General features: G+C 69.0%; 81 protein-coding genes and 4 pseudogenes. 40 read left to right on the forward strand and 45 right to left on the reverse strand.

The genetic code is table 11. From position 1 onward, the window contains the following. Positions 1-113: 113 nt before the first annotated feature. The 3 genes from D187_RS35490 to D187_RS35495 all read right to left on the reverse strand — a co-directional run bounded on the left by D187_RS35490 (position 114) and on the right by D187_RS35495 (position 2,209). Entirely contained in the window at positions 114-569 is a 456-nt protein-coding gene (locus tag D187_RS35490; protein ID WP_043433119.1) for an immunity 26/phosphotriesterase HocA family protein, read from the reverse strand. A gap of 3 nt (positions 570-572) precedes the next feature. After that, positions 573-1,433, reverse strand: coding sequence for a hypothetical protein (locus tag D187_RS55735; protein ID WP_155893824.1), 861 nt, complete (start codon positions 1,431-1,433; stop codon positions 573-575). Between the two features lie 479 nt (positions 1,434-1,912). Further along, positions 1,913-2,209, reverse strand: coding sequence for a DUF2917 domain-containing protein (locus D187_RS35495; RefSeq protein ID WP_157758302.1), 297 nt, complete (start codon positions 2,207-2,209; stop codon positions 1,913-1,915). 208 nt (positions 2,210-2,417) lie between these two features. On the opposite strand from D187_RS35495, the gene D187_RS35500 reads away from it, so the two are divergent. Together D187_RS35500 and D187_RS35505 are read left to right on the forward strand one after the other, a co-directional pair. Further along, positions 2,418-3,851, forward strand: a complete 1,434-nt coding sequence (locus tag D187_RS35500; RefSeq protein ID WP_002632521.1) for an aminotransferase-like domain-containing protein — start codon at positions 2,418-2,420, stop codon at positions 3,849-3,851. A 9-nt stretch (positions 3,852-3,860) separates the two neighbouring features. Then, entirely contained in the window at positions 3,861-4,337 is a 477-nt protein-coding gene (locus tag D187_RS35505) for a GNAT family N-acetyltransferase (RefSeq protein WP_002632522.1), read from the forward strand. A 3-nt stretch (positions 4,338-4,340) separates the two neighbouring features. Here the strand turns inward: D187_RS35505 and sufT are convergent, their stop codons facing one another. The 10 genes from sufT to D187_RS35550 all read right to left on the reverse strand — a co-directional run bounded on the left by sufT (position 4,341) and on the right by D187_RS35550 (position 12,925). Beyond that, positions 4,341-4,895 (reverse strand): putative Fe-S cluster assembly protein SufT, encoded by a 555-nt coding sequence (gene sufT / locus D187_RS35510; RefSeq protein WP_002632523.1) that lies wholly within the window; start codon positions 4,893-4,895, stop codon positions 4,341-4,343. A 10-nt stretch (positions 4,896-4,905) separates the two neighbouring features. Then, complete coding sequence (gene sufU, locus D187_RS35515) at positions 4,906-5,358, reverse strand: Fe-S cluster assembly sulfur transfer protein SufU (protein WP_002632524.1); 453 nt, start codon at positions 5,356-5,358, stop codon at positions 4,906-4,908. Further along, entirely contained in the window at positions 5,355-6,584 is a 1,230-nt protein-coding gene (locus tag D187_RS35520) for a cysteine desulfurase (protein WP_002632525.1), read from the reverse strand. Before D187_RS35520 ends, sufU begins: the two co-directional genes overlap by 4 nt. After that, entirely contained in the window at positions 6,581-7,906 is a 1,326-nt protein-coding gene (sufD, locus tag D187_RS35525; RefSeq protein ID WP_002632526.1) for a Fe-S cluster assembly protein SufD, read from the reverse strand. Before sufD ends, D187_RS35520 begins: the two co-directional genes overlap by 4 nt. After that, on the reverse strand, positions 7,903-8,685 hold the full coding sequence (gene sufC / locus D187_RS35530) for a Fe-S cluster assembly ATPase SufC (RefSeq protein WP_002632527.1): 783 nt from the start codon (positions 8,683-8,685) through the stop codon (positions 7,903-7,905). The genes sufD and sufC overlap by 4 nt, the downstream gene beginning before the upstream one ends. After that, a complete protein-coding gene (sufB, locus tag D187_RS35535) occupies positions 8,682-10,118 on the reverse strand; it encodes a Fe-S cluster assembly protein SufB (RefSeq protein ID WP_002632528.1) in 1,437 nt (478 codons plus the stop codon). Before sufB ends, sufC begins: the two co-directional genes overlap by 4 nt. Then, positions 10,115-10,615, reverse strand: coding sequence for an SUF system Fe-S cluster assembly regulator (locus D187_RS35540; protein WP_002632529.1), 501 nt, complete (start codon positions 10,613-10,615; stop codon positions 10,115-10,117). Before D187_RS35540 ends, sufB begins: the two co-directional genes overlap by 4 nt. Before the next feature lie 161 nt (positions 10,616-10,776). Further along, positions 10,777-11,253, reverse strand: a complete 477-nt coding sequence (locus tag D187_RS35545; RefSeq protein ID WP_020918492.1) for an SMI1/KNR4 family protein — start codon at positions 11,251-11,253, stop codon at positions 10,777-10,779. A 39-nt stretch (positions 11,254-11,292) separates the two neighbouring features. Continuing rightward, positions 11,293-12,087, reverse strand: coding sequence for a hypothetical protein (locus D187_RS55740; RefSeq protein WP_155893825.1), 795 nt, complete (start codon positions 12,085-12,087; stop codon positions 11,293-11,295). Positions 12,088-12,166: 79 nt separating this feature from the next. Continuing rightward, complete coding sequence (locus D187_RS35550; protein WP_002632531.1) at positions 12,167-12,925, reverse strand: hypothetical protein; 759 nt, start codon at positions 12,923-12,925, stop codon at positions 12,167-12,169. Between the two features lie 192 nt (positions 12,926-13,117). Here D187_RS35550 and D187_RS35555 point away from each other — a divergent pair, with 192 nt between their 5' ends. After that, on the forward strand, positions 13,118-13,396 hold the full coding sequence (locus tag D187_RS35555; RefSeq protein ID WP_002632532.1) for a hypothetical protein: 279 nt from the start codon (positions 13,118-13,120) through the stop codon (positions 13,394-13,396). Positions 13,397-13,440: 44 nt separating this feature from the next. Here the strand turns inward: D187_RS35555 and D187_RS35560 are convergent, their stop codons facing one another. Together D187_RS35560 and D187_RS35565 are read right to left on the reverse strand one after the other, a co-directional pair. Beyond that, the gene (locus D187_RS35560) at positions 13,441-13,872 is read right to left on the reverse strand and encodes a ribosomal maturation YjgA family protein (protein ID WP_002632533.1); all 432 of its coding nucleotides are present in this window, start codon (positions 13,870-13,872) and stop codon (positions 13,441-13,443) included. 27 nt (positions 13,873-13,899) lie between these two features. Next, on the reverse strand, positions 13,900-15,135 hold the full coding sequence (locus tag D187_RS35565; protein WP_002632534.1) for an esterase/lipase family protein: 1,236 nt from the start codon (positions 15,133-15,135) through the stop codon (positions 13,900-13,902). Positions 15,136-16,017: 882 nt separating this feature from the next. On the opposite strand from D187_RS35565, the gene D187_RS35570 reads away from it, so the two are divergent. Further along, a complete protein-coding gene (locus D187_RS35570; protein ID WP_043433123.1) occupies positions 16,018-16,293 on the forward strand; it encodes a hypothetical protein in 276 nt (91 codons plus the stop codon). Between the two features lie 157 nt (positions 16,294-16,450). Here D187_RS35570 and D187_RS59355 read toward each other — a convergent pair. From D187_RS59355 to D187_RS35585, 4 genes and pseudogenes are all read right to left on the reverse strand, one after another. Beyond that, positions 16,451-16,549, reverse strand: a pseudogene (locus D187_RS59355) (SDR family oxidoreductase); the annotation flags it as partial. A gap of 25 nt (positions 16,550-16,574) precedes the next feature. After that, on the reverse strand, positions 16,575-17,609 hold the full coding sequence (locus D187_RS35575) for a D-alanine--D-alanine ligase family protein (protein ID WP_002632536.1): 1,035 nt from the start codon (positions 17,607-17,609) through the stop codon (positions 16,575-16,577). Positions 17,610-17,613: 4 nt separating this feature from the next. Next, on the reverse strand, positions 17,614-18,678 hold the full coding sequence (locus D187_RS35580) for a putative zinc-binding metallopeptidase (protein WP_245591906.1): 1,065 nt from the start codon (positions 18,676-18,678) through the stop codon (positions 17,614-17,616). Between the two features lie 110 nt (positions 18,679-18,788). Next, entirely contained in the window at positions 18,789-19,601 is an 813-nt protein-coding gene (locus D187_RS35585; RefSeq protein ID WP_002632538.1) for an endonuclease I family protein, read from the reverse strand. Between the two features lie 206 nt (positions 19,602-19,807). On the opposite strand from D187_RS35585, the gene D187_RS35590 reads away from it, so the two are divergent. Next, a complete protein-coding gene (locus D187_RS35590) occupies positions 19,808-20,995 on the forward strand; it encodes an ABC transporter substrate-binding protein (protein WP_002632539.1) in 1,188 nt (395 codons plus the stop codon). A 240-nt stretch (positions 20,996-21,235) separates the two neighbouring features. Beyond that, complete coding sequence (locus tag D187_RS35595) at positions 21,236-21,724, forward strand: hypothetical protein (protein ID WP_002632540.1); 489 nt, start codon at positions 21,236-21,238, stop codon at positions 21,722-21,724. Between the two features lie 19 nt (positions 21,725-21,743). Here D187_RS35595 and D187_RS35600 read toward each other — a convergent pair whose 3' ends face one another. After that, positions 21,744-22,349 (reverse strand): hypothetical protein, encoded by a 606-nt coding sequence (locus D187_RS35600; protein WP_002632541.1) that lies wholly within the window; start codon positions 22,347-22,349, stop codon positions 21,744-21,746. Between the two features lie 197 nt (positions 22,350-22,546). Between D187_RS35600 and D187_RS35605 the strand changes: the two genes are divergently transcribed. From D187_RS35605 to D187_RS35620, 4 genes are all read left to right on the forward strand, one after another. Next, positions 22,547-22,927 (forward strand): hypothetical protein, encoded by a 381-nt coding sequence (locus D187_RS35605; RefSeq protein WP_002632542.1) that lies wholly within the window; start codon positions 22,547-22,549, stop codon positions 22,925-22,927. Positions 22,928-22,977: 50 nt separating this feature from the next. Further along, positions 22,978-24,453: a DUF2252 domain-containing protein gene (locus tag D187_RS35610; protein WP_020918493.1), complete on the forward strand. Its 1,476-nt coding sequence runs from the start codon at positions 22,978-22,980 to the stop codon at positions 24,451-24,453. A 128-nt stretch (positions 24,454-24,581) separates the two neighbouring features. Further along, entirely contained in the window at positions 24,582-24,785 is a 204-nt protein-coding gene (locus tag D187_RS35615; protein WP_043433126.1) for a cold-shock protein, read from the forward strand. 216 nt (positions 24,786-25,001) lie between these two features. Continuing rightward, entirely contained in the window at positions 25,002-25,433 is a 432-nt protein-coding gene (locus D187_RS35620) for a universal stress protein (RefSeq protein WP_002632545.1), read from the forward strand. Positions 25,434-25,452: 19 nt separating this feature from the next. On the opposite strand, the gene D187_RS35625 is transcribed toward D187_RS35620, so the two are convergent. Beyond that, complete coding sequence (locus D187_RS35625; RefSeq protein ID WP_002632546.1) at positions 25,453-27,012, reverse strand: DUF4388 domain-containing protein; 1,560 nt, start codon at positions 27,010-27,012, stop codon at positions 25,453-25,455. Positions 27,013-27,072: 60 nt separating this feature from the next. Further along, complete coding sequence (locus D187_RS35630) at positions 27,073-27,876, reverse strand: tetratricopeptide repeat protein (RefSeq protein ID WP_002632547.1); 804 nt, start codon at positions 27,874-27,876, stop codon at positions 27,073-27,075. 311 nt (positions 27,877-28,187) lie between these two features. Here D187_RS35630 and D187_RS54315 point away from each other — a divergent pair, with 311 nt between their 5' ends. Together D187_RS54315 and D187_RS35640 are read left to right on the forward strand one after the other, a co-directional pair. After that, positions 28,188-33,986: an Ig-like domain-containing protein gene (locus D187_RS54315; protein ID WP_020918495.1), complete on the forward strand. Its 5,799-nt coding sequence runs from the start codon at positions 28,188-28,190 to the stop codon at positions 33,984-33,986. A gap of 99 nt (positions 33,987-34,085) precedes the next feature. Then, the gene (locus D187_RS35640; protein WP_002632293.1) at positions 34,086-35,030 is read left to right on the forward strand and encodes a metallophosphoesterase; all 945 of its coding nucleotides are present in this window, start codon (positions 34,086-34,088) and stop codon (positions 35,028-35,030) included. 27 nt (positions 35,031-35,057) lie between these two features. On the opposite strand, the gene hemW is transcribed toward D187_RS35640, so the two are convergent. Together hemW and D187_RS35650 are read right to left on the reverse strand one after the other, a co-directional pair. Then, positions 35,058-36,281 (reverse strand): radical SAM family heme chaperone HemW, encoded by a 1,224-nt coding sequence (gene hemW / locus D187_RS35645; protein WP_002632292.1) that lies wholly within the window; start codon positions 36,279-36,281, stop codon positions 35,058-35,060. A gap of 3 nt (positions 36,282-36,284) precedes the next feature. Beyond that, positions 36,285-37,763: a coiled-coil domain-containing protein gene (locus D187_RS35650; RefSeq protein ID WP_081713992.1), complete on the reverse strand. Its 1,479-nt coding sequence runs from the start codon at positions 37,761-37,763 to the stop codon at positions 36,285-36,287. 159 nt (positions 37,764-37,922) lie between these two features. Here D187_RS35650 and D187_RS35655 point away from each other — a divergent pair, with 159 nt between their 5' ends. Further along, positions 37,923-40,532, forward strand: a complete 2,610-nt coding sequence (locus D187_RS35655) for a M16 family metallopeptidase (protein WP_002632290.1) — start codon at positions 37,923-37,925, stop codon at positions 40,530-40,532. Positions 40,533-40,630: 98 nt separating this feature from the next. On the opposite strand, the gene D187_RS35660 is transcribed toward D187_RS35655, so the two are convergent. From D187_RS35660 to D187_RS35680, 5 genes are read right to left on the reverse strand one after another with little or no spacing between them, the layout of a single operon-like run. Beyond that, positions 40,631-45,790, reverse strand: a complete 5,160-nt coding sequence (locus D187_RS35660; RefSeq protein WP_002632289.1) for a pilus assembly protein — start codon at positions 45,788-45,790, stop codon at positions 40,631-40,633. A 9-nt stretch (positions 45,791-45,799) separates the two neighbouring features. Then, the gene (locus D187_RS35665) at positions 45,800-46,330 is read right to left on the reverse strand and encodes a hypothetical protein (protein WP_155893826.1); all 531 of its coding nucleotides are present in this window, start codon (positions 46,328-46,330) and stop codon (positions 45,800-45,802) included. A gap of 12 nt (positions 46,331-46,342) precedes the next feature. Then, a complete protein-coding gene (locus D187_RS35670) occupies positions 46,343-47,503 on the reverse strand; it encodes a PilW family protein (protein ID WP_043433132.1) in 1,161 nt (386 codons plus the stop codon). Next, on the reverse strand, positions 47,503-48,063 hold the full coding sequence (locus D187_RS35675) for a type IV pilus modification PilV family protein (RefSeq protein WP_002632286.1): 561 nt from the start codon (positions 48,061-48,063) through the stop codon (positions 47,503-47,505). The genes D187_RS35670 and D187_RS35675 overlap by 1 nt, the downstream gene beginning before the upstream one ends. A gap of 5 nt (positions 48,064-48,068) precedes the next feature. Beyond that, a complete protein-coding gene (locus D187_RS35680; protein WP_002632285.1) occupies positions 48,069-48,851 on the reverse strand; it encodes a pilus assembly FimT family protein in 783 nt (260 codons plus the stop codon). 225 nt (positions 48,852-49,076) lie between these two features. On the opposite strand from D187_RS35680, the gene D187_RS35685 reads away from it, so the two are divergent. From D187_RS35685 to rsgA, 11 genes are all read left to right on the forward strand, one after another. Further along, complete coding sequence (locus D187_RS35685; RefSeq protein ID WP_002632284.1) at positions 49,077-49,946, forward strand: 50S ribosomal protein L11 methyltransferase; 870 nt, start codon at positions 49,077-49,079, stop codon at positions 49,944-49,946. Positions 49,947-49,955: 9 nt separating this feature from the next. After that, positions 49,956-50,465: an Mpo1 family 2-hydroxy fatty acid dioxygenase gene (locus tag D187_RS35690; protein WP_002632283.1), complete on the forward strand. Its 510-nt coding sequence runs from the start codon at positions 49,956-49,958 to the stop codon at positions 50,463-50,465. A 283-nt stretch (positions 50,466-50,748) separates the two neighbouring features. Beyond that, on the forward strand, positions 50,749-51,876 hold the full coding sequence (locus D187_RS35695) for an endonuclease/exonuclease/phosphatase family protein (RefSeq protein WP_002632281.1): 1,128 nt from the start codon (positions 50,749-50,751) through the stop codon (positions 51,874-51,876). A gap of 72 nt (positions 51,877-51,948) precedes the next feature. Beyond that, a complete protein-coding gene (locus tag D187_RS35700) occupies positions 51,949-52,683 on the forward strand; it encodes a 16S rRNA (uracil(1498)-N(3))-methyltransferase (protein ID WP_043433158.1) in 735 nt (244 codons plus the stop codon). A gap of 120 nt (positions 52,684-52,803) precedes the next feature. Beyond that, entirely contained in the window at positions 52,804-53,073 is a 270-nt protein-coding gene (locus tag D187_RS35705; protein ID WP_002632279.1) for a GlsB/YeaQ/YmgE family stress response membrane protein, read from the forward strand. 118 nt (positions 53,074-53,191) lie between these two features. Then, the gene (locus D187_RS58340; RefSeq protein WP_245591907.1) at positions 53,192-54,187 is read left to right on the forward strand and encodes an RDD family protein; all 996 of its coding nucleotides are present in this window, start codon (positions 53,192-53,194) and stop codon (positions 54,185-54,187) included. An 84-nt stretch (positions 54,188-54,271) separates the two neighbouring features. After that, positions 54,272-57,094: a GspE/PulE/PilB domain-containing protein gene (locus D187_RS35715; protein WP_020918497.1), complete on the forward strand. Its 2,823-nt coding sequence runs from the start codon at positions 54,272-54,274 to the stop codon at positions 57,092-57,094. Positions 57,095-57,133: 39 nt separating this feature from the next. Beyond that, positions 57,134-58,639 carry a two-component system sensor histidine kinase NtrB gene (locus D187_RS35720; protein WP_002630163.1) on the forward strand — a complete coding sequence of 502 codons (1,506 nt, stop codon included), beginning with the start codon at positions 57,134-57,136 and terminating at the stop codon, positions 58,637-58,639. A gap of 130 nt (positions 58,640-58,769) precedes the next feature. Next, positions 58,770-59,840 carry an alkene reductase gene (locus D187_RS35725; protein WP_002630164.1) on the forward strand — a complete coding sequence of 357 codons (1,071 nt, stop codon included), beginning with the start codon at positions 58,770-58,772 and terminating at the stop codon, positions 59,838-59,840. Positions 59,841-59,981: 141 nt separating this feature from the next. Next, entirely contained in the window at positions 59,982-61,400 is a 1,419-nt protein-coding gene (locus D187_RS35730) for a sigma-54-dependent transcriptional regulator (RefSeq protein WP_002630165.1), read from the forward strand. Between the two features lie 35 nt (positions 61,401-61,435). Then, entirely contained in the window at positions 61,436-62,476 is a 1,041-nt protein-coding gene (rsgA, locus tag D187_RS35735) for a ribosome small subunit-dependent GTPase A (protein ID WP_002630166.1), read from the forward strand. Between the two features lies 1 nt (position 62,477). Here rsgA and D187_RS35740 read toward each other — a convergent pair whose 3' ends face one another. The 5 genes from D187_RS35740 to D187_RS35760 all read right to left on the reverse strand — a co-directional run bounded on the left by D187_RS35740 (position 62,478) and on the right by D187_RS35760 (position 67,131). Continuing rightward, on the reverse strand, positions 62,478-63,878 hold the full coding sequence (locus tag D187_RS35740; protein WP_002630167.1) for a wax ester/triacylglycerol synthase family O-acyltransferase: 1,401 nt from the start codon (positions 63,876-63,878) through the stop codon (positions 62,478-62,480). Positions 63,879-63,882: 4 nt separating this feature from the next. After that, a complete protein-coding gene (locus tag D187_RS35745; RefSeq protein WP_245591908.1) occupies positions 63,883-64,632 on the reverse strand; it encodes a hypothetical protein in 750 nt (249 codons plus the stop codon). 79 nt (positions 64,633-64,711) lie between these two features. Next, positions 64,712-65,707: a methyltransferase domain-containing protein gene (locus tag D187_RS35750; protein ID WP_043433135.1), complete on the reverse strand. Its 996-nt coding sequence runs from the start codon at positions 65,705-65,707 to the stop codon at positions 64,712-64,714. A 229-nt stretch (positions 65,708-65,936) separates the two neighbouring features. Next, positions 65,937-66,425, reverse strand: a complete 489-nt coding sequence (locus D187_RS35755) for a hypothetical protein (protein ID WP_002630170.1) — start codon at positions 66,423-66,425, stop codon at positions 65,937-65,939. 151 nt (positions 66,426-66,576) lie between these two features. Further along, positions 66,577-67,131 (reverse strand): VUT family protein, encoded by a 555-nt coding sequence (locus D187_RS35760; RefSeq protein ID WP_211241610.1) that lies wholly within the window; start codon positions 67,129-67,131, stop codon positions 66,577-66,579. A 61-nt stretch (positions 67,132-67,192) separates the two neighbouring features. Between D187_RS35760 and D187_RS35765 the strand changes: the two genes are divergently transcribed. Continuing rightward, entirely contained in the window at positions 67,193-67,648 is a 456-nt protein-coding gene (locus D187_RS35765; RefSeq protein WP_002630172.1) for a hypothetical protein, read from the forward strand. Positions 67,649-67,658: 10 nt separating this feature from the next. On the opposite strand, the gene D187_RS35770 is transcribed toward D187_RS35765, so the two are convergent. Beyond that, entirely contained in the window at positions 67,659-69,770 is a 2,112-nt protein-coding gene (locus D187_RS35770; RefSeq protein WP_043433138.1) for a M3 family metallopeptidase, read from the reverse strand. Positions 69,771-69,954: 184 nt separating this feature from the next. Between D187_RS35770 and D187_RS35775 the strand changes: the two genes are divergently transcribed. Then, on the forward strand, positions 69,955-70,401 hold the full coding sequence (locus tag D187_RS35775; RefSeq protein ID WP_002630175.1) for a hypothetical protein: 447 nt from the start codon (positions 69,955-69,957) through the stop codon (positions 70,399-70,401). On the opposite strand, the gene D187_RS35780 is transcribed toward D187_RS35775, so the two are convergent. After that, complete coding sequence (locus D187_RS35780) at positions 70,388-71,422, reverse strand: WD40/YVTN/BNR-like repeat-containing protein (RefSeq protein WP_002630176.1); 1,035 nt, start codon at positions 71,420-71,422, stop codon at positions 70,388-70,390. The genes D187_RS35775 and D187_RS35780 overlap by 14 nt on opposite strands. A 2-nt stretch (positions 71,423-71,424) precedes the next feature. Then, complete coding sequence (locus tag D187_RS50865) at positions 71,425-72,168, reverse strand: hypothetical protein (protein WP_002630178.1); 744 nt, start codon at positions 72,166-72,168, stop codon at positions 71,425-71,427. A 173-nt stretch (positions 72,169-72,341) separates the two neighbouring features. On the opposite strand from D187_RS50865, the gene D187_RS35790 reads away from it, so the two are divergent. After that, positions 72,342-73,157: a shikimate 5-dehydrogenase gene (locus D187_RS35790; protein WP_002630180.1), complete on the forward strand. Its 816-nt coding sequence runs from the start codon at positions 72,342-72,344 to the stop codon at positions 73,155-73,157. A gap of 220 nt (positions 73,158-73,377) precedes the next feature. Next, the gene (locus D187_RS35795) at positions 73,378-73,797 is read left to right on the forward strand and encodes a hypothetical protein (protein ID WP_043433143.1); all 420 of its coding nucleotides are present in this window, start codon (positions 73,378-73,380) and stop codon (positions 73,795-73,797) included. A gap of 15 nt (positions 73,798-73,812) precedes the next feature. On the opposite strand, the gene D187_RS50870 is transcribed toward D187_RS35795, so the two are convergent. Continuing rightward, complete coding sequence (locus tag D187_RS50870; RefSeq protein ID WP_081713996.1) at positions 73,813-74,715, reverse strand: peptidoglycan-binding protein; 903 nt, start codon at positions 74,713-74,715, stop codon at positions 73,813-73,815. Between the two features lie 185 nt (positions 74,716-74,900). Here D187_RS50870 and D187_RS35810 point away from each other — a divergent pair, with 185 nt between their 5' ends. Next, positions 74,901-75,818, forward strand: a complete 918-nt coding sequence (locus D187_RS35810) for a TIGR01777 family oxidoreductase (RefSeq protein WP_043433145.1) — start codon at positions 74,901-74,903, stop codon at positions 75,816-75,818. 185 nt (positions 75,819-76,003) lie between these two features. On the opposite strand, the gene D187_RS50875 is transcribed toward D187_RS35810, so the two are convergent. Together D187_RS50875 and D187_RS35820 are read right to left on the reverse strand one after the other, a co-directional pair. Continuing rightward, the gene (locus D187_RS50875; protein WP_051256691.1) at positions 76,004-79,045 is read right to left on the reverse strand and encodes a ricin-type beta-trefoil lectin domain protein; all 3,042 of its coding nucleotides are present in this window, start codon (positions 79,043-79,045) and stop codon (positions 76,004-76,006) included. A 311-nt stretch (positions 79,046-79,356) separates the two neighbouring features. Then, positions 79,357-79,776, reverse strand: coding sequence for a hypothetical protein (locus D187_RS35820; RefSeq protein WP_043433147.1), 420 nt, complete (start codon positions 79,774-79,776; stop codon positions 79,357-79,359). 705 nt (positions 79,777-80,481) lie between these two features. Between D187_RS35820 and D187_RS59360 the strand changes: the two are divergent. Together D187_RS59360 and D187_RS59365 are read left to right on the forward strand one after the other, a co-directional pair. Beyond that, positions 80,482-80,724: pseudogene (locus D187_RS59360) on the forward strand (YbhB/YbcL family Raf kinase inhibitor-like protein); the annotation flags it as partial. Positions 80,725-80,744: 20 nt separating this feature from the next. Further along, positions 80,745-80,930 carry a YbhB/YbcL family Raf kinase inhibitor-like protein gene (locus D187_RS59365; RefSeq protein ID WP_368665064.1) on the forward strand — a complete coding sequence of 62 codons (186 nt, stop codon included), beginning with the start codon at positions 80,745-80,747 and terminating at the stop codon, positions 80,928-80,930. A gap of 144 nt (positions 80,931-81,074) precedes the next feature. Here D187_RS59365 and D187_RS35825 read toward each other — a convergent pair whose 3' ends face one another. The 4 genes and pseudogenes from D187_RS35825 to D187_RS35840 form a co-directional block, all read right to left on the reverse strand. Further along, positions 81,075-81,701, reverse strand: coding sequence for a pentapeptide repeat-containing protein (locus D187_RS35825; protein WP_002630187.1), 627 nt, complete (start codon positions 81,699-81,701; stop codon positions 81,075-81,077). A gap of 11 nt (positions 81,702-81,712) precedes the next feature. Next, positions 81,713-82,093 (reverse strand): annotated as a pseudogene (locus tag D187_RS35830) (AHH domain-containing protein); the annotation flags it as partial. Next, positions 82,018-82,470, reverse strand: coding sequence for a hypothetical protein (locus D187_RS35835; protein ID WP_155893827.1), 453 nt, complete (start codon positions 82,468-82,470; stop codon positions 82,018-82,020). The pseudogene D187_RS35830 and the gene D187_RS35835, both read right to left, overlap by 76 nt. Before the next feature lie 93 nt (positions 82,471-82,563). Then, positions 82,564-83,832, reverse strand: a complete 1,269-nt coding sequence (locus D187_RS35840) for a hypothetical protein (protein WP_245591909.1) — start codon at positions 83,830-83,832, stop codon at positions 82,564-82,566. A 110-nt stretch (positions 83,833-83,942) separates the two neighbouring features. Between D187_RS35840 and D187_RS35845 the strand changes: the two genes are divergently transcribed. From D187_RS35845 to D187_RS35875, 7 genes are all read left to right on the forward strand, one after another. Further along, the gene (locus D187_RS35845) at positions 83,943-85,358 is read left to right on the forward strand and encodes a hypothetical protein (RefSeq protein WP_002630191.1); all 1,416 of its coding nucleotides are present in this window, start codon (positions 83,943-83,945) and stop codon (positions 85,356-85,358) included. A 21-nt stretch (positions 85,359-85,379) separates the two neighbouring features. Beyond that, positions 85,380-86,942 carry an acyl-CoA carboxylase subunit beta gene (locus D187_RS35850; protein ID WP_002630192.1) on the forward strand — a complete coding sequence of 521 codons (1,563 nt, stop codon included), beginning with the start codon at positions 85,380-85,382 and terminating at the stop codon, positions 86,940-86,942. 98 nt (positions 86,943-87,040) lie between these two features. After that, the gene (locus D187_RS35855) at positions 87,041-87,643 is read left to right on the forward strand and encodes a malonic semialdehyde reductase (RefSeq protein ID WP_002630193.1); all 603 of its coding nucleotides are present in this window, start codon (positions 87,041-87,043) and stop codon (positions 87,641-87,643) included. A 128-nt stretch (positions 87,644-87,771) separates the two neighbouring features. After that, positions 87,772-88,404, forward strand: a complete 633-nt coding sequence (locus tag D187_RS35860; RefSeq protein WP_002630194.1) for a hypothetical protein — start codon at positions 87,772-87,774, stop codon at positions 88,402-88,404. Between the two features lie 50 nt (positions 88,405-88,454). After that, positions 88,455-89,966 (forward strand): acetyl-CoA carboxylase biotin carboxylase subunit, encoded by a 1,512-nt coding sequence (gene accC, locus D187_RS35865; RefSeq protein WP_002630195.1) that lies wholly within the window; start codon positions 88,455-88,457, stop codon positions 89,964-89,966. 30 nt (positions 89,967-89,996) lie between these two features. Next, positions 89,997-90,506, forward strand: coding sequence for an acyl-CoA carboxylase biotin carboxyl carrier protein subunit (locus D187_RS58945; RefSeq protein ID WP_002630196.1), 510 nt, complete (start codon positions 89,997-89,999; stop codon positions 90,504-90,506). A 17-nt stretch (positions 90,507-90,523) separates the two neighbouring features. Further along, positions 90,524-91,039, forward strand: a complete 516-nt coding sequence (locus tag D187_RS35875; protein ID WP_002630197.1) for a YfbM family protein — start codon at positions 90,524-90,526, stop codon at positions 91,037-91,039. Between the two features lie 2 nt (positions 91,040-91,041). Here the strand turns inward: D187_RS35875 and D187_RS35880 are convergent, their stop codons facing one another. Then, entirely contained in the window at positions 91,042-91,809 is a 768-nt protein-coding gene (locus tag D187_RS35880; RefSeq protein ID WP_002630198.1) for a TSUP family transporter, read from the reverse strand. Positions 91,810-91,915: 106 nt separating this feature from the next. On the opposite strand from D187_RS35880, the gene D187_RS35885 reads away from it, so the two are divergent. Next, the gene (locus D187_RS35885; RefSeq protein WP_245591910.1) at positions 91,916-92,698 is read left to right on the forward strand and encodes a hypothetical protein; all 783 of its coding nucleotides are present in this window, start codon (positions 91,916-91,918) and stop codon (positions 92,696-92,698) included. A 79-nt stretch (positions 92,699-92,777) separates the two neighbouring features. Beyond that, positions 92,778-93,636, forward strand: a pseudogene (locus tag D187_RS55745) (hypothetical protein); the annotation flags it as partial.

A 93,636-nucleotide genomic window follows, 5' to 3' on the forward strand; every position in this document is an offset into this window, starting at 1 on the left:
TTTGCCTGGCGCACACGAATCGTCTGACACCCTTCCAGGGATAGGCATTGAGCTTGAAGCGCATCTCCACCCGCGTGAGCGCGCCGTCCTCACCCCCGTCCCACGCCGGACGGCTACTCCAACTCCTTCCACATGCGCACCAAACTGTCGTTGGGCCGCCCCATGAAGGCATCGAGCAGACGTTCCTCGACACCGTGGGATTCCCAAACAGCCGCTGGCTCGAGCCCGATACACTCTTGGGGGGACGCCTCTCTCTCATTGCCAAGGCTGTCGAAAATCCAACAGCGCCGGAGTGGACCCACTTCCATATTGAATTGGACAATGGGTTGCATCAGGCGCTCCTCAATCTTTCTCCGCCCGATGATCTCCCATGACTTCGGGTAGGGATACTTGACCATGATCCTGAAAAGAACGGGCTTGGATGAAATCCTGTCCAGGTCCGAGTCTGGACTGGTGGTTCTGTAATTGTAGAAGGCATCGAACTGCCATTCGAGAGCCCTTCCATAGCCGAAGGAGCCATCTGGGAGGGGAATTCTCCAGAATGAACCTGGTTTATGCGTTGACCTCATGTCCTAGTATCCTGTGTAATGGTGAAGTTCGCCCCAGCGAATCGTGGCAGCATCGTGAAACCGTCTGCCCCTCGGGTTGTCTTTTGCCACGGCGCGCACGACGTTCTCGGTTCGATGGGGCTTGCCCGTATCGGACTGGGCTCCTCCACTGAAGTCTATCAGTTGCTGCTCTCTTCCGCGAATCCGCCAGTATGCTGGATCATCATACCTCTGATCGTAGTCGATGGCAGCCCCATGGTCGAATACATCAAGCCTTGCTTGAGCAAATGAAGCATCCTTCGGGTCTTCGTTCTCATCAACATGATGATTCGTGTCTCGGAACCGAATGGCCAGCTCCGCCTGGAGTCTGAGAGGCAGGCCGAGATCAACGACCATGCTGGTCCGGCCAGCGTAGTAGAGGTTGGTTTTCTTATTGAGCTTTCTGTAGGTCACATAGAGACGGCCGCGTTTCTTTTTGCTTTTCCTGTCGGATTCCGCATCTGGCCATCCACTGGGAGGAGCGCGGGGCGGGGACACCGATTCAGGTTGGGCCAAGGGCGCGCTTGTCGTCACCTCCACTGCGCCGTCAGGCGCCTGGTGAATGAGGATCTCCATCGCGATGGTAGCCGGATGCGCAGAGCCCTTTGGGGGATACCGGCCTCGAGCCCATCCATAAACATCTCCGAAGTGTGTGCCGTAAAACTTGTCCGCGATGTCGATGGGGGTCTGCTCCCCGGCCACAACCGCTTTGACAGTGAAGCAGAGCAGCAGAACACTGCCCGCGGACGCGACGACCGCGCCGCCCGTGACCAGGGCTTCTCCTGCCGCAGCGCCAGTGCCTGCTCCTGCCGCGGTCGTGCCGCCTTGCGGCACCGGGCGGAGCATGCCGCGGGGGACCCCGTCTCCTGCGCCTCCGCCAGGAAGCCCTCTCAGCGGTGGTGGGGAAGGAGGAAGTGGAGCCGTCGGCGAACCCGCCCCAGGCGCAGGCACGGCGGCAGATGCCCCACCTTGTTCTGCCTGCTCAAAGTCGTTGCTCGGGACGTAAACGCAGTACCTTGATTGTCCAGTGGCCGGGAGAACGTTCCGAGTGGCGCTGCTACACCCCACAAGCAACATGCATGTCAGCAGAGCCACCCCTCTTGGCACCCAACACCTCCTGGCATGGGCTCCGCTCTCGAGGAACCCCACGAGGATTACAGGGAGGCCGTGCGGCCGAGTCAACCAAGGGACAGCGAACGCGAGGGGCGGAGCGGCTGGCACGACTCGGCCCCACGCCCTCCGGCGCCTTCATCAAGCAGAAGCTGTTGCAGTAGTCCGTGGCGGGCGGGCGCCCAAGGCACCCGAGGGCCTCCCGCCCGCGCGGTTCAGGGTTCGCTCGGGCCGAAGCGTGCCGGACGCAGCGCCTGCACCACCACCAGCCCCGGACCGTCCAGCCGAACCGAGCCCCCCGCCTTCACCACCTTGTCCGTCGGCTCACCCTCGTGGGTGAGCCAGAGCAGGCCCTCGCAGCAGGTGAGTCGTAGCCCCCCCGCCCGCACGCGGCAACTCCACACCGCTCCCTCTTCGAGCACCACCTGCTCCGGCCCCTTCGTCTTTCCTCGCGCCGTCCGGTGGTGCGGCCTCACGGCCTGCCACAGTCCTCGGAGCATTGCTGTTGCCATCACTGTTCCTCCTTCGAGGGTGAACATGCGCCCGGGGCCCCATGCGGAACAGATTCAGGCAGGTTGAATTGTGAGGGGTACAGTTGTGGCGGGATGAACTGTGCTGGTTGCCCACCCGCTCAGCTGTCTCTGGGCGGACGGACGCCCGCTGGCTATGTGTTTCCGGTGGGACGCGGTCGCGCGTCCTGGAGAAGGAGGACCCTTGGGCATGGCAATGGAGGAGGCCTCGCGGCCCTGGCGTTATGAACAGGTCGCCGAGCGGCTCGCGGAGGCCATGGCCGCCGGCACGCTGCGGCCCGGGGACAGGCTGCCCTCGGTGCGGCAGCTCAGCCTGCGCGAGCGGGTGAGCATCTCCACTGTCCTCCAGGCGTACCTCCACCTGGAGTCGCTCGGCCTCGTGGAGACGCGGCCCCAGTCCGGCCACTACGTGCGCCGCCGCGAGCGCCCCCGCCCCGAGGAGCCTCGCGTCTCCCGCCCCCCCACCACCGCCAAGCCTCCCAGCAACAGCGCCCTCGTCGCCCGCGTGTACCGGGCCGCCCGTGACGAGCGGATGGTGCAGCTCGGCGCCGCCGTGCCCGCGCCCGAGCTGCTGCCCGGCCCACGCCTGCACCGCGACATGGTGATGCTGTCGCGCCAGCGCCCCGATGCCATCGGCTACGACATGCCCCCCGGCTGCCTGGAGCTGCGCCGCCAGGTGGCCCGCCGTGCGCTGGATTGGGGCTGCTCGCTGTCCCCCGACGACTTCATCACCACCTGCGGCGCCACCGAGGCCGTCTACCTCAGCCTCGCCGCCGTGGCCCGCGCGGGCGACACCGTGGCCATCGAGTCCCCCGCCTACTACGGCACCCTCCAGGCCATGGAGTTGCTCGGTCTGCGCGCGCTGGAGCTTCCCAGCCACCCACGCCACGGCCTGGAGCTGGACGCGCTGGAGACCGCCCTCGACAAGCGCCGCGTGGCCGCCGTGCTGGTGGTGCCCAGCTTCAGCAACCCGCTCGGCGCCTGCATGCCCGAGGAGAATCGTGCCCGCCTCGTGGCGATGCTCGCCCGGCGCGAGATTCCGCTCATCGAGGACGACCTCTACGGAGACCTGCACCACGGCCTGGAGCGCGCCCGCACCTGCAAGTCGTTCGACCGCGAGGGGTTGGTGCTGCTGTGCGGCTCGGTGTCCAAGACACTCGCGCCGGGCTTCCGCGTGGGGTGGGTGGCCCCGGGGCGCTTCCAGGAACGCCTCGAGCTGCTCAAGTTCGCCCACACGGTGGCCACGCCCACGCTGCCGCAGCTCGTGGTGGCGCGCTTCCTCGCCAGCGGCGGCTATGACAAGCACCTGCGCACGCTGCGGCGGCGGCTCGCCTCGCAGGTGGAGCGGATGACGGAGGCCATCTGCGAGCACTTCCCCGAGGGCACCCGCGTCTCCCGCCCCTCGGGCGGCTCGCTGCTGTGGGTGGAGCTACCGCCCACCGTGGACGCGCTCGTCCTGCACGCGCGGGCGCTGGAGGCGGGCATCAGCATCGCGCCGGGGCACATCTTCTCCGCGCAGCCCCGTTACACCAACTGCATCCGCCTCAACTGCGGGCAGGCCTGGAGCCCCCGCCTGGAAGCCGCCATGGCCACCCTCGGAAGTCTCGCACGCACCCTCGCGTAGGGCCCGACCATGATTGCCATTGAACCCGCGCGATTCCCGTCCGACCTGCCGCTCGTGCGGGAGTTGTTTCGCGAGTACGCCGAAAGCCTGGGCATCGACTTGGGCTTCCAGGACTTCGAGTCCGAGCTGGTGGGCCTGCCGGGCAAGTACGCGCCGCCGCGCGGGCGGCTGCTGATCGCCCGGCGGGAAGCACGGGCCCTGGGGTGTGTGGCGCTGCGGCCGATCAGCGTGGAGACGTGCGAGATGAAGCGCTTGTATGTCCGGCCCGCCGCGCGCGGCGAGCAACTCGGGCGACGCCTCGCCGAGCGCATCTGCGAGGAGGCGCGTGCCGCCGGCTATCGACGCATCTGCCTCGACACCCTGTCCAGCATGGCCGCGGCGCTCGGGCTGTATACCTCGATGGGGTTCGAACCCATCGAGCCCTATGTGTTCAACCCCATCCCCGGCGCGCTGTTTCTCGGACGGGACCTGTCGGACCCGCCCTAGCAACTACATCCAGCCCAGCTCCAGCCGCGCCACGTCGGACATGCGGCTCTGGTCCCACGGGGGATCCCACACGAGCTGCACGTCCACCTCCGCCACCCCGGGCACGCCGCTCACCTTGCTCCGCACGTCCTCCACCAGCACCGGGCCCATGCCACACCCGGGCGCCGTCACCGTCATGTGGATCTCGACCTTGTTCCCACCTTCCGGCAGGGGCGTGCTCTTGCACTCGTACACGAGCCCCAGCTCCACGATGTTCACCGGAATCTCCGGATCGTACACCGTGCGCAGCTGCTCCCAGACGCGCTCCGGGTCGAACTCCCCGCTCCGAGGCTGCTCCTCGGCGGGCTTCGCGTCCTGCTTCTGGTAGTCCTCGCCCAGCACCTCGACGTCCTTCTCGTCGATGCGCATGAGCTGCCCATAGTCGCCCTGCACGGTCACGTTGCCGCCGAGCGTCTGGAGCACCCGCACCTCGGTGCCGGCGGGAACCACCACCCGCTCGCCACTCGGGATCATCGTCACCTCGCAGTCGCGTGCGAGCGGTGTCTGTAGTCCTCTCATCTGTCCCTCCCTATTCCGTCGACACCGAGGTGTCCTTGCCCTCGAGCGCCGCGCGCAACGCATGCCAGGCCAGGCTCGCGCACTTCACGCGCGAGGGGAATTCACTCACCCCGGAGAGCACCGCCAGCTTGCCCAGCTCATCCAGGTTCAGGCCCTCGGGGCCCTCCGTCACCAGCCGGTGCACCAGCTCGAAGAGCCGCTCGGCGTCCGCCCGCGACAGCGCCTTCACCGCGCCCGTCATCAACGACGCCGAGGCGCGGGAGATGGCACACCCCTGCCCCACGAACCCCACGTCCTGGATGACGTCGCCGTCCATGCGCAACGTCACGGTGAGCTGATCCCCACACAGCGGGTTGTAGCCATCCGCGCGCCGGTTGGCGCCTTCCACCTCGCGGAAGTTGCGCGGACGCTTGCCGTGCTCCAGCACCACCTCTTGGTAGAGGTCCTGCAGTTCCGAACTCATGCGAACACCTCCCGCACCTTGTGCAGCCCGCGCACCAGCGCGTCGATGTCCTCGCGCGTGTTGTACAGGGCCAGGGAGGCGCGCACCGTGGCCGCCACGCCGAAGCACGCCAGCAGGGGTTGCGCGCAGTGGTGCCCCGCCCGGATGGCCACGCCCTCGCGGTCCAGGATGGTGCCCACGTCGTGCGCGTGCACGTCCTCCATCAGGAAGGACAGCACCCCCGAGCGCTCCCGCGCCCGGCCCATGAGCCGCAACCCCGGCACGGTCTCCAGGGCCTGGGTGCCATACTCCAGCAGTTCCTGGTCGTGCGCCGCGATGGCCTCGCGCCCCACCGAGTCGAGGTAGTCCAGCGCCGCCGCCAGCCCCACCGCGCCCGAGATGTTCGGAGTCCCCGCCTCCAGGCGGTAGGGCAGCCGGTTGTAGACGGTCTTCTCCATCGTCACGGTGAGGATCATGTCCCCACCGCCCTGCCAGGGCGGAAGCGACTCGAGCACCTGGGCCTTGCCGTACAACACGCCAATGCCCGTGGGGCCGAACATCTTGTGTCCGGAGAACGCGTAGAAGTCGCAGTCCAGGTCCTGCACGTCCACGCGGAAGTGCTGCATCGCCTGGGCGCCATCCACGAGCACGGGCACGCCCCGCGCGTGCGCCCGCCGGGTGATCTCCTTGATGGGATTCACCGTGCCGAGCGCGTTGGACACATGCGTCACCGCGAGCAGGCGCGTGCGCTCGGTGAGCAGCGTGTCGAGCTGCTCCAGCCGCAGCTCCCCGTTCTCGTCCACCGGCACCATCTTGAGCGTGGCGCCCACGTGCTGGCAGAGCATCTGCCAGGGCACGATGTCCGAGTGGTGCTCCATGGCGGTGATGAGCACCTCGTCGCCCGGGCCCACCTTGGTGCGGCCATACGTCTGGGCCACCAGGTTGATGGCCTCGGTGCAGCCACGCACGAAGATGATCTCCTTCGTCTCGCGCGCGTTGATGAAGCGGCGCACCCGCTCGCGCGCGCCCTCGTAGGCCTGGGTGGAGCGCTCGGAGAGCGCGTGCACGCCGCGGTGCACGTTGGCGTTGTCGTGCGTGTAGTAGCGCACCAGGGCGTCGATGACGGCCTGGGGCTTCTGCGTGGTGGCCGCGCTGTCGAGGTACACCAGCGGCCGGCCCCGGACCTCCTGGTGGAGGATGGGGAAGTCGGCGCGGATGCGCGCCATGTCCAGGGTTGCTCCACTCATGCCCGACCCTCCTTCGCTCCGGGGAGCTTCTGCGTGAGCAGCTCCTCCACCTGGGTGCGCAGCGAGGCCAGGGGAATGGCGCTCACCACCTCCGTGGCGAAGGCGAGCGTCAAGAGCCGCTCCGCCTCGCCCCGGGGAATGCCTCGCGAGCGCAGATAGAACAGCGCCTGCTCGTCCAGCCGGCCCACCGTCGCGCCGTGCGCGCACTTCACGTCATCCGCGAGGATCTCCAGCTGGGGCCTCGCTTCCGCCGACGCCGTCTCCGACAAGAGGAGGTTGCGGTTGTTCTGCCGCGCGTCGGTGTGCTGCGCGTCCGGGCGCACCATCACCTTGCCGTGGAAGGTGCCCCGGGCGTTGTCGTCCAGCACGCCCTTGTACAGCTCGCGGCTGGTGCAGTCCGGCTGCGCATGGTCCAGGTTCGTCCACTGATCCAGGTGCTGCGTGCCATGGCCCACGTACAACCCGTTGAGCGTGGCCTCACCGCCCCGGTCCTTGAAGAGCGCATGCACCTCGTTGCGCGCGAGCGCGCCGCCCAGCGACAGCACATGCGAGGCGAAGCGGCTGTCCCGGCCCTGCTCCACGTGCAGCGAGCCGATGTGGAAGGCCACCTCGGACTCGGCCTGCAGCTTGAGGTGCGTCACCCGCGCGCCATCCCCGAGCACCACCTCCGTCACCGCGTTGGTGAAGGACACGCCGGGCGCCACGCCCACGTAGCTCTCCACGAGCGTGAGCTCACTGTTCGCCCCGGCGCGCACCACCACCCGGGGGCTCGCCAGCGACAGCGTGGCCACGCCGCGCGCGAGGAAGAGCAGCTGCACGGGCTCGGCGCACACCGTGCCGGGCGCCACGTCCACCCACGCGCCCTCCTCCAGCAGCGCCACGTTGAGCGCGGTGAAGGCACTCGACTCCGCGCGGGCCCGCTGGCCCACGAGCTCCTCCAGCGGCGCGCCCTCCTCGAGCGCCTCGCGCAGGCTGCGCACCTGGAGCCCCTCGGGCAGGCCGTCCAGCCGGGACAGCTCGCGCACGAAGCGGCCATCCACGAACACCAGCCGTGGCCCGGGGCCCGGCAGGCGTTGCAACTCCACCGCCGCCTCCATGCTCGCCTCGTGCACGGTGTGCACGGGGCAGAAGGACTGGCAGCTCACGGAGGACACGTTCGTGTACTTCCAGTCCTCGTTGCGCGAGGTGGGAAACCCCTGGCGCGCGAGCTGCTCGATGCCGTCCTGTCTCAGCGCGCGCAGCCACGCGGGAGCCCCCGCGGCGCGCTCCGCCTGGAAGCGCTCGGCCAGGTCGAGGTAGTAGCGCAGCCCCTCGTCCGTCACGGCCGGGCCTCCTTGCCCACCAGGGCCTTGCCGTCGTTGAGCCACGCGTAGCCCTTCTTCTCCAGCTCCAGCGCCAGCTCGCGCCCGCCCGTGCGCACGATGAGCCCACCGGCCAGCACCGACACCCGGTCCGGCACCACGTACTCGAGCAGCCGCTGGTAGTGGGTGATGACGAGCATGCTGCGCTCGGGCGCGCGCAGCGCGTTGATGCCCCCGGAGACGATCCGCAGCGCGTCGATGTCCAGGCCCGAGTCCGTCTCGTCGAGCACGGCCAGCTTCGGCTCCAGCACCGCCATCTGGAAGATCTCGTTGCGCTTCTTCTCGCCGCCGGAGAAGCCCTCGTTCACCGAGCGCTGCATGAACGCCTGATCCAGCTCCACGAGCTTGGACTTCTCGCGCGCGAGCTTGAGGAAGTCCATGGCGTCCAGCTCTTCCTTGCCCTCGGCGCGCCGCCGGGCGTTGAGCGCCGTGCGCAGGAAGTGCAGGTTGCCCACGCCCGGAATCTCCACCGGGTACTGGAAGGCCATGAACACGCCCGCGTGGGCGCGCGCCTCGGGCGGCATCGCGAGCAAGTCATTCCCGTCGAAGAGCACCTCGCCCTTCGTCACCTCGTACGTCTCGCGGCCGGAGAGCACCTGCGACAGCGTGCTCTTGCCCGAGCCGTTGGGGCCCATGATGGCGTGGACCTCCCCGGGCATGAGCTCCAGGTTGATACCCTTGAGGACCTCGCGACCCGCCACGCGCACGTGCAGGTCCTTGATGCTGAGCAGCGGCTTCATCCCACGCTTCCTTCCAGACTCACACTGAGCAGCTTCTGCGCTTCCACGGCGAACTCCATGGGCAGCTCCTTGAAGACCTGCCGGCAGAAGCCATTGACGATCATCGATACGGCGTCTTCCTTCGAGATGCCCCGCTGCTGGCAGTAGAAGAGCTGGTCCTCGCCGATCTTCGACGTGGACGCCTCGTGCTCCACCTGCGCCGAGGCGTTCTTCACCTCGATGTACGGCAGCGTGTGGGCGCCGCACTTGCTGCCGAGCAGCAGCGAGTCACACTGGGTGTAGTTGCGCGCGCCCTCGGCGCTCTTGAGCACCTTGACGAGGCCCCGGTAGGTGTTCTGCCCGCGGCCCGCGGAGATGCCCTTGGACACGATGGTGCTCTTCGTGTTGCGGCCCAGGTGGATCATCTTCGTGCCCGTGTCCGCCTGCTGGCGGTGGTTGGCGAGCGCCACCGAGTAGAACTCGCCCACCGAGTCATCCCCCTTGAGGATGACGCTCGGGTACTTCCAGGTGATGGCCGAGCCGGTCTCCACCTGCGTCCAGGAGATCTTCGCGCGGTGGTGCGCGATGCCGCGCTTGGTGACGAAGTTGTAGATGCCGCCGCGACCCTGCTCGTCCCCGGGGTACCAGTTCTGCACCGTGGAGTACTTGATCGTGGCCCCGTCCAACGCCACGAGTTCCACCACGGCGGCGTGGAGCTGGTTGGTGTCGCGCTGGGGCGCGGTGCAGCCCTCGAGGTAGCTCACGGTGGAGCCCTCGTCGGCGACGATGAGGGTGCGCTCGAACTGGCCGGTGTTCTCCGCGTTGATGCGGAAGTAGGTGGACAGCTCCATGGGGCAGCGCACGCCCTTGGGGATGTAGACGAACGAACCGTCGCTGAAGACGGCCGAGTTGAGGGCCGCGAAGTAGTTGTCCGAGTGCGGCACCACCGTGCCCAGGTACTTCCGCACCAGCTCCGGGTGCTCGCGCACGGCCTCGGAGAAGGAGCAGAAGATGACGCCCGCCTTGGCCAGCTTGTCCTTGAAGGTGGTGGCCACGGACACCGAGTCGAACACGGCGTCCACCGCCACGTTCTGCAGGCGCTTCTGCTCCTCGAGCGGGATGCCGAGCTTGGCGTAGGTCTTGAGCAGCTCGGGGTCCACCTGGTCCAGGCTGTCGAGCTTCGGCTTCTGCTTGGGGGCCGAGTAGTAGATGATGTCCTGGTAGTCGATGGGCGCGTACTCCACCTTCTGCCAGCGGGGCTCCTTGAGGGTGAGCCAGTGGCGGTAGGCGCGCAGCCGCCACTCGAGCATGAACTCCGGCTCGTTCTTCTTGGCGGAGATGATGCGGATGATGTCTTCGTTGAGCCCGGGGGGGATGGTCTCGGACTCGATGGCGGTGACGAAGCCGGCCTCATAGGGGCGCTTCGTGAGTTCCTGCAGGGTCTGGGTGCTCATGATGGGGTTCCTCGCAGGGAGACCGGGGTGGGAGCCGGGGAAGGAGCGGCGGGGTGATCCGTCAGGGGGGAAAGCCGCGAGACGGGGGCGCAGAGGTCGGCCAGGGTCAGCCGGCCGAGCGCGTCCTGGAGGGCGCGGTTGATGATGCGCCAGTGGCCACGGACCCGGCAGACGGTCTCCAGCTCGCACGGCCCGCTGACGTGCTGGGTGCCGTGGGCTCCACACTCGGTGAAGGCGACCGGCCCCTCGAGCGCGGCGATGATCTCCGTGAGGAGGATGCCCTGGGCGGGGCGGGACAGGCCGTAGCCGCCACTCGCGCCCCGGTGAGACACGAGGAGCCCCGAGCCCTGCAGGCCCTTGAGCACCTTGCTCACCGAGGGCAGGGGCACGTGGGTACAGGCCGCCAGTTCCTTCGCCGTACGCGTTTCGCCCGAGGCGCGCGCCAGCTCGGTCAGCAGCACGATGCCGTAGTCGGTCATCTTGCTCATCCGGAGCATTCGGATTCTCTCCCACCAGGGGGGCGCCCGGACTACCCGGGGGACACCGCCGCGTCAGGGGGCTTTTAAACAGGACCAATCTGGTCCGCATTAAAAATCGTCTCCGGACGAGCGAGGGAGCGCCCGCTTGGGGGGGCGGGGGGAGCGGACGACCAGCGAACCTACTTCCCGCCCAGCCAGTACACCGGGCGCCGGGAGCGCATCGCCGCCTCCAGGAACTCCGCGAAGGAGCTGGCCACGGGCCCGCAGTACTCCGCGTTCGGCCATGCCTCGTGGTAGCCGTCCATGAGGGGGTAGCGGCCATTCTCCTGCCGGCTCACATCCACCAGGACGTAATCCCCGTCCTGGACGTCACAAAGGGTGTACATCGAGGCTGGACCCCACTTGTCGTCGTCCTGGCCGTAGATGGCAACCCGGGCTCGGACGATCTTGGACAAGGGCAGGATGCGGTAGGGCGTGTTCGGCAACCGCTCAATCAACTCCGCTCCGTTGCAGTGCAGATAGAAGGCCCGTAGGTCCGGATCCAGCCGCCAACCCACCCTCTGCTCGAAGTCCTCGAGTTCCTCGGGCGTGGCGGGAGAATACGGGAAATGCTCGCGGGAGACCTCTTCGAGCAAGCTGCTCATGGGTGCGATCATCGGCGGTTGCCCACTCTTCCTGCGTGGAAACCCTGGCGTCTACCGGGGCGACGAAAAACGAGGCCTGGGTAGCGTCTGTTTCGTCATCGCCTTGGCGTCCCAGATCCAGAAATCTCCAGCCGCCGCCCATTGAGCATTGCTCCACTCGACTCCAAAGGCAGGTAGAGTTCCCACCCAGAGCACCCATTCATAACGACCACCATTGCGAAATCGACTGAGCATCGCGGCCGCCCCTTGAAGAAAAGGAGGCTCGTGCATTCCGTTATGCGCGATCCAGGTTTGCTCACCTTCGACAGCGGACCAACGTAGCGAACTCCACTCTTGCTCAAGAGGGACGTCAGCCGGCAGCGGTGGCTCCTCACTCAGCGCTGCATGAGGGCACGACAACCACAGCAGGGTCTTGCCATCCAAACTCAGCAGATCCGCTTCGATGTGGCGAAGCACTGGGCTTGCGAGTTCGGTGATAGCAGCGCGAATGCAGTAGTTCGGCTGCGAGATCACAAGCGACAAGATGGGATCACCACCGAGTTTGAGGCGAAGAAGGTGCGCATAATGAAGCACCTCGGCCACGGCAAACGGCTCGAACTTGGCTCCGTACTTCAACTCTCCAACAATACGCGGCTTGCTATCTCCCCAGTATGCATCCGGCTTGGAGTTGTAGCCAAAGCTGGTTATTGATGGCCGACTCGGTTTCGGCAATTCCCAGAGCCAATCGGGAACGCCTGCTACCGGAACATCCGGCTCATCCCATTTGTCAAAGATGGATTGAAGAACCATCTCTTTCGCACCGTCGCCACCTGCGTCCAACCGCATCGCCTTCCGCCAGCCACCCATTTCAAGACCTCCTGAACGCAGCTTCAGAACTTACCTGATGCTCAGTGGGTCTACCCTACCCCGAACTCGTGGCTCAACCTCAGGGATCAACGGACTGGGGAAGCGGTGGGGGCTTCACCCCAGGCAGGTAGCATTTGCCCTGGTACTCGGCCTGGTCTTCCTCACACGGAGGCTTGTGCTCCAACGTCACCCAGCACCCCCCGTTGATCTCCACGACGCTCTTCCTGCGCGGACAAGGCGCCCTCGCCTGATGCCGAAACGGCTTCTCGGGAAGTGGGTAGCCAAGTGCATCCGGACCATTCGAGTCCCCCAGGTACGCATCAGTCGGAGACCCCTCGAACGGCTCCACGGATGAACCACTTGGAGCAGGAGCTACATGACGGCTCGTCAGACAGACGCCCAGCACCAGCGCGAGGCTCGCGACGACCCGTCCTCTCGCCTCCCACCCAGTCCGGCGGGCGCGAGGAAGCCGCTCCTCAGGGCCGCTCAGCCCCGACGCCAGATGGGCGCGGACCCGGGCGTTGTCCTCCACGCGAGAGAACGCGGCGGCGCTCAGCACGAGCACGTCCGCCAGTTCCACCGTGGGCACCCCCACGGGCGCCTGACTCACCAGGAGGGTGACCGAGGGCGGCGAGGGCTCGCAGAAGATCAGCACTTCCCAGCGCGCCGAGGGTTGCCATTCCACGCGGTCCGTGGGGAACAACCGCAGCGCGGGCCTCCCCGTCTTCACATGCCACGCCTCGTGGAGGCGACCCAGGCCGGGCCCCACTTCATCGTAGCTCCGGCCGAGCTCGAACGGCCCCTGCCCATCGCCTTGCTCATGTTTCTCGTCCACCACGGATGCGCCCTCCAAGCCGCCCCCCAGACAAACGGATTGGACCACTCAAGTCAAGAAGGAGCACCCGACTCCTGGAATCATGTGCGGCTGGGGCCCTCTCATCGCGGAGCAAACCAGCGGCTCCGAATATTGCTTTACCGGACATTCCGCATCTACCCTGTTTCCCTTCAACGCCGTAGCGGAGGGGTACCCATGAAGAGCGCGATGCGTGTTGCGGGTTTGTCGTTGGTGATGGGCCTGATGATGGTGGGCTGCGGCGGAGCCGTCGCCGAGACCGAGCAGGAGTCCGCCCTGGAGACCCGGGAGGATGCCATCCCTGATTGCTCGGCCGATGGAACGACGTACACCATCCATTACAGCGATCCCGCTTACACCACGCAGATCGGCGGCAGGGGATGTAACTGCGGCATCTACGGCGGGTGGGGCAAGACGAGCACCTACCGGCAGACCTTCTACGATTACTGCGGGTAGGACGCGGTTCCGCCTGGAAGCGGGCCCCCCTGCTTCCAGCGGCATCATGGCCGCTCGCGAGAGGTCCGGGACAAGAACCCCACGTCGAGCCCCGCCCCGAGCGCCACGCCCACCGCGTAGCAGAAGAGATCCGACACGAGGAACCCGCGCCCCAGCACCAGGGCGACGAAGGGGTTGGCGCGGAGCGCATCGAGCCAGGGCGGATGGAAGAGCTGGCTGAGCTCAATCACCACGGAGAAGCCCAGCGCGCCCGCCGCGGCTCGCCCCACGGACAGCCGGGGCCAGAGCAGCAGAATTCCCAGGTAGACGAGCGTGGCCCACAGCGTATCGCCCGCGAACTCGGTGACGAAGCCCGGCAACACCTGACGGGCCCACGCGGAGCGCGAGCCCAATCCCAACACGACGAGGAGCAGCAGGCACGGCACCAACATCGCGCGTGAGCGTGAGGAGGAGCCGTGCGGGGAAAGGTCCGGCATGCGCCGCAGTGTACTCCAGCGCGGAGGCTAGGCCGGTGCCGCGGACGAACGGCGCGACGCGCGGCCCGACCCGGCGTAGGACTTCCCCTGGGCGAAAGAGGCGATCCGCGTCCACACCTCGTGGAAGGCCTCCGCGTCGAAGCCCGAGGCGGAGTTGAGCAGATCGTAGCGCTTGAGGGCGCCGTGCGTGTCCCCGGCGATCTCCGCCTGGTAGTGACCGATGACGTCCGCGTGGTCCGCGTCGACGAGGTAGCACGACGCCGCGTCCGGCCACACCTGGGAGACGGTGTTGACGAGCCCATCGTTGTCACCCAGCGCGAGCATCTGCGTGGTCCGGGGATCCAGCAGCTTCTGCACGGCCCGCGGCGGGCCCAGCCGCGCGTCTGGTGACCTGGCCGTGAGCGCGTAGAGCTGGTTGAAGAGGTCGAACCGGTTCTCCGACTTCGGCCGCGCCACGGTGACGATGGAGGCGTAGCGGATGCCGTGCTCGACCAGGAAGCGCCGCTCGCTCTCGGGGTCGTCCGAGTGCGCGGGGCTGGGCGGAGCGTCGCCGAGGTGCACGGGGCTCAGATCGCTCAGGGCCGAGGAGTCGCTCGCCATGTGCAACAGCCAGCGCAGCAGTTCGAAGTACGAGGCGCGGGCCAGCGCGCGCGAGTGTGCCCCGTCGTGCGAGTAGCAGCCCTCCATCGTGTCGAGCAGCGCGTCGATCCAGTTGTCCGACTCCACGCGCCTGCCGCGCAGCAGGACGCGGCGCAAGAGCCGGCCACTCTCCGAGGTACCGCGCTCGCGCAGGGCACGAGTGCTCTCGTAGAAGGCGCGCAGCAGGGGGCGGATGAGCAGGGAACGCACCAGCGGCTGGTTCATCCGGCGAACCAGGTTCGTGCCTCGCTGGGGAGTGGAGAGGAACTGCACGGAGCGGATGTGGCTGAGCACTTCCAGGGCGGAGTCCGCGCGGCGCAGGTCCTTGGCGTTCTCCAGCTCCCGGTAGCGCAACAGGAGCTGGCGCAAGTCGAGCCCTCCGGTGGAGTGGCCCACCAGGTGGATTTCATCTCCCGAGCGGATCTCCTTGCGCCGCCAGCGCTCGTCGAGGAACGAGAGCATCTGCTCGGCGCGGGTGCTCACGCTGGCGGTGGGCAGGTTGGGGAAGTAGTGCAGGACGAGCGGTGTCTGCTCCAGCACTCGGGTGACACCTTCGTAGTAGCGCAGGGTGCCGAGGGCATCGAACCCGCCGAAGCCCGGAACGAGCACGAGATGAAGGTTCATCGGGGACCACCTCCCGCGGCCGCTCCCCGGCATGGGGACGCGCGCCAACGCCCCAGTCAAGAGCAAGGGAGGACGCCCGGCAATCGCCCCTCGGGGCAAGGCCCCCGTCGACCGTTCCCCCTTCGAATCGTCCCTTACGAATCGTCTGACACTTCCTGGGGACACTTCCTGGGAGTCCCTTACGAATCGTCTGACACTTCCTGGGGACACTTCCTGGGCGACACTTCCTAGGCGCGCCGCCGCGCCCCTCCTCTCCGCCCCTCTCGTATGAGACCAAGCGACATCAGAAAATCTTGAATTCTGAGAATCCGACAAGACCCTTCTGAGAATTCAATGAAAACTCATTAGAGCCGAATTGATTGTTTTACCCATTGAGCTTCCGTCCATTGTGTAATATTCATGTTTGAGCGCGAGTGGACTCCGAGCCTGAAACGCTCTGCAGGAGGAAATGAAATGGGTAAGGTCAACAACAATGCGCCGTCGTACCACTACCACTACCCCCAAACCGGACAGGGGCATGCGCCTCAAGGCTCCGCTCCTCAGCAGAGCACGCAGCCGTCGTACGGGTATACCCACCCGCCGACAGCCCCACAGAGCACCTACACTAATCATACGGGGTCTTCACCAGGCTATAGCCAAGCCTATGGTGCCAACCTCCAACATCCCTCACACCATCATGGTGTGTATAACCATGGGTCAGCCCAATCCGTGGGGTACGGAGGCGGACCTCATGCGTCTCAGTTTGTTTTCGTCAAGCAGCCGAAAACCTACCCCGACTCCAACCTTTGCGCGTTCTACGCGCTGCACCACTTCTTCAACGGACAGGTGAGCAGATCGGAGTTCATCCAAAGGGCAGGCAACCACTACCAGCAGATGCTAGGTATGACACCGAAGGATGCGCAAGAGCTCGTGCTGAGTGGTAATGATCCCAGCGCCCTGAGCCTGTACGGCATGCGCGAGGGCAGCGAGAAGGAACTCCGAGACAAGGGGATGGGCATCGTTGCGAACGTCAATACCGGCCACTTCTTCACCGTGCGCCGGGAGAACGGCAAGTGGACCAGCTATGACAGCTACAACCACTCGGCCCCGAAGCGGTACAACTCCTTCCATGATCTCAGGAATGCGGAGATTGGCAACAGCCCGCTCTATGTCATGTAGATGAATGGTGGCTGGCGTGGCCCAAGGCTCCAAGGAGTGGAGGGAGCCCGAGCCACAGCCGGCCCCGGATCGAAGGAGGGGCCGGCCGCCAGGTCAGTGCATGGCGGAGCCGAGCTGGTCGCCCTGTTCGACATGGCCACCGCAAAGCCGGCGGCGCCTACGCGCGTATCCCGCCGTCCACGCGCATGACCACCCCGGTGACGTAGGAGGCGCGCTCACTGAGCAGCCACGCGGCCGCCTCGGCGATCTCCTGGGGGCCCGCGTTGTTGCAGGCCGCCGGTTCAGCTCAAGGGCGCGGGCTCGGCGGCCGGCTCTTGAGCGCGCGGGCGCTTGTCCTTGTCCAGTCCGTACCGCCGCGCCGCCGTCTCGACGATGCGCTGGATGAGCTGGGGGTAGGACAGGCCAATCTCCCGCGCCCCCATGGCCACCTCGCACTTCGCCTCGAGGTAGGGATTGGGGTTCACCTCGAGCAGGTAGGGCTCGTTGGTGGCGCTGGACACGCGGAAGTCGATGCGCGCGTAGTCGCTCAGCTTGAGCGCCCGGAAGGCACTCACCGCGGCGCGCTCGATGCGCCCGCGCAGCTCGTCCGACAAGTCGTGGGGCATCACGAGCTGGGGCTCGCCGGGGCCCTCGGGGCCGAACTTCACCTCCCGGTCGGCGATCTTCATGCGCTTGCGGCTCCACTTCTTGCCGAAGTCGAGCTCCACCACCGGCAGCACCTGCGGTCGCGCGTGGTCGCCGAGCACGCCCACGTACACCTCGCGGCCCTCGATGAACTCCTCCGCGAGCGCCTCGTCGTCGTACTGCTCGCGAATCATCCGCACCCGGCGCGCCAGGCCCTCCATGTCCCGCTCCACCCCCAGGCCCATGCTCGCGTCCGAGCGGGCCGGCTTGACGATGAGCGGGAAGGACAGGTCGCCATGGGCCTCGAAGGACATGCCATCGAAGGTGGCGAAGCGGGGCGTGAGCACGCCGTGGAATTGCAGCAGTTGCTTGGTGAGGATCTTGTCCTGCGCGAGCAGCAGCCCCGCCGTCCCCGAGCCGGTGAAGGGCATGCGCGCCAGCTCCAGCACCGCCGCCACGTTCACCTCCAGCCGGTAGTCGTCGGCGAAGGTCTCGCACAGGTTGAAGACGAGGTCGGCGCGGCTGCGCGCCACCTGGCGCACCAGGTCCGTGATGCTCTCGTCGACGCGCAGGAGCACGGGCGTGTGGCCCGCGTCCCGGAGCGCGGCGGCCACCTGCTCGGTGACCACGTCGGCGGGCTCGTCCTTGGGCTGGTAGTGCAGGACCGCGATACGCAGGGGAGGCGGGCTCATGGCGTCATTCCTCGAAGAAGCGGTCGGTGTAGAGGTAGTTCATGGACAGCACCGTCACGAGCGACACGAGGCGGCAGATGGCCTCCCGGCTGTCGTCCGGGTGCAGCGTGAGGTTCATGTCGGAGGTGCGCTCGAGCAGGTGGTCCACCAACGCGCGCACCGCGCCCCGGCCCACCCCCGAGTACTGGCTCACCAGGGCCATCAGCCGCTGGCGCTCGGCGCGCACGAGCGTCTCCGCGCGGACGGGCGCCTCGCCCGGGCCCTCGAAGATGTCCTCCAGCGACTGGTCGAAGGCGTTGCGCAGCTCCACGTCCACCTTCTCGTCCAGCTCGCGCTGGCGGTAGTGGTCGAGCACCGTGCCTTCCATCTCCTCGGTGGTGAAGTCCGGCGTGTTCAAGCTCACCAGCGGCTCGGTGCGGCCCAGGCGCTTGACGGTCTCGTCCACGTACTGGAGTTTGCGCAGCGCGCCCCACCCCTGGTAGCGCTTCGCCCAATCACTGCCAGGCGTGAGCCAGACGGCGAAGGTCTCGGCGAAGTCCTCGTCCGGGTGCTTCTGGGCGTACCAGCCGGAGATGTGCGTGACGTAGCGGCGCGAGAACGGCTGGGGTTTGTAGTCGTCACGGTAGGGCCGCGAGTAGTCGCCGAACACGCGCAGCCACTCCTCCGACTCGTAGAGCCGGTAGGCGTAGTTGAAGGCGTGGCCCGCCTCGTGGCGCAGATACATGAGGATCTCCGCCTCGCTCTCCGCCCCACCCCCGAGGTCCGCCTCGATGGAGAGCAGGTTCGGGTCGGCCAGGTAGAACGGCAGGCCGATGACCGGCACCCCCGAGGGACAGCCCCACTCGTCGGACAGGTAGCACTGGGGTTTGAAGGAGATGCCCCGCGCCTCCAGCTCCGCGTGGAGCTGGGCGATGTGGCGCTCGAGCGGCGTGCCGGCGAGGCGTAGCGAGAGATCCTTGATGCGCGCCTGGAGCAGGGCCTCGCGCTGGGGGGACAGTCTTCCCCGCCCCTCGCCGTGCTCGGTGGAGTGCTTCTCCCGCATCAGGTCGGTCTGGACCGGTGGCATCATGCTCCCTTGAAGTAGGGAGCAAGGGCCCGGATGAACAGGCCGACCGGGCATGGTGGCGACCAGGGAGGCGAGCCCTCCCAGGCCCCTTCGCCCGGGGAAGCGGCGCGCGCCTAGAAGTCGGAGATGCGGTCGGCCAGCAGGGCGTCATCCACGAAGGGATTGCGGTTGCCCTGGTAGCTCTCGATGGCGGTGTTGCGCGCCACTTCCGCGGTGTCCACCCCGTCCAGGTGGTTCCACTGCTTGAGCACCGCCTCGTCCCCGGGGGGGATCGGCTTGTTGTACACGGTGGAGAAGTAGAAGAGGGCACGCGCCACGTTGCCCTTGTGCGCGTCGGGCGGCTCGAAGACGGTGTTGCCCTTGGCGTCCTTGCCGAACTTCGCGCCGTTCTGGCTCCACTTCACCTCCTTCACCTCGCCGAACGGGTAGCTGCTCCGGATGGAGTTGGCCTTGCTGTCCGTGGGGAAGAGGTGGTGCAGGTCGCTCTTGGCCGGGCCCGTGGCGCCCTTCGACTGCGGCCACGTGTGCTCGGTGTTCATGTCGTTGGCGCTGGGAATCTTGTCCGTGGTCACCTCGCGGCCCGTGTACACGCACGTCACCTGGCCCTCGTGGTTGTCCAGCGTGGTGAAGATGATCTTCCGCGCCTGGTTGTAGCCAAGGTCCTTGTGCTGGGCCGAGGCGTCATGCAGCGCCTGGATGAGCGCCTTGTCCTTGAGCCCGTCATACGGCGAGGGCGTCGTGGGCGGGGGCGTGGAGCCCATCCCTGGGGAAGCCGGGCCCCGGCGCGCCGCGGGCTGGAAGCTGTCGGGGCTCGCCTGGAAGGACCGCGCCGGAACCGGGGGCGGAGCGGACCGGCGGCTCTCCGACACGGCGGCCGGGAGGAAAGGAGAAGGACGGAGGGGGGCGGTCGTCGAGCGCGGCATCATCGGAGCGGTCCTTCCAGGCGGCCCACATTGGCGGGCGGACTCCCGAATTGTCTCTCAACAGACCCATGAGTTGCCTGTCGCCATACTTTTACCGCAATACACCTCCAATGTACGACATGGCCACACTCCCCGTGCCTCCGAGGCCTTTACCAGACGCCTGGGCTAGAAGCCCGTCACAGCCCCCCTTCACCTGGAGCGTTCGTCCCATGCGCCGCATCCCGTCATTGCTGCTCACCACGCTCGCCGTGCTCGTGGCCGCCTGTGAGAAGAAGGCACCGCCCGCCGCGCCCCCCGCCGCCACACCCGCCGAGGCCTCGAAGCAAACCCCCTCGGACTCGGCGCCCATCCTCGTGGGACAGGTGGGCAGCCTCACCGGCAGCGAGGCCACCTTCGGCATCTCCGGGCGCCAGGGCATTTCCCTGGCCCTCCAGGAAGCCAATGCCGCGGGCGGGGTGAAGGGCCGCCCGTTGGCGCTGCGCGTCTATGACAGCCAGGGCAAGCCCGAGGAGGCGGCCCAGGCGGCCGCGCGCCTCATCAGCCAGGACCACGTGGTGGTGATCCTCGGCGAGGCCGCCTCGTCCAACTCGATGGCCATGGCGGACAAGGCGCAGGCGGCCGGGGTGCCGATGATCACCCCCACCTCCACCAACCCCGCCGTCACGAAGAAGGGCGACTACATCTTCCGCGTCTGCTTCATCGATCCGTTCCAGGGCGAGGTGATGGCCCGGTTCGCCCACGACCACCTGCACCTCAAGCGCGTGGCGGTGCTCCAGGACAACAAGAGCGCGTACTCGGTGGGCCTGACGGACGAGTTCCGCCGGAAGTTCACCGAGCTGGGCGGCGTCGTGGTTGCCACCGAGAGCTACTCCAAGGGAGACACGGACTTCCGCGCCCAGCTCACCACGCTCAAGAAGACCAGGCCCGAGGGGCTCTTCGTGCCCGGGTACTACACCGACGCGGGCATCATCGCCCGTCAGGCGCGGGAGCTGGGGCTGACCCTGCCCCTGCTCGGCGGAGATGGCTGGGACTCCGCGCGCCTCTTCGAGCTGGGTGGCGCGGCGATCGAGGGCAGCTACTACTCCAACCACTACTCGGAGGAGAACCCGGATCCCGTCCTCCAGGAGTTCATCACCCGCTACAAGGCCGCCTACGGCCAGGTGCCCGACAGCGTGGGGGCGCTCGCCTATGACGCCGCGCGGCTGGCCATCGACGCGATGAAGCGCGCGCCGGACCTGTCGGGCCCCGCCCTGCGCGACGCGATCGCCGCCACCCGCGACTTCCCCGGCGTGGGCGGCAGCATCACCCTGGACGCCAACCGTGACGCGGTGAAGCAGGCGGTGATCCTCAAGGTGGAGGGCGGCAAGGCGCGCTTCGTCACCGCCCTCAAGCCCTAGTGTCCCGAGTCCCAGCCGGGGTGGTGACAGACGTCACCAGGGGATGACAGACGTCACCAGGATCCCGACATCTCCGCCCGAACGGCAGTCACCAGGGCGCCCCCGGCCCTCACGTCATTTCAAGGGGTTACGCATTCCAGGGGGGCTTTGGGGGATTGGCACACGCCCTGCTATGGTCTCCCTCGTCACCGAGAACGGTGGTTGAGAAGTCCCCCTTCCCCCCAGCACACGAGGCATACCATGGGCGTTTCTGGCGTTGGTCCCCGCGGCAATATCTACACCCCCCCCACCCCCGAGACGAGCAACACGCAGGCTCCCGAGCAGTTGCTGTCGCAGGCGCTGCAGGGTGACCAGAAGGCCATCGACCAGCTCGCGCAGAAGCTGGGCATCGACCCGGAGATGCTCAAGAAGCTGATCGAGCAGCTGACGGGCAAGCCCGCGGGCCAGGGTGGTGGCAAGCCCGAGGGCGCTGGTGGCGCCGGTGGTCCCGAGGGCAAGGGTGGCCCCGAGGGCAAGGGTGGCCCCGAGGGTGGCCAGGACATCCAGCAGCTGCTCCAGGCCCTGATGCAGGCGATCAAGGAGCACAAGGAGGGCAAGCCCACCAACCAGAAGGGCCACTCCACCGAGGACAAGTACGAGGCGGCCCCCGGCGAGGGTCCGGTCAACCTGAACGGCGGCGAAACGGGCGGCGTCCAGGTCCCGCCCCCGGTCGAGCCCCCCAGCATCTGAGTCACACCGCCTCGTGAGCCTACACCGCGCTCCGCTGCTTGTTGCGGCGGCAGAGCGCGGAGGCCGCCAGGAAGCCGTAGCTGAAGCCAGGCCGGAAGAGGGTCTTGTAGACCCAGCCCACCCCGGGCACGGCCTCGATCATGTCGCCCAGACTCCACATCTCCTCGTGCCGATGGATGAGGGGGTGGGGCTCGCCGCCGGTGAAGGGGCGCTCCAGGGAGAAGTCGTAGGCGAGGAAGGTGCGCAGCGGGTAGACGTAGAGCCAGTCGAACTGCCTCAGGTTCATGGTTCCGTCGACGAGCACCCGCCCCTTCTCGTGGCCCGGCTCGAGCTGCACGTTGAGCTGGAGGATGTCGAAGTCGAAGCGGAACATGCAGTGGAAGCCCGCGGCGCCGCGCCGGTAGGTCTCCCGCCCCGCCCCCGTCTGCCAGGGGTCGATGAAGCGGATGTCCTCCGCCAGGTAGGGCGCCAGCTCCTCGTCCAACACATGCTCGGGAATGCGCGTGTCGTAGAGCAGGTGCGTGAAGTGCCGGAAGCGCTCCTCCAGCTTGAGGATCAACTCCCGCTCACCGCCGCTCTTGGACTGCCCCTGTTCTCTGCCAGACGTGGACGCGGTCGTCTTCATGGGTGCCCAGGGTAAGCATCATGTCCAGAGCCGGGAAGCGTGCCGCGCCGGACGCGGGGCGGGCGTCCAGGCCTCGCGAGCCACCGCGCGGGGGGACGAACGTGTTACGAAGACGCACGGCCCCAGAGACAGAGTGCGCGCGCGCGTCGGGATCTACCCCATGCGGCTCGGACCCCCGGTGGACCGAGAGCGGGTGGATGGTGGTGAAGGACGAGAACGGCGAGCGCATCCGATTCGGACGGGCACAGAAATTCCGGCTGTCCCCCAAGGGGAGCGAGGCCGAGGCGGCGTATACCCTCATGGTCGCCAAGGCCCGGGACGGAGAGGGTCGGGCTCAGTTCGACTCGGCCCGCTCCGCCTGGAGCACGCCCCTGGGGCTCACCCCCGAGGATGGACTGTTCCTCGTGGAGTTCGGCCAGGGCGAGCGCACCATCGCCGAGGCGGTGCGTGGCCTCGACAACTGCGCCACGCCCAAGGAGGTCAAGGTGGCGGTGGAACGGCTCCTGGAGTGCGGCATGCTCGAGCCGGTGCCCGCCGCCCCCGTCGAGCCGGCCGCACCTCCGCGCCGCTACTGGTAGCGGACCCGGGGCCACCTCCGGACGCGGGGGCGAGTGCTTAGGTTGAGCGCATGTCCGCTCGCCTCCAGGCCCGCCGTACCTTGCGCCGCATTCGAGCCCTCCGGCCCCCGCCTCCGGTGGAGGTCGAGCACGATCTCACCGAGCCCGCGGCGGGACCCGCCCTCATCCCCGAGCACATCCCCGTGCGCGCCGAGCGCAAGCGGATGGGGCGCGCCCTGCGCGAGAAGACACCGCGCGAGGCCCACGCCTTCTGGAAGGCGGACAAGGACCGGGCGGATCCCATCGCCCTGTTGGAGGCGTCCAACATGGGGAGGCTGCCCTCGCTGGTGCCCATCCGCCACGCGCGCATGGGGGTGGACCCCTTCGCCTTCCTGCGCGGCTCGGCGATGCTCATGGCGAACGATCTGGCGCGCACCCCCAGCGTGGGCATCAAGGTCCAGGCCTGCGGCGACGCGCACCTGGCCAACTTCGGCATGTTCGCCACCCCCGAGCGCAACCTCGTCTTCGACGTGAACGACTTCGACGAGACGCTGCCCGCGCCGTGGGAGTGGGATCTCAAGCGCCTGGCGGTGAGCGTCTGGGTGGCGGGCCGGTGCAACGGGGACTCCGAGGCGCGGTGCGAGGAGGCGGTGGAGGCGTGCGTGCGCGGCTACCGCCGCTGGATGCGCACCCTGTCCAAGTGGTCCTTCCTGGACGTGTGGTACGCGCGCGTGGACGCCGAGGAGCTGCACCGCACGCTCTACCGGGAGGAGCCGGCGAGCGCGGAGAGGACGCTCGCCCAGGCGCGCCGGCGCACGCAGCTGGCCACCCTGCCCAAGCTCACCGAGCTGCGCGAGGGCCGCCGCTGCATCATCGACGACCCGCCCCTGGTGGTGCACCCCCCGCGCGAGCACGCGGAGATGCTCGCCGAGGTGCTCCAGGTGGTGGGCGAGGGCTATCTGTCCTCGCTCCAGGGGGACCGCGGCACGCTCGTGCGGCGCTACCAGGTGGTGGACGTGGCGCGCAAGGTGGTGGGCGTGGGCAGCGTGGGCACGCGCTGCTACATCGTGCTGCTGCTCGGCGCGCACGCGAGGGATCCGCTCTTCCTCCAGGTGAAGGAGGCGGGCCCCTCGGTGCTCGAGCCCTTCGCCGGCGCGAGCCTCCACCCCAACGCCGGGCAGCGCGTGGTGGAGGGGCAGCGGCTCATGCAGGCCGCCAGTGACATCTTCCTCGGCTGGTGCCAGGTGGGCGGCCGCGACTTCTACGTGCGGCAGCTGCGCGACATGAAGGGCTCCACGGACGTGGAGCGGCTGTCACCCCGGGGGCTGCGCCAGTACGCGGCCCTGTGCGGCCGGACGCTGGCCCGGGCCCATGCGCGCGGAGGGGATGCCGCGGTGCTGCGGGGCTACCTCGGCCGGGGGGACGTCTTCGACCGGGCCCTGTGCCGCTTCGCCCGCGCCTACGCCGACCAGAACGAGCGCGACTACCAGCTCTTCCGAAAGGCCGTGCGTGACGGACGCCTGCCCGCTCAGGACGAGGGCGAGTAGGCAGACGAATCCACCGGCGGGCACTGGCTATTCACCCCGGGATGTGGGATATATGAGAAGTCACGCTCGAGAAGAGTGGGGCTTCCGGTGCAACTCATGCGGCCGGACAAGAAAGAAGACGCGACGAAATGGCAACTGGTACCGTGAAGTGGTTCAACGATGCGAAGGGCTTCGGTTTCATCACGCAGGAGGGCGGGGGCGAGGACCTCTTCTGCCACCACACCGCGATTCAGACCGAAGGCTTCCGCACCCTGGCCGAGGGCCAGCGGGTCGAGTTCGACGTCGCCCGGGGCCCCAAGGGTCTGCAGGCGCAGAACGTTCGCCCCATCTGATTTGAGGCGCTGAACCCGCATCAGGCCTGGTCTCCTCGTGAGGCTGGGCCTTTTGTATTTTCGGGGCCCGCCTGCCCACCCCGCGCTCGGGGCGGCGGACCCTGGCCCCCTCCCCCGCTTTCCCGTCCACGTCCCGGCTTGCCCCTGGCGCGTCCCGCCCCACCCTGAAGAAGAGGGGCCCCGGACCCGGGCTCCCCATCCAGCAGGAGGGCGGACGTGATTCAGCACATCCTCGTCGCGATCGACGGCTCGGACACCTCGCGCAGGGCGGCCCGCTTCGGGCATGACCTCGCCCAGCAGACCCGCGCCCGCGTCACCTTGCTCTTCGTGCTCGAGCCCCCCCGCGTCCTGCCCTTCGGCTTCATGGACGCGGAGCTCATCTCCGGCGCCCCGCGCAGCACCGAGGAGCTCGCCGCCGTGCGGCGCCTGCTCGACGAGGTGGCCGCGGACCTGCCCTCGGCCCAGGTGGAGAAGGTGGTGGAGATTGGCCGCCCCGCCGACACCATCGTCGCCATGGCCGACAAGCTCGGGGCGGATCACATCGTCGTGGGCGCCCGCGGACTCAACGCGGGCGGCAGGTGGTTGCTCGGCTCGGTGAGCGACCGGGTCCTCCAACTCGCCGGCCGCCCCGTCACCGTCGTGCACTGAAGCGGGCACTGAAGCGCGCTCAGCGCTTCACGCGCTTCATCGTCTCCTGGACGAGGTCCACGTACTGGCGGTTCTTCGGGTTGATCTTGAAGGCCTTGCGGTAGGCGTCCTCGGCCTGCGCCCACTGGCCCTCGCCCCGGGACACCTCGCCCAGGAAGAACCACCCCTCCTCGCACCCGGGCTCCTGTTTGAGCACGTCCTGCAGCTCCTGCAGCGCCAGCTTGCCGTGGGACTCGGGCTTCATCAGGTAGCGCGCCCACGCGCGGTGGGCCCGGTACAGGGGCTTGGGATCGATGTCGCAGGCGTACTCGAAGTACTCGAACGCGCCCGCGAAGTTCTCCGCCTTGAGCCGCTTCATCGCCTCGTCGAACTGGGTGCTCGCGTCCAGCAGGTCCGTGCGGATGCGGAACTGCTCCGCCGTGGAGGGCCGGCCCGTGTTCACCTTCTTCTCGCGCGCCGCCTGGCGCCGCTTGCGCCACAGCGCCGCCTGCTCCACCTCGGTGAGCGCCCCGTACGCCCGCGCGTACGCGGTGAGCAGCCCCTCGGCCTTCTCCTTGAGGTCCGCCGAGTGGAAGCGCAGGGGGGAGAACTTGTCCGCCAGCGCCAGGAAGGCCTTGCGCAGCGCCACCGGCTGCACGTTCTCCGGCACGCCCAGCAAGTCGAACGGATCCTGGCTGCGGTGGGACAGGAAGACGCTGAGCAGCTCGTTCTTCACGGCCTCGTCCTCGTCGGAGAAGGGGATGCCCGTGGGCCGGGCCTCCACCGTCTCCAGGGTGCCGGGCAGGGGCGTGAGGGCGGGGCCGGGAGGCATGAAGGGCACGGCGACGGGCCCCGCCGAGGCGGGCCGGCGCGCATCCACCTCCTCCACGAAGTCCGCGAGCCCCAGCAGGCAGAAGGCGTAGAGCCGGCGCAGCGTGGAGTCGGTGTCCATGCCCGAGCGCTGCATCAGCTCGGGGAAGGTGGGCCGGAAGCGCAGCGCCTGGAACAGCCGCGCGTCCTTGGCGGACAGCTTGGGCCCCTCGATGTCCGGCACCTGGGCGAAGCGCCGGTCATCCGTGAAGGTGAAGTGCGTGGCCACCTCGTCGAAGGGCATCACGTTGGTGATGCCCGTGAGGATGAGCTGCGCGGTGTTCATCCGCACGCTGGTGTCCGGCGGCTCGATGTCGGCGATGAGCCGGTAGCGCGCGTCCGTCCAACGGAAGCAGTCCAGCAGCGTCATCGCCATGTTCGCCTGCATCTGCTTGTACAGGTCGAACGGGCTGATGAGGCCCTTCTGCACCACCAGTCCGCCGAGGGGCACCTCGGTGCTCACGCTCTCGGCGAGCGTCTTCTGGTAGTCCGTCTCCGACAGCTTGCCCTTGTCCACGAGGAACTTGCCCAGCGTCTCGTGCAGCAGGTTGCTGGAGCTGGCCACGGGCGCGCCGTCCTCGAAGGTGATGCGCTTCTCGCGCTGGCGCACCTTGAGCTCCAGCGTGCACGTGCGCTCCTCCACGGACAGCGCGTGCAACAGCAGGGCGAAGGGTGTCTCGGCGAGCGCCCCCTCGCGCTGCCTCAGGACCTGGGCGGGGGTCGAAAACATGGTGGCTCAGCCTAGCGGGTTTTCAGGAAAACCAAGGAGCCCCCCGTGAAAGACGCCCGCCTACTCCTCGGCGCCGGGCTCGTCCGACACCCAGGCCTGCTCGTCCGCTTCCCAGCTCGAGGCGGAATCCGCCATCCGGCCGAGCAGCGAACCCACGAGGACGAGGCCCACCGCCAGCGCCACCCCGTAGGCCAGGGGCCGACTGGGGCGCGCCCGCCACGCCCACAGCCGCTCGCGGCGGCGCTGGAAGGAGGGCGCGGCCACGTACTCCTTCCAGGCCTCCTCGCGCACCAGGGCCGCCTCGCCGTCCTGGCCCCCGCGCTCCAGGGCGCGCGCGAGCAACACCCGCCCCTCCACCGTGCCCGGACGCGCCTCGCGCAGGCGCTGGAGGGCCTCGACGGCGCGAGGGAAGTCGCCGCGCGCCAGGCGGAAGCGCCCGCGCTCCAGGTCGATGGCCCCCATCTGGTGGTGGGGGTCGAGCTTCTCGGCCTCGTCCAGCAGCAGCTCGCCCCGGGCCGTGTCGCCCGCGCCCAGGTAGGCCACGCCCAGCAGGAAGAGCGTGGACACGTCCTCGTCCCCCGCCTCCAGGTTGGGCTTGAGCACCTCCACCGCCGCGGCGTACCGGCCCCAGCCCACCCACAGCTCCGCCAGCTCGTAGCGCGCCCGCCGGTCATGGGGATTGACGTGCAGCGTCCGCCGCAGCGCCGCGGCGCGCCGCCACCGTCCCAGCAGCCGCAGGGGACCGGGCAGAATCATGCTGTAGCGCCCCACCGCCCACAGCACCCCCAACACGCCCAACGCCGACAACACCGGGCTGCCCGTCACCCGCGCGAGCACCATCCACAACAGCCAGCCGTAGCTCATGAGGGCTGTCTCATATCAGGCGGCCCCGCTTGCGCGCGCGGGTGGGGCCCGCCGATGGGGCCCCTGGACGCGTGGCGATTCGCCACAGGGGCGTTCCGCCACACCCCCCGGCCCGGCGGGCATCCGGCCTGGATTCCGCACAATGCACGGTGTTCTGGGCGGCTCCTGGAAGAAGCAGGTGGAAAGGGGTCTCGAATTCGCGACTCCAGAGGGGACTGACGTAGGCTGAACGGTGAACTGGCCGGTGGCGTTCGCCTTGCAGCCTGAGCGCCGCGAGCCGTCCTTCTCCCCGCTTCAACCTCATTGCCTTCATGAGAACTCCCTCCCTCCCCTCCCCGACTCCTCGAGCACTCGCGTGGGGCGAGCGCGCCGCGGCACTGCTGCTCGCCATGGCGCTGTCCCTGGTGGCTGGAAGCGCCCAGGCAGCCCCCGCCAACAACGATCCACCGAAGCTGCGCTTCGCGCAGGACCTGCGTGGGGACTTCGCCCTCATCGGCAACACGCTCGCGCAGGACTGCCGCCATGAAACAACGCCCCGGCCCATCATCGGCCGGATGCCGCCGATGGGCAGCGGCCTCCCCGGAGAGCCCGCCTGCAGCAGGCGCGATACCTCTCCGGACTTCTTCTGGACCCTGAACGACTGGACGGTCGAGAGCACGGGTGCCACGACCCAGCCCACCCTCCCCGCCAGCACCACCGCCATCAATCCACTGATCGCCCGGAGCCAGGCGGCGCTCGCGCTGCCCGCCGGAGCAACCGTCGTCTACGCACGCCTGTACTGGGCGGCCACCCGCTCCACCAAGGACGCGGGCGACAAGCTGCTGCAACCGGACCTCACCGCCCGGCTGTCCCGGCCGGGCGTGGCGGGATTCGACAAGGCCATCGTCGCCGATGACCACGCCTTCCAGCACACGGCGGGGGGAAACGAGGAGTACCAGTATCAGTCCACGGCGGACATCACGGACATCGTCCGGCAATACGGCGCGGGCCGCTACCAGGTCAGTGACGTGCAGGCCCTGCCCCTGGACAGGATCAGCGCCGAGTACGTCTTCGACGCCTGGTGGATGGCGGTCTTCTACGAGGTGCCGGGCTCGACCAAGCGGCACTTGAAGCTCTTCGACAGCATGCGCGTCGTGGCGAGCACCTCGGGCACGTCCTTCACCCTCTCGGGCTTCCACGTGCCGAGCTACGCCGCGGACGCCAAGCTGGGCGTTGTCGCCTTCGAGGGTGACGATCCCCTGCCCGACCACGGCGACACCTTCTCGTTCAACGGCAAGGTCCTCGGCAACGATCTCAACCCGGCGGACAACTTCTTCAACAGCACGCGCTCGTGGACCACGAAGCGCGGCAACATCTCCACCGACACACCGCTGTCGCTCTCGAACCCGGGCGCGGACGGGGTCTTCGACGCCTACCCCATCAGCAGCCGCAACGACCGGCCCCAGCTCACCGGCACCCCGGGCAGCATGTCGGGCATGGACCTGGACGTGGTGGATGTCACCGTGGCCGCGGGTGACAGGAACGCCACGGCCAGCGCCAACACCTCCGGCGATCGCTATTGGCTGGCGGGCTTCATCACCTCCATCACCACCCAGGCCCCGGACTTCGTCAACACCATCAAGTCCGTCAAGAACCTCTCCCGCACGGACGGCACCACGCGCCCCGGCGACATCCTCGAGTACACCATCTCCACCAGCAACATCGGGGATGACACCTCACGCGACACGGTCGTCAACGACAAGCTGCCCATCCAGCTCGATTACGTGCCGGGCTCGCTCAAGCTGTTGAGCGTGGCGACGAGCGACACCCGGGTCCCGGGTCCCCTGACGGACGCCAAGGGCGACGACGTGGGCCACTACGACGCCGCCTCGCACACCCTCACCGTCTACCTGGGCAAGGGCGCCACCGCCACCAAGGGGGGCCAGCTCAAGGGCGTGCTCGTCCCCGGGGACGTGGCCGAGAGCACCAGCATCTCCTTCCAGACGAAGGTCAGGTCCGACGCCCCCAACGGCAAGGTGGAGAACCAGGCCATCATCACGGCCGGCGGCGTGCTGGGCATCGAGCCCGTGGACACCCCCTCGCGCAACCCGGATGGGCAGGGCCCCACGAACATCGAGATCGCCATCGTCCCCAGGCCCGTCATCCAGACGCCGGCCCAGGGCTCCACCGTGTCGACCGCGCAGCCCACGTACAGCGGCACCGCGTTGCCGGGCACCACGGTCACCGTCTACGAGAACAACACCGCCCTCTGCACCGCCACGACCACTCCCGCGGGAACCTGGTCCTGCGTCTCGACGAGCCTGAACGATGGCGGCCACACCGTCACGGCGGTGGCCACGAACGATGAGGGAACGAGTGATCCGTCGACGCCTCGCACCTTCACGGTGGACACGCTGAAGCCGACGCCCCCCACCATCACGGCGCCCACGGCCAATGCCGTTCTCACCACGCAGCGCCCCACCTTCGAAGGCACCGCCGAGCCCAACTCCATGGTCATCGTGAGCGTCGATGGTCAGGTGATTGGCCGCACCACCGCCGACAGCGCGGGCAAGTGGTGGATCATCTCGACCCTGCTCGCGGATGGCCCCCACACCGTCAGCGCCACGTCGCAGGACGCGGCGGGCAACCGCAGCGACGCCACGAGCGTCCCCTTCTCCATCGACGCCAAACCGCCCGACACGGTGATCGTCACGTCACCGCCAGCCAATGGCACGAGCCGTATCGCCAACTTCACGTTCACCGGGGCCGCACCGGCCAGCGCCATCCAAAGCTTCGACTGCAGCCTCAACGGCGCCACGTTCGTCAAGTGCTCGGACGCGAGCTTCAGCAATGGCGCCTATCGGGGCTCCTATGAGTACAAGGATCTGCCCGATGGCCGGTACACCTTCCGCGTCCGCGCCCGCACCTTCACTGGCGCCGTGGACGTGACCCCGGCCCAGTGGACCTGGGTGGTTGGTCTCGACAGCGACGGCGATGGCCTCCCCAACACCATCGAGGACAAGAACAACAACGGCACCGTCGACCCGGGCGAGACCGACCCGAACAACCCCGACTCCGACGGGGACGGCATCAAGGATGGCGTCGAGGACGCCAACGGCAATGGCATCTTGGATCCGGACGAGACCGACCCGCTCAACCCCGACTCCGATGGCGACGGCATCAAGGATGGCGTCGAGGACACGAACCACAACGGCACCCGCGACCCGGGCGAGACCGACCCGCGCAACCCCGACTCCGATAGCGGTGGCGTGCCGGATGGCATCGAGGACGCGAACCACAACGGCACCGTCGACCCGGGCGAGACCAACCCGCGCGACGCCTCGGATGACGTCACGCGCGACTCCGACGGGGACGGCATCATCGACGTCATCGAGAAGGCGACGAACACCGACCCCAACAATCCCGACACCGATGGGGACGGCATCCTCGATGGCATCGAGGACAGGAACCACAACGGCTCCGTGGACCCGGGCGAGACCGACCCGCGCAAGACCGACTCCGATGGGGACGGCATCTCCGATGGCCTCGAGGACAAGAACCACGACGGCTCCGTGAACCCGGGCGAGACCGATCCGCGCAAGACCGACTCCGATGCGGATGGCCTGCCCGATGGCCTCGAGGACAAGAACCACGACGGCACCGTCGACCCGGGCGAGACCGACCCGCGCAACCCCGACACCGACGGTGGCGGAGTGATCGACGGCGCCGAGGACAAGAACCACAACGGCCAGGTGGACGAGGGCGAGACCGACCCGCTCAACCCCGCGGATGACGACCCCACGCGCGACTCCGACGAGGACGGCATCACCGACAACATCGAGGTCGCCACGGGCACGGATCCGAACAACCCGGACACCGACGGGGACGGCATCCTCGATGGCGTCGAGGACAAGAACCACAACGGCACCCGCGACCCCGGCGAGACCGATCCGCTCGATCCCGCGGATGACAAATTCGCGACGGACTCGGACGGGGACGGCCTCTCCGACGGGGTCGAGATCGACAACGGCACGGATCCGAACAACCCGGACACCGACGGCGATGGTCTCTCCGACGGCGAGGAGGACGCGAACCACAACGGCACCGTGGATGACGGCGAGACCGACCCGCGCAACCCCGACACCGATGGGGGTGGCACGTCCGACGGCGATGAGAAGAAGGCCCACACCAACCCGCTGGATGGCAACGATGACCTGCTGATCGGCGGCCGGGGTTGCAGCACCTCGGGCGGCAGTCCGCTCGCGTGGCTGACCATGGCCCTGCTCGGCCTGCCGTGGCTGCGCTCGCGGCGCACGGCCCGTCCGGGCGTGCTCGGGGGACTGCTGGGGCTCGCCGGCGTGCTGTCCGCTCCGGCGGCGGACGCCCAGGTCGTCTCCCCCTCCCCGCTGTCGCGGTCCATCGACGTGCAGCGCTACAAGCCCGGTCCCGGCGCCACGGACATCCTCGGCGTGCACGGCTCGCGGGTGGACAACCACCTGGGCTGGCACCTCGGCGCCTCGGTCAACTACGCGAGCAATCCACTGGGCTTCTACAACCCGGCCACGGACCGCTACGTCTACGAGCTCGTCGCGCACCAGGCGACGCTGGATGTGATGGGCTCGCTGTCCCTGTGGAACCGCTTCGAGCTGGGCGTGGTGCTGCCCATCACCTACCAGGCCTCGGAATCGGAGGCCGGCTTCACGCCCGCCTTCGCGCAAGGGCTGTCGGGCGCGGGCCTCGGCGACGTGCGGCTGGTGCCCAAGCTGAACCTGGTGTCGTCGGAGAACTTCGGCCTGGGCCTCGTCGTCCCCGTGCTGCTGCCCAGCGCGGGAGGCGAGGCGTTCCGCGGCGGCGCGGGCGTGAGCGCCCGGCCCCAGCTCGTCGTGGAGTGGGGCCGTGACAAGGGCGCGCGGCTGGTGGCCAACCTGGGCGCCAACATCCAGCGCCAGGAGCAGCTGCGCAACCTGCGCACCGGCACCGAGCTGATGTACGCCCTGGGCGCGCAGCTCCCCTTCACCGAGAAGCTCGCGCTGCGGGCCAACCTCGCGGGCTCGTACGGGTTGAACTACACGGGCTTCGGGGCGCTGCCGCTGGAGGTGCTCGCGGCGTTGCAGTACCGCTTCTCGCCCGGAGTGTCGGCCCACGTGGGCGGTGGCCCGGGCCTCACCCGGGGCTACGGCACGCCGGCCTTCCGCGTCTTCGCGGGCATCGACTGGCACCAGCCCGGCGAGCGCGCCTCGGCCGCTCCCAAGGCCACACCCGTTGAAGAGACCGCTCCCGAGGCCGCTCCCACGGACGAGACCGCTCCCGCCACCGCTCCCGTCGACACGGACGGCGATGGCATCCCGGACACGGCCGACAAGTGCCCCACGAAGGCCGAGGACAAGGACGGCTTCGAGGACCAGGATGGCTGCCCGGATCGGGACAACGACAAGGATGGGCGTCCGGACGTGACCGACCGGTGCCCGAACGAGCCCGAGACGGTCAATGGCTTCCAGGACGAGGACGGGTGCCCGGATGCCTCGACCAGGGACTCGGATGGGGATGGGCTGCTGGACTCGAAGGACAAGTGCCCCCTGCAGGCCGAGGACAAGGACGGCTTCCAGGACGAGGATGGCTGCCCGGATCCGGACAATGATCAGGACGGCGTGCCGGACGCGAAGGACCAGTGCCCGAACGAGCCCGAGGTCATCAACGGCGTGAAGGACGAGGACGGCTGCCCGGACCAGGGCAAGTCCAAGGTGCGCCTGGAGTCCAACCGCATCGTCATCCTGGACAAGGTGTATTTCGCCACGGCCAGGGACGTCATCCTGCCCAAGTCGTTCAGCCTGCTGAAGCAGGTGGCCTCGGTGCTCAAGGCCAACCCGCGGATCGAGCTGCTGCGCGTGGAGGGCCACACGGACAACCAGGGCAATGACGCGAGCAACCTGCGGCTGTCCCAGCGCCGCGCGGACAAGGTGCGTGCCTTCCTCGTTCGCGAGGGCATCGCCGGGGAGCGGCTGGATGCCGTGGGGTTTGGCGAGACGCGGCCGGTGGACGACAACAAGAAGGCGGCGGGCCGGGAGAACAACCGCCGCGTCGAGTTCAACATCCTGAAGATGAACGGGCAGGACGTGCGGAACAACCCGTAATCCCCCTTCGGACCCGCTGGACAGGGACGGCGCGGACAGGCGAGATGGCCTGCCCGCGCCGTTCGCTTTCGTTATGGACCCCCTCGTGAGGAAGAAGCCATGCCGTCCCCCGCCCCCCGCCCAGGCCTCCTGGTGTTGATGGTTCCCTTGATGCTCGCGGCGACCCCCCCGTCGCTCCCCTCGCGCGCGAAACAAGACGCCCCGGATACCTTCTCCGGCGTGGAGCGCGTGGTGGCGGTGGGTGACGTGCATGGAGACGTGGACGCGCTGAAGGCCGTGCTGAAGCTGGCCGGGCTCATCGACGCGCGAGGGCGCTGGAGCGGGGGCAAGACGCACCTGGTGCAGACGGGAGACATTCCGGACCGGGGAGACCAGACGCGCGAGGCCTACGAGTTGCTGATGCGGCTGGAGAAGGAGGCGCTCGCCGCGGGCGGACGGGTGCATGCGCTGCTGGGCAACCACGAGGTGATGAACATGCTCGGGGACCTGCGCTACGCCACGCCGGGCGAGCTGGCCTCGTTCGCGGACCTCGCGAGCGGACCCACCGAGGGGGGACTCGCCGGGCACCGGACCGCCTACGGGCCCCAGGGACGCTATGGGCGCTGGCTGCGCACCCATGCCGCGGCGGTGCGCATCAACGACACCCTCTTCGTGCACGGTGGCATCGCCCCCGAGGTGCCCGCCAAGACGCTGGCCGAGCTCAACCAGTGGGTGCGCCAGGACCTGACCGAGGGCCAGCCCCCGGGAGGCGCGAAGTCCGCGGAGGGGCCGCTGTGGTTTCGGGGCTACGCGCTCGGGGACGAGGGCACGCAGGCGGCGCTCGACACGGTGCTCGCCCGCTTCGGCGCCCGGCGCATGGTGATGGGCCACACCACCGAGCGCGAGGGGAAGATCCGCACGCGCTGGGGTGGCAAGGCGGTGTTCATCGACACCGGCCTGAGCACCGGCTACGGCCACCACCTCGCGGCGCTGGAGCTGCGCTCAGGCAGGCTCACCGCCCTCTACCCCGAGGGCCGCGTGGAGCTGCCGGTCAGCCCCCCCTGAGAAGCACCGAGGCAAGCACGGGGGGACTCACAGCAGGCGCGCGCAGATGGCGCTGTGCACGTCCGCGCCCGCGTCGGTGAGCACGAGCCGGGCGCCCTCGAGCCGGGCGAGGCCATGGCGCACCAGCCGCGCCACCTCCGCCCGGCGGGGTTCGGGGGACTGGCCGTAGCGCGTGCACACCGCTTCCCAGTCCACGCCGGAGCGCAGCCGCAGCCCCATGGACAGGCGCTCGGCGAAGAGCTCCTCGGGGCCCAGGGCTTCCCGGCTCGCCTCCACCGGCCGGCCCTCCTCCACCGCGCGCAGGTACGCTCCCGAGCCGCGCGGGTTCACGTAGCGCGAGCCCTCGGGAGGGGCGCCCGCCGAAGAGGTGAGCCACATGCCCGTGGCCCCCACGCCCAGCGCGAGGTACTCGCCCCCGGTCCAGTACAGCGCGTTGTGGCGCGAGCTGAACCCCGGCCGGGCATGGTTGGAGATTTCGTAGCGGTGCAGTCCGCCCCCGGCGTAGACGTCGCGCACCGTCTGGGCCATCTCCACCACGGCCTCGTCCGAGGGCAGCGCCAGCACGCCCTGGTCGAGCTGCCGGGACAGCGGCGTGGCCACGGCCAGCACCTCGCGCTCCACCGTCAGCGCGTAGGTGGACAGGTGCTCGGGCTCGAGGGCCACCGCCTGGCGCGCGTCCGCCTCCACCTGCGCGCGCGTCTGGCCGTGCACGCCATAGATGAAGTCCATGGACACCACGTCGAAGCCCGCGCGCCGGGCCGTCTCGAACGCGGCCACCGCCTGCGCGCCCGAGTGCTCGCGCCCCAGCGCCTGGAGCGTCTCCGCCTGGAAGGACTGCACGCCCAGCGACAACCGGTTGACGCCCGCGGCCCGGTAGCCCGCGAAACGCCCGGCGTCCGCGAGGCTCGGGTTGGCTTCCAGGGACACCTCGGCGCCCGGCGCCACGCGCAGCCGCGCCGCCACGCCCTCCAGCACGTGCGCCACCCACCGGGGATGCCACAGGGACGGCGTGCCGCCACCGAGGAAGATGGACTCCAGCGTGCGCTCGCGCAGCGACGGGTCCGCCGCGAGCCGCGCGTCCAGCTCCGTGAGCACCGCGCGGGCGTAGCGCTCCTCGGGCACCTCGCGCACCACCGCCACCGCGAAGTCGCAGTAGGGGCACTTGGACACGCAGTAGGGGAAGTGCACGTACAGCCCGAAGCGCGCCGCGGGCGTGCCCGTGAGGGCGTCGATGGGACCCGCGAAGTCCATCCCCTACTTCGCCTTCTTCAGTTGCGCGAGCTCCGCCTCCAGCCGCGCCACCTTCATCTTGTTGCTGGCCGCCGTCTCCAGCGCCAGCTCCGCCACCATCAGCTTGCGCTTCATCGAGGCAACGTCCTCCCGGAGCTGGTCGCGCTCGGCGATCACCTCGGCGTCCGGAGCCGGGGCCGGAGCCGGGTTCTTGCGCCGGGCCGTCTCCAGCGCGTCCTCCAGCACCTTCACCCGCTGGCGCAGCCGCTCCGCCTGGGCCTCGGCCTCGAGTGCCCGACTCTCGGCGCTCTCCTCCTCCGCCCCCTCCTCCGTTTCCTCGGACGGCACCTGCTTCGCGCTCCGGAGCGACTCCAGCTCCGCCTCCACCTCGGCCAGCGCGCGCGAGAGATCCTGCCGGTCCGCCGTCACCGTGCGCAGCTCATCCTCCAGCCGCGCCACGTTCGCCTCGGCGGACTCCACCACCTCGCCCAGCGCCGCCACCTCCGACTCCATCCGCTCGCGCAGCCGCTCCACCTCCGCCTCCGCCAGCGCCAGCTTCTCGGAGAGATCCCCGCTCTCGGCCAGCGCCCCATCCCGCGCGGCCTCCAGCTCCAGGGTGTGCGCGCGCACCTCCTCCAGCGAGTCGCTCGACCACTGGGCATCCGCCAGCAGCGACTCCAGCTGCCCCACGCGCACCGACAACCCCGTGCGCTCCGCCGCGGCGAGCTCCCGCTCCCGCTCGGCCTCCTGCAACCGCTCCGCCGTCTGCTCCAGCTCGGCCAGGGTGGATTGGTACTCGTCCCGGACGGCCTCCAGCGCGCCTTGCGTCTCGAGGTGCTCGGTCACCAGCTCCGACACCCGGTCCTGTGCGAGCGACAGCGCTTCCTTCGCTCCGATCAGCTCCTCGGCGAGCGCGCCGCGCGATTCCCGCTCCCGCGTCAGCTCGTCCGACAGCCGCGCCAGCTCCGCTTCCACGTCGGCGAGCGAGCGCGAGAGATCCTTGCGGTCCTCCTCCACCTGGAGCAGCTCGGCCTCGAGTCGCGCCACCCGGGTCTGCGCCGCGCCGGAGTCCTTCGAGGCCGGGCGCGTCTTGAGCGAGGCGATTTGCCCCTGGGCCTCCACCAACTGTCCGCGCAGCGTGGTCTCGGAGATGCGCACCGTGCGCAGCTCCGCCTCCCGCTCCGCGAACAGGGTCCGGGCGCGCTGGAGCGTCTCCACCTTCTGCCGCAGCACGGTGCGGAAGTAGTCCAGCCGCTCCGGGAGGGAACTCTCGGGAGGAGCGGGCGGCTCGGTGGGCTCGGCGAACGGGTCCGCCGCCCCCGTCGAGGAAGAGGGGCGCGCGGGCATGCGCACGGCGGGCAGGGTCATCGCTGGCCGGAGCGCCACCGACGTGGACCGGCGCGGGGGCAGCGGAGGAGGCGCGGCCGTGGCGGCCGCCTCCGCGTCCGAGCCTTCCCCCTCTCGTAGCTCGGCAAGTGGATCCACTTCCTCTGACGACCCCATGTCTTTCCAGGTTACCGCTCGCGCCACGGCTTCTCCACCGAACACCGCTCCCGGCACGAGCCCCGTCCTCCTGATTGGTCTCCAGGCATACGACAGGGGGCCCCGAGGGCACCGGGCGCCTTGCCACCCCCTCCTACCAGTGCCAGGGTCGACTGTTCCATGGCTCAACGCTACACACTTCCCAACGGACTCACCGTCGTCTTCGAGGAACAGCACGCCGCCCGGGTGGCCGCCTTCCAGGTGTGGGTCAAGGCGGGCAGCGCCGACGAGCGCCCCGACCAGGCCGGGCTCGCCCACCTGCACGAGCATATGCTCTTCAAGGGCACGGCCCGGCGCGCCCCCGGGGAGATCGCCCGCGACGTGGAGGCCCATGGGGGGGAAATCAACGCCTGGACGTCCTTCGACCAGACCGTCTACCACATCGTCATCGCCAGCCAGTACGCCCGCATGGGGCTGGACATCCTCGGCGATGCCATCCGCTCCTCCGCTTTCGACGAGGGGGAGCTGGCGCGGGAAATCGAGGTGGTGTGCGAGGAGATCAAGCGCAGCCAGGACACACCGAGCCGCCGGGCCTCGAGGGATCTCTTCTCCACCGTCTACCAGGAGCACCCCTACCGCCACCCCGTCATCGGCACCGCGGAGAGCGTGCGGAGCTTCAGCCGGGACAAGGTGCTCGAGTTCTACCGGCGGCACTACACGCCCCGCAATCTCGTGCTGGTGGCCACCGGGGACTTCACCGAGGCGGAGCTGCGGGGGTGGGTGGACGAGTTCTTCGGGGGCGACTGGGGGCGGCCCCACGAGGGCGGTGTCGTGCGCCCGCGCGAGCCCCAGCTCACCCACCGCCGCGTCCTCTTGCGCCCGGACGAGGTGAAGGAAGCCTACCTCAACCTCGCCTTCCCCATCCCCCAGGGCAACCACCCGGACGTGCCCGCGCTGGACGCGCTCGCCATGATCGTCGGCCAGGGCGAGGCCTCCCGGCTGGTGCTGGAGGTCAAGCGCAAGCGCGGCCTCGTCAACGACATCCACACGTACGCGTACACGCCGAGGGATCCGGGCCTCTTCGCCGCGAGCCTCACCCTCCCCCCGGGCAAGCTGCCCCAGGCGTTCGAGGAGACGGTGCGAGGGCTCGCCGCGCTGCGCACGGGGCTCGTGCCCGAGGAGGAGCTCGCCACGGTGAAGGCCCTCATCGAGTCCGAGGCCATCTACCAGCGCGAGACGGTGCAGGGGCTGGCACGCAAGCTCGGCCACTACCAGTCCTCCATGGGGGAGCTGGAGGCGGAGGCGCGCTACTACGAGGCCATCGCGCGGCTGACCCCCGAGCAGCTGCGCGAGGTGGCCGGGCGCTACCTGCGCTTCGAGCACGCCATCGTCACCGGACTGCTGCCCCCCGGCACCGCCTTCAGCGCGGAGCAGGTCGAGGAGATCCTGGACCGGGTGCCCCGCGAGCCCTCCGCGCCGCTGCCCGAGCGCCGCGCGCCCAAGACGCTTCCCGCGGCCGGGCACGCGCCACGCGCGGAGGACAGGAGCCCGCGCGCCACCCCGGGCCGGGTGGTGGAGGAGCGGCTGCCCTCGGGCGCGCGCATCCTCGTGCGGGAGGAGCGGAACGTGCCCGTCTTCGCCATGCGCGCCGTGTTCCCCGGCGGCCTGCGCTACGAGACGGCGGAGACCAACGGCCTCACCACGCTGCTGGGCCGCTGCCTCACCCGGGGCACGCCCACGCACGACGCGGAGGAGATCTCCCACCTCGTGGATTCCTTCACCGGCGCGCTGTCCGGCATGGGCGGGCGCAACACGGTGGGCCTGCGCGGCGAGTTCCTCTCGCGCCACTTCCAACCCGCCTTCCGCCTCTTCGCCGACAGCCTGCTCCACCCCCTCTTCCCCGAGGCCGAGGTGGCGCGCGAGCGCGCGCTGCTCGTGCAGGACATCGTCACGCGCGAGGACAAGCCCAGCGGCGTGGCGTTCGATCTCTTCAACCGCACCCTCTTCCAGGCGCACCCGTACCGGCTGCCGACCCTGGGCGAACAGGCGTCGGTGGAGCGGCTGGGGCCCGAAGCACTGCGCGCCTACCACGCCGCGCACATGGACCCGTCCCAGCTCACCCTGTGCGTGGTGGGGGACGTGAGGGCGGACGAGGTGTTCGCGCTCGCGCACGAGGCCTTTGGCGCGTCGCGTGGCCAGGCGCGGCCCCCGCCCGAGGTGCGGCCCGAGCCCCCGCCCGAGAGCGCCCGGACGGTGAAGCGGGAGCTGGCGCGCGCGCAGGCGCACCTCGTGCTGGGCTTCCAGGGCGTGCGGCTGGATGACTCCCGGCGGTATGTGCTGGAGGTGCTCTCCACGGTGCTCAGTGGCCAGGGCGGGCGGCTCTTCGTGGAGCTGCGCGACAAGCGCTCCATGGCCTACAGCATCAGCAGCTTCTCCGTGGAGGGCGTGGATCCGGGCTACTTCGCCGTCTACATGGGCACGAGCCCCGAGAAGGTGGAGGCGGCGCTCGCGGGCATCCGCGAACAGCTCTCGCGCGTGCGCGACGAGCCCATCCCCGAGGCCGAGCTGTCCCGGGCCCGGCAGCACCTCATCGGCACGCATGAGATTGGCCTGCAGCGCAACGGCTCGCGCGCCGCGCTCATCGCACTCGATGCCTGCTACGGCCTGGGGCGGGAGAACTTCCTGCACTACTCCGAGCGCGTGGCGGCGGTGACGGCCGCGGACGTGCGCGCGGTGGCCCGCGAGCTCATCGACCTGGAGCGCTGCGCGCTCGCCATTGTCGGGCCCTGAGCTCCGGGCCCTGAAAAACAAAACCCCTCTCCCCGCGGTGGGGGAGAGGGGAAGCGCGAGTCCCGGGCCTCGGCGCGAGGCCCGGTCCAGCGAGGGGACTACGGCGTCGTCTGCGCCGTCTCCTCGTTGTTGCAGGCGCTGGGGTCCTCGTGACGGCACTCGTGGAGGTTGCGAGGCACCTCCATCCACGAGATGTCGGGCGTCGCGTTCTTCTTGTTGCCCAACGTCTCCGTGTTCGGCGCCGAGCCGGCGCTGGAGATGGCCACCTCGTAGCGGATGCCCTGCGTCGCCGACATGGAGATGATGGGCGAGGGGTTGCCCGGAGGCGCCGCCGTCGGCTGCTCCCGCGAGAGGATCCACCCCAGCCCCGGCACCTCGAAGCCCGAGGCGAAATCCGGCCTGCCGGTGATGGCATCCGCCTGCCACGAGTAGGACCTGTCACCCAGTCCCGCCAGCGAGCAGGCATCCTTCCCCGCCGTCGTGGACGGAGAGAAGGAGGACCAGAAGACGACACCCGCGAGCACCGTCGAGCCCGTCGCGGTCCGCTCCGCCACGGTGTTGGTGTAGCGCACGAACCAGCCCGGATCCTCGGACGACGGCCACGGCACCTTCTCCAGGTTCGCCTTGGTGATGTAGCGCTGCTTCACGCCACGCACGTCGGGCTGCGTGTAGGCGTAGTACTCCGCCGGAACGGTCACGTCCGTCAGCGAGCAGTTCATGGTCTCGCACTTGACGCCCTGCTTGTCCGTCACACGCATCTTGTCGAACGCGACCGCGCCTATCTCGTCGGAGAAGAGACGCTTGGGGCCACCGTAGGAGAGGAAGCCGAAGAAGCGGTTGGTGCCCACGGTGATCTTCTCGTCGGCCGTGAGGATCTGATCATGGCGCTCGCTCGTGTTGAGCGGATTGTTGTCACACGTCCAGGAGCCGTTGGAACCCGAGCAGGACGCCTGGGAGCTATACGTCCGCGTTCCACCCCCGACCGGGAAGATGCCGGTACCGTAGGCGCCGGCGGGGCAGCTGAGCGTCAGCTCGGTCAACTCCATCTTCGAGCCCGAGCAGGCCGAACCCGCGGTGCTCGCCCAGCTCTCCGAGCTGTTGGTGAGCACGCCCGCCTTGTACTCGACGACGCTGGTGCGCTTCTGGCCATTCACCTCGCCGGCGAACGACGCCTTCACGTCACACTTGAGCCGGATGCACGCGAGCAGGTCATCCGCGTTGCAGTCCGAGCCCGGCGAGGTGCGCAGATGCTGCCGGTCTCCCGTGCCCATGAAGCTGCGCAACCACCCCGTGTCCGGCTGCAACACCGTGGCGGCGACCTGGAAGAAGGGCGCCTTCTGGTGACCGTTGACCAGGGCGTCCTCACGCTGCACCTCGAGCGAGCGGGCGCCGAACCAGTTCTTCACCAGCCCCGTGCTGTTGTCCACATCACCCGGCTCATGGAAGCGGAACGTCCACACCTGGCCGCCCATGTCTCCGACGATCATCGTGTCGAAGAAGCCGTCCATGTCGCGCTGCAGGTTCTCTCCCTTGCCAATGTCCACCAGCGCGGGCGCGGCCACCACTGGCTGCATCTTGTTGATCATCTTGGCGTAATCACTGCTGTCCGCACCACCCGGATGAGCCTCCACGGACCACAGCTGCTCGCCCGTCCAGGCATCCAGCATGTACACGCCGCGGCCGCGCGACAGGTCCGGGCTGAAGCCACCATTGAGCACCGCCACCCAGCGCTCCTCCCAACCCCGGTCCTTGTCACTGGCCGGAGCGGTCGCCGAGGCCTTGAGGCGCACGGGCCCGATGGGCGGGGGCTTGGGCGCGAAGTTCGACCAGGACTGCCCCATGGTCAGCGACTCCTTGTCGCAGGCGTTGGGGAACATCCAGCGGAACGGCTTCTGGGTCGTGTCCGTCGGATTCTTCACCGCCTTGAGCATGGAGTAGGGGTCGGTCACGTCGAGCGCCATGAAGCGCTGGCCGCCGCTGCGCTCGCCGATGACGGCGATGGTGCGGAACTCCTTGAGCTGCTTGACGCCGTCGCGGCCGCGGGCCTGCAACGTGCCGTCGGGCGAGCCGTCCGCCCAGATGTCACGCACCATGGGAGTGCCGTCCACGAAGTACTCGTGGTTCAACACCATCAGGCCCAGCTTGGGCATCAGATCCGGCGGCACGAAGGCCCACATCTCCTGGCCCGTCCCCATGTCATGGATGCTGTCCAGCGCGCCCGTCTTCGTCTGCGTGGCCTTGCCCACGTGCACCGCGTGCAGCATGCCGCCGTTGGAGCCCACCAGCGCGATGCGATCGCGCCGCGCCACCGGGTCGTGCTTCATGTACTCGCTATAGACGCCGTAGCGGTTGGTGTTGCTGCGCGGCGTGGCCATGGGCGTGGGCGTGTAGCAGGGCTTCTTGCCGCCACTCGACGAGCACAGCGGATCCGTGGTCACCGAGTACGAGAAGTCCTCGTAGAGCGTGGACACGCACTGGCCGCTCAGGCCCAGCGAGCACACGAACGGATCCACGGGCGGCTCGACCGTCACGGGGGTGGAGTGGAAGATGTCCGCGAGCTTGCAGGACCTCGGATCATTCGGATCCACGTTCTCCGCGCACGGCCGCTCCTCGTTGCGATTCGAGTCGCCGTCGTAGTCGAAGACGTCCATGCCACGCACGAAGCGCACGAGCTGCAGGGCGCAGTCGTTCTGCTGCGCGGGGGTGCCCTCCCACGTGCCCTTGAGCTGCTTGGTGTAGAGCATGCTGCAGAAGGAATCACCGCCCGCCAGCAGGTAGCTCTTGAGCACGGGCAGGTTCTCCTCGTGGAACTCGATGGGCGGGTTGTCCTCCGAGGTGAACTTGCCGTCGTTGTCCCGATCGACGAGCGTGAAGATGCAGCGGCCGCTGTTCGGATCGAGCGGGTTGTCGAGGTTGCACTTGGCGGCCGCCTTGCGGTTGCCCACCGTCTCGCCCAGGTTCCAGAAGGGCTCCGCGGGCGTGCCACCCTGAAGGGTGCCGTCGATCACGGACGCGGTGTTCACCTTGACCCAGATGCCCTCGGCGTTCTCCTGGACGATGTTGGAAGCGGTGAAGTCAGAGCCCTTCGGCAAGCCGCCCGGGAAGCCCGCCGGCTTGTCCAGGAAGAACGTGTCGTCGCAGTCGCCATCCTTGTTGAGGTCGGCCGCGTGCTTCGTCGTGCTTCCGGCCGGCATCGCCTCGCAGCCCTGGGCGAACTCGCTGTAATAGAAGAAGCGGTAGAGGCTGCCCTCGTACGGACGGCTGCGGCGCGGAACGAAGCGCGGCACGAACACCGAGGACTCCATGCCGCCCGTCTGCACGCCGGAGATGTTGGCGGAGGCGAACGAGGTGGACAGCTGCTTGATGTCGCCCAGGGCGTCGATGATGGCCTGGCGCAGCTCGGTGGCGTTGTTCGCGCGGTAGAACTTGCCCTTGCCCGCCAGGGCGATGCTCTGGAGCATGGGGCTGTTGTCGCCATAACCCACGGTGTACGTGCGCATCGACTGCACGCCCTCCATGTCGCCACGCAGGTCGGAGTGGGCCATGAAGTAGGCCACGTCATCCATGAAGTTCTTGTTGCCCACACCCAGGCCGTGCGGCCAGTTGTACTCGGTGTAGTCACAGTCCTCCTTGGTCGCCTTGACGCCCGGGGCCTTCTCGAACTGGTCGCAGTAGTTGACGCCACCCACGTTCGGGTTGTGCTCGGGATCGGTCGGATTGAACGTGATGGGCGCCTTGTCCGGCGTCTCGTGCTTGGCGTTCTGGGCCAACAGCAACGACATCATCTTGGTGATGGGCACCGAGTTGTCGTACATGGGCGCGCCATCGGTGAGCACGATGACCGAGCTCACCTGGCAGCCAAAGCACACCGACCTGTACTGGCCACCGGTCTCCCAGCGCTGGCCCGGAAGAATGATTCCAGTGGCGGGATCGAGGTAGGGCGCCTTGAGCCACTCATCGCTGCTCTTGCCGTAACCGCCACCGGGCTGGTTGCCGCCGTAGGGATTGTTGTAGGTGCCGCCACTCGGCTGTCCCGGCCAGCCCCAGATGGTGTTGCCAATGGGCTGGGCGAACCAGGTCCCCCACCGGTTGTCCACGATCTGCGAGGAGAAGTAACCCCCCAGACCGAAGAGGGCCTCACCGATGGAACGCTCGTTGTTGCGGAACGCCACTGTGTTGACGGCATCCATCAGCTTGCGCCGGTCGAGTTCCGCCTCCTTGATGACGGGGTAGGAGGCGTCGCAGCGCGGACGAAGCTCCTCGATGACCGAGGGCGGATCGAACCAGCCGCGATCGCCACCGAAGGTGGACACGCCCATACGGACGTTGGGAGCATCCTTGATGACGCCCTTGAGCACCTTGCGCGCGACCACGAACTTGGGCGGGCGCACGTTCAGCACGCGGCCACTGACGAGCCACTTGCGCTTGGCCTCGATGGGCAGCGGCGGCTCGTCCTTGCCCCTCGGCGGACCCATGTGTCCGCCCTTGTCGTTGATGGTCGCGGGCACGAGCGGACCCCGCCACCAGCCCTTGGTCGTCAGACAGCTCACGCACTCGTTGAAGACGGGCGTGTTGGGATATTTGCTGTCGTAGTTCCACAGCTGCCGGCAGGCCACGGTGACCTCGGTCATGCTGTTCATGCTCTTGAACATCACGCCCATCGAGTAGGGGAACTCCTCCACCTGCCAGGCGATGCGCCGACCACGCGCGTTGTAGAAATGGCTGGGATCGAAGTAGAGGTCGTCCAGATCGCTGTCGTCGTCGTAGACGATGGAGCCGTTCTTGTTCTGGTCCGGGCTGTCCTTGTCGAACCAGCTCATGGCGTTGACGAGCGCCGGATCCGTGCAGCCCGTGTTGATGAAGTGGCCGTAGTCCGGGTCGTCGAAGCCAAGATCTCCCTTCTTGGTTCCGGACGTCGGGGAGTAACCCGGAGTGAAGGCCTCGGGCAGGTACTGGCCGGTGGGGAAGTCCTGCATGGACTCGTTGTTGCCCAGCAGGAACATGGCGCTCGGAGGGCTGGAGGGGACTTCGAAGAAGTCCTTGTCCGCCCCGATCGCCGGGCTGATCATCGCGTCGCCCACGGCCACGGCGCTCGAGCAGCACGCGGCCTTGGCCGGTGTGTCGATCGAACCCGAACGGCTCTCCATGGCCGCCAATCCCGCGGCCCCCACCACCACCACTCCCGAGGCCAGGCCCATCCTGCGCGAGAAGGACTGCTTCCACGCACGTCGAAGGGTGTCGAAGTTGATGCGCATCATCAAAGGCTCCTAGAGACCGAACCGCACCACGAACTCCACTTCGGTCCCTCGTCCGTTCTCATCCAGACAGTGGACTGTAATCTTGTAGGGGACACCAGCGCCCAGCGTATTAAGCCCGATACTGTTGCTCAAATCACGAAGCGCGCGGCGACTGCCGCCCGCGGACCCCTGGACGGCCGTGACGCCCGAGATGCCCGTGACCACCTGCCCGAGGTGGCCACTGCGCATACACCGGGCGTCCGCGGGAATGCTCTTGTCGTCCGGGCACTTGGACTTCAGCTCGTCGCTGAGGTCGGCGTTGAGATTGACGTTCACCGTCGTCAACTGCGTGGGCGAGTTATTGGTGCTGAAGCGCGAGAGCACGTACTGACGGCCCGCGTCCGCGCACGACAGCAGCTCGTCTCCCGAGCGCTCGTTCTTCACCGCGCCCAGCTCACTGCGGGAAAAGGACAGGGCGGCGGCCGCCAACAGGCTGAGCACCGCCAGCAACACCACCACCAGCAACAGCACCGAACCGCGTCTGCCGAGGCGTCTTCTCATGGGAAAGTTCTCCTAGCCGCCAGCACAGTTGTAGTCGTCGCTGGGAACGCTGCCCTCGCAGGAGCCCGTCGCCAGCGAATAGAGAGGGAGAGGCATCTCCGAGGAGCGCATGTTGCGCACCTGCACGGTCATCTCGGACACCACCCGCCGGATTCCCGGGCTCAGCTTCTGGTTGGTGGCCCGATCCAGCTCGATCTTGTTCTCCAGCGGGAGCTCCTGCGCGCGATCACCCGCCGTCGGATTGAAAGCCGCCACCGACTCCTCCCGCTTGCTGAACGGGGGGATGCTGTTGTCCGCGGTCGTGGACAGATCCCGGGTGCTGCTGCGCGCCACCATGCCCACGATGACCGCGCGGATGTTGGCCGGGTTCTTGTTCAGACGGTCCGCATGGTCCGCGGCCGTCTCGTAGGTCGGCGCGGGCTCCGCGGGATTCGGGATGAAGGGCGTGCCATCCTCCCGAAGGAAGGTGACGCGGAACGCCTCGATGTCCTCGGCCACCGGCTCACCATAGGGGTCGATCGAGGACTTGGGGCCGAGCCCATGCTGGCGAAAGAGGTAGGGGCGGCCATCGATGAACCGGATGGAGTAGTCGTAGACGTCGATCTTGAAGATGTAGACCTTGTTGTTGATTCCGGCCGTCTTGAAGCAGCTCGCGGTGTTGAAATCGCCGTTCTTGTTGGGGAACTTGTTGGTCGCGGGCGCCAGTTGCAGGGCGCTGCTGCCCGCCATCGCATCCGCGCTCAGTTGCGCATAGGACCAGCTGGCGGATCCATTGCACACGGCCTGGATGATCTGTCCCTGACGCAGCCTCTCCCGCAGCGGCGCGGAGAGGGTGATGGACGAGCCGTCGATCTTCGTGGCCATGGCGTTGAACGCCGGGTTGCGCATCCGGAAGACGAGCCGGTTGGACCTGTTGTTCGTATCGTTGCGCCGCCAGCCATCGGGAAAGTCAAAGGCCAGGTGGGGATCAATGCCATAGCCCGCCATGCGCAGGTTGCGGATCACCATCAGGTGACTCTGCCGCAACGAGGCCTGTCCCCCCCGAATCCCCGCCTGTGTGTAGAAGGACTGGGAGTAGTTGAGGAACGCGGCGGAGACCGTGAGCACCGTGAGGAAGGTCACGGCGGAGCTCACCAGCAGCTCGATGAGGGAGAAGCCTTGCCGTTGTCTCATCACTGGAGCCCCAGCATCTGAATGCGCATCGCCTGGGTGGTCACGACCCGCGGCTCGCCCGCGTCGTCGTAGCGCACCTTCACCCAGATCTGTAGACGCGTAACGCTCGGGTTCACGACCTGCTTGCGGACCATGAAGTAGCGCCAGTAGGTGGTCGTATTGCCCTGCTCGTCCTTGAACTCGGGCGCCGCCAGCCCCGACCACTGCCGGTTGTTGGGCTTGATGTCGAAGTCGTCCCGCATGCACTTCGTGTAGGCCACGTATTCAGCGGACTCCTTGGACTTGAGCATGGCGCCCGCCTTGTCCAGGGGATCGTCATTGCACACGCCGGCCTTGGGGTCCAGGCGCGGGTCGTCGAAGCGCCAGAGTTGGATCTGCTCGACCAGGTCATTGGCGATGTCGGTGGCCTGCATGTACCGGCGCGCCTGGCCCGTGGCGTTGCGCGCCTGGGTGAGCGCGCCCAGCAGACCGGAAAGACCCAGGAGGAACACCACCGCGGCGACGAGCGCCTCGATGGTCGTGAAGCCGTGGCGTGGGCGGAAGGAGGCCCTTGGCAGCATGGAAATCACCTCGTGGACGCCGAAAAGGTCCGCACAAGACCGGTGTTGGTGATGACGACGGCCTGGACATTCTCCAGCCCGCTGTCGGTGGGCCGGAAGGTGATGGAGGCCGCGCCCACGTTGGAAAGAGTCCCCGACGCGTCGGCGAACCGCACGGAGCCATCCGGTTCGAAGAAGATGACGCCGCGCACGGGCTGCGAGACACCATCTCCGGAGCAGAAGGTGCACCCCTTGCTGCTCGGCACGAAGCAGTAGGGCGGCGGGAAGATGTCGTCGGAGCTCGAGGGCTGCCCACGCGCCAGACGGATGTCGGCGAACTCCGACTTGCCGCAGGACGGGTGCGTCATCGAGCCCACCGCGCCGATGAAACCAGGCGGATACACCCGCACCGACGAGTTGAAGTGCCCGGAGTCGTACATCATGAAGGCATCCTCCGTCTTCGACGGAGAAGTGGGCTTGAGGTCATTCAGCCCCGTCCAATTCGGCGTGTTGCTCAGCGCCTTGGCCAGGTCCGACCATTTGTCCACCACCACCCAGTAGCGGATGGGCTGGCCGAGATTCTGGGTGGCGGCGTTGATCACCACCGCCACGCGCTGGTTGCGGCCGTAGGCCTGGGAGCGGGCACTGGAGATGACGGCGGCGAACTCGAGCGCGCCGCCCGTCAGCCGCGTGCGCTGTGGCAACACCTCCAACGCGGCCAGCGACAGCGCGGCGAGGATGCCGATGATGCCCACCACCGTCATCAGCTCAAGCAGGGAGAAGCCGGTATTGCGACGGGTTCGCTTCATACTCCATCCTGAATCACGGGCGCACACGGGAAGAGGCTGGACAACGGGGGCCTGAAAAGGGGTCTCGGCGGAGAGCTTACCGCAAATTCCACAAGAGGAAATCGCCTCACCTGCCAGTCCCCTCCAGGGCCGACGAGCAAAGCGCCCGCCACCTCGAAATTTCTTCCTCCACTGCAGCCCACCCGGCATCTTCCCGAGAAGAACGAGAGATGCGAGAAGGGCGACATGACGGGGACGTATCAAACCCTCACGGTGGACTTGCCGGACGGGGACTCAGAGGCGGCGCAGGATCTGCTCCACGACGTGGGCGTGCTGGGACTGGAAGTGAGGGATCGCGAGGGGCCCACCATGCCCGGCGTCCGGGCGCCCGCGCCAGGCGAGGCCATCCTCGTGGCCTACTTCGAGGACGCCGAGACGGCCGAGGACGCCCGCGCCCAGCTCGCCGAGAGCTTCCCCTCGGCCAGGCTGCAGCTCGCCGAGGAGGCCCAGCAGGACTGGAGCAACGCCTGGAAGGTCCACATCAAGTCCGTCCAGGTGGGCCGGCTGTGGGTGGGTCCCCCCTGGGAAGTCGCCCAGGCCCCGGCCGACCGGGTGCGCCTCGTCATCGAGCCGAAGATGGCCTTTGGCACCGGCGACCACCCCACCACCTCGCTCTGTCTGGGTGCGGTGGATGACTACATGGCCACCCATCCGGGCGCGAGCGTGCTGGACGTGGGCACGGGGACGGGAGTGCTGGCCATCGCCGCGAAGAAGCTGGGAGCCGGGCGCGTGGTGGGCACGGACAACGATCCGGTGTCGGTGGAGCTCGCCCGGGAGAACGCCGAGGTCAACGCGACCCCTGGACTGGAGTTGTCCGGCAAGAGCCTCGACGCGGTGGACGGCGTCTTCGACCTGGTGGTGGCCAACATCCTCGCCAACACGCTCATCGAGCTGGCGCCGCTCATCGTCTCGCGGGTGAAGGACAAGCTGCTGCTGGCGGGCGTGCTCGCGCACCAGAAGGCGGACGTGGAGGCGGCCTACGTGAAGCTCGGCCTGGTGGCCGAGCCGGGTGCCCAGCAGGGCGAGTGGGTGCGGCTGGACTTCCACCGGGGTTAGACTCTCCCCATGCTGAGACCACGGACCCAGGCCCTGTTCGACGAGTATTACTCCTCGCACCAGCACCCCACCAACCGCCTCACCCACAAGATCGCCATCCCGGTCATCGTCCTGCACATCGTGGCGATGCTGGATTGGGTGCGGCTGGTGCCCGTGCCGGCACTGCCCGGCGGCGTGCTGACGCTCGCCATGGTGGGCTGGTTCACCAGCCTGCTCTGGTACCTGCGCGCCGACCCGAAGCTGGGCCTCATCGTCTCGGCTTTCATGCTGCTGTGCATCCCGCTCGGACGGCTGCTGCCCGTCTGGACGGTCATCGCGCTCGCCGTGGTGGGCTGGGGCGTGCAGCTCGCCGGCCACTCCGTCTGGGAGAAGAAGTCTCCCTCCTTCCTCACCAACCTCGTCCATGCCCTGGTGGGGCCGCTCTTCTTCGTCGCCGTGCTGACGGGCGACTACAAGCTGCCCGCCGACGCCCACGCCTCGTCCACCGCCGACGGCCGGGACCGCCAGGCCCACACGTAGTCCCCGGCCCCGCTCGGCTGGTGTGCCGCCGTCCAGGCCTGTCCTCCTGGGCTCGGCTCCCCCTCCTTCCACCCCCGTCGGAGACGGCACGGGTTGGCGGGCGCCCGTACGCGCCCGAGATTGTGGGGGGAAGCTCGCAGCGCGAGCCACTCATTCACGCCGAGGACTCATGCCAGGACAGGCCCTTTCGAGACTTCTGGATCGCCTCCCCTTCGGAAGAGGGGTCATCGACGGAGTTCCCCTCGCTCCCCCCTCGCACCTGCCGCACCGCGAGCCCCTCCACGTGTTCCAGGGGTTCGAGTCGCTCCAGGCGGCCACGGGCCCTCGCCAACTGGGCACGGGAGTCACGTTGCTGGTGCACCATCCCCAGCCCCGTCCACCCCGGGACGGGTGCCTGCGCGTGATGACGTACAACATCCTCCTGGGCGGCGAGCGCCGCGCCCTGCTCCAGCACTACTTCGAGCAGCTCGAGGCGAGCGGCCGGATGCCGGACGTCATCGCGCTGCAGGAAGCCAGTCAGCCCACGGCCATGGAGCTCGCGCGCGACTTCGGCTTCCACGTGGCCTACCAGGGCCGCGACATCCACGGGCCCGTGGTCAACGGCAAGGCCATCCTCAGCCGTCACCCCATCGAGGAGGCCGTGCACTTCACCTATGACTTCCCCGCGGACGCGCGCGCGGCGGCCGTCGCGCGCCAGGGCTTCGTGGGCGAGCTGGACGAGGACCGGGGCGCCCTCTTCGCGTTGATCGACGTGCACGGCCGCCCGGTGGCCCTCTACAACGTGCACCACACCCTGGGCGACAGCGGCGTCAACGCCGGTCAGCTCTGGCAGCTCCAGGCGCTCGTGCACGCGCGCGAGGGCGTGCCCTCCATCGCCCTGGGCGACTTCAACGCCAACATCAACGTCAAGCAGCACTACTCGCTCTTGCCCAGCCCCCTGCGCAAGCACGAGCCCACCGAGACCATCCGCGACTACGAGTCGCGCTACGGCGACGTGCACCCCAGCGTGGGCGACTGGGGCGTGGGCAACATCGGCGACGTGCGCGTGCGCCGCGCGCTCCATGCGCTCGAGCACGAGCTGCACGACCCCCTGCGCCGCGCCCGCGAGCTGCGCGTGCGCATGCCGGATGGCTCGCACATGAAACCCGACGAGGCGCGCGAGCTGCTCGTCGCCGGCAAGTACCCGAAGGACTCCGCGCAGTGGATGCGGCTGCAGGACGTGGCCGACATGTCCACCCTCAACTCGCTGCCCAACGGCAACGGCATCGTGCCCTCCACTGGCAAGCGCTTCGACACCTTCTTCGCCACGAAGGAACTCGAGCCCCTGCTGCTCGAGGTGGACCACTCCACCGACGCGTCGGACCATCTGCCCTCGATCGCCGACTTCAAGCTGCGCGACACGCGGCACTGAGCCGGCCCTGGTGGAAGGGGCGGCTTCCTGGTGAAGTCCTTCCCCTTCCCCCCGCTGGAGGACACCCTCGCCGTGGTCCGACTCTTCGTTCCCCTCCCCGAGCCCGCCCCCACCGAGGTGACGCTCTCGGGCGAGCGGCGCCATTACCTCCTGCACGTGCTGAGGCTCGCCGAGGACTCCGTGCTCGAGGTCTTCGACGGCGCCGGCCGCGCCTTCTCCGCGCGCGTGCTCGCGGTCGGGGAGGACGGCGTGCGCCTGGGGCTCGGCGAGGCCCGGCACGCGCCGCCCTCGCGCGAGGTGCACATCCTCCAGGGCCTGCCCAAGGGGGACAAGCTGGAGTGGGTGCTGCAGAAGGGCACCGAGCTGGGCGCCACCGCCTTCCACCCCGTGGCCGCCGCGCGCAGCGTGGTGAAGCTCGAGCCCAAGCGCGCCGAGGAGCGCACCGCGCGCTGGACGAAGATCGTCGAGGAGGCCGCCCGTCAGTGCCGGCGCAACGACGTGCCCCGCGTCCACCCGCCTCGCGCCCTGCTGGAGGCCGCGCGCTCGCTCTCCCCGGACACGCTCCTGCTCGTGCTCGACGAGGAGGAATCCGCCGTTCCCCTGGGCGAGGCCTTCCGCTCGCGTCCCGGCGGCACCCCCGTGGCGCTCGTGGTCGGCCCCGAAGGAGGACTCACCCGCGAGGAGGTGTCCGCCCTCCAGGCGCTCGGCGCACGGCCCGTCACGCTCGGCCGCCGCATCCTGCGCACCGAGACGGCCGCGCTCGCCGCGCTCACCGTCATGGCCCACCTGGATGGGGAACTCGGCTAGCGGCCAGGAACGGAAGCCCTCGTCCCCCACCGTCTGACCGCTCCCCGCTCGCGTTCCTAGGTTTGCCTCGTACGGTCGGTCCACCCAACCCCGAGGGGTTACGCGAGGGAGCGTCTTCTCATGGCCATCTTCGTCGTCTACACGTTCATTGGGCTCGTCATCGGCGTCCTCTCGTTCGTGGCGATGCCCGCCACGCGCCAGGTCGGACTCTGGGGAAGCGTGCTGCTTGGCATGGCGGGAGGCACCCTCGGAGGACTCATCGGCTCGGCCATCGCGCCCACCCACATGCTCGCCAGCCTCAGTCCCATGGGGATCGTGTTGGCCGTCGTCGGCGCCCTCCTCTTCTCGGTCGGAACGATGCTCGTCACCCGCAACCGCCCCGTCACGTGAGGAAGGCGGTCCCGTAGGCCACCAGACGGGGAGGCCTCGGGCTCGCGGCGGTTTTCTTGCTCCCGGCACGGGGAGGGCGTTTCATGCTGCTACAGCCTTCTTCAGCCTGGAGGAAACGTTGTCCAAGTGCCTGAAATGCGGAGCCTCGCTGCCGCCCGTCGGGGACTGCCCCACCTGCGCCGCCGCGTCTCAGTCCGCGGCTCGGGCCGTCCCGAACCTGTTGGACCGGGAGATCAACATCGACCGCCGTCGGCCGGACCGGGGCGCGGACAGCGACAGCGAGGCGGTGACGATTCCGGCGGGACCCCTGCCCCAGCCTCCGGGAATGACCGCTCGCACCACCCCTCCGGGAATGACTCCCGCGCGCGGCCCGGCCCGCACGCCACCTCCACCGGCCCCGTCCGCCCCCTGGTCCGGTGTGGCCACCTCGACTCCCGCCCCCGTGTCCCAGGGCGCTCCCGGCCTGCCCGTCATGCCTCCCCGCTCCCCGTCCCCGGGCCTGCCCGGCGCCGCCCCGCTTCCGTACGCGGCCCGTGAAGAGGACTCCCTCCCGGTCGACATCGACGAGGAGGCACCCGCCCCGAGCGCCCCGCGTGCCGCTCCGCCCGCGGTGAAGCCCGCGGTGAAGCCCGCGACGGACGGAGAAGTCCACGCCCGTCCGGCCTCCCTCTGGCGCCGGCTGCTCGCCTTCGGCGTCGACGCGAGCGCCATCTTCGGCGTGGTCGCTCTCTACCTCCTGCTCGCCTCCTCCGTGGCTGGTGTCCAGGCCCCCTCCACCACCCTCACGGGACTCGACCTGTTCCTCCTCCAGGTCCGCTCCCTCCAGTCGGTGCTGATTCCCGGGGTGATCCTCCTCATCCTCCTGTCACTCGTGTACTGCGCCGTGGCCGCCGTCCTCTGGAATGGCCGCACGTTGGGCCGCAGGTTGCTCGGCCTGAGGCTCGTGGATACCCGCGGACAGGCGCCCGCTCCGGGCCGGGCCGTCGTGCGCGCCCTGCTGGCCAGCGTATCCTTCGGCTTCTTCCTCGCCGGCTTCTGGATGGCCCTCTTCGACCGGCGGGGCCAGACGCTCCACGACAAGCTGACGTCCACCTACGTCGTCCAACCGAGCTGAATGACCTGGGGGGGGAGCGGGTTGACAACGGATTAAAGGATTCGTTGTGCCCGCCTTCCGCGGCTTTAAGATGCCGGACCCCCCATGCCTTCTCAACTCGCCCACACCCTGATCGCCCAGGGACTCCTCCCCCAGGACAAAGCCGAGGAGGCCCTGCGCCATCAAGCGGCGTACGGGGGCGCTCTCGACACCGCCCTGCTGGAGCGCCAGTGGCTCGCCGAGCCCCAGGTGCTCCACGCGCTCGGGGAGGCGTCGGGGCTGCGTCCGGTGAACCTCGCCGACTTCGAGCCCAACGCGGACGTCGCCTCCTTCATCCCTCCGAAGATCGCCGACCGGCTGTGCGTGGTTCCCCTGTCGCTCGATGGCAGCACCCTGCACGTGGCCTGTGGCTACCCGGTGCCCCGCAAGGAGTTGGAAGAGGTCGGCTTCCTGCTCGGCAAGTCGCTGGAACTGTGGGTGGCCACCGAGGTCCGCGTGCGCGAGTGGATCTCCGTCATCTACCGGCTGCCCCTCACGCCCCGCTACAGCGCCGTGCTCGGAATGCTCGACCCCGAGCGGATGGGCGTCACTCCGCCTCCTCCCGCCCCGGCGCTCACCCCGCCTCCCCCGCCACCCAGGCCCGAGGGGGAGGACGCCGCCCTCACCCTGGAAATGGTGGAGCGGCTCGCACGCACGGTGGCCTCCGAGCCCGTCCCCTTCGAGCGGACCCTCGAGGCGCCCACCGTCCCGCAGCCTCCGCCCCAGCGAGCCCCGGCACCCACCGCCCCGGCCCCCGTCGCGCGTCCCGCTCCCGCCGCGCCGCCTCCGTCCGCGCCCGCCCGTGAGCCCCTGCGGCTGAACATGACCGAACCCGCGCGTCCCGCGGCGCCTCCCCAGCAGGTGCCCCCCGCCGCGCGCCCTCCGCCTCCGGCCCAGGCCGCTCCGCCTCCCCAGGCCGCGCGTCCTCCGCCTCCCGCCCAAGGCGCTCCGCCTCCCCAGGCCATGCGTCCTCCGCATCCCAGCCAGGGCGCTCCGCCTCCCGCCCAGGGCGCTCCGCCTCCCCAGGCCATGCGTCCTCCGGGCCCTGCCCAGGCCGCGCCCCCCATGCAGGCCGCGCGTCCTCCGCCTCCCGCCCAGGCCGCGCCTCCCATGCAGGCGGCTCCGCCTCCCCAGGCCGCGCGTCCTCCGCCTCCCGCCCAGGCCGCGCCTCCCACCCAGGCCGCGCCTCCCGCCCAGGCCCAGCCGCCGCGGACCTCTCCTCCGACCATCCTGATGGCGGCCCTTCCTCCCGAGGTGGCCGCGCCTCCCGCGCGTCCGCTTCCTCCGGCCATGACCCCCGCGCCGGAGCCCACCGCGCCGAGAAGTGACGACGTGCCGGAGTGGACGCTCGCCCAGGCGCGCGCCGCCCTCAAGGAGTCCACGCGCGACCGCGACCGGCTCATCGACAACGCCCTGCGCTTCGGCCGCCGCACCTTCGACTACGTGGCCGCCTTCGCCGTGCTGCGCGGCTCCGCCGTGGGCTGGGACTCGCGAGGCGAGGGCATGAATGGCGACGCGCTCGCGCAGGTGTCCATTCCGCTCGACGCCTCCAGTGTCTTCCGCACCGTGGCCGTCACCCGCGGCAGCTACGTGGGCCCCATGCCGCCCGACAGCCTCACCCGGCACTACCTGGAGCTGTTCGGACGTCAGCCGCCGCGCACCCTCTTCCTCTACCCGGTGGAAGTGCGCGGCCGCCTCGTGGCCGTGCTCTACGGGGACTGCGGCCAGAAGCCCGTCAGCCAGCGCCGGCTCTCCGACTACATCCTCTTCTGCCAGGACCTGCCCGCCGCCTTCCAGGAGCTGCTGCTCTTCCGCAAGCAGCGCATGGGCGAGCAGCGTCACTCCGCCGCGCTGGACTTCGACGTGGACGTGGACCTGTCCGACACCGCCACGTCGTCGGCTCCGGCCCCGGCGCCCTCCTTCGCCGCGAGCCTCGGCTGGAGCCCCTTCGCCACCCGCTCCGCCAACGTGCCGGGCCGCGCCGCCTCGCTCGCCCCACTGGTGATGTCGCAGGAGGAGCGTCCGCCTCCGGACTTCGGCCCCCTGCTCAAGCGGCTCACCGGCCCCGACGCCAACCAGCGCGCCAACGCCATGGCGGAGCTGGCGCGCTCGCCCGAGGCCAGTGCCCGGGTGCTCGCCATGCACTTCCCCGGCCCCAGCGCGTGGAGCCGGCTGCCCGTGCTGGAGCTGCCCGAGGCGGACGAGCTCGGCCCCATCGCGGGTGCCCTGTCGCGGCTCGGCCGGCCCGCGGCCCAGATGCTCGCGCCCCTCCTGGACTCGCCCGACGCGGACACGCGCTACTTCGCGCTGCTCACCGCCGGCAACCTGCCCTACGTGGAGCTCGTGGACGGCATCCTGCGCGGCCTCTTCGACCCCGAGCCGGACCTGTCCAGCGCCGCGCGCGTGGCCGCCGCCACCCTCAAGCACCTGCCCCGCATGGACGCGGCCCGCCGCGAGCTGCGCCAGGAGCTGTCCCACCCGGACACCTCGCGGCGTGCCCTCGCCGCGCGCGCCCTCGGCACGCTGCATGACCGCGAGGCCATCGAGGGCCTCATCCCGCTCACCCACAGCGCCGACGAGGCATGCGCCCAGGCCGCCGCCGACGCGCTGCGCGAGGTGACGCGCGCCACGTTCGGCCTGGACACGCGCGCGTGGATGGCCTGGTGGACGGAGAACCGCGGGCGCCGCCGCGCCGACTGGCTCGTGGCCGCGCTGCGCCACCCGGAGCTGGACATCCGGCTGGCCGCCCTCGAGGAGCTCAGCCGCGGCCTCAACGACACGCTCGGCTTCTACGCCGACGCGCCCGAGGGCGAGCGCGAGGTGGCCGTGCGCCGCTGGGAGGCCGTGGCGGCCGATCCCGTGCGCTCCCGGCGCCTGGCCCTCCTGTAGCCGGCCCGCTCGAGGCACGAGAGACGCGAGGGGGCGGCGATGACGACCCAGGCGTGGATCAGCCTCGGGGCCTGCGCGGGGCTCCTGGCGCTCGCGGGCCTCGCCCTGGTGCGGGTGGGGCGCAGTCCCATGGGGCTGCCACTCGCGGTGCTGTGCATCTCGCTGTCCACGTGGAACTTCGCCGACTTCGCCCTGGAGCACGCGGGCGGACCGGGCTGGCGCCTCATCGCCACGTGCGCGACGTTGATGAGCGTGCCGCCCGCCCTGCACTTCGTCCTCGCCTTCGTGGGCGAGCGGCGCCGGCTGGCGGTGGTGATGTACGCCACCTATGCCGTCTTCGGCGTGCTGGCGCTCCTCAGCCTCGTGGGGCTGGGCTCGCCGCGGGTGGCGGACGAGGTGGACTCGCGGGGCTTCACGCGGATGGTGCTCGCGCTGAGCGCGCCGCTCCTGCTCGGCAGCTTCGGCCTGCTCACCTGGCACCTGCGCCGCGAGCCGCGCTCCACCGAGCGCGCCCGGACGGGCCTGCTGCTCACGGGGCTCGCGCTGCTGGTGACGCTGCTGGGCACGGACGTGGTGGCGGTGCTGGGCCAGGACGTGCCGCGGCTGGGCGGCCTGGGCACGCTCTTGGGACTGCCAGCCATCGCCGTGGTGGCGCTGCGCCTGCGCCTGTTCGGCCAGGAGCTGTCCAACGTCCACGCGATGTACGCGCTGCTGCTCTCGCTCGTGGGCGTGCTGTCCTACCTCACCGTCTTCCGCGTCTTCGCCGCGCGCCACGGCGCGCTCGTGGTGGGCACGGCCGCCATCACCCTCGCGCTGCTGGCCATCACCCGCCGGGGCGTCATCGCCTTCACCGCCCAGCGCGAGCGGCTGGAGCAGATGGCCACCCTGGGCCGCTTCTCCGCGCAGATGGCGCATGACCTGAAGAACCCCATCGCCGCGCTCAAGGGCGCCACGCAGTACCTCCAGGAGGAGCACGCGCGGGGCCGCTCGTGGGACGACAAGGGCGAGTTCCTCGAGCTGCTGCTCGAGCAGGTGGAGCGCCTGGATCGGGTGGTGAGCACCTACCAGCGCCTGGGCCGGGTGGAGCCGCTGCTCGCGCCGCTGGACGTGAACCACCTGGTGACGAGCGTGCTGTCCCTCCAGGGCTTCGCCGGGAGCCCCGAGGTGGAGCTGCACCGGGAGCTCGCCGAGGGCCTGCCGAGCTGCGCGGGGGATTGGGACCTGCTGGCCACCGCGCTGGAGAACCTGGTGCGCAACGCCCTGGAGGCCATGCCCCGCGGGGGAGTGCTCACCGTGCGCACGCGAGCGGAGGACACGGGGGTGGTGCTCAGCGTGGAGGACACCGGCGAGGGCATGAACGCCCGCACCCGCGAGCGCGCCTTCGACGACTTCTACACCACCAAGGCCACGGGCAGCGGACTGGGGCTGGCCTTCGTGCGGCGGGTGGTGGAGGCCCATGGCGGACGCGTGACGCTCACCAGTCACGAGGGGCGCGGCACCACGGTGACCCTGCGCCTTCCCGTCTCGGCCACGCGTGTTCCATGAGCGGAACAATGCATTCCAAAGCAGGCACTACAGCCCAGACATGGGAAGGGGTTACTTCTGTCCTCGTCACGGTGACTCGCTGTTGGTCCCGCGCCGGCGGCCTTCGCCGCCCACCCACCCGAGGTCCCTCATGTCCACGCTCTTCTCTTCCGTCTCGCTCGGCCGCTACACGCTCACCAACCGCATGATCATGGCGCCGATGACCCGCTCGCGCTCGGACGACCAGACCGGTGTCCCCACCGAGCTCGTGCCGACCTACTACCACCAGCGCGCGGGCGCGGGGCTCATCATCACCGAGGGCGTCTTCCCCTCCGCCATGGGCAAGGGCTACGTGCGCACCCCGGGCATCGAGACCGACGCGCAGGTGGCGGCCTGGAAGCAGGTGACCGAGGCCGTGCACGCACAGGGCGGACGCATCTTCATGCAGCTCATGCACAGCGGCCGCATCTCCCACCCGAGCATGCTGCCCGGCGGAGCCACCCCGGTGGCGCCCTCGGCCATCACCCCCGCGGGCCAGAGCTTCACCTCCACGGGGCCCCAGCCCTTCGTCCAGCCGCGCGCCCTGCGGCTCGAGGAAATCCCCGAGGTGATTGGCGAGTACCGCCGCGCGGCGCGCCGTGCCCTGGAGGCCGGCTTCGATGGCGTGGAGCTGCACGCCGCCTCGGGCTACCTGCCCGAGCAGTTCCTGTCGAGCAACACCAACACCCGCACGGACGCCTATGGCGGCTCGCTCGAGAACCGCGCCCGCTTCATCCTCGAGACCCTCGCCGCCCTGGTGGCCGAGGTGGGGAGCGACCGGGTGGGCATCAAGATCTCCCCGGAGATGGGCTTCAACGACATCAAGGACGCCAACCCCCGGGAGACGTACCGCTACCTCGTCGAGCAGCTCGCGCCGTTGAAGCTCGCCTACCTGCACGTGGCCACGTTCGGCCCCCAGTTCGACGCCTACCACACCACGTTCCGCGCGCTCTTCCAGGGCACCTACCTGCGCGGCGGCATGCTCGACCGCGAGCGCGCGGAGGCCGTGCTGAAGAACGGCGAGGCGGACGCGGTCGTCTTCGGCGCGCTCTTCCTGGCCAACCCGGACCTGCCGGAGCGCTTCCGCACGAACGCGCCCCTGAATGCGCCGGACAAGCAGACCTTCTACTCGGCGGGCGCGCAGGGGTACATCGACTATCCGCGGCTGTCGACGGCGGGCTGAGCCGAAGCGCTCCCAGCGGGCGGGCGCCGCCCCGAGGCAAGCACTGCCCGAGTCCGCCGGGGCGCGGTAGCATCCCGAGGGGGGCGCGCGCGAGCCACACCGGGGAACGCGGCCCCACCCCGTACCAGGAGATGGAGCCGCGTGGCCGAGTCGCTCAAGGGAAGCGTGCTGCTGGTGGATGACGACCCCGCCGTGGCCAAGGTGCTCGGCGCGCTGCTGGTCCAGGCGGGGCTCTCCGTGCACACGGCCGCGCGCGGGGACGAGGCGCTCGCCCTGCTCGGCCGCAAGCCCATCGACGTCGTCGTGAGCGACGTGCGCATGCCGGGCATGGGCGGCCTGGAGCTGCTCGCCGAGGTGCAACGCGGCTGGCCGGACGTGCCCGTCATCCTGCTCACCGCGCACGGCACCGTGCCGCTCGCCGTGGAGGCCATGAAGGCGGGCGCCGCCGACTTCGCCCTCAAGCCCTTCGATCGAGAGGAGATCCTCTTCAGCATCCGCAAGGCGCTGCTGCGCGCGCAGCAGAACCAGGAGGCCACGCGCCCGCCAGGCAAGGAGCCCGGCGGCTTCGTGGGCCAGAGCACCGCCATGGCCAGCGTGCAGGGGCTGCTCGGCCGCGCCGCCATGGGCACCGCCACGGTGCTCTTGCGCGGGGAGTCCGGCACCGGCAAGGAGCTGGCCGCCAAGGCGGTGCACGACGCGAGCCCCCGGCGCGGCGGCCCCTTCGTGAAGCTGCACTGCGCGGCCCTGCCGGACACGCTCCTGGAGAGCGAGCTGTTCGGCTACGAGAAGGGCGCCTTCACGGGCGCCGCCACGCGCAAGCCCGGCCGCGTGGAGCTGGCCCACGGCGGCACCCTCTTCCTCGATGAAATCGGCGACATCACCCCCCAGGTGCAGGTGAAGCTCTTGCGCCTGTTGCAGGAGCGCGAGTTCGAGCGGCTCGGGGGCACGCAGACGCTCAAGGTGGACGTGCGCTTCGTGGCGGCCACGCACCGCGACCTGGAGGTGCTCGTGCGCGAGGGGGCGTTCCGCGAGGACCTCTTCTACCGGCTCAACGTGGTGCCCGTGTGGCTGCCGCCCCTGCGCGCCCGGCCCGAGGACATCGAGCCGCTCGTGCGACACTTCCTCGAGGTGCACGCCCGGGCCAACGGCCGCCCGCCCTTCGTCCTCACCCCCGAGGGACTCGCCGTGCTGCGCGCCCAGCCCTGGCCCGGCAACGTGCGCCAGTTGCAGAACTTCATCGAGCGCCTCGTGGTGCTCTCCGACGGCCCCCTGCTCTCCGGGGAGGAGGTGCTCCGGGAGCTGGATCGCCAGCCGGGCATCGCGCCCATGGCCGCGCCCCCGCCCGCGCCGAGCCCGCCCCCGGGAATCCCGGGCGCCGCCGCGGCGTCGTTCTCCGGGGGAGAGGGGCGCACGCTCGAGTCCCAGCGCAAGGGCATGGAGCGACAGGCCCTGGTGGACGCGCTCCAACGCGCGGGGGACAACCGCACCCTCGCCGCGCGACTGCTCGGCATCAGCCGGCGCACCCTGTACAACAAGCTCGAGGAGTACGGGTTGGTGTAGTCCCACCCGTCATGGAGAACGCATGAGCCAGCAGCATGGATGAGCGGGCCTTGGAGAAGCTGGGGTGGGGCCCCCCCTTCGTCGACGCGTGGAGGGCCCGCGCGAGCGTCGGCGAGCAACCCGCGCGCATCACCGCCGACTACGGCGTCGAGTACATGCTCGGCACGGCGGGCGGCGAGCTGCGCGCCACGCTTCCCGGCAAGCTGCGCATGGCCATCCGCAAGGGGGACTCGGCTCGCCCGGTGGTGGGCGACTGGGTCTCCTTCGAGCCGCGCTCCCAGGAGGGCACCACCGTCATCCAGGCGGTGCTGCCGCGCCGCACGCAGCTGGCGCGCAAGGCCGCGGGCCGCACCACCGAGGAGCAGGTGGTGGCCGCCAACGTGGACGGCGTCTTCCTCGTCTCCGCGCTCACCAAGGATCTCAACCCGCGCCGGCTCGAGCGCTACCTCACGGTGGCCTGGGACAGCGGCGCCCAGCCCATCATCGTGCTCACCAAGGCGGACCTGAGCGTGAACTCCACCGCGGAGCGCGAGCGCATCGTCCAGTTCGCCCAGGACGTGCCCGTGCACACCGTCAGCGCCGTCACCGGCGAGGGCCTGGAGGTGCTCGCGCCCTACCTCGGTCCGGGCAAGACGGTGGCGCTCATCGGCTCGTCCGGCGTGGGCAAGTCCACCCTCATCAACCGCCTGCTGGGCTCGGCGCGCCAGGAGGTGCGCGAGGTGAGCGAGGACGACAAGGGCCGCCACACCACCACCCACCGCGAGCTGTTCGTGCTCGCCAGCGGGGGCCTCGTCATCGACACGCCGGGCATGCGCGAGCTCGGGGTGCTGGAGAGCGAGGAGGGCCTGCGCGACGCCTTCGTGGACATCCAGGAGCTGGCCGCCCACTGCCGCTTCAGCGACTGCCAGCACGAGCGCGAGCCGGGCTGCGCCGTGCAACAGGACGTGCGCGAGGGGCGGCTCGCCCCGGGGCGGCTGGAGGCCTTCCACAAACTCTTCCAGGAGACGGCCCGCCCCGAGTACGACACCCCGCTGCAGACGCGGGGACGACAGGGCTCGAAGCGCAAGGGCCGGTAGCTCAAGAGGAGGACGTCGCGCGCCCCACCTCGCGCACCGCCTGGGCGAGCGCCTCGAGTTCCGCCTCGAAGTCCTCGATGAGCACCCGGGGCTCCGGGACGAGGCCCGCGTCCACGGCCACGCCCAGCGTCACGTGGCCCGCGTAGCGGAAGAGGCTCAGCCCCAGGCCCAGCCGTCCCGCCATGGGCACCCAGAAGGCCATGCCCGACAGCCGCGCGCCCGCCAGGTACACCGGCCTGCGGGGCCCCGGCACGTGGGTGAGCACCAGCGAGGACTTGCGCCGCATCACCTCCACCGCGGCGCGCTCCACCGGCGCGGGCGCCAGGCCCGCCGCCGTCAACATGCCGAACACCACCGCCGCCTCGGGCGAGCGCTTGAGGCTGTCCATGCGCCGCTTGAGCTCCCACAGCCGCTCCACTGGCTCCTCCAACGCGAGCGGCAGCGGCAGGAACACCATGCCGAAGCGGTTGCCCAGCGTGCGCGGCAGCGGCTCGTGGAGCGAGCGCAGGTTCACCGGCACCACGGCGCGCAAGTCCCTCGGCTCCGCGCCGCGGGCGAGCATGTAGCGGCGCAGCGTGCCCGCCACCACCGCCATCATCACGTCATTCACCGTGCTGCCCGTGCCATGGCCGATGGCGCGCACCTGCTCCACGGGCACCGGCCGCGACCACGCCACGCGCTTGACGGGGCCCAGCCGGCCGGTGAAGGGCGAGGGGGGATCCGGCACCAGCGACAAGAGCCGGCTGAGGGCCGAGGCCCCCCGGGCTCCTTCCACCGCCAGGTCCATGAGCTGGATGGGCTCGGCCCACAACTCTCCGCCCCGCTTGAGCGCCGCCTGGGTCGTGTCCGCCACCTTCCGGGCGCCCCGCCACAGCCGCGTCCAGGTGCCCGACGGAGCCTCCGGCTCCTCGAAGGTGTCCTCCCGCTCCGGTCCCTCCTCGGCGCTCGCGTCCGTCAGGGCGAGCAACACCCGCCCCAGGGAAATCCCATCCGCGATGCTGTGGTGCACGCGCGCCAGCAGCGCGCAGCCCTCCTCGTACCCCTCGAAGAGGTGCAGCTCCCACAGGGGCCGCGAGGGCTCCAGGGGCGTGCCCATGGACTCGCCCACGAGCCGCTCCAGCGCGTCCCGGCCCCCGGGAGGCGGCAGCCGCGTGCGCCGCAGGTGCTCCTCCACGCGGAAGTCGGGCACATCCTCCCAGTGCGGCGTGCGCCACAGGCCCCGCGTCACCACGCGCTGGCTGAAGCGCGGATGGCGCGCCACGAGCCGCTCCTCCACCCGGCGCGCGAGCCGCTCGAAGTCCAACGGACCGTCGAACCACAGCACCGCCGTGATGACCATGAGACTGGTGGGCTCCTCCATCTGGAGCCACGCCGCGTCGACAGGGCTCATCCGCTCGGCCATGCGCTTATTTCGCCTTCTCTTCCGCCTGCCGGCGGAACTGGAATGTCTGCTTGGCGGTCGTCTGCGCGGTCACCCCGAGCACGTCGCCCTCCAGCTCGTACTTGTAGAGGGGCCGCTGGAACTTGCCCTTGGACAGGCCGACGACGCGGGGCTTGCCGCACACCGTGCCCACCGCCTGGCCGGACTTCGTGCGCAGCTCCACCGTGTCCTCCTTCTCGTCCACCACGAAGGCGCCCCAGGAGCGCACCTCCAACTCACTGCCCTTGCCCAGCGTGGCGTCCTCCAGCTTCGTGCGCAACAGGAAGCAGCCATTGGACGTCACCACCAGGGTGCGCTCGAAGTCCGGGCGCGGCCTGACGTCCTGGGGCGTGTCCTGGCCCACCACCTTGGCCTTCTCCTCGGGGCGCACGCTCGCCGCTTCCAGGCTCCAGGTGCCCACCATGCCCTTGGGCACCGCGCCCGAGCCCACCGAGCCATCCGCGCACGGGTCCGGGGTCTCCTTCTCCGGGCTGCGGGGAGCGGGCTCGAAGGTGCGCGCACACTGCTTGCCGCACACGCGCTCCACGCAGTCCGAATCATCCGGGCCACAGCCGCTCCGGGCGGCGCATCCCGCCAGCGCGTCCAGCGCCTTCTCACACCCCTCGGCCAGGCACCGGTCCACGCACGTCACGTCGATGCACTGGGCCACACACACCCAGTTGGCCGAGCCACACCGGCCCGCCAGGGAGCGCGGGGTGCCCGCCCCCTGGGTCATCGCGGGAGCCTGAGCCCCCGCGGACGAGGTCACCAACAACAGGAGCGCGACGAGGCACGGGACACGCAGGCGGCTACCCTCACGAGAAGTTCCACCGCCATGTGGTGATGTCCGCCAGCTCCGGCAACGACATCTCCACGCGGATCGTCTCGTAGCGGGCAAAGTCGCGGCTGTCCGTGCGCAGCAACATCACCGGAGCGCACGCGCGGGGACGCTCGGGGACGGTGTCATAGGACAGCGTGTCATCGAAGTGCGCCCGGTAGTAGAGGCACAGGCCGTCCATGCGGCCCCCGTGCACCACGGGCCTCGCCAACTCCAGGCGCCGCGGCAGCGAGCCCGAGCGCAGCGTCTCCAGGTCCAGCGTGAAGGCGGGCCTCGCCTCACACAGCGAGCGCTCCACGTCCTGGGGCCGGATGAGCCGGGTGAAGTACGTGGGATTCAAGGTGTCGCGGAGGATCTGCAGGCAACTGAAGTCCACGTCCGGCAGGCGCTGATCCCACAGAAACGGCACGCGCGCCTCCTCGCGCAACTGCACCGGCTCGAAGAAGATGTCGAAGCGGTGGGGCAGGATGCGGCCCCCGGGCACGAGCAGCCGGTCCCTCGCGTCGAGCAGCCGGGGAATCAGTCCCGCGTCGAACACCCCCTCGCCCACCAGCTCGTGCAGCAGCACGTCCACCCGCTCCGGTGGCTGGAAGCGCGAGATGTCGGCGCGCACGAACTCGATGCCGGTGAAGCCGTTGCGACAGGCCACCCACTGCGCCGTGTCCAGATCACTCGAGGCATCCACCGCGTACAGCCTGCGCGGCCCACACCGGGCCGCGAGCATGGCGCGCAGTCCGTTGCCCGTGCCCACGTCCACCACCACGTGCTCCGGCTGCACGTAGCGCTCGATGGCGTTGCGGTACGCGTCCACCCTCGCCGTGTCCACCAGGGGCATGTACCGCGAGCCGAGGTTGGCCAGCTCCGACTCGTCCACCCACAGGTTGCGCAGTGGTTTCACCCGACGCGGCAGGTCACGCAGTTTCGACTGCACGTCCCCCCAGGCTTGTCGCCGCAAGGCCATCAAACTCGGCATGTCCTCGTCCCCCCCAGCAGCATGCGCCGCTCCTCCGGCTCCCTCGGAGCGGAAGATTCGAAGCTAGCCGAAAGATGGAAACACAGGAAGTCAGCCAGAACGCGACATCGGGTGTCGGGGCCCGGATGTTCCGAGGAAGAACAGTCCGGGAGCGCCGGCCCTTGAGCTTCGTCACCTCCTGGCGGGTGCGCTCCGACCCCAGGGGTAGTCCCGAAGGGGGACGGAAACGTCAGGACAGGGGGTGCAAGCTCACGTGTAGCGGCCCCCGCGGGGAGGGACTTCCATCCGCGGCGAGGTAGCCGCGCAGCTGCAGGTGCATCTCGGCCTCCGCGCGCGAGCGGAAGATGTGCCAGGACGCCTGGGCCATGGTCGCCACCGTGTAGGCCATCATCCTCGGGATGGGCAGGGGGATGGCGCACACCACTTCCATGCGCGCGCCCCACTCGCGATCCAGCTCCTTGAAGGCGTTGGCGAAACCGATGCGCGCGTTCACCATGCCCGTCCCCTCCAGGAAGAAGCAGCAGGGGCCGGGATGAGCGTTCAGGAAGCGACGCAACTGCTCACACAGCGCCTTGCCGTTGAGCTCATCCCCCTGCTCGGGAAGCGTGACGCGCACCAGATGGGCCGCCAGGGGCGGCGAGGAGGGGCGAACCGCGTCGCCTCGCGTCACCGGCGTGGGGTCGGCGACCCGGGGCTCTGGCTTCAGTAGGGTGGACATGGAGCGTCAATGTAGAGCACGGCTCCCACGCCGCCTCGCAACTCCGCCCCCGGTAGGTGTCGGCGGTGAACACGACGCACCCTCGGTGGAAAGATGCGAACGCGCCGCCAGGAGATTTCCGGACTGCTCCGGGAGCGCGCGGCCTCGTGGATCAGGCGGGCTCGAACCCGAGCCGCTCGTCGCGGCGCCGCAACCAGGACACGAGGGGCAGCGACAGCAGCACCATCCACGCCTTGCCCACCACCTGCCCCGCCAGGAAGTCGAGCCCCCCGAAGGCGAGCTTCAGGAAGAGCACGCTGTCCACGACGAGCCCCACGGCGCTGCTGGCGAGCACGGCCAGCACCAGGCCGCGCCGCTGCAGGGGCGTGTAGACGGCGAAGTCGGCGAGCTCCGACACGGCGAAGGCCGCGCTCGAGGCCACCACCAGCGCCGACGGCGCGAGCACCCCGGAGAGCAGCGCGCCCAGGGCGATCGCCGCGAGCGTCCAGCCCTTGCCCAGCCGGCGCTGCACCAGGTCCCTCAACACGAAGGCCAGACCCACCACGAGCACGCCGCTGGGCGCCAGCAGCCCCGGCCCCACGGGCAGCAGGCACGGCCCCGTGTCCGAGCACACCACTCCCACGTGGCCGATCATCCAGTTGGAGAGAGGAATCGAGGCGCCAAAGCCCGCCAGATAGAGAAAACCCTCGGTTCGACGCGAATCCACCAGCCCTCCGGACCCGCGCGCCATAGCACGTTTCCACGGGCCTGTCAGAATGGCTCCCCCCATGGACCCGGACTCCCCCTCACCGGGATCCCGCGACGGATCGCCGCCGGATTCGCCCCTCTTCGATGACTCGCGCTGGCCGCTGCTCGTCCTGCGGCTGCCCGGCAACCTCACCTCGCACGCGCAGCAGGCCTGCCTGGACACCTTCGCGGACTATCTGCGGCGTGGCGAGCGCTTCGTGATGCTCGTGGATCTCTCCCGGGTGGGCGTGGTGCCGCTCGATCAGCGCTGGCGGCAGGTGGAGTGGTTCGAGAAGCACGAGCGCGCCCTGCTCGCGTGCGTGCAGGGCTCGGCCGTCATCATCACCTCGCCCCTCATGCAGCTGTCGCTCAGCGCCATCCTGCACTTCGTCCGGCTCTACCCGCCGCTGGCCACCTTCGCGAACCTGGCCGGCGCCGAGGCCTGGGCGGCCCGGCGCATGCGGGAGACGGGGCTCATCCCCCGGGACGAGCCCTGACCCGGACGCGCTAGACGCGCGTCTCCTGCGTGTCGAGCAAGCCCGTCTGCTTGAGCAGGGGCTGGGTGCTGGGGGCACGGCCCCGGAAGGACTCGAACACCACGAGCGGGTGACGGCTGCCGCCCAGCGCGAGCACCGTGTCCCGGAAGCGCCGGCCGGTCTTCTCCACCGCGCGCGCGTCCGACAACCCCGCCTCCTCGAAGGCGGCGAAGGCATCCGCGGAGAGCACCTCGGCCCACTTGTAGCTGTAGTAGCCCGCCGCGTAGCCGCCCGCGAAGATGTGGGTGAAGGAGCAGAGGAAGCGATCCTCCGGCAGCGGTGCCAGCACCGTGTTGTCCCGGGCCACGCGCCGCTGGATGTCGATCACCTTGTCCGTGCTCCCCGGCTGGTAGCGGTGGTGCAGCTCCAGGTCGAGCGTGGCGAAGTACACCTGGCGCAGCGTCATGGAGGCGGCGCGGTAGATGCGCCCGGCGCGGATCTTGTCCTGCAGCGCCTTGGGCAGCATCTCCCCGGTGTCCACGTGGCGAGCGAGCCGCGAGAGCGTCTCCTCGTGGAAGCACCAGTTCTCCATGAACTGGCTGGGCAGCTCCACCGCGTCCCACTCCACGTTGTTGATGCCGGCGGCCTCGGGGAAGTCCACGCGCGTGAGCATGTGCTGCAGGCCGTGGCCGAACTCGTGGAAGAGCGTCTCCACCTCGCGGAACGTCAGGAGCGCGGGCTTGCCGCCCACCGGCGGCGTGGCGTTGCACACGAGGTAGGCCACCGGCAGACGCAGGCCGCCCTGGGGCAGGCGCTTTCTATCCAGCGCGCTGTTCATCCACGCCCCGCCCCGCTTGGTGGCCGGACGGCTGTAGGGGTCCAGGTAGAAGGCGGCGATGTCCTGGCCCGACTCGTCCGCCACGCGGAAGAAGCGTACGCTCTCGTGCCACACGGACACCTCGCCATCCGCGGCGCGCACGGTGACGCCGAAGAGCCGGTGGGCGGTGTCGAACAGGCCCTCCAACACGCGCGGCAGCGCGAAGTACGGGCGCAGCTCCTCGTCGGTATAGGCGTAGCGCTCCTCGCGCAGGCGCTCGGCCCAGAAGGGCGAGTCCCACAGCTTCAGCTCGAACGAGGCATCCCCCGTCTTGCGGCGGGCGAACTCCGTCAGCTCGGTGAGCTCGCCCTGGGCGCGCGAGCGGGCCACCCCGCGCAGCTCCCCGAGCAACTGCTCCACGGCCGACACTCCGGGCGCCATCTTCGCCGCCAGACTCACCTCGGCGAACGAGCCGTAGCCGAGCAGGCGGGACTTCTCCTGGCGCAGGGCGAGGATGCGCTCGATGAGGGGCTGGTTGTCCACCTCTCCCGAGGAAGCGCGGGTGATGTAGGCGCGGTAGACCTTCTCGCGCAGATCCCCGCGGCGCGAGTGCTCCATGAAGGGCTGGAAGCTGGGGGCATCCAGGGTGATGCGCCACGGACCGTTCTCCGCGGTGGGCTCGGGAGCGCCGGGCTCCAGACCCTGCCGGGCGGCCTGGGCGGCCATGGCGAGCGCGCTGGGCGGCAGCCCCTCCACCTCCTCGCGCCGGGTGAGCGTCATGGACCAGGACTTGGTGGAGTCGATGACGTTGTTGGAGAAGCGGGTGGACAGCTCGGCCAGCTCCCGCTCGATGGCCTGGAAGCGCTCACGCGCCTCGCCCTCCAGCCCCACGCCGGACAGCTCCGCGTCGCGCAGGGCCGCCTCGATGATGCGGTGCTGGGCCTCCTCGAGCGACTTCCACTCACCGCTCTCGCGCAGCGCCTTGTAGGCCCGGTATAGGGGCACGCTCTGCCCGATGCGCATGAAGCTCTCCACCACGTCACCCTCGACGGCGGCGTGCGCCTGGCGCAGCTCCGGGCTGTTCTGCACCCCCATCAGGTGGTTGACCACGCCCCAGGCCAGGCCCAGCGGCTCGGTGATGGCGGACAGACGCTCCACCGTGCCCGCCCAGGTGGGCTGGACCTCGCGCTCGAGCTCGTCCAGCTGCGCGTTCATGCGCTGGAGCAGCTCGCGCAGCGCGGGCTCCACGTGCTCGGAGCGGATGCGGTCGAACTGGGGAAATCCTTCGGTCTGAAGCAGCGGATTCTCGGCGACAGAGGCGTTCATGGCCCGCAAGGGTAAGACTCCCGCCCCGCGTTGGCAGCATTCTCGGAAGGCGAACCGGCCGAGCCGTCCGGGAGTGCACGTCCCCGAGGGCCCCCCTCCCCACGGGACTTCCCTCACCCGCCCCTCCATGCTTAGGGTGCCCCCGCTCCACCCCCGCCTCCGCCCCATGATGAGATCCTCATTGATGGCTCCCCTCCCCTCTCGCGTGCCTCCTCCGCGAGCGAGCCTGCTGCCTGGCGCGAGGCACGTCCTCCGCAACCCCCACTTCATCGTCCGGGCCGACGACTTCCTGGGCATCCTGCTCACCGAGCGCACGGAGGCCCCCTACGCCTCACTCCAGGAACTCGAGGATGTCATGGACGAGCTGTGCGACACCCTGGATGAGCAGGGGCGCGCGCGCTACGCCCTCCTGGCGGATCTCCGGGCTGCTCCTGGCCGCAATGATCCCGCCTTCGAGACCACCATGAATCGCCTCACTCCCCGGTGGTGCGAGGGCTTTCGCAAGGTGGGCGTGCTGGTGCAGACGGTGATCGGGCAGATGCAGGTGCAGCGCTACGCCCGGCAGGATGGCATCGAGCGGTTGATCACCACCGACGAGGCCCAACTGCTCGACTACCTCACCGCTGGGTGAACATCCCCCCGGGGACATGGCCGAAGAGGCGGCCCCTGAACTCGGCCCCCACGCCCCACTCCAGCCCGTGAATGGTGGCGTCGAGCAGCCCGGTGTCCACATGCTCCCAGGTGCGTCCGCCATCCTCGCTGTGGTGATACCAGTAGCCTCCCCCGTCCTTGAACGGATCGCTGGCATAGGTGAGCACGCGCACGGTGTCTCCCGACACGGCGAGGTCACGGACGTAGTGGGGCTGGTCCGTGATGGGCCTCCACTCCTCCCCCGGCGCATCGCGGCGGATGGCCAGCCACTCTCCCACCCGGCCGGCGAGCACGCCTCCATCCCCCGCCTGCAACACGGCCTCCGGCATGGGCTCGTACGTCCAGGTCCGGCCCTGGTCCGACAACCGGAAGAGCCCGCTGGGACCCAGGAGCCAGACGGTCCCATTCGGACCCGGCACGAGCCGGTCCCGGAGGAAATCCGGTTTGCCGGCGAGCGCCACGTTGGAGAACGTCTGTCCCCCATCCGTGCTGACCACCAGCATCCAGTCCGACAGCGCCCAGACCTCCCGCGGTGACACGGCGAGCAGCTCGCCCCACTGGGGAAGCACCCCACGCACCTCCCAGGAGTCCCCCTCGTCGACCGAGCGGATGACCTGATAGATGCGCTCGTCGCTCCTGCCCACCTCGACGGGTTTGGAGAGCACCCCGAACCATGCGCCCCTGGCACTGCTCAGATCCAACACGATCCCGTCGAAGAACGACACGAGGCGCACCCCATGGCGGCTCATCCGCCAGAGCGCACTCGACCTGGCATCCCAATGCCGGGTGATGAACGCGGAGTGGTCACCCACGAAGACCTCATCATGAAGGCCCCACCCGGGCTCCTCCGGTCCCACGGGCATCCACCTGCTGTTGCCCATGCCGATGCCCCACCCCTCACGCAGCGTTTCACGACCCCAGATATAGGCACCTCCGCCCAGGCAGAGCAGGCAGGGTGAGAACAGGAGCACCAGCAGCACCTTGAGCAGATGGCGCATCATGGTCAGTGCATCCCTCCATCCCACCAGCGCTGGTACATGAATGACTTCACCTCGCGATCCATCCGCTCGGCCTGGTCCTGAAGCTCCTGCCGGACCTGGGACGAAGTCGCATTGACGATGGTCGCCACATCCTTGGACCCCACCCGGTCGAGGACCTCGAGGATCTGCTCCAACCCATCCTTGTTGAGCAGATCCTGGAGGTCCGGTGTGGTGAGGATGGTCGTCAAATCCTGCGTGGACAGGGAGAGCAGCCCTGCTTCCAGATAGGCCGTCACGTGGGTCTTGTAGGCGAACTTCCGGAAGTCCTCCGGCTGGCGTTCGAGCTTGGCGAATTCCAATCCGTCCTCCCGGCGCGCCTTTTCCATCTCCACCTGAAGCAGCTTCAGCGCCTTGTCGCGCCACTCGAGGCCGGCGAGCGACAACTGCTCGGGCCCCAGCGCCGAAAAGGCCCGGACGTACTTGTCGCCGTATTGCAGGTAGTACGGAGGCGGCTGCACGCCCGGATTGCGCGCACGGAAGTCCTCCTCCCTCCTGCGGTAGTAATCCACCCTTCCCGTGGGCACCTCGCGCGGCGAGTTGGCGCCCGGCGAAGCAGCGGGAGCCTGGGAGAGGGTGTTGCGCTCGGGCGCGGCCAGGGTCCTGATCCCCGGTGCGTTCGGGAGAGGCGGCGCCGCGCCCTGGGTCGCGACGGTTTCATCCAGGGAGGGAGCGGTTGCACCGGCACGGCCGGTCACGGGAAGGGACATGACAGTTCCTGAAGGGGGTTTTCACCCACCCAGAGCAAGGCGCCTGCCACGGACCGCTTCCTCTGGTACACCCTCCGCGCCGACCTCCGACGAATCCACGCCGTGGATGGAGCCTCCCGCGGTGTGGATGGGCTCACGAGTTCGGGTGACCTCGACTGAAGGAGCTGACCGCCATGAAGCCCCCCATCGGACGCGATACCCAGCTGTGCATGTCACTGGCGGCAAGGCCCGGCAACTTCGGCTCCCGCTTCCACAACCACCTCTACGAGGCGCTGGGCCTCGACTATGTGTACAAGGCCTTCACGACCCGGGATCTGCCCGCGGCGATCGGCGGCATCCGCGCGCTCGGCATCCGCGGCTGCGCCATCTCCATGCCGTTCAAGGAGGCGGTGATTCCGCTGCTCGATGGGCTGGAGGCCTCGGCCAGGGCCATCGACTCGGTCAACACCGTCGTGAACGATGGCGGCCGGCTCACCGGGTACAACACCGACTATGTCGCGGTGCGCGGGCTCATCGAACGGGCCCAGCTCGCTCCGGACACGCCCTTCCTGCTGCGCGGCAGCGGTGGCATGGCGAAGGCGGTGGCCGCCGCGTTCCGGGACGCCGGGCTACGGGCCGGCACGATCATCGCCCGGAACGAGGCCGCTGGCACCGCGCTCGCCCGGACCTATGGCTACCGCTGGCAGGCCGAGCTTCCCGACGCGCCGGCCCCGCTCCTGGTGAATGTCACGCCCCTGGGCATGGCGGGCGCCGACCAGGAGGCGCTCGCCTTCCCCGAGCCCCTCATCGCCGCGTGTGACATCGCCTTCGACGTCGTCGCGCTGCCCATCGAGACGCCGTTCCTCGAGCGGGCCCGCGCGCTCGGCAAGCGTCTCATCTCCGGCGGCGAAGTCGCCATGCTCCAGGCGTTGGAGCAGTTCATCCTCTACACCGGCGTCACACCAACGGAAGAGCAGGCACGAGCGGCGGCGGCCTTCGCCCGGGGCTGAGGCCTGCGAGCGCCCTGGACGGACATGCCACGTAAAAAAGCGCTGGCACTGACGCATCAATGCCTCGCCCAGGCGCCCCCCTCGCCACCCCGCTCGACGAAGCCCTGCCAGTCTCGCGCTCCGGCTGTGCTGAAGCGGGAGAAGAGCCAAACGCGGCTCGGTGAAGTTTGTCCATGGACTCGAAGTGGTACGCCGGGGTCGATCCAGCTAACCTCGCCCCATGTTCACTTTTGGCCAGCGAATCCTGCGGTCGTTCGTCTCGCTCATGAGTGGATGGGGTTGCGCACTCCTGGCGTATGTCGCCACGTTGGCCGTGCGCGGGGAGGTGTCCGAAGTGGGCGCGGTCGCGGCCTGGACGCTCGCTTTCGCGCTGATCGGGTGGGGAGTTGTGGGCCTTCCCCTCGTGAGGTTCATCGATGTGCGCAGCCGGATCTTCCAGGCATGGTGGGGGCCGCTCCTCGGCGCGACGGTTGCGTTCTGTACGTTCCTGTTCCTGGCTGGCCGATGGTTCAAGCCAGGCACCATGGAGTTCAATCTGTTCTCTGGCTTCGCGGCGATTACCGGGGGCGTGGCCTGGCGCGTGTACGCAATGCTCGGGCGAATTCGGAGCGAGGTCCCTCCGAACTCGCAACCGCAGTAGCGGTAGTGCTTCGCGTCAGAACTTCACACCCGAAATGGCCGCCGAGATATCCATCGGAGGGAAGAGCGCGCCGATGCCCTGGCCAGTGGTGAGCGGATTGTAGCCGTACACCAAGACCCCGGCCCCGCTGTTCACCGCCACGTAAGCCTCATACGCGGGAAACCCATCGTGCTTGCCGGACAGGGAGCAGGTGCGCGCGATGGGATCAATCAGGAAGGTCACATCGGAGTCGATCGCTGGCGCGAAGGTCACCAGCGGATTCGAGGCCGCCGTTTTGAATTTGATGCCGATGAGCGAGCCCGAGCGTGAAACGGGTCCATTGGTCAGCTCGGAGGTCGGAGCCGTGTCGCTCGATTCCACGGCCCCCGTCGAGCAGTCGACCTCGTGCGTGGCCCCCACATGCTTCCAATTGATTGTCTGCTTCAACGAGGAGACCTCGACCTCGATCTCCTGATGAGTCCGGTGTGAGGCGCTGATCTCGTTGGAGAAGCCCCGGCCGTCCCCCGTGAAGCACTCCGAGCCGGGAGGCCCGTCCACCTTCGCCATGGGAATGAAGGTGTTCCACCACACCTTCACCCTGTTGACTGGAACGATCGCCGCCTTGAGCGAATTGAACAGAGCCGTGGTCGGCGAGTTCATGCACTGAAGCGTGGACTCGGGATTGCCAGTCAACGTTTTCCAGGTGTTGTCACTCACGACGCCATCAATGGGCAGCCGGAGACGGCTCTGGAGGAGTTTGACCGACTCGATGGTTTTCGATCCGTAGAAGCCGTCCGCAGTACCTTTGAAGAGTCCCGCGATCTGAAGGCGCCGCTGCAACTCCTCCACCGCCGAGCCCTTCGAGCCTAGTTGCAGCTTGTTCACGGAGCTGGCAACAGCCTTCGAATTGGGCTTCATCCGGTTTTGGTTCTGCCTCATCGCACGGCCCCCCCTTTGAGTGTCTCTTCTCTGGAGTGATTTCACTCCCTCTTCCAGCAGCCCGTCTCGGCGCCCTGGACTGTACTCTACCCAACGCAACCACACCAGAGAACCCACTCGTGGCCCACCACGGCACGAAAAGGTCTACGACCTCTCGACGACGCCCAGCCAAGGGGATGAAGGTCATGGCAGCGACACGCAGAGTGGTCCTCGCGGGAGGCAGTGGGTTCCTGGGACGTTCGCTCGCCAGGGCATTGGAGGCGCGAGGCTACGAGCCGGTCATCCTCACCCGCTCGCCCCGGCCCGGCCCCACACGCGAGGTAGCCTGGGACGGAAAGACCGTGGGCCCCTGGTGCTCCGAGATCGAGGGGGCCGCAGCCGTGGTCAACCTCGCTGGCCGGAGCGTGGACTGCCGCTACACCCCCGAGAACCGGCGGGAGATCCTCGCCTCGCGGCTCGACTCGGTGCGAGTGCTGGGCGAAGCCCTCCGTCAGTGCGCATCCCCTCCTCCAGTGTGGATCCAGGCCGTGTCGCTCGCCATCCTGGGCAACTCGGGTGACTCCCCACGCGACGAGAACTCCCCACCGGGCTCGGGGTTCTCGGTGGACGTGTGCCGCCAGTGGGAGGCCGCCTGCGCCGAGCAGCACCTGCCCGCCACTCGAATGGTCCTGCTGCGCATCGGCTTCGCCCTGGGCCGTGACGGAGGCGCTCTGGACAAGCTCGCGCGGCTCACCCGCTGGGGGCTCGGCGGCAGCGTGGGCACGGGGCAACAGTACGTGAGCTGGCTACACATCGAGGATCTCGATGCCCTCGTTCTCAGGGCCATCGAGGACCCCTCCATGCACGGGGTGTACAACGCCACCGGGCCCTCGCCCGTCACCAACGCGGAGTTCATGCGCACGCTACGCCACGTGCTGCACCGCCCCTGGAGTCCTCCCGTCCCCGCGTGGGCCGTGCGTCTGGGCGCCCGGCTGATGGGCACCGAGGCCGAGCTGGCCCTGAGCGGACGGCGCGGCCTGCCCCGACGCCTGCAGGAGGAGGGATTCGTGTTCCGCCACACGGACCTCTCGCGAGCCCTGAAGGACCTCTACGGCAAGACGTGAGCCGCGGCGTCACATCGTGCGCATGCGCACCCGGCGCGACGGCCCTGAGTGCTTCCGGGGTGGTCTCGTGCCGCCTGGCCATGGCGGGAGCGAACAACGTCACGGCAGCCGTGGGCGGCGGCTGCTGATCGAGTCCCTGCACGGTGACCTCACCAAAGCTGGCCGCCCCTCCCGCGCTGACTCCGTTACAACGCCTTCACCTGGACCACGAGCGTATCCGAGCTCACGTTGCCGCTCGCATCCCGGGCCTCGAGGCCAATGGAGTGAAGGCCCGCTGGCAGCCGGACGGTGACGACCTGTCCCGAGATGGACGGACAGCTCACGCCGGACTCCGAGGTCGCGCCCGAGGGCAGACGCCAGGTGAACGTGGTGCCCTGACCCGACAGGTTCCGCGAGGCCGAGGCGTCGAGGGTCACCAGCGAACCGCCGCCCGCCGAGGACTCGGTGCGGCACTGGTCCGCGCCCGCGTTGGCCACCACGTTGCCCAGGAAGTCGGCCACCGGGAGCTTGACGCGCACGGGGTTCTCCCAGACGTAGGCGATGGGCGTGGAGGACCGCGTGAAGCCCGCGAGGGACAAGCTCGCGTTGATGCTGTAGGCCCGCCGACCATCCGTGTGCGAGTACTCGTAGAGGCCCACGGTCTTCGCCGGCAGGGGGCTGGTGCCAGGCGGCAGCGCATGGAAGAGGACGTCGGGCATGGAGCCGCCCACGACCAGCCGGCGCCCGGTGCCGCAGGACGGAACATTCCATCCCACGGGCACGGTCCCCGGTGCCTGACGGTCGGGCGCGAGGAAGGGCGCCGCCAGGGGCGCGGACCCAGGCGCCACGCCCTTCTTGGTCACGAAAGTGCCCGGCAGGCTCGTGCCCAGATCATAGACAGGCACGGGCAGCACCAGCCGCGAGTCCTCGACGTTGAGGCGGTACATGATCTGGTTGTAGTTGTACCGGGGAGTGATCACCGCCGGGTTCGTATAGGTGTCGGTATGGGTCGCCTCGAGGAACATCGTGCGGCCCCCGTCCGGCGAGAGGTAGGGATGCACGTAGGGGTTGTAGAACGTGTAGTTGTCGTGGGTGATGATCTTCCGGGCGTTGACCCAGGGGCCCATGGGGGTGTCGCCCTCGGCGTACCAGATCTCTCCCAGCAAGGACGTGCTGCCATACTGCTGCTGCGAGATGGAGACGAACCGGCCCCGGTACTCGTTCCAGGTGATGGTGCTGCCCACCAGGAGGAGGCTCCCGCCCGTGGCCGCGTCCCGCGTCTGTCCCGCGAGCGACTGGCCCATGTCGAGGCCCGCGTTCTTGACGTCCTCGGCGGTCGTCCTCTTCACGCCCTTCTTCCAACCATAGACGAGCGTGCCATCGGAGGCCTTCTCCAGCGCGCCCGAGCCGTCCGTCTTGTACGCGCTGAAGGACTCGTACGTGGACTTGTCCAGCAGGGCCTCGGCTGTCGCGGGGATGCGCAGGTACGCCCCGAAGTGGGCGTACTCGCGCTCCGGCGCCCGGAAGCGGATGGCCTGCCCTCCGCTCGGGAACTCGAAGTTGGCGCCGTAATAGTCGGTGATGACCCGCTCGAAGGTTTGCGTGGTGTCATTGAAGCGCAGCAGGCCCTGGGTGCCCGGGCCGGGATTCGCCACCCCGGCCTTCATGTAACCAGCGAACAAGCGCTCCTGGCCGCTCGCATCGGGAACCGACACCAGCGCCCCCAGCCAGGTGGGATTGCTCGTGGGCGCGAACTCCTCGACGATGCCCCGGGAGAAACCATCCGAGCCCGTGTAGTACGTCTGGTTGACGCCCAACTGGGGGTTCAACCCGCCGGAGGCAGGCAGGTCCGAGAGCGCCGCCGAGGTGCGGAAGTTGCCGAGGGGATAGGCGGGACGATCCGTGTCTCCCCAGGTCCAGAAGATCTTCCCCTTGTACACGGTGGAGATGACCGAGTCCTGGCCGTAGACCTTGCCATTGAGCAGGGGCTGGGCGAGGGGCGTTTTGTAACCCAGCAGGATGCTGTCGCGGTAGATGCCGCCCCCGGTCGTCCGGTAGAGCCGCTCGGCGATGTTCTGCCGTTCCAGGGCGAGCTCCACCTTCGTCCCCCACGCCACGTTGACCGTGCCCGTGAGTGTCTTGTAGCCGTGGCTCGCCAACGTATAGGCCACCGAGCCCATGTGGTCCGGATCGCAGTAGGCGATGAGGCCCTGGCTGTCGGTGAAGTACTGGCCCCAGGCGGTGGTGAAGGACACCAGGGGGATGCCCCGATTGTTTTCCTTGTCATACAGCCGAAGGGTCAGACAGCGATCGGGCCCCGGCACGGTGTTGGTCACCAGGCGGCTCTGCAGGTCTCCCACGTTCATGGCCGGGGCGGTGCCCACCTTGTTCATGGTCACCTCGGCCGAACCACCCTCGACCGGGCGAAAGGCCTTGCCCCGATAGCCAAAGAAGTCCGCGGGGACCTCGTAGCCCTCGCGGGTGATGTGGAACCAGACATCCTGGTCCATGGAGCCGGGCTCGTAGAACGCCACGACGCCATGGTTGTCCGAGACGTGGATGACCTTGTTCACCGTCTTGAGCTGGGCGCCCGCGATGGGGGAGCGGGTCGCGGCGTCGAGCACGGTGATCTTGAAGTAGCGGTGGGTCTGTCCCGTCAGCACGGGATCCTTCGCGGGCATGCCCTTGCCAGGGTCCGCGGGAGGAGTGGTCGTGGGAAGGGCCTGACATGCGCCCGTGCCGCCATCGACCCAGCCCTGGCCGGCCTGCAAGTCACACGTCCACAGGTGCACCACGGTGCCCGCGGTGCCCTTGCTGCCATCGACATGGAGGCATTTGTCGTGGCCGCGCCAGACCCACCGGTTGCCCCGCCGTTCCCATTGCTGGTTGGCATTGCCCGACTGACAGTCCCAGAGCTGCACCCTGGTACCGTTGGCGTCCACGCCCGCATTCACGTCCAGACAGCGGTTGCCCACCCGAAGAGTGCCCCCCGTATAGGTCCAGGTCTGGCTCGCCGCCCCGGTGCAGTGGGCGATCATCGCCTGCAGCCCGTTGGAGGACGAGGCGGGCCCCGCCTCCAGGCACAGCGCCGTGTTGACCAGGGGATGAATGACCGTGGAGGCCAGCGCGCTCAGGCGCGTTCCCGTCTCCAGGGACGCCCCCTCCGGGGCGGGGGCACAATGCAGGAGCACGAGAGACAACACGCTCACGCAGCCACGCCAGGGGCTCGGCAACAAACGTTCGGACATGGTAAACCTCGAATAAATCAAAAAACGAGTTTTACCAGAAAAATTCCTTAAGTGCGCCTACCGCTGAGCTATCCCCCATTTTAGCAAGGGGGCAGGCGATCTGAACGAAGCCACGGCGGCCTGGGTGGTGGGGCTCCATGCCAGGCGATTTCGGACGGAGGAGACGTTCCGGGACACGAAGGCTCTGCGCTTGGGACTGGGCCTGTCCTGGGTGAAAGCGCGTTCAACGGAAAGACGCGACCGCCAAGTAGAAAGGCCGGTGCCGAAGCTCATGGCTCTCGGCACCGGCCTACTCTTCTCTTGGTACGAAACTACGTGGCGCCACCACTCCGGACCTGCCACGACCCACGTTGAAGCTCCAGCGACTTACACTGTTGATTAGCGACGTCCCAGGTGAATGTCAGCTTGTCATTGTCCTTGAGTGCGTAAACGAGATCGACAAAGACTTGGGGTGGGTTGTTCAGGACACAGACCCCGTCGGTGCCGCTGGCATCCCTGGCATGGCAATACAATCTCTGGGTTGCTCCCAAGGCCGCAATCTCCACCTTGATCTGGCACTGAATGACGGATTTTGTATCAGACGAGTTCTGCACGCCAATGAACGAACCCGCCGCAACAGCCGTGCCCGACGGGGGAATGGAGAGGTAGATCTCAAAATTCGTCTTGTCGCCCGCGACGGCGGCTGTAGACAGAAGGGCAATACAAACAAAGGCCAGTTTCGTGACTTTCATGGTTCCTCGATGTGAGCCGATTGTTACAGCGAGTAAAACCTACTTTACTCCCAGAGAAGTGTCAAACGAGGTCGGCCCAGGCATCCAGCACGGACGCACCGCCCACTCCGGCCACGGCACCCGGCCGAGGCTAGCCGAGGGGGAGTACACGTCGGAAGCCCTCGTTCTTTCTCCGGAGCTGGCCCGGTGGGGCTGCCGCCAAGGCCCGTGAAGTCCACACCGCAAGAGCTTCGACAGCTGTCAGCCACGGAAAACACCGAGCTCGTGGACGCATGGCGCCGGTGCATGCGTGGCCTGGCCGATGGCCTTCCCCAGGAGGTGCTCCGCTACCGCTTGCTGGAGCTGATCGTCTTGATCCATTCGGCGCGAGCGGGAGCGTGCGCCTGCGCGTCAAGCGCCTGTCTCCTGGCAAGACCTGGCGCAATGCGGTCTTCAGCGCATTGATTGCGGTGCGCGGGCGACCTCGCCCTGACGGCTGACGTTACGGTGTCGCCGGTTCTTCCATGAGGAAGACCGAAGGAGACATTCGTGCGGTCTGTCTTGAGATCGATGTTCGCTGTTTCATTCATGCTGGTCGTCGCGTGCACGGGCGCGTGCACCGAGGTCAAACCAGGAGGCATCCCCTTGAAGACGAACCCCTATGAGGACCTCCTTTCCGTTGCGAGCTTCACCCTGACGAGCACGGACGTGCGCGACGGTGAACCGATGCCCGTGGCGCAGCTCAGCGGAGTTTTCGGCGCGGGGGGGGCAAGACGTGTCTCCCCTCAGCTGTCGTGGAGCGGCTTTCCCGCCAACACGCGCGGTTTCGTCATCACCATGTACGATCCCGACGCGCCCATGGCGAGCGGCTTCTGGCATTGGGCCGTGGCCAATATTCCCGCGAGCGTGACGAGCCTTCCCACGGGCGCCGGCTCGGATGACGGTGCGAAGCTGCCCCCGGGGGCGTTCCAGCTTCCGAACGATGCGCGATTGAAGCGCTACATTGGAGCGGCACCACCCCGGGGAGCGGCAAGCATCGCTATTACCTCGTCGTCCACGCGATTGACGTGGAGTCGCTCCAGGTTCCTCCGGACGCGACGCCAGCGTTCCTGGGCTTCAACCTGCTCGGTCACACCCTGGGCAGGGTCATCCTCACCCCGACATTCGAGCGCTGAGCCGAGAGTTCCGGACGCTTCCGTTGCCCTGGCCCACCCGAGGCAACGGGAGGCGGCGCCGCCGAACCAGCGGCTTCAGCTGCCCCACCGGGTCGGCGCCGCACGCGCATCGATGAGGCCTGGGGCCCGCGAGCGAGCACCCCTTCAGTAGACAATGCAGTCGAACTTCTCGATGACGGCCCTGAGTGCATCCGGGGTGGTCTCGTGTCTCCTGGCCATGGCGGGAGCGAACAGCGTCACGGCAGCCGTGGGCCTCGGCTGCTGATCGAGTCCCTGCACGGTGACCTCACCAAAGCTGCCGGGCCATGTCGCGCGACGGAGTTCGCTGGCATTTTGAATAGGGTTCAAAATGGTGAAGCATGGCCACTTGGGAAACCGCAAGGTTCGAGGATCACAGCCCATGAAACGGCAACCATCCAGGCGCGCCTCGCTGAAGTCGCAGTCCTCGATGGCTCCGTTCTCCGCCCCTGTCGAGTAGTCGGGCCAGTGGCCAAAGTCACACCCCGACAGGCTCCCCTTGAACCGGCAACCCTTCAGGGAGGCATACACCCACTGCTGATGGTTCTTCAGTTCCTGCTTCACCTCAAAGGAGCAGTCGATAAACCGGGCATCCTTGATGATCAGATTCCTGGCGGACACCTTCAGGATAATGGTGCAGTCTTTCAAGGTCAGGTTGGAGCTAAGGAAATAAAGCGCTCCCTTATCCGCCAGCTCCAATCTTTCATTTTTGATTTCCTTGTCCCTGAAGATGACATTCTTCAATCCTGTCATGACTGGACCTCTCAGAAGGTAAGCATCCTGAAGAGTTCACCCGCCATGCGCCTGCCATGCAACGTGAGATTCGACTCCGTTCCGGAGAGAATCTCGTACTTGTAGCCTGTTGCAGGATCAATCACGTCGACCCCCTTGGGTTTCCACTCGAGGAGTCCCTCGAACTGGTCCTGGACCCTGCGATGAACGAAACGACCCCGAGCTTCGCGCTCCAGCAAGCGAGCCAGCCAGTATTTGCCTTGCTTCGTCGCCTTGGCGATAGCATCCCGCTCAGCGAAGCTCAGTTTATCAGGACCCCACTCCTTCGCCGCCTGCGTCACCGCGTCCTGGAGCTGGTCTCCCACGGGATCCTTCGCGGGGATGTCTCCGAGCCACCTACCCCGTGCAGGGTGAGCACACGGTCGCGGTACACCTCCGCCAGCCACTCCTCCTCCAGCCCCAGTTCCAACAGCCTCCGTGCCTCTTCCCGAGGCCCTGCCCCCAGTTGCACGGAGCGCGCGAGCCGCGAGACGGCCCGTTGGAAATCCTCGCGCGTGATCGGCACCGGGCACGTCGCCACGCTCCCCGGCTCGATGACGTCCACGTCGTACACCGCTTCCCGCTCGACACTGGATGCGGAGGAGCGCGCCGCGGGGGCCGCCAACAACCCGCGCCCCGTCGCGCCCGTCGCACACGCGGCCTGCAGCACGAGCACCACGAGGAGCGCCACCCCCTCCCGTCGTCCCTCTCTCCAGCCTCCCGTGCGAGAACCAGCGGGCTCACAGTTCATGAATGGCGACAACCTCTCCTCCGGCATCATGGGATTGGCCTGCGCATACGCCCTCCCTTGCCGGAAGAGGGAATGAAGGGTGGCTTCCTGGGCTCAGTTGTCGAAGTAGGGCGAAAGCGGACCCGCCCAGAGACTGGGGACGTCTCGCGCGTTGGTGCCAGATGCAGGGGTCGGTTGATATGCGCGAAACTCGCCGTTCGCGGTGCCGACCTGCGGGAACAACAGGCGTTGTGAGTAATCCATCTTCATGATTTCGACGGAGCCGGTGGAACTCACCGTATAGCTCTGCCCCACGGCCACCGAGACGGCGGTGGGCACCGTGCACTTGCGGAAACCATAGCCTTGCGAGGGCGTGCAGCTCGACTGCGCGCCCGTCGACGTGTTCCTGATCGTCAGGGTGCCCACGTTCGTACCCGATGCGATGAATCCGCCGAGTTCGGTGAAGGTACGGGCATAACGCGCGTTCGCGTACGCGACGGTACAGCCGACGCAATCCGTCAAGTAGGCATAGTACGGTTGTCCTCCCAGGTTCGTTCCATTCGACAACCGGAAACCGTATTGCGGCAATCGCGTTGCCGGATGAGCGGTGTCGTGGTCGTTCATGTAGGAGCGGTACTGGCCATTGGCGGAGCCATAACGCCATGTGCTGCCATTGTCCTCGGACCACGCCACATGTTCGCGTGGGTCGAGTGACAGGAGGGCCCCAGTCGCCGTCGCGCTCAACTCATTGCGAGCATGGGGGCCCGCCAGGGCGGTGTCGGCGAGCGGCGCGTTGAACGAGAAGAAGTTGGTCGCCGGACTGGCGTGTGCATTGCTCACGATCAATGCGTACATCGTCCCGCCTTGGAGCGTCGCGGGTGTGTTCACCCAGGCGAGAACCGGGATCGCGTCATTGGCCTCCGCCTTGGCCTCATTGTGACGGGTGCAGCCGTTGACGGTTTCCGTGGCGATCACGTTCGCCGGAAGCCCCGTCGTGGGGTTGATCTGCACGAGACTCCCGCGAAGAAGTCCGCCGTCTCCAGCGCCATAACCCGCGTTGTTGGCGTCCCAGCAACTCGCGCCGCGCAATTTGAAGCCGAAGTAGAACCGATCGATGGTGAGGGTGCTGGTTGGCACGAAGCGCAGCAGCGTCCGATAGTTCGCGGCTTTCAACGGCGAGTCGTTGACGTTCTCGATTCCGATGGGAATCGAGGCGGCCCGTCCACCCGCTGCCAAGGCCACTGTCGCGACCGCCGTTGGCGCCGGGTTTCCATACCGAGGGTTGCCATCGTCGTTGCCGCCACCACATGCGGTGAACAGGGCCACCGAGGTGGCAAGTGCGGCGCTCAGCGTCGAGGATCGAAATGGAGTCATGATTGGCATGGCGGGCAGGTGCCGAAGCGGGTGTCCGGGAAATCGGAAACACTGTATCAGCGCTCGCTCCGTCCCCCCGCCTTGACAGGGCACCGCCCCCCTTGTTCTCACGAGAAGTCATGCTCTGCTTCGTCCTCGCGGCCTCGCTCGCCGCCGCCCCCGCCCCCCGCGCCGCCTCCGCCCCGGAGACCCTCATCCACATTCCCCGGATGGACGCGCTCCAGGGACTCACCGCCTTCCTCGAACGGGCGGGCCAGCCCGCCGCGATGCTGCGGCCCGACGTCTGGTTCGCCGAGCTCCACCCCTTCCTCTCGCTCGATCCCCGCCAGCCCGATACCCTCACCCGCGCGGGCATCGACCCCGCCAGCCCCCTCACCCTGTCCCTGCTGCCCTCGGGCCGCATCTCCTGCACGCGCCTGGCCGACCCCAAGCTCTTCCAGGAGCGGGCCGCCGCGATGCTCCAGACCGCCAACCCCAAGCTGACGGAGGTGAAGGCCACCACCAGCGCGGGCCTCACCTCCGTGCTCGTTCCCCGCGACTCCGGAGGCGACATCGGCTACGCCCTCAAGGGGAAGGAGGCATGTGCCTTCGCGAGCGTGAGCGGGGGCTTCGTCGACGACGGCCAGGGCAAGGTGCTGTTCAAGGAGGCCTCGCGGCTGGTGGGCCAGACGCCCAAGGCCGACGCCCGGATGGGCAAGCTCCCCGGCTCCCTCTACGTGTCCATTCCCAAACGCGGCCTCACCGTGGGCCTGGACGGTTCCGCCACGGCGCTCCAGGTGGAGGGCACGGGCATGAACCTGCCACTGCCCGCCTTCCAGTCCTCGGGCACGAGCCCCTACGGCACCGTGATGCCCACCGGACTGCTCTTCTCGCGCGCCCGCCTCTCCCCCGCCGGCATGTCCGACGCGATGGACCACGTGCGCGCCCTCCTCCAGCAGGTCTGCCCCGCCTGTCCCCAGGCCGAGCTGTCCTCCATCACGCGCGCGGTGAGCGGGCGGCTCACGGGCAACGTGCTGCTGGCGGTGGACGGGGTGCGGCCACGGCCCAACCTGCGCACCCCCGACGGCCGCTTCTTCGCATCGCGTCAAGCGCTCGTCGCCGAGGTGAAGGACCCCGCGGCGGTGAAGAGCGCGCTCGCCCCGCTCGCGAAGTTCCCCGGCGCCCGGGTGCTCGAGGAGGGGTACGCCCTGGACTTGAAGGGAGGCACCCTCCTCTTGCGGCTCCAGGGCCGGCACCTCGCCCTGGGCAACGACGAGACCGTGGCCTCCAGCCTGCTCTCCGTCGTGCCCACCCAAGGCGCGAAGCTGCCCCACGCCGTGACCTTCACCGTGGACCCGGCCCGGGTGGCCAGCGGCCTCAAGCAGGTGTCCCTGATGGACGTGGTCGCCGACAAGAGCCTCGCCGGCATCTTCACCGTGGGGCTCGAGCTGGGCCCCCTGCTGTCCCGGAGCAAGGACATCGAGGGTTGGCTCGACAGCCTTCCGGGGGGAGGCCATCGCTTCTCCAGCCGCTGGACGCTGCCCGCCACGCCCTGATCGTGCTAGATGCGCGGACCTATGGACGGAACCTCGGAAACGGATCCCCTTCGCGCCCGGCTGCGGCAGTTGGAGAAGCAGGCGGAGCTGGGCGGCGGCGCCGACCGCATCGCCAAGCAGCACGAGGCCGGCAAGCTCACGGCCCGCGAGCGCATCGACCTGCTGCTCGACCCCGGCTCCTTCACGGAGATGGACAAGTTCGTCACCCACCGCAGCAGTGACTTCGGCATGGGCGACAAGAAGATTCCAGGCGATGGCGTCGTCACCGGCTACGGCACCGTCGAGGGCCGGCAGGTGTTCGTCTTCGCCCAGGACTTCACCGTCTTCGGTGGCTCGCTCTCCGGCGCCTATGCCCAGAAGATCTGCAAGATCATGGACATGGCCATGCGCGTGGGCGCGCCCGTCATCGGCCTGAACGACTCGGGCGGCGCGCGCATCCAGGAGGGCGTGGAGAGCCTCGCGGGCTACGCGGACATCTTCCTGCGCAACACGCTCGCCTCGGGCGTGGTGCCGCAGATCTCCCTCATCCTGGGCCCGTGCGCGGGGGGCGCGGTGTACTCGCCCGCCATCACCGACTTCATCCTCATGGTGAAGGACACCTCCTACATGTTCATCACCGGTCCGGACGTCATCAAGACGGTGACGCACCAGGAGGTGACGAAGGAGGAGCTGGGCGGCGCGCTCGCGCACAACCAGAAGTCGGGCGTGGCGCACTTCGCCGCGGAGAACGAGCAGGCCGCCATCTCCATGACGCGCGAGCTGCTCTCCTACCTGCCCTCCAACAACCAGCAGGATCCGCCGGCCCAGCCCACCGAGGACGATCCCTTCCGCGCGGAGGACAGCCTCAAGACGGTGGTGCCGAGCAACCCCAACAAGCCCTACGACGTGAAGGAGATCCTCCGCGCCGTGGTGGACGACCGGCACTTCTTCGAGGTGCAGGAGCACTTCGCCAAGAACATGGTGGTGGGCTTCGCGCGCATGAATGGGCGCTCGGTGGGGCTCGTGGCCAACCAGCCCGCGGTGCTCGCCGGCTGCCTGGACATCGACGCGAGCGTGAAGGCGGCGCGCTTCGTGCGCTTCTGCGACTGCTTCAACATCCCGCTCGTCACCCTGGTGGACGTGCCGGGCTTCCTGCCGGGGACGGATCAGGAGTGGGGCGGCATCATCACCCACGGCGCCAAGCTGCTCTACGCCTTCGCCGAGGCCACCGTGCCCAAGGTGACGCTCATCACCCGCAAGGCGTACGGCGGGGCCTATGACGTCATGGCCTCCAAGCACATCCGCGCGGACATCAACTACGCCTGGCCCACGGCGGAGATCGCCGTCATGGGCCCCGAGGGCGCCGTCAACATCATCTTCCGCGAGGAGCTCAAGCGCGCCCCGGACGCCAACGCCGAGCGCACCCGGCTGGTGAACGACTACCGCGAGAAGTTCGCCAACCCCTTCAAGGCGGCGGAGCTCGGCTACATCGACGAGGTCATCCGCCCCGAGGAGACGCGCGCCAAGGTCATCCGCGCCCTGGAGATGCTCAAGAACAAGCGCCAGGAGAACCCTCCGCGCAAGCACGGCAACATCCCGCTCTGAGCGGGCCCGCCGGGGGGCCTCGTCACACACGGCCCCCCACGACGCACCGCATCCATCCGCGCTTGCGCGCTACCGGATGAGTCGTTAGGGAGGGGCGCATGGCCAACCCACGCCCGTCCCTCGATGATGCCTCCCTGAACACCCTCTTCAACGAAGCGCGCAGCCACAACGCGTGGCTCGACCGCCCGGTGGAGGACTCCGTCCTCAAGCGCCTCTACGAGCTCGCGCGGATGGGTCCCACGGCGGCCAACGCGCAGCCCCTGCGCCTGGTGTTCGTCAAGAGCCAGGCCGCCAAGGAGAAGCTCAAGCCCGCGCTCTCCGCCGGCAACGTGGACAAGACGATGAACGCGCCGGTGACGGCCATCGTCGCGTACGACACCGAGTTCTACGAGCAGATGTCCAAGCTCTTCCCCGCCCGGGACATGAAGCCCATATTCCTGGGAATGCCGCCCGAGGCGCGTGAGAAGTCCGCCTACATGAACAGCAGCCTCCAGGGCGCCTACCTCATCCTCGCGGCCCGGGGCCTGGGCCTGGACTGCGGCCCCATGGCGGGCTTCGACAACGCCAAGGTGGACGCCGCGTTCTTCCCGGACGGCAAGTGGAAGAGCAACTTCCTGCTCAACCTGGGCTACGGCGACCCGGCGAAGCTCTTCCCGCGCAACCCCCGTCTGGACTTCGCCGACGCCTGCCGGATTGAATGAGGGCTCCCCGGCTTGCGAAAGCAGGCAGGCAGTCGAAGACTATCTCCTGAAAATTCAGGGTGAATCCCCCTGGAAATTTTGGGGGGTCCGTTCGCGCTTCAAGGAGCGCACTCAAAAGGAGCCCCCGTTTGTCTCAACCCCGCCTGGTCCTCTTCCTCGCCGACATCGAAGGCAACCTCACCGCCCTGCGTCAGACGCTGTCCCGGGCGTGTGAGACCGCGCATGTCCCCCTGCCCGACGTGCGCTGGGTGGAGGCCGCCACGCCCATGACCGACGCGGGCTGGCGCGTGGCCGAGGTGAAGCTGCAGCCCTCCGGCGGCAAGGCCGTCCCCGAGGACCACCTGGACTCGCTGGTGCGCGCCGTGGCGCGCGACTTCCGCGACCAGGCCGTGGGCCTCTACACCGACAAGGCCGGCAGCTACGGCCGCGCCTCCCTGAGCGAGCCCGGCCGTCCGTCCCGCTCGCTCGAGGGCGAGTACATCGACGTGGTGCGTCAGACGGCGCGCTGGCTCGGCGTGGAGGCACCGGTGCTCGGCCGCCTGCTCGACGGGGGAGCGACCGCGCGCAACCTGCTCGCCGCGGCGGTGGACTTCGGCAACGAGACGCCCCAGCAGGGCGCCGCCGCCCCGGGCAAGCCGAACCGGCGGGGTGAGCAGCCTCCCGCGCCGCCTCCGGAGCCGGACGAGGATGACCGCTTCGTCGAGGCGAAGCTGGTCGAGGCCCGCCGACTGATGGAGCAGTACCTCAGCCACCGCAAGTAGGACGCGCCGAAAGGGCCGGTCGCCGCTCCCGTGTGCTAAAGGGGGCGCCCATGGCCAAGATTCGAAAAATCCTCGTCGCCAACCGCGGCGAGATCGCCGTCCGGGTGATGCGCACCTGCAAGGAGCTCGGCATCGCCACGGTGGCCGTCTACTCCGAGGCGGATCGCTCCGCCCTCCATGTGCGCACCGCCGATCAGGCCTTCCTCGTGGGTCCCCCGCCCTCGCGTGAGAGCTACCTCGTGCAGGAGCGCATCCTCGACGCCGCCCGCCAGGCCGGCGCGGATGCCATCCACCCCGGCTACGGCTTCCTCTCGGAGAACGCGTCCTTCGTGCGCGCGTGCGAGAAGGCCGGCATCACCTTCATCGGGCCTCCCGCCAGCGCCATGGACGCCATGGGCGAGAAGACGCGCGCCCGGCAGAACATGATCAAGGCCGGCGTGCCCGTGGTGCCCGGCAGCACCGAGCCCTTCGCCAGCAGCGAGGAGGCGCGCGCCTACGCCGAGAAGATCGGCTTCCCCGTCATGCTCAAGGCCGCGGGCGGTGGCGGCGGCAAGGGCATGCGCCGCGTGGACCGGCTCGAGGACTTCGACTCCTCGTGGCGCGCCGCCAAGAGCGAGGCGCTCAACGCCTTCGGCAACGACGCCGTCTACATCGAGAAGTACCTGGAGAAGCCCCACCACGTGGAGCTCCAGGTGTTCGCCGATGCGCATGGCAACACCATCCACCTGAATGAGCGCGAGTGCTCGGCGCAGCGCCGCCACCAGAAGGTGGTGGAGGAGACGCCCAGCCCCATCCTCACGCCGGAGATGCGCGCGAAGATGGGCGAGGTGGCGGTGAAGGCCGCCCAGGCGGTGGGCTACGTGGGCGCGGGCACGGTGGAGTTCCTCGTGGACGTGCACCGCAACTTCTACTTCCTGGAGATGAACACCCGGCTCCAGGTGGAGCACCCGGTGACGGAGTGGGTGACGGGGTTGGATCTGGTGGCCTGGCAGATCAAGGTCGCCGAGGGCGAGAAGCTGCCCCTCACCCGGGCGCCCACGCCCAACGGCCACGCCATCGAGGTGCGCATCTACGCGGAGGATCCGGCGCGCAACTTCATGCCGAGCCCCGGCCGCATCACCACGCTGCGCGTGCCCGGCGGGCCCTACCTGCGCGACGACTCGGGCGTGTACCCCGGCTACACCGTGCCCAACTTCTATGACCCGATGATCTCCAAGCTGTCCGTGTGGGCTCCCACGCGCGCGGAGGCCATCGAGCGGGCGAAGCGGGCGCTGGACGAGTACGTGGTCAAGGGCATCACCGCCAACGTGCGCTACCTGCACGCCATCCTCTCGCACCCGGAGTTCACCGGGGGCGACTACGACACGGGCTTCCTGCCGCGCCAGCACGAGGCGCTGCTCGGCAACACGGAGGATCCGAAGCTCACCGAGGCGGCGCTGCTGGCCAGCGTGGTGTACGCCTACCAGCGCGACCAGAAGCGGGCCAAGACCCTGCCCCAGGCGCCCAGCGAGGGCGAGGCGGGCATTTCCGCGTGGCGGCGGGCGCTGCGCCACGGCCGCTAGAACCGTCAACCCGGGACACGACGACGAGCCATGCGTTACTTCGCGAAGCTGCACGGACAGAAGGAAGCGGTGCCGGTGGACATCGAGCCCGCGGGAGACAACCGCTACAAGCTCACGCACGCGGGCAAGAGCGTGGTGGTGGACGCCCTGGCGCTCGAGGGAGGCGCGCTGTCGCTGTTGCTCGAGGGGAACTCGTACAACGTCGAGTTCGACGAGACGGGCGACGAGGTGCGGGTGCTCGTGCGCGGGCAGTGGTCACGCATCGACGTGGCGGACGAGCGGCGGCTGCGGCTGCGCCAGGGCACGGCGGGCTTCAGCGTGGAGGGCAAGCAGCTCATCGCCGCGCCCATGCCCGGCAAGGTGGTCAAGGTGCTGGTGAAGCTCGGGGACGAGGTGAAGGAGGGCCAGGGGCTGGTGGTCGTCGAGGCGATGAAGATGGAGAACGAGCTGAAGAGCCCCAAGGCGGGCAAGGTGGTGGAGCTGCCCGCCAGGGAAGGCACCGCGGTGGAGATCAACGCGCGGCTCGTGGTGGTCGAGTAGCCGCCTCCGGAGGGGTGATGGAAATGCTCTGCACGTTGCGCAGTCTGACGGAGACCCAGCGCCGGGCGCTGCTCGCGGCGCCCGACCAGCTCGAGGCCTTCCTCGATGACGAGGAGGACTTCGGGGACGCGGAGGGCGCGCGCTTCCTGGAGCTGGACATCGGGGAGACGTGGCACGGCCTGCAGTACCTGCTCACGCACACCGCGTGGGAGGGTCAGGCGCCGCTGGACTTCCTCGTGCGCGGCGGCGAGGACGTGGGCGACATCCCCTCGGACGAGGGCACCGCGCGCCTCTTCACCCCCGCCCAGGTGCAGGAGCTGTCCCGGGCCCTCCAGGCGCTCCCCGCGAGCACGCTGCGCCAGCGCTACGAGCCGGCGCGCATGCAGCGCGAGGACATCTACCCGGGCTTCTGGGAGGAGCCTCCGCCGGAGCTGGAGCCCGAGGAGGAGCTGCTGTCCTACTTCGAGGAGCTGAAGAAGTTCGCGGCCAGCGTGGCCCGGCGCGGCCACGCGCTGCTCGTGTTCATCGGCTGAGGTCAGGCCATGAACACGTCGCGGCCCAGCTTGAGCACGAGCGCCACCACCACGGCCAGCACCACCTTGCGCACCAGCCGGTCGCCGCCGCGCACGGCGAGGTGCACGCCCAGCCACGCCCCGATGAACTGGGCGGCCGCCATGGGCAGCGCCACGTACCAGAGCACCAGCCCGCGCCAGGTGAAGAGGCACACCGCCGCGAGGTTCGTCGCGAAGTTCACCACCTTGGCGTCCGCCGAGGCCTGCGTCAGTCCGTGCCCGAGCAGCCCCGAGAAGGCGATGATGAGGAAGGTGCCCGTCCCCGGCCCGAAGAAGCCGTCATAGGTGCCGATGACGAGCGCGATCACCGCGCCCAGCGCCCGCAGGCGCGCGAGCGGAGGCTCGGGCCGCTCTCCGGGCGGAGGCCCCCGGCGGAAGGCCAGGAAGGCGGCCACCGCCACCAGCAGCGTGAGCACCACCGGCTTGAGCACCTCCGGGCGCATGAGCAACACCAGCCCCGCGCCCATGAACGAGCCCACCAGCCCCAGCGGGAAGGTGATGGCGGCCAGCCCCCCCCGCACCAGTCCCGCCCGCCAGAAGCGCACCAGCGACGCGATCGCGCCGAACACGGACTGGCCCTTGTTGGTGCCCAGGGCCACATGGGGAGGCAGGCCGGTGGACAGGATGGCAGGCAGGGTGATCAACCCGCCCCCTCCGGCGATGGCATCCACCACACCCGCGGTAAGGGCCGCGACACACAACAGGGCGATCTGAAGCGGGGAGAGGTCCACGAGCGAGCACCTAGCATGTCCAAAGCTTGCGCGCGCGCCCACTCTGCGCGTCAATCGGGGGCCCAGTCCCCCCCGAGGTCCCTTCGTGCTCGCGTCCCTGGTTTCCATGATGACCGCCGCATGGCTGATGGCCACGCCCACGGAGGCGGCCGGCCCCACCTGCCGCTCCATCGATGGGCACGTGGCGTGCGGCTACCAGTGCAAGTCGGATGGGCAGCGCGTGCGGTGCGCGCAGACGCCCCAGGGCTCCTGCCAGGTCATCGACGGGCAGGCGGTCTGCTTCGACCCGCCCGCCTACATCGTCCGGGTCTACGGCTCCGCGCTGCCCGCGCCCGAGTGCAAGGCGATCGACGGGCAGGTGGGGTGCGGCTACCAGTGCGTCACGCAGTTCGGCAAGGTGCAGTGCGCGCGCACTCCGGCGGGCATCTGCGGCGGCCGCAACGGAGAGATCGTCTGCTTCGATCCGCCCCCCGAGGTGTACGCCCTGTATGGCCGGGAAGCGCCCCGCGCCGAGTGCAAGGGCTACGGCTCGGATCTGGCGTGTGGCTACAAGTGCACCGTGGGCTCCGGCAAGGTGGCCTGCAATACGACGCCCATGGGGGTCTGCAAGAGCGATGGCTTGCAGCTCAAGTGCTTTGATCCGCCCGCCCAGGCGCTCTGTGCGTGGGGCAAGTCGCTGCCCCCACTGCAGTGCCAGTCGAGCGATGGGCACCCCGTGTGCGGCTACGGCTGCGTGAAGGCCTATGCCAAGGCGGCCTGCGCGAGCACGCCCAAGGGGATGTGCAAGGTGTTCGATAGCGATGTGCACTGCTTCGACCCCCCCACCGCCCAGGACGCGGACGCCGAATGTCTGAAGCTCATTGGAATGGCCACGTTGGACACCCCGTGAGACAAGCCCGGCAGCCTGCTTTCCCTGAGCCAATGACGGGGTTAGCGTGGCCCAGGGCACACAAGGAGCCGCACCCGCGATGGCCGAGGGAGACGTCCGGCAGTACTTCGTGAGGAATGATCAGGGCGCCATCTGGGGTCCCCTGGAATTGGCCACCATCGAGTTGCTCATCGACAACGGCGCCATCCAGGGACGGCTCCAGGTGTCCGAGGACGGCATTCACTTCGCCCAGCCCGGACTCTTCCCGCATCTGCGCGAGGCCTTCCCTCGCGAGATGTGGGGCGACGTCATCGCCCCGGGCCCCAGCACGCCCGTGCCGAACAACCGCCCGCCCAACGCCACCGCGCCCATGCCGCCCGCCGCCCCACCGCCCGGAAGCGCGGGCGTGCCCATGGCGGGACCCGGTATTGCCCGCGCCCCCGGGGCGGCTCCCGGAGTCCCCGCCCCGGCTCCCGGCGCCCGGCCCATGGCGCCGCCTCCGGGTGCGCCTCGCCCGGGACCCGGCGCGGCCCCCCCGCCCGCTCGTCCCGCCACGCCCGGAGCCGCCCCCCACGGCGGCCCGGGTGCGCCCCCCGGCGCGGGGCCTCGGCCCACGGCTCCGGGTGTGCCCACCGCCACCGCTCCTGGCGTCGCTGGCCCCCGGCCCACGGCTCCCGGCGTGCCCACCACCACCGCTCCTGGCGTCGCCCCTCACGGTGCCCCGGGTGTGCCTCCCGGTGCGGGGCCTCGGCCCACGGCTCCCGGCGTGCCCACCGCCACCGCTCCTGGCGTCGCCCCCCACGGTGCCCCAGGTGCGCCCCCCGGCGCGGGGCCTCGGCCCACGGCTCCGGGTGTGCCCACCGCCGCCCCCCCTGGCGCCGCCGGTCCTCGGCCCACGTCTCCCGGCGTACCGACCGCCGCCCCCCCAGGAGCCGCCGGTCCTCGCCCCACGGCTCCTG

Origin of the sequence: Cystobacter fuscus DSM 2262, from assembly GCF_000335475.2 — a bacterium.
Taxonomy (GTDB): domain Bacteria; phylum Myxococcota; class Myxococcia; order Myxococcales; family Myxococcaceae; genus Cystobacter; species Cystobacter fuscus.

Coding starts and splice junctions, on each gene's coding strand:
- D187_RS50870 (WP_081713996.1), bottom strand. CDS start 74,715: ATGAGGCAGAACCAAAACCGGATGAAGCCCAATTCGAAGGCTGTTGCC.
- D187_RS35605 (WP_002632542.1), top strand. CDS start 22,547: ATGGTGGTGAAGGACGAGAACGGCGAGCGCATCCGATTCGGACGGGCA.
- D187_RS50875 (WP_051256691.1), bottom strand. CDS start 79,045: ATGTCCGAACGTTTGTTGCCGAGCCCCTGGCGTGGCTGCGTGAGCGTG.
- D187_RS35770 (WP_043433138.1), bottom strand. CDS start 69,770: ATGAACGCCTCTGTCGCCGAGAATCCGCTGCTTCAGACCGAAGGATTT.
- D187_RS50865 (WP_002630178.1), bottom strand. CDS start 72,168: ATGTCCCTTCCCGTGACCGGCCGTGCCGGTGCAACCGCTCCCTCCCTG.
- D187_RS35640 (WP_002632293.1), top strand. CDS start 34,086: ATGCCGTCCCCCGCCCCCCGCCCAGGCCTCCTGGTGTTGATGGTTCCC.
- D187_RS35580 (WP_245591906.1), bottom strand. CDS start 18,678: ATGATGCCACCGGTCCAGACCGACCTGATGCGGGAGAAGCACTCCACC.
- D187_RS35590 (WP_002632539.1), top strand. CDS start 19,808: ATGCGCCGCATCCCGTCATTGCTGCTCACCACGCTCGCCGTGCTCGTG.
- D187_RS35505 (WP_002632522.1), top strand. CDS start 3,861: ATGATTGCCATTGAACCCGCGCGATTCCCGTCCGACCTGCCGCTCGTG.
- D187_RS35845 (WP_002630191.1), top strand. CDS start 83,943: ATGCTCTGCTTCGTCCTCGCGGCCTCGCTCGCCGCCGCCCCCGCCCCC.
- D187_RS35885 (WP_245591910.1), top strand. CDS start 91,916: ATGATGACCGCCGCATGGCTGATGGCCACGCCCACGGAGGCGGCCGGC.
- D187_RS35680 (WP_002632285.1), bottom strand. CDS start 48,851: ATGAAGCGAACCCGTCGCAATACCGGCTTCTCCCTGCTTGAGCTGATG.
- D187_RS35825 (WP_002630187.1), bottom strand. CDS start 81,701: ATGACAGGATTGAAGAATGTCATCTTCAGGGACAAGGAAATCAAAAAT.
- D187_RS35615 (WP_043433126.1), top strand. CDS start 24,582: ATGGCAACTGGTACCGTGAAGTGGTTCAACGATGCGAAGGGCTTCGGT.
- D187_RS35595 (WP_002632540.1), top strand. CDS start 21,236: ATGGGCGTTTCTGGCGTTGGTCCCCGCGGCAATATCTACACCCCCCCC.
- D187_RS35715 (WP_020918497.1), top strand. CDS start 54,272: ATGCCTTCTCAACTCGCCCACACCCTGATCGCCCAGGGACTCCTCCCC.
- D187_RS35545 (WP_020918492.1), bottom strand. CDS start 11,253: ATGATCGCACCCATGAGCAGCTTGCTCGAAGAGGTCTCCCGCGAGCAT.
- D187_RS35600 (WP_002632541.1), bottom strand. CDS start 22,349: ATGAAGACGACCGCGTCCACGTCTGGCAGAGAACAGGGGCAGTCCAAG.
- D187_RS35850 (WP_002630192.1), top strand. CDS start 85,380: ATGGACGGAACCTCGGAAACGGATCCCCTTCGCGCCCGGCTGCGGCAG.
- D187_RS35720 (WP_002630163.1), top strand. CDS start 57,134: ATGACGACCCAGGCGTGGATCAGCCTCGGGGCCTGCGCGGGGCTCCTG.
- D187_RS35875 (WP_002630197.1), top strand. CDS start 90,524: ATGGAAATGCTCTGCACGTTGCGCAGTCTGACGGAGACCCAGCGCCGG.
- D187_RS35555 (WP_002632532.1), top strand. CDS start 13,118: ATGAAGAGCGCGATGCGTGTTGCGGGTTTGTCGTTGGTGATGGGCCTG.
- D187_RS35765 (WP_002630172.1), top strand. CDS start 67,193: ATGGACCCGGACTCCCCCTCACCGGGATCCCGCGACGGATCGCCGCCG.
- hemW (WP_002632292.1), bottom strand. CDS start 36,281: ATGGACTTCGCGGGTCCCATCGACGCCCTCACGGGCACGCCCGCGGCG.
- rsgA (WP_002630166.1), top strand. CDS start 61,436: ATGGATGAGCGGGCCTTGGAGAAGCTGGGGTGGGGCCCCCCCTTCGTC.
- D187_RS35690 (WP_002632283.1), top strand. CDS start 49,956: ATGCTGAGACCACGGACCCAGGCCCTGTTCGACGAGTATTACTCCTCG.
- D187_RS35755 (WP_002630170.1), bottom strand. CDS start 66,425: ATGTCCACCCTACTGAAGCCAGAGCCCCGGGTCGCCGACCCCACGCCG.
- D187_RS35650 (WP_081713992.1), bottom strand. CDS start 37,763: ATGGGGTCGTCAGAGGAAGTGGATCCACTTGCCGAGCTACGAGAGGGG.
- D187_RS35610 (WP_020918493.1), top strand. CDS start 22,978: ATGTCCGCTCGCCTCCAGGCCCGCCGTACCTTGCGCCGCATTCGAGCC.
- sufT (WP_002632523.1), bottom strand. CDS start 4,895: ATGAGAGGACTACAGACACCGCTCGCACGCGACTGCGAGGTGACGATG.
- D187_RS54315 (WP_020918495.1), top strand. CDS start 28,188: ATGAGAACTCCCTCCCTCCCCTCCCCGACTCCTCGAGCACTCGCGTGG.
- D187_RS35780 (WP_002630176.1), bottom strand. CDS start 71,422: ATGATGCGCCATCTGCTCAAGGTGCTGCTGGTGCTCCTGTTCTCACCC.
- D187_RS58945 (WP_002630196.1), top strand. CDS start 89,997: ATGCGTTACTTCGCGAAGCTGCACGGACAGAAGGAAGCGGTGCCGGTG.
- D187_RS35795 (WP_043433143.1), top strand. CDS start 73,378: ATGTTCACTTTTGGCCAGCGAATCCTGCGGTCGTTCGTCTCGCTCATG.
- D187_RS35840 (WP_245591909.1), bottom strand. CDS start 83,832: ATGCCAATCATGACTCCATTTCGATCCTCGACGCTGAGCGCCGCACTT.
- D187_RS35685 (WP_002632284.1), top strand. CDS start 49,077: ATGACGGGGACGTATCAAACCCTCACGGTGGACTTGCCGGACGGGGAC.
- accC (WP_002630195.1), top strand. CDS start 88,455: ATGGCCAAGATTCGAAAAATCCTCGTCGCCAACCGCGGCGAGATCGCC.
- D187_RS35790 (WP_002630180.1), top strand. CDS start 72,342: ATGAAGCCCCCCATCGGACGCGATACCCAGCTGTGCATGTCACTGGCG.
- D187_RS35625 (WP_002632546.1), bottom strand. CDS start 27,012: ATGTTTTCGACCCCCGCCCAGGTCCTGAGGCAGCGCGAGGGGGCGCTC.
- D187_RS35775 (WP_002630175.1), top strand. CDS start 69,955: ATGGCTCCCCTCCCCTCTCGCGTGCCTCCTCCGCGAGCGAGCCTGCTG.
- D187_RS35835 (WP_155893827.1), bottom strand. CDS start 82,470: ATGAACTGTGAGCCCGCTGGTTCTCGCACGGGAGGCTGGAGAGAGGGA.
- D187_RS35570 (WP_043433123.1), top strand. CDS start 16,018: ATGACACCGAAGGATGCGCAAGAGCTCGTGCTGAGTGGTAATGATCCC.
- D187_RS35630 (WP_002632547.1), bottom strand. CDS start 27,876: ATGAGCTACGGCTGGCTGTTGTGGATGGTGCTCGCGCGGGTGACGGGC.
- D187_RS35565 (WP_002632534.1), bottom strand. CDS start 15,135: ATGAACCTTCATCTCGTGCTCGTTCCGGGCTTCGGCGGGTTCGATGCC.
- sufC (WP_002632527.1), bottom strand. CDS start 8,685: ATGAAGCCGCTGCTCAGCATCAAGGACCTGCACGTGCGCGTGGCGGGT.
- sufU (WP_002632524.1), bottom strand. CDS start 5,358: ATGAGTTCGGAACTGCAGGACCTCTACCAAGAGGTGGTGCTGGAGCAC.
- D187_RS35500 (WP_002632521.1), top strand. CDS start 2,418: ATGGCAATGGAGGAGGCCTCGCGGCCCTGGCGTTATGAACAGGTCGCC.
- D187_RS35750 (WP_043433135.1), bottom strand. CDS start 65,707: ATGCCGAGTTTGATGGCCTTGCGGCGACAAGCCTGGGGGGACGTGCAG.
- sufB (WP_002632528.1), bottom strand. CDS start 10,118: ATGAGCACCCAGACCCTGCAGGAACTCACGAAGCGCCCCTATGAGGCC.
- D187_RS35855 (WP_002630193.1), top strand. CDS start 87,041: ATGGCCAACCCACGCCCGTCCCTCGATGATGCCTCCCTGAACACCCTC.
- D187_RS35520 (WP_002632525.1), bottom strand. CDS start 6,584: ATGAGTGGAGCAACCCTGGACATGGCGCGCATCCGCGCCGACTTCCCC.
- D187_RS35705 (WP_002632279.1), top strand. CDS start 52,804: ATGGCCATCTTCGTCGTCTACACGTTCATTGGGCTCGTCATCGGCGTC.
- D187_RS35665 (WP_155893826.1), bottom strand. CDS start 46,330: ATGAGAAGACGCCTCGGCAGACGCGGTTCGGTGCTGTTGCTGGTGGTG.
- D187_RS35810 (WP_043433145.1), top strand. CDS start 74,901: ATGGCAGCGACACGCAGAGTGGTCCTCGCGGGAGGCAGTGGGTTCCTG.
- D187_RS35655 (WP_002632290.1), top strand. CDS start 37,923: ATGGCTCAACGCTACACACTTCCCAACGGACTCACCGTCGTCTTCGAG.
- D187_RS35495 (WP_157758302.1), bottom strand. CDS start 2,209: ATGGCAACAGCAATGCTCCGAGGACTGTGGCAGGCCGTGAGGCCGCAC.
- D187_RS35660 (WP_002632289.1), bottom strand. CDS start 45,790: ATGATGCGCATCAACTTCGACACCCTTCGACGTGCGTGGAAGCAGTCC.
- D187_RS35725 (WP_002630164.1), top strand. CDS start 58,770: ATGTCCACGCTCTTCTCTTCCGTCTCGCTCGGCCGCTACACGCTCACC.
- D187_RS35745 (WP_245591908.1), bottom strand. CDS start 64,632: ATGACCCAGGGGGCGGGCACCCCGCGCTCCCTGGCGGGCCGGTGTGGC.
- D187_RS35675 (WP_002632286.1), bottom strand. CDS start 48,063: ATGCTGCCAAGGGCCTCCTTCCGCCCACGCCACGGCTTCACGACCATC.
- D187_RS35575 (WP_002632536.1), bottom strand. CDS start 17,609: ATGAGCCCGCCTCCCCTGCGTATCGCGGTCCTGCACTACCAGCCCAAG.
- D187_RS35540 (WP_002632529.1), bottom strand. CDS start 10,615: ATGCTCCGGATGAGCAAGATGACCGACTACGGCATCGTGCTGCTGACC.
- D187_RS35820 (WP_043433147.1), bottom strand. CDS start 79,776: ATGAAAGTCACGAAACTGGCCTTTGTTTGTATTGCCCTTCTGTCTACA.
- D187_RS35585 (WP_002632538.1), bottom strand. CDS start 19,601: ATGATGCCGCGCTCGACGACCGCCCCCCTCCGTCCTTCTCCTTTCCTC.
- D187_RS35670 (WP_043433132.1), bottom strand. CDS start 47,503: ATGAGACAACGGCAAGGCTTCTCCCTCATCGAGCTGCTGGTGAGCTCC.
- D187_RS35740 (WP_002630167.1), bottom strand. CDS start 63,878: ATGGCCGAGCGGATGAGCCCTGTCGACGCGGCGTGGCTCCAGATGGAG.
- D187_RS55740 (WP_155893825.1), bottom strand. CDS start 12,087: ATGGGTGGCTGGCGGAAGGCGATGCGGTTGGACGCAGGTGGCGACGGT.
- D187_RS35560 (WP_002632533.1), bottom strand. CDS start 13,872: ATGCCGGACCTTTCCCCGCACGGCTCCTCCTCACGCTCACGCGCGATG.
- D187_RS35490 (WP_043433119.1), bottom strand. CDS start 569: ATGAGGTCAACGCATAAACCAGGTTCATTCTGGAGAATTCCCCTCCCA.
- D187_RS55735 (WP_155893824.1), bottom strand. CDS start 1,433: ATGCTCCGCCCGGTGCCGCAAGGCGGCACGACCGCGGCAGGAGCAGGC.